Here is a 115,343-nt window from a genome sequence, read left to right as displayed (position 1 = left end):
ACATTTGTCCGTTCGCCGACATTGATAAAGCTCGCTACCTGCTGCATGTTAAGACTCCACGCTCATTGCTTCTAACCCCGATAAACGCATCTTGACTGGCAGCTTTGGCTTTTCTCTTTTCGGAAATGCTTCAACAGCGTTTTTCATCGCCTGAATATGGGCGGGAGTGGTGCCACAGCAACCCCCAACAATATTCAAAAAACCACTCTCGGCCCACTCATGAATTTCTGCAGCCATTTCTTCTGGGCCTAAATCATATTCACCAAATTCATTGGGTAAACCCGCATTTGGGTGGACGGAAACATAGCCTTCGCAGACATCACTTAGGTTTGCAACATACTGGCGAAGCTGATCCGGCCCTAAAGCACAATTGAGACCAAAGCTCAACGGGTTCACATGTCGCAGCGCGTTATAAAATGCTTCCGTTGTTTGACCTGATAATGTACGGCCAGATGCATCGGTGATCGTGCCAGAAATCATCACCGGCAACTTGTAACCTAATTCATCAAAAACACTTTCAACCGCAAAGGCAGCCGCTTTCGCATTCAGGGTATCAAAAATCGTTTCGATAAGAATAATATCTGAGCCACCTTCAATCAGTGCCTTCGTTGCTTCTTGGTAAGCAGTGACAAGCTGATCAAAATCAATATTTCGAAAGCCGGGATCATTCACATCCGGTGAAAGAGATGCCGTTCGATTCGTTGGCCCTAATACTCCTGCAACCCATTTTATTTGGCCAGTTTGTGCTTCATATGATTTTGCAACTTCCTTTGCAATTTTGGCTGCTTCCAAATTGATTTCCCGACATAAGTCTTCCATGTGATAATCAGCCATTGCAATCGACGTTGCATTAAACGTATTCGTTTCAATAATATCTGCACCAGCTACATAATACTTCTGATGGATTTCTCGAATAATTTCAGGTTGTGTCAATACGAGCAGGTCATTATTCCCTTTTAAAGGTGATTTCCAATCTGCAAAACGTTTGCCACGATAATCTTCTTCTTCAAGTTGATAGTCCTGGATCATAGTGCCCATTGCACCATCCAATATCACGATCCGTTCTGAAAGCGTCTTGTACAACGCATCAATTCTTGCTTGATCAATCCACATAATTATCCGTTCTCACATGCTGGCTAATTTCATTTAAGTCATATGGCGTTGCCTGATAGACGTAGTAGTTCAGCCAATTACTAAACAATAAAAAAGCATGACTTTGCCAGCGTTTGCTTGGCGTTTGTGTCATATCATCACCTGGATAATAATTTTCTGGCAAAACAGGTGATAAACCAGCATCAATATCTCTGATTAATTCCTGATGCAATGTCTGGGCATCATACTCTGGGTGGCCTGTCACATAGATCTGACTCCCTTGCTGATCCTTAATAAGGTAAGGTCCAACAATCTCACTACTGGCCAGAACTTCTAATTCGGGCTGTTCTCTGATCAAATGTTCTGGTACATAAGCATAACGTGAGTGGGGTGCCCAGAATTCATCATCAAACCCCCTTAAAAGTGGCTTTTTCGGCAACAAATTACGATGCCGATAAACACCACAAGCTTTTTGATCTCGAATATCTCTTTGCAAACCATAGTAATAATATAGTGCTGCATGTGCGGCCCAACACAAAAAGAGAGTTGATGTCACACGCTCTTTCGCCCAATCAAAAATTTCCGTCAACGTTGACCAATAAGTCACTTCTTCATAATCCAACTTTCCAAGTGGCGCACCTGTAATAATCAAGCCGTCGTAATTGGTTTGTTTGACTTCAGCAAATGTTTTATAGAAGGTGGTCAGGTAATTTTCTGAAGTGTGTTTGCTAGCATGGTGCTCTATCCGAACAAGATCGGCATCGATTTGTAGGGGAGTATTCGCGAGTAAACGTAACAGCTGGATTTCTGTTTCGACTTTATTTGGCATGAGGTTCAGAATAGCGAGCTTCATGGGACGAATATCTTGGTTCTTCGCAAATGTACTGGGAAGAACATGAATATTCTCTTCTCTGAGTGCTTCAATTGCTGGTAATTCATCGGTAACCCGTAAAGACATGCTGCCCTCCAAACTCAAAAACAGATGGCTGAAGGTAATTCAATCAGAAGCAAAGAATAAACCATCCTCAACTTCTATCGCCTTTTGGGTCAATCCAATACACAAAAAGACATCTAACACAGACAGCCTCGATATATATAGAGTGGCTTATCACAATGGACATGTCAACACCTAGATGTTTAGACGTCCAAATAAGAGCGCTGTATTACGAATCTTTCACTTTATTCCTATAAACACTGATTAGAAAAGACAATGTCGAAATATATCTCTCGATAGCGGGCCACGAATTTTCATCATCATGTGCATGAAAAATATGCATAAAAAAACCAACCCGAAGGCTGGTTTTTATCGTTCATTCACAATCTATGTTTTTAGAAAGCTTCTGCTGCAATTTCTGCTTCTGCATCTGGCTCTTTTTCATCTGCTTTGACTTCTGCTTTCACAAGAAGCATATCGCGAAGCTGTTTTTCAATATCGTCAGCAATGTGCGTGTTTTCTTTTAAGAACTTAATGCTGTTTGATTTACCCTGACCAATTTTATCGCCATTGTAGCTGTACCATGCACCAGACTTATCGACGAGCTTATGCTTCACACCGAGGTCAAGCAGTTCACCTTCTTTGGAGATACCTTCACCATAAGCGATAATGAATTCTGCTTGCTTAAATGGTGGTGCAACTTTGTTCTTCACGACTTTCACGCGGGTTTCGTTGCCGACGATTTCATCACCGTCTTTTACAGAACCGATCCGACGGATATCAAGACGAACAGATGCGTAGAACTTCAATGCATTACCACCCGTTGTTGTTTCCGGGTTACCAAACATCACCCCGATCTTCATACGGATTTGGTTGATGAAGATACAAAGTGTATTGGAACGTTTGATATTTGCTGTCAACTTACGAAGTGCTTGTGACATCAAACGCGCCTGCAAGCCAACGTGGCTGTCACCCATTTCGCCTTCAATTTCTGCTTTTGGCGTTAATGCCGCAACAGAGTCAACGATGATGACATCTACAGCTGCAGAACGAACGAGCATATCTGCAATTTCTAATGCCTGTTCACCTGTATCTGGCTGAGAAACAAGGAGCTCATCAACATTGACACCCAATTTCTCTGCATAGACAGGGTCGAGCGCATGCTCAGCATCAACGAAAGCACAGGTTTTTCCAAGCTTTTGCGCCTCTGCAATGGTCTGTAATGTCAATGTTGTTTTACCGGATGACTCCGGGCCGTAGATTTCAACAATCCGCCCCGTTGGCAAACCACCAATACCGAGTGCAATATCCAGTCCTAAAGATCCTGTTGAGATCCCTTCGATATCCATCGTTGTTGAATCGCCAAGACGCATGATTGAACCTTTACCGAACTGGCGTTCAATTTGACTTAGCGCGGCCCCAAGTGCTTTTTGTTTGTTCTCGTCCATCGTCATCACCGATTGTTTATTCTGAAATACTGCGGGAAATTATACTGTATAATCGTACAGCATCAAGCCCTTTTCTTAATTTTTCTGATCATTTTTACCATCACCCCAATGTTGTCAAGGACTGACAAAGAGTTATCGGACTTGGAACATATCAACTATATTTCTTTTACAGACTCATCAATAGAATTGGGGCACAGGTTGGCTATTTCATTACGCATCAGTATCTTGCTATGCCTGCTTCTATCGCTCGGTCTCCCCAACTTAAGCAATGCGGACAATACACAAGATAAAGTATCCATTTTAAAAAACGACTGGACCAGTCAACTTGTCCTTGCCGAAATCGCAAAGCACCTACTTGAACAAAAAGGGTACCACGTCAAATTCGTGAACTCGAATATCCGTCAACAATGGCCATTACTCAAAAGAGAAGTCGCGAACGTTCAGATCGAAGTTTGGGAAGGTACGATGGCAAAAGAACTAGAAAAAGCACTGAAGAAAGGACATGTTGTGTATGCAGGTGATCATCCAGTAAAAACTCGCGAAGAATGGTGGTACCCAGAATATGTAGAAAAGCTTTGCCCAGGACTTCCTCATTGGCGTGCATTACTGGTCTGTTCGAATCTATTTCTACACCCCGCCACTCGACCAAAAGCACGATACCTAGGTGGTCCCTGGGATAAATACGATGAATCAAAAATCCGCGCTTTAGGATTGAATTTTCAGCTGATTAAGTCTAAAAACTCCGATCAATTATGGAAAGAAGTCGACCGGTATATTTCTCGGCAAGAACCGATTATTTTCTTTAACTGGACACCAAACTGGGTCGAGGCGCGTATCAAAGGTAAATTTGTTGAATTTCCAGAATATGCTCCCGAATGTATCTCAGATCCAAGCTGGGGGATCAATACGAAGTACCCCTGGGATTGTGGAAACCCAAAAGCAGGCTGGCTCAAAAAAGTGGTATCCAGCTCCATTCCGAAACGCGCTCCTTGCGCTTTTGAAATCATTCAGAAGTTTGAATTCACAAATAATATGATTTCTGAACTAGTTGCGATGGTCGATGTGGACAAAAAAGATATCGTGTTCGCAAAGAGCTGGTGGCTAGAAACCAACCAAAAGTTGTGGAAAAATTGGATTTCTGGAGAAAAATGCCAGGCCCGTCAAGCAAACCTGGCTGTCGACATTGACTCTTAACGCCTTATGGTTCAAACCGCCAGTGCCCTATCGCCTTTTTCTTCCAACCAAGCTTTGCGGTCGCCAGAGCGCTTCTTGGCCAAAAGCATATCCATCAACTCAAACGTTTGTTCCGCAGCTTCGTTAGTCAGTTGAACCAGTCGTCGGGTATTTGGATCCATCGTCGTTTCGCGAAGTTGCATTGGGTTCATTTCGCCCAGTCCTTTGAAGCGTTGAACATTCACTTTCCCTTTTTTCTTTTCTGCGGATATTCGGTCAAGCACACCTTCTTTTTCAGCTTCATCCAGTGCGTAATAGACATCTTTACCGATATCAATGCGATAGAGTGGCGGCATCGCAACGTAGACATGCCCCGCCTCAACCAGTGTTCGGAAATGGCGTACAAATAGCGCGCATAGCAAGGTGGCAATATGCAGCCCATCTGAGTCTGCATCAGCAAGAATACAGATTTTGCCATAGCGAAGATTTTTTAAATCATTACTATCCGGCTCAATGCCCAAAGCAACGGAAATATCATGAACTTCCTGTGAGGCCAAGATCTGTTCTGAGTCGACTTCCCAGGTATTCAAAATTTTTCCGCGTAGTGGCATCACAGCCTGAAACTCTCGATCTCGCGCTTGCTTTGCAGAGCCACCAGCGGAGTCACCTTCGACAAGAAACAGTTCTGTTCGACTAACATCTTGAAGTGAACAATCTGTCAATTTGCCTGGTAATGCAGGGCCTGAAGTGACTTTTTTACGGACCACTTTTTTACTCGCACGAAGACGCTTTTGTGCATTGTTGATACATAATTGTGCAATCAGCTCTGCTTGCTCTGTATGCTCATTCAACCAAAGACTAAAAGCATCTTTTACGACACCAGACACAAATGCTGCACATTGACGAGAGGATAAGCGCTCTTTCGTTTGCCCAGCGAATTGTGGATCCTGCATCTTCACAGAAAGAATATACGTGCATTTTTCCCAGATATCCTCAGGGGATAGCTTTACACCTCTTGGCAATAAGTTACGGAACTCACAGAACTCACGTACCGCTTCTAATAACCCCTGGCGCATCCCGTTCACATGTGTGCCACCTTGTGCTGTAGGGATCAAATTGACATAGCTTTCAGCCGTGACCTGCCCTCCATCAGGAAGCCACATGACAGCCCAGTCAACGGCTTCATGTTCTGAAGCAAATGCACCCGTGAATGGATCTTGTGGTAGTGTTTCGTAACCTTGCGTACTTTCAATCAAATAGTCTTTCAAACCATCTTGGTAACACCATTGATGGCTCTCTTTTGAAAGCTTATCTTCAAACTTGAGCGTCAGCCCCGGACATAAAACAGCTTTTGCTTTCAATAAATGGAGCATGCGCGACACAGAAAACTTTGCAGAATCAAAATAAGATGCCTCAGGCCAGAATCGAACACGAGTGCCTGTATTTCGTTTACCGACGGTACCCGTTACTTCTAGCTCTGAAACCTTTGCTCCATTCTCAAAAGCAATTTCGAAGACTTGACCATCTCGTTTAATTTCGATTTCAACTCGGGTCGATAATGCGTTGACAACTGAGATCCCAACCCCGTGTAATCCACCGGAGAACTGATAGTTTTTATTTGAAAACTTTCCGCCTGCGTGGAGTTTACACAAAATCAGTTCCACGCCAGACACCCCCTCTTCTGGGTGAATATCTACGGGCATACCACGTCCATTATCAATCACTTCCAGAGAATGATCGTCATGGAGAATGATTTGCACCTTATCTGCAAATCCAGCCAATGCTTCATCCACACTGTTATCGATCACTTCCTGACCGAGGTGGTTGGGGCGTGTTGTATCCGTATACATGCCTGGGCGACGTTGTACCGGTTCCAAGCCATTTAATACTTCAATTGATTCGGAGTTGTAATCTTGTTGTGTCATGTTTATCTTTCACGATCCCAAAAAAATGTCATGATCTCAGGCAGGTAACGTTCAAAACCAACAAACCGATGGTTGCCGCCTGGCTCAACCGTTTGTTTGCAAGCATGGTATTTTGCCACAGCTTCACGAAAATCGAGAACTTCATCACCTTCTTGTTGCAATAACCAAATATTGTCCGGTGTCGGCAGTGTTTCAAGGTGAAGCTGATGCAATCCCGCTAAGTCGCGTTCATCAAGCGTAAATGCATGGGAAGTATATGGGTTCACATGCTGTGTATCATATTGCTCAACCAAGCGAAAAGGTGCAACCGCAGGATTAACCAATACCGCGGGGCGTGCAATCATTTGCGACACATACGTCGCATAGTATCCACCGAGAGAACTCCCCATGATACCAAGGATCCGACCTTCGTAGCGATTCACCAATCGTTCTAAAAAGGCAGGAAGCTCACGCATTTCATCCGGCAGTTGCGGCGCGACCACTTCAACGCCAGCTATTTCGTGACAATAATGAATCATTTGCTGTGCTTTTTCAGATTGCGGGGAGCTTAAGAATCCGTGAAAGTAGAGAATAATCTGTGTTTGTTGAGCCATATAAAATCCGATTGATAACGCCCATCAGCATGCAGAATAAAACGTCGCAAGCCTGGGCCTTGATTTTCTTGTATCCATTGCGATGGGTGAGGTAAGAATTGTACACTGGTTGCAGGAGCTGAGTGGATAGACAAGCTGTCTATTCGATAATCTTCAGCTTGATGAATATGCCCATGCGCCAAAAATTGAATCTGAGGGTAGCGCGTCGATAACTCAATTAACCGTTCACCATTCGCTAAACGGTGCTTATCTAGCGCAATATTGAGTGCGACAGGGTGGTGATGGCAAAAGAGTGCTGAATAACCTGTGTGCTCCTTTAACGCCTGCTCAAGTTCTTCCAAATGCAGTTCATCAAGCCAACCCGCTGGTGTCTCTCCTTTACTATCCAGTAATAAGATTTGCCAGTGCTTCCAATGGATCTGTTTCTGTGAATACCAAGGCAGAGAAGATAATGTTGCTGACAATTGTGATATATCATCGTGATTTCCGGGTAACCAAAAACAAGGTTGTGAGAGTCTTTGAACAGACTCAGCGAGAAACTGATAACTTGGCAAAAGATGATCCTGAGTCACATCACCTGTCACGAGTAAAATATCAAACGGAATCGATTGCAAATATTCAACCACTTGCATCCAGTGCACACGTGTATCGACATCAAAATAGCGCATTCCTGGTTCCGAAAAAAGATGTAAATCTGAAACCTGAATGATTGTGAAAGAAGCCGGATCACTTGCGCATTGAAACGCTGGTGAAAACCAAGAGTTCATAAACAAAAAGTTACTGTGAGATTTAAACCACCATTGTACTGCAACCACGCATCATTGCCATAGTCAGCCAGTCACGCAGCAGCATATTGGTTTGATATTTTTCGTCCGGTTGATGCATATTGGGATTTGGGTAGGTATAACTTGGTTTGATTTGCCCAATCCGCTGAGATTTCAATACTTCAGCCATTCGTGCGTCATGGTATAAACGGACATATAGATGAGGCCGTAAATATTCCGGCCACTGTAGTTCTCTTTGGGTAATATCAACGGTTGTTGTGTACTTCCCGATTTCGGTGACTTCAACTTGATAGGACATCCCTTTTGAAACTTGAAATGTGAAAGAGTTTCCAACTTCAAGATCATTCGGGAGCAAACGAATTAATCGCATATAGTTATGCTCACAGACGCTATGAAAGTCCGGTAGATTCGGCACATATTTTTTTCTGACTTTCGTTGCTGTCACCATATAAAATCGCCCACTACTTATTCAAAGGAAAGATGACCTGACAAGATATCCTGACGGTTGAGCATCAGCCACTGAATCGCGATCAACGACGTTGCATTATCGAGCTGTCCCGCCGCCATCATTTCCACTACTTTATCATAGGGTAGTACATGAATTCGAATATCTTCATCTTCTTCATCCAATCCCGCATATTGACTTGCTTGGGTAGCATCAACTGTTGCAAAAAACAAGGTGAGACGCTCATCACATCCACCAGGAGACGTAAAATAATGCATCACACGATGTATAGACAACGCTTCCAGACCAGTCTCTTCCTTTAATTCGCGGTTCGCAACTTCTAGCTCATCTTCTTCTGAACCTCGCATACCGGCAACAATTTCAATCAACCAGGGTTCATCTCCCCGCCGAAATACCCCAGGGCGAAATTGTTCAACCATCACAACAACATCTTTTTCTGGATCATACGCAATCACAGCAACAGCATCGCCACGAAGGCAAACCTCCCGTTCAATGAGCGGTGTTGTTTGGCCATCAAATCGATCATGGGTCAGCGAAAGTTTTTCTACCGCTAAAAAACCATCATGCAGAACAGTTGTTTGCTTTAAATCCACATTTGAGGGTTGAAACTCTTTGGATTTATTCATATCTATATACCCGTTGGACTGTGTCATGCCATCATACAAAGCTTGAAATGATTTTCAATCACTTGTATGACACACTCTGTTACATAAATTGCTGCCAGACTTACTTATAACCAATTCATTTTTGCGAGAACAGCGCTTAGACTAATACGCTCTCGCAAAAGTAGTGAAAGGACAAATAATGCAGAAAAAAACACTTCCATTGCTCATGGGACTCGCGCTCGCTTCCGGCTCCGTCTTTGCCGGCAATCTCATGGATATTTACAAACTTGCACAAAAAAATGATCCTCAGTTACTGAAAGCGGCAGCAGACAAAGATCGTGCACAATATAGCGCAGATGGCGCTTTTGCGAATTACTTGCCAAATATTGAAGGAAATGCAAATTACACAAAAGGATATGCAAGTGGAGCAGGCATCAGCCAAAGAAAAGACTATGATATTACGCTCAGCCAGAAAGTTATTGATTTTGCAGCATGGCAGTCAGTCAAAGAAGCTGAATTACAAGCCACGCAAGGCGAGCTAGGTTACCAGCTTGCTTCTCAAAGTTTGATTGTTCGTGTTGCACAAGCGTACTTCGATGTTCTCAAAGCGCAAGACAACCTCCAGCTTGTCGTCGCGGAAAAAAAAGCAATTGACCGTCAACTCCAACAAACGAAAGAGCGTTTTGCGGTTGGTTTAAGTGCAATTACCGATGTCCACGAAGCACAAGCAAAGTTTGACCAATCCGTTGCAAATGAGATTTCGAAAGAAAATGATCTAGAAACAGCAAGAGAAAGCTTAAGAGAAATCACAAACGCATACCATAAAGAAATTGATGGGTTGAATATTACGAAATTTAGCTCTGATCTTCCGACACCAGCAACGTCTGAAGCATGGGTAGAAAAAGCAAAACAAACCAGCATACAAATCGCAAATGCAAAAGTTAGCGTTGAGATTGCCAAAAATAATATTGATAAATCAAGCTCGGGTCATTTACCGACTTTATCGCTAAGTGCCAGACATGCCCAAGCCGATAATGATCCAAGAATTGAATCCGCTTTCAACCCAGATAAAGGATATGAAGAAAATAATTCGATTACACTTTCACTGAAAGTCCCCATCTATTCTGGCGGTGCAACAAGTGCAGGTGTTGATGCAGCGCGCGCTGGATTTGTTTCTGCCAGTGAATCAATGGAGCAAACTTACCGTGAGGTGATGAAGAGTACGCGAACTTCCTTCAATAATGTTCGAGCTTCTGTTTCAACCATCAAAGCGCTTGAGCAATCAGTTATCTCAGCACAAAGTGCATTAACAGCCACAGAAGCCGGATTTGAAGTCGGTACGCGGACCATTGTTGATGTCCTACAGCAAACAACTGGCCTGTATCAAGCGAAGCAGCAGCTGTCTGAAGCTCGTTATAATTATATCCTAGCGATTTTGAGCCTCAAAGCCGCAGCCGGTAACTTAACGGAAGCCGATCTCGCTGCCGTCAATAAAAGTCTTGGTTAGTCAATGAAGAGTAGAGAGGCTTTTGCCTCTCTACTTTTTTCGATGAACTCACTGGGCCTCCGACCTCCTGATTTTCACTAGTTCATCGCCAACCAATCCGTTACAATACGTCACCTTTTTCCTGCGATGTGAGTAATTGTGCAAAAAGCTCCCCATTTTGAGTCTCGGTTCCTAGGGCCAAAGTTCTGGCCGATGTGGTTGTTAATCTGCCTGCTGTACCTTATTTCCTGGCTTCCATACAGAGTATTGATTGGTCTAGGTCAACTACTCGGAAAGTTACTTTATCGAGTTTTAGGATCTCGCAGAAAAATCGCTGAACGAAATATTGAGCTTTGTTTTCCAGAAAAAACACCAAAGGAAGTCACGACACTCACTCAGCAAAATTTCGAAGAAATGGGCATTGCCATGTTTGAAGTTGCCATTGGCTGGTGGTGGCCTGCTTGGCGAGTCAAGCGACTGGCCCACTATGAAGGCTTTGAACACATCGAGAGAGCTTTTGAGCAAGGAAAAGGGGTTCTCTTGCTTGCATCTCACCAACTGCATTTAGAAGCCGCTTGCCGCGTATTTGGCTTGAAAGTTCCATCTGTAGGTTTTTATCGACAGCACGATAATCCCCTCATGGAGTACTTTCAATATCATGGCCGTGCCAAAAGCAATAAATACATGCTCGATAAGTTTAACGTCAAAGGACTCATCGAGGCACTGAACCAAAAAGAAGTTTGCTTCTATCTACCTGATCAGGATTACGGTCCTAGACGTTGTCAGTTTGTGCCTTTCTTTGCCGTACAGGAAACAGCCTCAACGACAGGAACGTTAATGTTCGCAGAAGAAGGAAACTGTGAAACAATTGCAGTGTTCACCTCTCGTTTGCCAAATGCAAAAGGCTATAAAATTGAAGTACTCCCAGCATTCGATAATTTTCCATCGGGTGATGATGCTAACGATGTCCGTCGCGTCAATGCTTGGGTTGAGCAAGCAGTTATGCGTCATCCAGAACAATATATGTGGGTACATAGAAGATTTAAAACCCGGCCAAAGGGACAGTCATCCTTGTATTAATCCACAGCACCTCCCTATTCAAGAACCTGCTTTATTTGATATAGTGTCTCAGTGTTGTGAAGCCTAGCTCGCTGAGCGCCATATTATCTTCTATTTACCTGCTGAAAACCTGTCCAAAGCAGGAGATGGCCCCAAATAGATAGAGTCCAGAATATAAATAATGAGCGTAACACTGCACAACCGTAAAATTATTCAGAAACATATTTTTGTAGAGTGCTACCGCTTATTGCGGTGAAAAATCAGTTTATCTGTTAGCGGTTTCCAAATACTGAGTGGATCCATCATACATGGCATTACCAAACGCATTATTAATAAATTTAGATCGAAGCCCTGAACGATTAACATTTGCAACTGAGGTTCTATCTCAGTCCGGGATCTCGTTTAAACGAGTTTCTGCTGTTGATGGAAGCCAGATGTCTGATGAAGAATACCAGACGCTGATTGAGCAAGCCCGCTCTTCTAAAAAGTGGTTTCGTCACCTGACGAAAAACGAAATATGTTGTCTAAAAAGCCATCGCCTGTGTTGGCAAACGATTGTTGATGAAAACTTACCTTACGCACTCGTTTTCGAAGATGATCTCGCTCTTGAAGCAACGCCTGATCTCGTCATTCCCGCAATCGAAACAGTGATACAAAGTGATGTTGAATGGGATGTCATCAAGCTATCCAGATGCCATCAAAAGAGGATTTATTCCATTTCGCTTGATCAAGGTTACTCTCTCCATCACTGTGTGCCACAACCCATTGATGCAACGGCTTCCCTCATTTCCTTATCAGGTGCCAAAAAATTACTCGCGATGTCTGAACAATTGGATACACCAACTGACTTTATCATGAAACGGATCTGGGAAAATGACCTGAAAATCTACTCATTGCACCCGAATCTGTTCCGTCAGAGAACCCATGAAGAGGTGCCTTCAATCATTGGTGACAGGGATAACTACAAGCGACTACCTCGAAAAGATAAAATCAAAGTTTATGCCGCCAAATATCGTTACCATATCTGGTTTTCATTCAATCAAACGATGGAGTTATGCCTGCGTTACGGCATATCCAATTACCTCAAGTCGATGCGTAAAAGCCGTTAATTGACGAAATCTACATGCGAGCCATATCACTTTTCTGAAGACGAAAAGCGTCGGCTCTCATGTTTGATCATGGATTATCACTTCATCAAACTGCGTATTATATCCACATCAACGCTTGATGATGCTTTAACGAGCGACTAACCGCTAAAAGCGATTTCTTCTTGGCCGCTCTTCACGAGGCTTCGCTGGATTTACCTTAATATTGCGGCCCTTAACTTCACTTTCATTGAGCGCCGCAATAGCAGACTCAGCCTGTGCACCATCGGACATTTCTACGAAGCCGAATCCTTTCGATTGTCCTGAAAATTTATCAATAATAATCGTTGCTCGGATCACTTCTCCATGTTGTGTAAACATAGATCTCAGTTCATCTTCCGTCACAGAATAAGGCAGGTTGCCCACATAGATATTCATACCACATACTCGTCATTGTGTGTTGCCCAGACTTTCACTATCGAAAAATCAAACACACAAATTGATCGGTAGCGATTCAGCACTTAATCCATACTATGGATATCTAAACTGACCTCAATCAACAACACCGTTCTCACATCAAATTTTTAAAGCGATGTTTTAAAACGGTGCAATGTCGAAAACATGAGTTCCAGTTTCTTAAGTAGTAGAGGAAGTTTCGCTTGTTGTACAGATTCATCTTCAGATTTTAGTGCTAGAATATCGGCAGCTAGCTCTTCAACATAAGGCATAAATCTGTTTTTCTCTTGCTGAAAGCCCGAATCTGTTGCAAAAATCGTCGAAAACTTTCCCATGCCACTCCGTTGTAATTGCTCTAATTTTGTATCTGCATCCACTGCTTTTCTGTAGGCATCTTTCAAAGTTGCCTCAAGATTTGAAATAATAGCGTTCATAAATATACGAATAAGTTCTTAAAGAAAAGGAATTCAATTCCGATAACGATATTGCGTATTTTACGCATTTATCACACACAACACGACAAGAAATTAACCAGGTATGGTCAGCTATTCTTTCTCTGTCGCGTGTAACATGGCAATCATCCGAGTCAGGGGAGGAAGTATGAGCATATCACCCGCGTCACCAGGATCGGTTTCTGCTAGTACTGGGACGGATATGGAAGCCATCTCAGCAAAACTGGCAAAAAGCCAACAAGAAGCTGAAGGGCAAGCCGCTTTGCAGCTATTGCAAAGTGTACCGGCACCTTCAACTTCTGGCGATTTAGCCATCGGCAGCAATATCAATATTGTTGTTTAAGGATGTATTAATAGTGAATCGGGGTTTTACTTGGCTCTCCCCCAATCTCTCTTACAAGCTTGGGAACCAGGAAGCCAGGTAAGCCTTTTATCACTTCCCGCATCAGTTTTTTCGCATGCTCTTCTGTCACATCAAAATGTGCAGCCCCTTTCACTTTGTCTAAGACATGTAAGTAATAAGGTAATATTCCTGCTGAAAAGAGCTTTTCACTCAGTGTTATCTGCACCACAGGGCTATCATTAATTCCTTTAAGCAGTACAGCTTGATTGAGTACATAGACGCCAGCCTGTTTTAAACGTTGCACACCTTGAGCTAACAAATCATCAATTTCATTCCCGTGATTCACATGGAGGACCATCACAACATCCAGGTGAGATTGTTGCAGTAAATTGGCAAGCGATGTTGTTAACCTAGCTGGGATCACAACAGGTAGCCGAGTGTGAATTCGAAGCCGTCTCACGTGCTCAATCTTTTCAAGTTCAGCCAAAAACCAGGCGATTTGGTTATCTTTCGCCATCAGCGGATCACCACCGCTTAAGATCACTTCATTAATTTCTGAGTGTGCTTGGATATACGTCAGAATTGGCATTAATGAGGCGCGATTAATATGGTTTTCATCGTATGGGAAATGACGACGAAAGCAGTAACGACAATTGACTGCACAACCCCCTTTAAAAATCACCAAAATCCTCGTTTTGTACTTATGCAACATCCCAGGTAATGCTGCATCCTGTTCTTCAAGCGGATCATGGCTATATCCAGCAGGGTCAAGAAACTCCGACTGTACTGGTAAAACCTGCAATAACAGCGGGTCAAGCCTGTCCCCTGGACGCATTTTTTGGATGAATGGTCTCGGAACACGCATAGGAAACAATTTTCTTGCTTCAAAATCCTGCTGTGCATTTTCTGTTGATAAATCAAGCAACTCAAACAAATCTTCAGGTCGAGTGACGGCTTGAGCCAGATCTTTTTGCCATTCTTGCTGCACACTCAGCGCGTTGTCGTGTATCATTACCACCATTTTCAATACTTCAGTTTTAGATTTTAAAGAGGTTGTGATGCCTAATTACAGTACAAATGAGTTTAAGGCGGGCCTTAAAATAATGGTTGATGGCGAGCCTTGCAACATTATTGAGAACGAATTTGTAAAACCAGGAAAGGGACAAGCGTTCAACCGCGTGAAGATCCGTAAATTGATCTCTGGCAAAGTCCTTGAAAAAACTTATAAATCTGGTGATTCAGTCGAAGGTGCTGACGTGATGGATACAGATTTGGATTATTTGTACACAGACGGCGAATTCTGGCATTTCATGAACAATGAAACCTTCGAACAAATCGCAGCAGATGCAAAAGCGGTTGGTGAGAACCAGAAATGGCTGGTCGAGAATAATAGTTGTACGTTGACCTTATGGAATGGTTCTCCAATTGCTGTCACACCACCAAACTTTGTTGAACTGGAAGTGACAGAGACTGATCCTGGTCTAAAAGGCGATACTGCCGGCACAGGCGGTAAGCCTGCGACGTTGTCTACAGGTGCCGTTGTTCGTGTTCCATTGTTCATCCAGATTGGCGAAGTGATTAAGGTCGATACTCGCTCTGGTGAGTACGTCTCTCGCGCACAGAAGTAATCTGGCTTTGGAAGCATGTTTGCATGCTTCCTTATCTTCTAAATTATCTTCATTCTCTTCTCCCTTTTTCTACTCCTTTTTTCTCTATTTCATTTATACTCCTTGCATAGAGCGAGGTATCTTGATGTACGAATTTCAACCCTACGGTCAAAAGAACAAATGTAAGAATATTCTTGGATATTGTGATACAGACACAGAGATTATCCTCTTATTTAACCGTGGCAGAATGTATCGATACGCAAAAGCAGCAATTGGAGACGCGAAGGTTCAGGAAATGCTGAGCTACGCAGATAAAGGATGGGGACTCCATGAGTTCGTCACACGGGATCCAGTCTTAAGAGCAAATGAAGAGCACGTCAAAATTGACTAGTTTATGACAACACAGAGGATAGAAGCCCCGTAGGGCCTCGTCTCTCGCATCATTTCCTTGTCATTTTCCTGCCACTGCCACATCAGGAGGTTGACTCACCTTTTTCATAGGGGCAATGAACGAACTGCTTTATCGCTGTTCTTTCATTGAAATTGTATTCCCAATGACAATCTCACTGCCATAATAGTGTTTCTTTTGCAGCTCTTCTTTCAGATTAATCGAAAACTCTTGTACCCAAGGCACCATTCTACAGTCAATCCCAGTTTTTTTAATGAAAACCTTCGCTGGCTTTGAGTTTGCTTCGATACTTACAATACTTGGCTGTACACATGCATATAATGCTTTAGCATGTAATACACCTTCAGCATCAATGGTCACACCACCGTATAATGTTGCAGGTTCATAGTAGCGATTTTCATCTGCTGAGACTGTTGTTGAAAGCGCAGCAATGACCGTAGTAAGTAGGGCAATAGACTTTTTCATTATTCACAACCTTTCATAGGAATATCTACACAGACAGAACGATTGAGAGTTCGTTCTGTAACACAAGCTCAGATGAACTTCGTGCCACACAACATCTAAGCTTCGTGATCTAATTTAAAGTTTTTGTCGGACTCTCGAATCACACTAAAATACGAAATTTACGAACAGTGGGATCCAGCGATTAAAAATTCAACTGTAAAGAGTAAGGAAAAGTAGACAGTTCTACGACTAAACAGTGATAAGAACGAACGCTTCAGAGTCCTTCCATTCAAATCATCACGCCGTTACCATTGAATCCAATGGAATTTGGAACATTTCGTGCTGGATTGAGTCGCTTGGTCATTCCACCAATGAAAGACGATATCGAAGAGGTGTTTCAAAGTATGGGTTTTCTTTTTTCATCGCACTGATGATGAGTATAGGGTGCAAGTTTGAGCACTTCTCATCCGAAGAAAAAGCTGGGGTCTTGCTTATGCACAACCGTAAATAGATGAAAGCAGCGAATGCTGCTTTCAAATAGCTTCATGAAGTTTCAGTTATTGAACCGTTCCCTGGATCACGATTTGTACTTGATCGCCCGGAGATGCTTCCAATCCAGCCCCCTGACAATCCAAGTCTGCTGGTAATGGGAGCTTTAATGGCACTGCTAAACCTTTATCTGAGTTCATACACCATGCTTTCGTTGGTGAAATCGATTTAACTTTCAACTCAGCAGGCTTTTCAGGCTCTTGTTCAAAGCTCGGCTCAGGGATCGGCTCAGCTGGTAAATCAGCTGGTAAATCAGCAGCAACCTCTACAGGCTCTTCCTCAATCACTGGCTCTGGCTTCGGTTCAGGTGGTTTAGGCTTCGGCTTTGGTTTTGGCTTCGGTTTTGGTGGCCACTGAGTTGCTAATAGCGGCACTTCGGAATTAAAGCGAAGGTATCCAATGAGTTTTGGCTTTGCACGCTCACAATACTGTTCAAAATTAATCGCCAAGCTAGACACTTTATTTGAACCATCATACTTCAACTGAAGGATTTTATAAGCGCCATCAATTCGCTTACAGGTTTGCCCATTCCCAGAAAAGTGCAAACCTGGTTTCCCAGCATGATGAAAAGGAAAACGTTCAGCGCCTTGAAACTCTCCCTCTGATAATTGCTCACCTTTGGGCGGCGCAACATTTAACGTCCAGTAATCTGGCCTGGAAGTCGCATCTTGCGTCCCTGAGATTGTGATTTCAATACTGTTATGGTGTTTTCTTTTGATCGTGATCGACATCGAGTTTTTTTCATACTCTACCGTTCGACCAGCACCAATCTGATCTCCATACTCACTGGAAAAGAAAAACTGTGAATCTGCAGCAGCATGGAATGATAAACTTGTTACAAACAATGTTGCCAATGAAATTAGTCGCACTTCAATACCCCATATACTTACGGCTCCACCGGGCATTATACCGATGTTGCAAAAAGGTTTCATCATTTGCAAAAATAATTAACATAGATATTTATTCTATATTTATTCCAACAGAGAATAAAAAGCTTGCGTGATTCTCAATCAAGCACACTTTCTGTATGTCTCTCACAATGACCATAATCGTGTCAATTCAACAATTCAATACATTGAATGAAATTTTTCCTTTACAAAGTATGGCACTGATGAAAAAGGAATCAAAAAAAGAGTTCCTATATTATATTCAAAATAATGTTCAGGATTTTTTTGGTCACCTCTAAGGTAGATCAATGAAATTGAGATGAATTTCCTATTAAGGGACTTGATAGTGATATAATTAACTCTTTGATTCTATTTTTTATTCAGGGACTCCCAACTGATGCGCAGAAATCAACACGTCATTGACGAAGAAGTCCGCTTCCCAGCAGAAATTCAGCTTGTTTCAACGACAGACTTACGTGGCGTCATCACCTATGCAAATGAAAGCTTTTGTGAAGTTGCCGGCTTTACCGAAGAAGAACTTGTCGGTAAGAATCATAATATTGTTCGTCATCCAGATATGCCGAGAGCTGCATTTCAAGAACTTTGGGACAAACTCAAGTTAAAGCAGTCTTGGCGTGGTATTGTGAAGAATCGATGTAAAGACGGAAGATTTTATTGGGTTGATGCATATGTCACACCACTCTACCAAGGAAACACCGTGACTGGTTATCAATCTGTTCGCATCAGACCTCAGCCCGAACATTTAGAACGCGCAAAAAAACTGTATGCACAATTAAATCAGGGAAAGAAAATTGACCGTTTCGCACTGTCTCTAAAGGCTAAATATAGCCTTAGCCTTCTTCCTTTATTGTTACTTTTTTTAAGCCCTGTATTTTTTCCCGGATGGAATGCAGGTGTATTGTCATTGATCGCTATTGCAGCGTTGGTTGCTCTATTTTCCCAAGAGTTATTCATCCTTCCGTTCAAAATTCAGCGCATGGCAGCGAGATATGATAGTGTTTCTCGGCATATTTATACGAATACACCCGCAACAAGCTTTATCGACTTTCATCAAGGGTTATTACAAGCAAGGCTTAATACTGTGCTTGGGCGAACAAAAGATTCAACAGCGCAACTATCAAGTATCTCAGATGCTCTAGAATCTTCTGCAATTCAAACACAAACTGGCGTTGAACAAGAACATCATGAATTGATCCAGATTTCATCGTCCATTGAACAGATGAGCCATGCAGTTTCCAATATTGCCCATAGTAGTATTTCAACCAATGAAAAAGTTGCAGATGCAAGTAATAAATGTCAACAGGCAATGTCAGCAATGGAAACAACGACAACCACGGTGATGTCTCTCACTGAAGAAGTGGAGCGGGCTGCCGCTTCTGCGGATAAACTTGCTGAGGAAGCAGAAAAAATCGGTGACATTATGACGGAGATCCAAGGTATCGCCGATCAAACGAACCTATTAGCACTGAATGCTGCGATAGAAGCTGCTCGAGCGGGTGAGCATGGTCGTGGGTTTGCTGTTGTCGCTGATGAAGTCCGCGCATTATCCTCAAGAACACATAAAGCCACCGAACAAATACAAGCATCCATTCAGGATATCCAAAGTACACTGCTTTCTTGGTCAGAGCTGATGCAAAATAACAAAACTCAGACCGAATCCTGTGCAGAGGAAGCAGAATATAGCCGTTCTCAAATTGAAGAGTTGGTCCAAATGGTTAACGAGATTTCCAATCTCTCTTTAATGATTTCATCCTCTGCGGAAGAACAAGGTTATGCAACGAATGAAATTAGTAACAACATCATGCAAATCAAAGAAATTGCTGAGGGAAATCTAGAGCAGGCCAATTCTGTTGCAGAGCGAGCAAATGCTCTCAAAGAACAATCGACAAAGATTTCTTCACTCAGCCAAACGTTTGCCCTAAGAGAATAGGCCAGTGGTTCACACTACGCATGACAACATCATAAAAAAGGCTCCGAAAGGAGCCTTTAGTACAATTGGTTTCACAATTATCTGAATGATGCTCGAATCGAAACATCCTTGAATGCTTCTTTTGCTTTGATCATCACATGATAATAGCGATTCCCTACATCACCATAGATTTGAATAGAATCTGAGTTACCATAGTAAGTCGATGACTTCTCATAGCTGTGCTCTGATGGCCAGTTATCTGGACTTACATAGATATCCGCATCTCCTTCTCCACCCCAAAGGTCAAAGTACACAGCACTGCTACCTTGCGGGACAAAGATGTAAAAGTACATTTTACCATCACTGGTTAAACCGCTACGCCATTGGTCATTAACCAACACTGGATCCATTGGTGTTGTTGGATCTGTCGGACCTGGTTCAGTTGGATCTGTCGGGTCAGTCGGATCTGTTGGATCTGTTGGATCTGTTGGGTCAGTTGGATCCGTCGGGTCTGTTGGCTCAGACGGATTACCAGTACCATCCTGTGGACCGTGCTCATCCAAACCGTTATCAATGCTCTGGACACTCTCCAACCACGCTGACCACTCGACGTCATATCGTGTACCAATTGAACGCATGTAATCTGCATACTCTTCGTACTTGTCCTGACGGAACATCGTTACAATTTGATTGATGTCATTACGGTGACGCTCAAACATGAATCGCACAGCAAGGTAACCCCAGCGATAAATACGTTCAGTACCACTGTTGTAGTCATTGTTGAAAATTGTGCTGAGCGGTATTTTCTTCACTTTCGCAAGTGCAACCGCGTCTTCATTGTCATCACGATTTGCGATGTATTCAGCAAGACCTTCTGTCCACCACACTGTTTTTTGAGTCATGGCACGACCAAAGTCACCCGCCATATTGAAACGGCCATCTAAGTAGTGAACATACTCATGGCGTAAGTTCCAAATTGCGAAATCAGGACGCATCCAATCCGCTTCATAAGCAATAAAACGAGCTTGATTATTTGGATCTGCTGGATTGCCTTCTAAGTACATACCACCGTTGTTTGTATCGTTACCAAACAACATACCCGAGAAAGTTTGGTAGTCTTTGCTACTATCGAAGATTACAAGCTCTAGATCTTTGTTCTCATCATTTGCAACAGGTTGCTTCCCAGTGCCAAGCACTTGGTGAAAGTATGCTTCTTGATCTGCAAGCTGTTCACATGCCCAATCGTTTTGATCTGAGAAAAGGTGTTGTGAGCGCATTTTTAATGTCGGAGAACAAGTATGCTTCTGTGGAAGTGCTTTTTGTTCTACCGTTTTGGTAAAGTTACACACACCGTATTCTTTACAGTTTGCTTGGTCATACTCATCAACCATGCTTCCTGCGATCAACCATAATGCAGCGTTATCACCTTCTAAAGAAGTCTCACGAAGGATTTCTTTTAAAGATTTACCAACACCTTCTTTCAATGAGCTATGTTGCAGGAAACGGCCAAGCTCACGGACACTGTTTTCTAAAACATACTGATTGTCCGTACCAAGCAAATTCTGATGGTTTTGGTAGAAACTAAAAAGTTCACCCAAAATCGTTTTGTCGTTTTTGACACGCTGTACAAAGTCAGGGTTGTTATGACCACGGAATAAAACGGTAAAACCGTTATTTACCGCAACATTCATATAATATGAATCTTTGTATGTTCTATCGTAGCCAGAAAGAAGGCGCTTCACGACCCAAATAAACTCAGCATTCAACTCAGAGCTATCAATCAAAGTCACGATTTCACGGAGGACTTTACCGTTCTCATCGCTCACCGTGTAGGCATTGCCATTTTGGAAAAAACGATTTAGACCTGTACGAACAGATTGCTCAAGGGCACTAGAATAATCACCAATCGCATCTGGATATGAATATTGAGTATAATAACCCGCTCTTAAGAATAGAACCAATTGCTCCATTCCTTGCGTATCTCTATCTGAATAACGGCTTGCAAGAGCTGCGACTTCGTCAGCAACCACTTTCATATTTGCTTCAGTAAACATCTGACGACCTTGGGTCGCATCTAAACCAAATAAATCATATGTACACGTTGGTTCAACAGACTTAAGTAATGAAACAAGCTGGCGACCAGATTTGTTCAAGAAGTCATTGACTGAGCATTCAGCAAGTTTTGGTGTACCACGACTTGCACGATTCAGCTGCATAGTACTGTGTTTTTCAAGTGCATGCGCCATAGTTTTTTCCATCGGTTTGACAGGCGCATGATCATGCTTTGCCTTTCCGATTTCTGCATAAGCATTAGCGGAGAGAAGTGTGATTGTTAACACACTTAATTTTAACGTTCTCATTGAGTAGCTCCCATGTTCAAATTTACCTACTACCTAAGTACCATTATTTTTTAGCACTATTTTTGATCAATGACAACAAAATTGTATACATTTAATGAAAACAATATAAACAATTACCTGTTAAAAAATTAACATATTTGCTCTATAATTTTCATAAACACTTATATTTCAACAATGTAAAAGTGTGTAAATGCAGGTAAGTTAAATTTTGAAAAATTCACCCCGTTAACAAGACAGAAACATTGCATGCAATTAAGGTCGTACCTAGATTAGAAAAAGAAAACTATATTCTTTCATTTATTAATACTATTTCAGTAATTAAATAGGTACATATGTCAATAGGGTTAGTTTGCAAATACACAGACTGAAAATCTTCATTTCAGATCAAGCTGTTATCAATTTACTTTTTTAATATCAGGTGACACAGTTGAGTATTAAAGAGTGATTGATTCTCTTGAGGAGCAAGAGTCACAAATAAGGCTGATAAAGGATTAGATAAGCGATAAACGAACCAACGTGAGAATAAACAGACAAAAATAATGACTAAAAATTCACGCTCGTTTTTTTTGTCGCAGACGTTGTATTGAATGATGGAAAGACCAAAAAACTAGGTTTTTATAAATCAATGTGGTTACCGATGAAATATCAACAGATCTCTCATACTCACTCTTTGGGTATTCTTGATATCTCGGATGTGAATAATGCATCGCTAAGCTAATAAAGCTATGACTTCACTTTTTGCCTTTAAAATATGTTGTTTCAGCAAGAGCACAGCAAGATCAACCTGATGCTTCGCGGTATAATGGATCAGCATTGCATGCTCAGGCCCTGATTTTTCAATACCGCCCGCCAATACCAAATGCATTCGTACATATCGGTCACAATGCAGGTTGAGTGAATGAACAATTTCGAAAGTGTGTGACCAATTTGCAGCTTGATACAAGCTCATATGAAACTCTCGATTCAGGTCACTGATTTGAGTGATCTCTTTCTTTAATGCAATCGCACTATCCAGCTCTTGTAGGATAGAAGAAGCACGTCGCAGGTCGTCATCTGTTAAATGTGGAATAGAACGAGCAAATAACTCAGGCTCTAGAATTGCTCTTAAATCAAATAGTTCAGTTATCGTATCAATGGATAATGGGGTTGCCACCGCCCCTTTATGGGGTTCGAACTTAACCAGACCTTCTGTTTCAAGCTGTAACAGTGCCTCCCGAATAGGGATTCTACTAACTTGAAGTTGCTCAGCGAGCGTCGCTTGCCGAAGCGGCTCACCCGCATCCACCTCACCTGTAAGTATCATTTCCCTGATTTTCTCAAGGGCAAATTGGGTTCTTGTCGCAGCTTTTTTTTCCGGCATTATTTCCCCATCATGGTTTTAAAAGCCCATACCATCTATTTTGCTGATAATCAGGAATCAAACCAGTATTTTGTTTTGAATGTATCTATCTTTATTCTGATTTTTATGAGACGCTTTGTCACCTTATCATAACAAACACAGAGTTATCAAAATGTTAAATTTCACGGTGAGAGTTGGTACTTTATTCCTTGCCTTGTTCAGTCTAAATACACTCGCAAACACATCTGAACGTTCATCCGTCTTTATTCAAGCTTCTGAAGGCAGCTTTAATCATCAGGCTATCCAAAAACTCTATCGTGAAAAGCAAGCGACTTTACCGAAACTACAATTTAGCGGCACACCGTTAAGGACATTTGAAGCAGCAGCAGAATCAGACCTACCTGCGTTTGTCGCTATACACAATACGCTGATCCCTGGACACCTTGTGCAAGCATCAATCAAAGCCCTTCAATCTTATCGGGTTACAAAAGTGCATGCAGGTGTAATTTTACCGATTCAGATGTGTGTCCTTCGCCATCATCAGGCAATTTCAACAAAAGTACCATTAGAAAAAATCGCATCTCACCCTGCAGCTCTGAAGCAAATCACACAATGGAAAACAGCAAACCAAGTCAATGAAATCTCTGTTCCAAAAGGGACTGCGGAAGCTGCCAGGCAAGTTGCGAATCAAGAACTCCCACTACATTCAGCAGCAATTGGTTCTTGCTTGCTTGCAAAAATATACCCAGAACTTGTTGTTGTGGAAAAAGGGATCCAAGATAGCCAAAATAACCAGACAACGTTTGCGATGATGTCTGTCATGAAAAGAGACAATTCACTTTCCCAATCCGATGCAGCAAAAGAACTTGCGAATATTGTCAGCGCTGCTCAGCATGCACAAAAACAACGCGATCAAGCCAAAGCTCACACCAAAGGCGAATGATTAATCAAACTGCTTATTTTCATGGCAAATTAAACCAATTTATTACAAAGAGAATTTGAAACTAAGGCATTTTCCTTATTGCTATAGTTTTCAACATTTTATCTAATACGGCGTACAAAACAGTAACGTTGTAATGATCACGGATCCTCTAATTGCTTTGTTCATGCAACACATCATTATCCACGAACGACATTAGTAACCGTAGGAGATTTCATGTCTGATAAAATGACTGGAAAAGTCAAATTCTTCGATACCGTCAAAGGCTATGGCTTCATTGAGCTGGATGATCGCAACGAGGATATCTTCGTTCATCAAATGGATATTAAAATGGATGGTTATCGCAAGCTATATCAAGGACAGATTGTTGACTTCGACTTACTCGAAAGCCACAAAGGACTCCGTGCACAAAATGTATTACCTGTCACAACCGGGTTTGAGCATTTCATCAAGTAAATGAAGTCGAATGACGTTTCGACCTCGTCATCAACTTTCCCTAAAGCGCCATCACGCTAAACACACGTCGATTCGATCTAAGATTGAAACCATCAAACTGGCGCTTTTAGGGAGCATTCACCAGTAAGCTATATCACTGACTTTTCTTCCCTGACTTCTCCTGTGCCTTTATCTCATCCCACAACAGATCCATTTCCACTAAACTTGATTTTTCTGGCGAGGACCCCTTTGTAAAGAGTGCTGTCTCAACGCCACGAAAACGCCGCTCAAATTTTTGATTCGCTTTTCGTAGCGTCATTTCAGGGTCAAACTCTAATTTACGCGCAACATTCACCAACGCAAAAAACAGATCGCCTAATTCTTCTTCCAATTTTTGATGTCTGGTCGCGTCTGATTTATCCTCAAAATGGTTCAGCTCTTCCTGTACCTCTAAAATTTCTTCTTTAACCTTCTCTAGTGCTTCCTGTGGCTTCTCCCAGTCAAACCCGACTTGTGCACACCGTTTCTGTAATTTATACGACCGAGTCAGTGAAGGAAGGGCCTGTGGAATGTTATCTAAAACACTCTCCTGTATATTATTGGAAGCTTTAGCAGATCTTTCCCTCGCTTTTTCCTGCTCCCAATTCACCATCACCTCAGCTGCTGTCTCAAAGTTCTCCGACGAAAATACATGCGGATGTCGCCTGATCAATTTCTCAGAAATTGCTTCAACGACTGCATCAAATTCAAAGTGCCCTTCTTCCTTGGCAAGTTGGCTATAAAATACAACCTGAAATAGGAGATCACCTAACTCTTCTTTTAAATCTTGCATATCATGTCGCTCGATGGCATCTGCGACTTCATAAGCTTCTTCCAACGTAAAGGGGACAACTGTTTGAAAAGTCTGCTTGAGGTCCCAAGGACATCCGGTTTTTGGATCACGTAACTGACCCATGATCCACTTTAATTTATCGACTGGATTTTCGGAGGAGTTCACAACAAAAAGCTACCTATTTTCTTATTTTCGTTTGACTTCAGTGACATCTTCAATTTGAGAAAATTTACTTAATATACGATGCCAAGTTTCAACATTATGGATTTCCAAAACTAAATCTACATGAGCCAGTTCTTTCTTTTTGTCAGATAGACTGTTCATTTCAATGACACTGATTTTTTCGTTCGCCAAAATTGACGTGATATCACGTAATAACCCGCTTCTATCGTGCGCAGTTACTCGAACAGATAATGAATAACTCCCTTTTGCTTGCTCTGCCCATTGTACTTCAATGACACGTTCCGGGTATTCACTCTCTGATTGAAAGAGTTGTTCACAATCAACTCGATGGATGGCAATACCACGCCCTTGGGTAATATATCCACGGATCTCATCCCCTGGCACAGGCTGACAACACTTCGCCATGTGATGCATTAAATTACCAACACCATCAACAATCACGCCATCCTTTGGACGTTTTGCTTGTTTAGGACGCTGACGAAGTCGAGGGTCAATTTCAGGCTCTTCATCTTTACTTTGAAGGTTTTGTAAGAAGTTGAGCACCTGATTAATTCGGATATCACCGCTGCCGACTTGTGAGAGAAAGTCATCCATTGAGTTTGCATGAAAGCGCTCTATGGCTGCTTCAGAATCTTTTAGGGTCAAGTGTATCTTGGACAGTTCGCTTTCGAGGAGTTCTTTCCCAGCAGCAATATTCTTGTCTTTATCTTGTTGCTTAAACCAAGCCTGTATCTTAGATCGCGCACGAGAAGACTTAATAAAACCAGTATTGGGATTTAACCAATCTCGGCTAGGATTCGGCTCTTTTGTCGTCAGGATATCAATCTGATCGCCATTTTTTAACTCATAAGTAAAGGGGACGATCCGGCCTGAGATTTTTGCGCCAATACAGCGATGGCCCACATTTGAATGAATATAATAAGCAAAATCTAGTGGTGTCGACCCAGCTGGTAAATCAACAATATCACCCTTAGGAGTAAACACATACACACGATCTTCAAAAACCTGATGACGCAGCTCTTCTGCTAAATCTGCATCTTCTGAGACTTCTTCTTGCCATTGAAGTAGCTTTCTCAGCCAATTGATTTTTTCTTCGTAACTGCTTTTGCGTCCTGGAAGTGCGCCCTCTTTATACTTCCAATGTGCCGCCACGCCCAATTCCGCATCTTCATGCATCTGTTGAGTGCGAATTTGAACCTCAACCGTTTTACCTTCTGGCCCCATCACAACCGTATGAATAGACTGATAACCATTCTGTTTCGGGGTTGCAATATAATCATCGAACTCGCTTGCTAAATGATTCCAGTTGGTATGGATCACCCCAAGTGCCCCATAACAGTCCTGAATTTCAGACGCAATCACCCTGACAGCTCGGATATCAAAAAGCTGATCAAAGTCATAGTCTTTCTTCTTCATCTTGCGCCAGATGCTGTAGATATGCTTCGGGCGTCCATCCACTTCTGCGTGAACTTCTTCTGCCTTCAGTAAAGTTTGGATCCGTTGAACAAAGTCGAGCATATACTGCTCACGGTCGAGTCGTTTATCTTCAAGCTGTTTTGCGATTGCTTTATAAGTCTCTGGGTGTAAGTAACGAAAGGAAAGATCTTCAAGTTCCCACTTTAATTGACCAATGCCAAGTCGGTTTGCCAAAGGTGCAAATACATTTGCAGACTCTTTCGCTGCGAGGACTTTGATTTCTTCACATTCATTTTTCACCAAACGGAGATAACAGATGCGTTCTGCCAGCTTAATTACAACAGCACGAACATCTTCGACCATGGCAAGTAGCATGTGTCGAAGTTTGTCAATTTGAGAAGCCGAGCGGCGGGCATCATGGCACTGTTGAATGGTGCGGATCGCATCCATCTGCTCAACATTTAGGGTCAAAAGAGAGATATGCTCGCCAAAGATTTCATGGATGTCTGGGCAGGTAATCAGCTCTGCATCATATACTGGAAAAATAAGTGCAGTAATTAACGCATCCAAGTCCATATTCAACTCAGAGAGAATATCAACCATTTCTCGGCCTTTGCATAAGGCAAGCTGATCCTCACATCGCTCTGACAAAGCTTTATCCACATCCATCAATGCAGCTTTCTTATCGGCTGGTAATGGGAGAGAATCAAGCCAAGCATGGATGTCTTGATACTGCAAAGCTACTTGATGTGTTGGACGAACCGATACCATGATAACTCTTCTTACACCTTAAGGACTTTTATCCTAAATTCTCTTTTTCAAACAACACCATTGTTTCTATATGTGATGTGTGCGGGAACATATCAATGATCCCAAGCTTTTTTATTCGATATTTTTTATTGATGAAGCTCGTGACATCACGTGCAAGTGTTTGTGGATTACAGGATACATACAGTATATGAGGAATTTTCCCCTCACTTAAAATTTCACAAGCTAACTGTGCACCTGCTCTCGCAGGATCAAGCAGCACTTTCGTGATATCTGTCATTTCGTTATACCACTTGGCTTTGCGAAAATCTTCAAATAAGTTGTCATGATAAAAAGAAACATTTGATAATTGATTCAAACCCGCATTTTTTGATGCTTTTTCAACCATTTCTGGCATTCCTTCAACAGCAATCACTCGTTTTGCACTTTTTGCTAATGGAAGTGAGAAGTTTCCAACCCCACTAAATAAATCCAAGATTTGATCGTCTGCATTGGGTTGAAGCCAATCTAATGCCTGGGTAACCATCTTTTGATTTACCAGTTCATTGACTTGAATAAAGTCCGAAGATTCAAAGAACAATATGATCCCTTGATCAGGTAGTATATAACTCAGTTGCAGTACACTATTGGGGTCATTCCAACAAGTCAGTCGATTCTCATTATCCAATCCCCATAGCTCGATATCATGTTGTTTTGCTGATTCATTGATGGTGGCTTTATCTTCAAAAGAAACCGTATCCGTATGCCGCAAAATAAGCACCGCACGATCAGCATGGATCATCTCTACGTGGGTTAGTGCAGACCGCACCTTCGTGTGACCCAATGTTTCTGCAAGCCATAGTGGCAGATCCTGAAATGGTTTTACAAGAACACCACAACGCTTGATTGGCGAAATCTTTTTCTCCCCAATAGCCCGAAAGCCAACATGATAGGAGCGACTCGCTTTATCATACCAAACACCAAGCCGAGCTCGCCGACGATAGGACAACTCATTCGAGCGGAGAGGATCTTGCCATGGAAGCTCATCGTTAATTTTCAAAACATGTTTCAAAAGGCTGTCGATTGCAGTCTGCTTCTCATTTACCTGCATATCTGCTGATAAATACTGAGTCTGGCATCCCCCACAAGATTCATTATGTGGACACCAAGGCTCTATGCGAGATTCACTTCGTTGAACCCATTTTTTGACTTTGCCTTGCACTGCCCCCTTTTTTAGAGGAACTTCAACTTGAACGACTTCACTGGGAAGTACCCCGGTGAGGAAAACAGTCTGCTTTTGAAAGCGGGCAATTCCCTGTAACTCATGGTCCAACTTTTCGACGGTTAGAGTCAGGTGCTTTTTCTTCTTTTGCTTTGATTTTTCAGGATTAAAAAACGTTGCCATAAGTAACTAATAAAGGAACCTTAGTAGGATTTTCCGCGAACATGTGCCATGATTGGGAAGTTTCACGAGTAATATGGATATCAGAACAAATAATGACCAAAATTGGCCTGCGTGACTGGGTTTTACTTCTCACCGTACTGCCTACGATCATCATCGGTTGCGTCTTAGGTGTTTATTTCACCGCAACACGCTTTCAAGAATTATCAGCGGTCCTAGAGGAACGCGGTACCAGCATTATAGAACCTATTGCCATTGCAAGTGAATATGCAATGCAAAATAGAGATAGAGAAATGCTGACCGCATTGCTCAATAGCGCACACTTAAAACACGCTACACTCGTGAAAACTATTGCAATTTTTACGCCTGATCACCAGTTATACCTGACTTCAAATATTCATCGCGAGATGAATCAATTACGCTTAAAGCCTGGTATTCCAATTAGTGAAAGCACTGTGATTGATACAACGAGTAAGTACCTCTTTGTACGAACACCAATCACAACGAAGTCCGATCCCAAGTACAATGCAAAATATGGCAATAATCAAAATACACTAGTTTTAGGTTATCTTGTCCTCCAGCTCAGTCGAGATCAAGCGATTGTACAACAGCAAACAGCCCTAATCATGAGCGTCCTCATCGTACTCACTGGGATTGCAGCGAGCACGCTGTTCACTTTCCGACTCATTAATAAAGTGACACACCCAGTCTCATCAATGGTCAGCGCCGTTGATCGGATCCGCGAAGGAAAACTCGACACACGTATTGGCGGGATTCTCATCGGGGAATTGGATTTACTGAAAAACGGCATTAACGCCATGGCCAAAGCTCTGAATAATTACCATGAAGAGATGCAAAGCAACATTGATCAGGCCACCAGCGACCTACGAGAGACACTTGAACAAATCGAGATCCAAAACGTTGAACTAGACATGGCAAAACGCCGCGCACAAGAAGCAAACCGAGTGAAGTCCGAGTTTCTTGCAAATATGTCCCACGAACTTCGCACACCACTCAATGGGGTCATTGGTTTTACCCGTCAATTACTCAAAACTGCGCTGGATACCAACCAAAGAGACTATTTGGAAACCATTGAAAAATCAGCGAATAGTCTTTTAGCAATCATCAACGACATTCTAGATTTCTCAAAACTCGAAGCTGGGCGTATGGTCCTTGAAAACATTCCATTCCCACTCCGCGACACAATTGATGAAGTCGCGATGCTCCTCGCACCATCGGCTTATGATAAACGTCTTGAGTTTTCTCTACGGATCTCTCCTGATACACCTGATGACCTCATTGGTGACCCCACCCGAATCAAACAGATCCTCATCAACTTGATTGGCAACGCAATTAAGTTCACAAATAAAGGTAGTGTCACCGTTGATATTTCATTACTGAATACGAATAATGATTCCATTCAGCTAAAAGTCGTCGTCATGGATACCGGTATTGGCATTCCAAAAGACCAACAAGATTCTATTTTTGCTGTCTTTGGGCAAGGTGACTCCAGTATTACGCGTCGTTATGGAGGTACAGGCCTAGGGCTTGTGATCTCACAAAAGCTATCAGAAGCGATGAGTGGCAACATCGGATTCCAAAGTGAAGAAGCAAAAGGATCAACTTTCTGGTTCACCATTATGTGCCGGAAAAACCCGATTGCGATTTCTCCTTGTATGCCAATTCAAAGCTTAAAAGACAAAAGAGTGTTTTATTTGGAGCCGGATCGCCATAGCCGTATGGCAACATTGGAGCTTCTTCAAAGCTGGGGCATGCAAGTTACTGTGTGCGAAAGCACGATGAAGATGAACAAACTCAATCACGACTCTTTCGACATCGCCATTATGGGTTATCGCGTCTCTCCAAATGTGATATCTGGCATTAAGCATGATATCCAGTTGATGCAGACCTACGCAGAAAGTATCTACCTACTTGTGAATACTGTTTCACCCAACTTACGAGAAGCCATTATCGGCTCTGGTGCCAAAGGATGCCTAAATAAACCATTAAGCCAACGTAAGTTCGCCATGATGTTGTCACAGCAATACCATGCTCGTCGCATTGATGAACGTGAAATTGAAACCACGCAACTCTTGCCAGATAGCAGCCTCCGTGTTCTCGCAGTCGATGATAATGATGCAAACTTAAAACTCATTACCACATTACTGAAAGAGCAGGTCGCCAGTATTGAAACGGCTTCCAATGGTGAAGAAGCTTTGCTGGTGTGCCAAAACCAGGTCTTTGATCTGATTTTCATGGATATTCAAATGCCTGTCATGGACGGGATCACCGCCTGTGAGAAAATTCTTGAATCTTCCTTGAATGAAACAACACCGATGATTGCAGTCACCGCCCATGCGCTCGCTGGTGAAAAGGAACGTTTATTAGAGTGCGGCTTTGCCGACTATCTGACCAAGCCAATAGATGAAGAGATGCTGCACCAATCGATTATTGAATATGGTGGTCCAAAATCTAGGCAAGCAGCGCTTCCTGGCCCTACAGAAAAACAAAAAGCGTCACATGAACTCATTGAGCTTCCAAAGCATCCTCTCGTAGATTGGGAGCTGGCACTCCAGCGCGCTGGTGATAAAAATGAACTCGCGACCGAAATGCTTTGTATGCTCATTGACAGCCTACCTGAAAGCTTAAGTTTGATTGAAACTGCGATAGAAAACAACGACAACGCAGCCATTTTAAGTCATATCCATAAGTTACATGGGGCCTGTTGTTACACCGGTGTACCAACACTGAAGCAAATATCAGAACATATTGAAACTTCCATGAAGAAAGGCGCTCAAATTAACGATATTGAACCTGAATTATTTGAGCTGCAAGATTTGGCGACCCAACTGATCCAAGACGCAAAAGACTGGTCATTCAAAAAACATGAAGCTGACCATGACAACGGTATAGAACAGGACAGTATTTCCCAAGCCTCTGTAGAATAAAGGAAGTTTTATGATCCATACGTTGGCGATCAGCCACTATCGCTCTCTATTGAATCTGGTGATCCCGCTTGGACAACTCAACTTGATCACTGGTCCAAATGGTTGTGGTAAGTCAAATCTTTATCGTGCACTACGCCTGTTAGCAGAAACTGCACAAGGCGGTGTCGTCAATGCGCTTGCCCATGAAGGTGGTTTAAATTCAACTTTTTGGGCTGGCCCTGAAAATATCACTCATCAAATGAAGACTGGAGCGCACACAGTTGAAGGACTTGTACGCCAAAAAGCACAACGTCTCAGACTTGGATTTGCCAGTGATGAATTCAGCTATGCAATATCACTTGGGTTACCTAAGCCTTCAAGTTCCGCATTTTCCAATGATCCTGAAATTAAAAGAGAAAGTATTTTTTTCGGCGATAACTATCGCCCAGCCAGCTCATTGATTGAACGCGAAAACGCCATTGTAAAGAACCGAGAAGATCGACAATGGGGTATGCTCTCGACCCAAATGCCACTGTATGAAAGTATATTTAGCCAAATCTCAGATCCAGTGAAAACACCAGAAGTCGTTACGCTGCGGGAGTTTATTCGTGGTTGGCGATTTTACGATCACTTCAGGACAGATACAGATGCCCCAGCGAGACAATCACATGTTGGTACCCGAACCCCTATTCTCAGCCATGATGGCCATGATCTTGCGGCAGCATTAAGAACGATTGTTGAAATTGGTGATGATCACGCATTAAAAGCAGCAATTGAGGATGCATTTCCCGGGGCAAAACTTGAAGTTTTCTTTGATAACACAGGACGATTTTCTCTTGGCTTTTTTCAGTATGGACTACTACGCCCGCTATCAGCGAAAGAACTCTCCGATGGAACACTTCGTTACTTACTTTGGATCGCCGCCCTCCTCACGCCCCGGCCTCCACCGCTGATGGTCTTAAATGAACCAGAAACCAGCCTTCATCCAGATTTATTACCTGCTTTGGGACGCCTTATCGTCCATGCATCAAAACAAACACAAGTGTGGGTTGTCTCACATGCGCCCAGGCTGATCGAAGCTTTGCGCCAATCGCCTGCTTGCCACGAAATTGTCCTAGAAAAGGAGCTGGGACAAACACAAATGGTTGGGCAAACACTTTTAGATACACCACTTTGGCGTTGGCCAGATCAAGCCAAATAGATTTGTATATTCAACTTAGTCAAGCCTACGTTGTGAAATCTAGGGACATTGGATTCAACACCATAGAAAGTTGAATACGAATATTGTATTTGCTGTATGCCTGTTTCAGTTAAACTTTGGTTTTCCCTTTGGGTTTGCAATCAACAATGTTTGGACATCTTCAACCGACATAGGGCGGCTATAGAAATATCCTTGGTGCAAGACATCTTCGCCAAATTGATGTAACCATTGTTTCTGCGACTCGGTTTCGACACCTTCAGCAATAATTGTAAGCTTCATTGAATGCGCTAAATTGATAATTGTTTCAACCGTCGTACATGTTTGTTCATGATGTGGGATCCCATCTAAAAAGCTCTTATCAATTTTCAAAGCACTGACAGGTAAAAGGCTTAAATGTTTAAATGACGCATATCCTGAACCGAAGTCATCAATATAAATTGGGATCCTTAACTTCTTCAATTGTTCCAAAGATTGCTGACAACGGTCAGTATCTTCCACGAGTGTACTCTCAGTTAATTCAATACGGATCTTCTGTATAGGCAGGCTCAATTGCTCCATGGCATGGAGTAAATTATCGGTAAATTCACTGTATCGGAGCTGTTTGACGGACACATTAATCGAAATATAGCCATCAAATCCATAATCTTTTCGCCATTTATAGAGATCAAATATCGCTTGATCTCGAACCCAGTTCCCAATGTCCGAAATCAACCCACATTGCTCAGCGATATCAATACATTCTTGTGTATTGACCTGCCACTCATTCTCCCAACGGAGTAGTGCTTCGAACCCTTCTAAAAAGCCATCTTGATTAACAATCGGTTGATACATCAAAATGAAGCTATTTTCACTGAGTGCAACATTGAGCGCATTTCTGATCAACTCTTTGCGTGTTAACACTTCATGAAACGTATCTGCATAAATGCAATAACGCTTCCTCCCCTCTTTTTTCGCCGTATTCAATGCAACGTCCGCGCATCGCAATAGTTCGTCACCCGTTTTTGCACAGTGGGGGTACGTTGCAATACCGATACTCACGGTTAAGTAAAGGGGTGTATCCAATACCAAATAGGGTACAGACATATCTTGAATTATCTTGTTGGCAAGATCTGTCGCATCAAATGTTTTTTGATTAGCACTCATCAAAATCACAAACTCATCACTTCCTAATCTTGCGACCGTTGCACTTGAGTTACTGATTGCTTTTAAGCGCTCAGCAACAATTCCAAGTAATTGATCGCCAATTTCGTATCCGTAGGTATCATTAATCGATTTAAAATGATCGATGCCAATCATCAACAATGAAACAGGTGCATCATTTTCTTCCGCACAGATGACCGCCTGATTCAGCAATGAAATAAATGCTTTTCGATTATACAGCCCTGTGAGAGGATCATATTCTGAGAGTCTTCTTAAATGCTCTCTGGTGGAACTTTCATGGTGAATATCTCTTAGGATCCAGGAGAACAGACGCTGGCCATACCAGTCCTCAAGAGCATGAATAGAAACATAAACGGGGACACTATCATTTTCATACAGCTTAAGCAGAATACTGCCTGACCAACTCGCACCATGTTTCAATCTTGGCAAAACTTCCTGTGTCATAAATAATGATTGGTTTTTGGGGATAAAAGATTCAAGTGAAATCGTGGTATCGCGATGCTGTGCAACCCCAACTAATACCTCTTCAGCAAAAGGGTTTGTATATGTAATTGACAGTTCATCATCTGTAAAGATGACAATTTCAGGTATTGTATTAATCACAGCAGCCTGAAGGTCTTTTTGATATTCAAGTGCCTTGCTAATCGAGATATCACGTAAGAAAAGCATGTATTGTTCTTCTTCTCCGACGGCATATGAACTCATTCTCACTTCAACCATTAACTCCCTTCCTTGCTTCGTCCGTCCCGTTCCATCAATGGTTAAGTGGTTCAGCTCTTTTCCATATAGCGGCGTCATTCTCTCAATAAATGTTCTCACTTTTGTCTTCTTCATCATTGGAAGAATACAGCTGATATGGGTCCCAAGTAGTTCTTCAAGCTCAAAGCCAAAAACATCCACTACTTCTCGATTCGCTTTTAATATTTGGCTATCCCGATTGAGTAGCAATACACATGTATCCATTGTGTCTAATACAACATCAATATTGGGTTCCGTTATTTGACTCTGGTTCGCCTGAAAAAATGTTAATGAAAAAAAGTATCGATTTAGTTTTTGTTGCAATAACGTGGAACCAGTGACCATGCATGGCTCTTCAGTTGAGTCCATGATCAACATGGAAGCGTTTGGATAACACATCAGGAATTCGGTAGTATCACAGAGCCCGGGAAAATGTTTTTCCATAATCACAAATCTATCCGTGTTTGTTTGCAAGTATACTTCCAACTCATCTAGGTCTCTGCAATGTTGGATATTCACTTGCCAACCATGAATTGATGGGAAGGATTGAGTAACTTGATCGATGAGTGCCAGATCTTCACTGAACACCGTAAAGTTTAGATCCTGCTCCATAGCAACAACTTAACTCATGAAATAGTTTGATTATAGCTAAATGATAAAAATGTACCTTTTTTCTGACAAAAAAGCTTAAAACCCACTCTTTATGTATAAAAAAAGACAAACAACAGAATAAAATGTTAATGTTTAATATAAAATAAACATTTGAGTATAAATAACAACCAGTTATGAAAACTAAAACGCCTGAACTCGCTAATAAAAAGGCGTATAATTGAAAACAAAATAAGCCACAATTGAAAATAAATGTAAATTTTTTCTCAAATTGTTATTGAAATATTAACCGAGTTGGTTAAAATGACACCTCACTGAAGTCTAGGCCCTATTAAAAATGGCTAGTACCAAATTAAGTGGTATGGAGAGGTTATGATGAAGCCAACTATTTTAACATTATCTTTACTCGCAGCATTGAGCACGACAGCACAAGCGGGTAACTTATGGGAAGTCAGCCAAGTTGCAGAAAGAGCTGCAGCATCCCACAACCCTCGTGTTTCGGGCGGTACAACTTTCTACGTTGATCCTGCGCAATTAAAAGCAAGCATTGCATCTCAAGATGAGCTTTTTGAAATTCCACTCCCAAATGGTGATACTCTCGAGCTACGTTTAGTCGAAGATTCCGTCATGGAGCCAAAGCTCGCAGCGCGCTATCCAGAATTGAAAACTTTTATCGGTGTTGATAAAACCGGTAAACGCCTTGGTCGATTTGACTATACTCCACGTGGTTTTCACGGTATGTTCCGCTATCAAGGCCAAACGATTTATGTTGATCCAGTAAAAGATAACAACTCTGCTTATCTTGTATATACTCGTTCAAACGTTGTTGTTCCTGAGGGAGTAACTGAAGGCGAGATCATCGGTGAAGCACATCATGAAGAAGTTGCACGTCGCATGGAAAGAACGGGTGCGCGTAAACAAACCGCACGTCGTACTTTGAAAATTGCTTTCTCAGCAGACAGCAAATACTCCAGCTATTTTGGTGGAACAAAAGCTGGTGTTATGGCCGCATTCGTCACGATGACAAACCGTTTGAATGAAGTCTATGAAACAGATTTGAACGTGACCCTTCAGCTCATTGATGAATCAAGAAATACAATCTTCTTGAATCAGTCATCTGACCCATTCTATGGCGTTGAAGATGTTCTCAGCAAGAATATCGATGTTCAATCACGTTATATCGGTAATAGTAAGTTTGATGTTGGTCACTACGTGACACGAGGTAGCGGTGGTGTTGCTTACCTTGGTTCTGTCTGTACCAACAGTAAAGCTGGTGGTATGACAGGTTCACGTATTCCTGACACCGATGCATTCTGGATCGACTATGTTGCTCACGAAGTCGGTCACCAGTTTGGTGGACCACATACATTTAACGGTCAGTTAAGCAGCTGTGGTGGCCGCAACCGTTCTAGCCGAAGCAGCTATGAGCCAGGGAGTGGAACAACCATTATGGGTTATGCTGGTATCTGTAGTTCTCAAAACGTACAGAGAAATTCTGATGCATACTTCCACAGCCGCTCTATCGACTTCATGCAAGCGCACCTAAGTCGTTACCCTAACTGTGGTACAACGCAAACACAGAACAATACGGCACCGACAGTAAATGCTGGTAAAGACTATACTGTTCCAGCGAATACACCATTATTGCTGACAGGCTCTGGTTCTGATGCTGAGCAAAGCCGCATTTCTTATACTTGGGAACAAGTTGACCTTGGTTCTGCTGAGAATACAAAATCAGATACACACAATGGTCGCCGTTATGACGGGCCTCTATTCCGTTCATTCAAGCCAAAATCATCACCAACGCGTTACTTACCGCAGTTGTCTGATATCTTGAATGACAGTGAAACATTCGGTGAAGTACTTCCAAAAGTATCTCGTAACATGAACTTCCGTTTGACAGCACGTGATAACATCGGTGGTGTTTCATACGATGAAATGCGTATCAAAGTCGAAAATACTGGCCGTGCATTTGCTGTCACATCAAACCTACGTGGTACATTGGCTGGTGGTTCATCACAAACAGTCACATGGGATGTTGCAGGAACAAATAGTTCACCAATCTACTGTTCAAATGTTGATATTCATCTATTTGATAAAAACGGTGCGGGTCAATCCTATGTTGTCGCACAAGGTACTGCGAACGATGGACGTGAAACCGTGAAGCTCCCGAATGAAGCGATTAACAGTGCACGTTTCCGTATCAAGTGTAGCGATAACATCTTCCTTGCATTCTCTGACAACAACATCAATGTCACGAAAAGTGCAAACGAAGATGACGACGGCAATGATATCAGAGATGGTTCTGATGATATCGGCCTAGGAACTGGTGGTGGTCACGAAAATGAAGCACCAAGAATCGTCGGATTTAACGCTCCAAGAGCCTATGAAGATCAAAGCTTCACGCTTCGTCTTGGTCAACATGTTGAAGTAGAAGATCCAGATAGCACCAACATTACTTTGCAAGTACTAAGTGGGACAAACTACACGGTTTCTCGTAATGTGGTTCGCCCGAAGTCTAACTTTAGTGGCGATCTCAGAGTAAACTTCAAGGTTCATGATGGTGAAAAATCTAGCCAGACACGTTCTGGGCGAGTTTATGTTCACCCGCAAAATGATGCGCCAGTCATCACGAAGACAACTTCTGTCAGTGTTTATGCAGAACAAGCATTCACATTGAAACTCGGTCAACATGTCACAGCAACAGACGTGGATCATGATGCCCAGAAAGAACTGAAGCTTCGTATCCAGCCTGGCTCTCGTTACTCTGCTGCTGGCTCAACGTTCACAGTGAATAAAGGTGTCATCGGCCGAATCAATCTTCCAGTGTATGTTGAAGATACGAATGGCGCGAAGAGTCAGACAAGAAACATTACTGTCAATGTAAAAACACGTGCGGTTCAAACGAATACAGCACCATATGTAACATCGACCTCTTCATTCTCTATGCCTTATGGCTATGGTGTGAAACTTAGATTAAACCGTCATATCTTCGCATATGACAAAGAGTCTGGTACAGAAAACCTAGAGCTGAAGATCGTAGAGTGGGGTAATAACTACGAAATCATCGATGGCTATGTATTCCCGAAAAGAGCTGGTTCAATCCTAGTTGCCTTCCGCGTCAGCGATGGCCAGAAAGACAGCCACCTATATGGAATGCGTCTCTATGTTTACCATAACAACCCTGTATGGACGAACAGATATGAGAAAGCACAGCTGTTAACAGGAACTACCTCAGACGAGCAGCTAAGCATCGAAAATACAAGTGCATTGCCAGGAGTGGACTTCCCAGCAGACATCAGCAACGACTTCCGTCAGCTTGATAACACTGGCGACTCAGATGTCAGCACTGGAGGCTCAGATGCGACAGATGGAAGTAACTCAGATGCAACGGCAACACCAGATACAGCATCAGGAAACACAGGTGCAGAGAACACGAAAAAGGATGATGATAGCGGTTCAATGTTCTGGTTACTTGGCTTAGTGCCTGGACTGATGGTCCGTCGCAAAAAGGCTTAATCGCCCAATCTCAAAAAAGCTCCGAATCTTCGGAGCTTTTTTTTGTCTTTTCCAAAGCTGAAAAGTCACATAGAATTCCCGCCAAATCCAAGACAATCGTATACTATTAAGAAAAAAAGAACCCGGAGTTCACAGTGGAAGCTGAACTATTTGAAATTCAAAAGTTTCTCTCCAAACATCCACCATTTGATGATTTACCAAAGGATGCATTGGATCTGATCACCCAGCATATTGAAATCAGCTATTACCGTGCTGGCAGCCCTGTGATAAAGATTGGAGACCATTTACAAGATTTATTTGTGATCCGTAGCGGTGTTGTGGAAGTTTATCGTCGTAAAGGAGAACTATACAATCGACTCGACACTGGAGATATTTTTGGTCAGATGGGTTTACTCACAAATAACAAAGTCATATTTCCAGCGACTGCCACAGAAGATACGCTCCTTTATTGTATTCCTGATCACGTCTTTCAAATTATGTATGAACGTCATGACGCCTTTGCTGATTTTGTTGAGCTGGAAGATAATGCTCGACTACGCCAAACAGTTTCCCTAAGCAATGAGCAAAATGATCTCACGACGTCGAAGATCAAAACGCTGTTACAAAATGAAGCCCCCGTCATCCACAAGTCAGAAACGATACGCAACGCAGCCATCAAAATGGATGAAGAAAATGTCTCAGCGCTACTGGTGTTGGATCTGGATCAACCCGCACACGAAGATGAAGAAATCTCACCACTGATTGGAATCGTCACCGATAGGGACCTGTGTACCCGTGTTGTTGCCAAAGGACTTGACCCTAATCATGATATTGCCAGTGTTATGAGTACAGAAGTGATCTCACTTGATCACAATGCTTATGTCTATGAAGCGATGATCACAATGCTGCGATACAACACACACCACCTGCCCATCCTCAAAGATAAAGCACCGATAGGGATCATAGAAGCAACAGATATTGTTCGTTATGAGTCACAAAACTCCCTTCTACTGGTCAGTAGCATTTATCAACAACAATCAATAGAAGATCTTGTGCTCCTTGCGAAACAAGTGAAAGATAGCTTTGTTCGACTCGTGAACGAGGACGCAAATGCACATATGGTGGGCAGCGCCATGTCCGTCATAGGACGAAGTTTCAAGCAAAGATTACTTGAATTGGCAGAAGAAAAACTTGGCCCCCCACCTGTACCCTATTGCTTCTTAGCATTGGGGTCCATGGGGCGTGATGAACAACTCATTGTCACTGATCAGGATAACGCCCTCATTTTAGATAATCATTTCGACAAAAAGAAACATGATGCCTACTTCGCACAACTCGCTGCTTTCGTGTGCAATGGCCTGGATCAGTGTGGTTATACCTATTGTACCGGGGACATTATGGCTACTAATCCAATTTGGCGAATGACTCAAAAAGAATGGGAGGACTGTTTTGCGGATTGGATTGATGATCCGAATCCAAAAGCATTACTCAATGCATCGATTTTCTTTGATCTCGATGGTATTTTCGGCCGATTAAAATGGGCAGAGCAACTCAATAGCTTTATTGTTCGTCGAGCACGCAGAAATAATCGGTTTTTGGCCTGCTTAGCAAGAAATGCGTTAAATAGAACACCACCATTAGGCTTTTTTAAAAATTTCGTGATGGAGAAAGACGGCCAGCATAACAACTCCATCAATTTAAAACGCCGAGGGACCGCGCCTTTAGTAGATCTGATCCGTGTCCATGCACTCGCGATTGGTTCTCATTCGAGAAACTCTTTCGAACGTTTAGATGATATTATTGATGCTGGCATTTTGCCGAAGGGGAAAGCACAAGATCTCAAGGATGCATTGGAGTTTATTTCAATGGTTCGGATCCGACATCAAGCGATTGATGTGCAAAATGAAATTGATCCGGATAATAATATCGAGCCCGAGAATCTCTCTGACTTTGAACGCAGAAACTTAAAAGATGCCTTTCAAATCCTCAGCAACGGGCAAAATTTTCTGAAATACCGCTATCAGGCGAGTAACCAGTTTAAGTAATTGTCTTATTTTTGAAAGTAATTGTTATGTTGAATCGTTTAGAAAAAGCAATGGATTGGGAGCGCATTTTTCGTGCAAAGAAGGAAGACTCACACCACAGCCTGTTAGCATCATTTTACGCTAAAGGATTACCCAATAAGGATACACTAATTGAAGATATTGAGTTTCTTGCCATGGACTTTGAAACCACAGGGCTTGATCCGGCCAAGGACGATATCATTTCCATTGGTATTGTCCCTTTTCAACTCAATCGGGTTTATTTAAACCAATCCTTCCAATGGACCATATCACCACGGAAACAGTTGAATGAGTCTTCAGTTGTCATTCATGGGATCACCCATAGTGATTTAGAAAAAGCACCTGATATGTCGGAAATTATTGATGCATTGTTGAGTCGTATGGCTGGAAAAGTGATCGTCGTTCATTACAATCCAATTGAACGGGAATTTCTTGATAAGGCAATCAAAGAACGCATTGGTGAGGGGATCGTTTTTCCTGTGATTGATACCATGTATCTAGAAAACTTGATCCGAAAGCGCTTTAGAAACCGCTTGCTAGACTGGCTCTTCGGTGGCTCAACCGAGTCCGTCCGTTTGGGACAGAGCCGCGAGAGGTATGGGTTACCAACATATACACCGCATCATGCGCTTACGGATGCGATAGCAACGGCAGAGCTGCTTCAAGCACAAATGGCCTACCACTTTGATCCCAAAAGCCCTATTAAGGACTTTTGGATCTAGAACCTGTTTATCTTTCGTAAATCCATATTCGTCAATGATAAGCAGGTCCGAAAATTATAATTTTTCTGTCCGCATTCCAAGCAGCAAACTCACACACATCAGCAACAGAACAATCGTAAATGGTAACGCTGTAGAAATTGCGCCAGCCTGAAGTGCCTGAATAGCTTCCGTTCCACCAATCCAAAGAAGTGCTGCGGCAATAGCACCCTCTATCACAGCCCAAAATACGCGTTGTAGCGTTGGCGCATCCGACTTCCCACCTGCGGTAATGCTATCAATGACTAAAGAGCCTGAGTCAGAAGACGTGATAAAGAACACTAAGACAAGTACAACGGCAATCACAGACAACAATGCCCCCATAGGCAAGACATCAAACATTTGGAACATGGTGAGTGAGACCTCCGTGATCCCTTTCGCACCAATTTCTCCGACTTTATCTACCGCCTGTTCAATTGCCAGCCCACCAAATACAGACATCCAAATCAGTGTAACCAATGTTGGGATAAGTAATACAGCAACGATGAATTCACGTACCGTGCGCCCTTTTGAAATACGCGCAATAAACATCCCCACAAACGGAGACCATGAGATCCACCATGCCCAGTAAAAGACGGTCCAACCTTGGAACCAGGCCTCGTCCCCACGACCATGTGGATTACTGAGAGGAATAATATTCTCAAGATACGCCATCAAAGTTGTCGGAATTGCACTCAGGGTTGTTGAAAAACTAAGAACAGCGACGATGAGTAGTAGCGAAAATGCAACGATCATATTGATGTTACTCAATACTTTGACACCACCTTCAATCCCTCTAGCAACAGAAACGATGGCAATCATAGTCACTGCAACGATGATGATGATTTGCATCCCAAGTCCCGATTCGATCCCAAAAATATGCTGGATCCCACTGGCAGCTTGCTGCGCCCCCAAGCCAAGTGATGTTGCAAGACCAAACAATGTTGCCAGAACAGCTAGAATATCAACGATATGACCTGCCCAGCCCCATGCCCGATCACCAAGGATCGGATAGAAAATAGAGCGAATGGAAAGCGGTAGTCCTTTGTTATAACTGAAAAAAGCAAGCGACAGTGCAACAATCGCATAAATCGCCCAAGGGTGTAGGCCCCAATGGAACATCGTTGCGCCCATCGCCATCTTCGCGGCTTCCGGGCTATGCGCTTCAACACCCAGTGGTGTCTTATACCAACCAGTGAAGTAGGCAACTGGCTCTGCAACACTCCAAAACATCAGCCCAATCCCCATACCTGCTGCAAAGAGCATTGCCAACCAGGAAATAAAGGAATGATCAGCAGTTGCGCTTTCTCCACCAAGTCGAATTTTACCAAATGGAGAAACGATCAGAGCCAGACAAAAAATCACAAAGATATTTCCTGACCAGATAAATAGCCAATCAAACATTCCTATGATTTTCCACTTGAGACCATCGAGAAGTGACTTTGCAGCAGCGGCATCTGTGACCAATGCAGCAATTAAAAATAGTGCGATTAATCCAGCACTGACCCCAAAGACTGGATTATGAACATCAAATCCCCACTTTTGAACATTATCTTGACCGACCACGTAATCGGTACTTTCGATGCTATATTTATCAATACCTTTTGTCATTTATCCTCTCTTGATTCTGTTTTTAGTACGAACACAAATGACCTTTCTCGTTTAAAAGCTCAATTAGTTTGAACACATCGTAATAAAGCGCGATTGATTTTCCAATCAATTCTATAGAATCCAATACCATTTGCCAACAAATGAATAAAAATAAGGCAATTCTTTTTCAATTGATGAATTTTATCCACTCATGGATTCGTATGAAAGCAACCACTAACTTCAAAATTAATTCGTAGACGAATATTTTGTACTAAAAAGCTAAGTCATTCTCTATTCTTAGTGCTCATGAAACCGTTGATGAAGGTATTCATACATGTCCCTCTTTCATTAATTGATGAAATACGCTATCTTCGCGCAATTCACGCTGTTACTTTTTTCTGTTAAATAGGTCATCACTTTGGAAAAGCACGAAGAAGTTCTCATGTCGATCCGCCAGATCATCAGAGCGATTGATTTACATTCAAAAAAACTCAGTAAGGAGTCTGGACTCACCGGGCCTCAGCTTATTTTGATGCGTTCTATCAGGGAGCTAGGTGATGTTACGATCAAAGAGTTATCGAATAAAACCAATATGAGCCAAGCGACTGCTACAGCAATCTTGGATAGACTCGAACGGAACGGTTATGTTATCCGTGTTCGCAGCACAACCGATAAGCGAAAAGTGCATGCACAACTGACTGAGGAAGGTCGCCATTTGCTTGCAAAGGCCCCATTACCGCTCCAGCAAAGTTTTATTAATAAATTTCAAAAACTGGAAGAGTGGGAACAAAGTCTACTGCTTTCTTCTGTTCAGCGCATTTCAGCGATGATGAATGCGGAAGATATTGATGTAGCGCCTATGCTGGAAATAGGTAGCATTACAAATGCGGAATAGGTAAAAATGAAATCATTACTCCTTGCGATTTTAATCTTAGGTGGGGTTTATTTTTATATGAATCAAGTGCCTTCAACGCCTCTGGCTTCAGTGCCACAGTCTGAGGAAGATGCTATTTCTAAGAAAGAACTTTACCCTCAGGTGATCCAGTTCACAGAAGAGCAGTGTCGCTCTGCGCAGGATGAATCCGCATGTATGATGACTTTTTCCAGAATGAGAAGTATGTGCGAAGGGACAATATTTTTGAAGCAAGTTCGTTTTTCAAGAAGTCAGATTGAGCAAATCAAACATCGATTTGCTCAATGTGCAATTAAAGCGCATTTGAACTAGTGGTCAGATCAAATTAATCGATAAATATCGTGAATTTTGAAATCATTTAGCGCCAGTTTTTAGCATATTCCAGTACTTTTGGTAGATTTGAATTACATCACCAACATCGTCTTGAAACTCGCCCCGCTCAATATCTTCTTTTGAAGGATTAATGATTGGACTGTTTTTGACTTTATTACTGAGCAATGCACGCCCTGCAAGATTTGGTGTCGCATAGCCTGTATGTTCCATACATTTCTTCGCAGAAGTCGCTTTGAGCATAAAGTTGATGAAGGCATGGGCCGCTTTCACATTGCTTGCATTTTTTGGAATAACAAAGCTATCGACCCAAAAGATCGCGCCTTCTTTCGGATAAATATAATGAAGGTGCTTTGTTTCTTCTTTTGCCATCCACGCTTCTCCATTCCAGATCATCCCGATATTTGTATCACCAGCCAAGTACGGCATCCGTGGCGCATCGGAATTGAATGCTTGGACATTTGGCATCAACGTTTTTAATAGTTCATACGCTTCTTTGATTTCCTTTTCATTACGGGTATTACCGCTGTAACCTTTGATGGCCAGCGCAATTTGGAATACTTCCCGAACATCATCCGTCAGTAAAACATCACCTGCAAATTTTTGATTCCAAAGATCAGACCATGATGTGATACTTTTCGGATCAATTTCTTCCCCATTGACTGCAATACCCGTACTTCCCCACAGGTATGGAATACTATATTGGTTATTCGGATCGTAAGGTTTATTGAGAAGGTTCGTATCCAAATTTTTCAGGTTTGGAATCAGTGTTTTATCAACAGGATGAAGCATGCCCTCTTTACGCATCTTCGAAACAAAATATGCTGATGGGACAACAACATCATAGCCTGATGATTTCATCAGCTTGAGTTTTGCATACATGCTTTCATTACTTTCATATGTGGAATACTCCACATCAATGCCTGTTTCTTTCTCAAACTGTGCAACAAGTCCATCTGGAATGTATTGGGACCAGTTATAAACAACAACTTTTTGATTAGCGAAGACGGATGTGGAAAAGGCAAGTGCTGCCAATCCAAGCAGAACGATGGGTCTCATCATCTTTTTCCTTTTTTTAAAATCATCTGCGAGAGAATAACGAAAGTCAGCGAGCCAAGCAGGATCAACACAGAAAGTGCGTTTACCTCTGGTGAAACACCAACTTTAACCAATGAAAAAACTTTTAACGGTAAGATCTCAAACGACGGTCCCGTTACAAATGTACTTACAATGACATCATCTAACGACAGGGTAAAGGCGAGTAACCAGCCTGAAATAATCGCAGGTGAGAGTAATGGAAGGAGTACCTTTCGGATCATTAATCCATCTGAAGCCCCAAGATCTTTTGCAGCTGCAAGTAAGTTGGGATCCATATCTCGTAATCGAGCAAAGACAGTGACCACAACAAATGGTAGACAGAAAGTAATATGTGCGATCAACAATGACCAGAATCCAAGGGAGATACCAAGCAATAGAAACAAACTTAAAAATGCAATTGCAATGACAATATCTGGTGCCACCAGCATGACAAACAGACTGCCAGTCATTAAGGATTTTCCACGAAATTTGTAGCGGTACAATGCAATTGCAGCCAAAGTTCCAATAACACAAGCGAATGTTGCTGCACAAGCAGCGACAATAATCGAATGCCAAGCAGCAGTTAACAGTGCATCATTATCAAAGAGGCGCTCATACCATTTCCAGCTAAATCCGCGCCATTTGATCCCATATTTGGATGTATTGAATGAATTTGCGGTCAATACGATAATCGGCAAGTAGAGATATAAAAAAACAGCACCAAAAAAGAGGCTTTTTCCGAGTTTAAACATCAAACTCTCCTCGCTTCTGAACATGTTGTGCCGCTTTGTAATAGATAAATAACATGCCAGCCATCAACACAATCAAACTGATGCTCATTGCAGCCCCATATGGCCAGTTTTGTGTGGATAAAAACTCGGTTTTAATCAAGTTGCCAAGAAGAAGGTTTTTTGCCCCGCCTAATAGGTCCGAAATATAAAACATGCCCATCGCGGGTAAAAATACAGCCAAGCATCCCGCAAGAATGCCAGGCATCGAGAGTGGGATCACAATATACCACATACGTTGCAGACCATTTGCACCCAGATCACGTGCAGCTGACAGTAAGTTTTTATCCAGTTTTTCTAGTGAGGCATAAAGCGGCAGGATCATAAATGGCAATAACACGTAAACAAGTCCAAATATGACTGCAAATTCAGAATAAAGTAGTTTGAGCGGTTTATCGATCACCCCGATGAATAAGAGCGTACTATTCACCAGCCCTTTTTTTCCAAGAATAAACTTAATCGCATAGGCTCGAACGAGAGAATTCGTCCAGAATGGGACGATTGTTAAAAACAGTAACCAACCTCGAACTTTGCTGGAAAACTGACAGAGCCAATAAGAAAATGGAAATGCGATGGTTAAACAAATTATCATTGCTTTGAAAGACATCTCAAAACTATGCAGAAATACTCGCCAAAATAACGGATCGAACACTTGATGATAAGCTGCTGTTGAAAACTGCAAATGAAAGAAACCTTGCGGATCGTTTTCCAAAAAGCTCGTAATCAAAACCAATACATTTGGAACAGCAATAAACAGCCCTAACCAACTACCAACGATTGCAATAGCAATAACAGCGAAAAATCCTTTAACCTTCATATGGCAAAACAACCTCCCAGCCATGCACCCAATCGATAGATACTTTTTGATCGATGGCGTAGTCGAAATCTGGGTCATCTTCATTGAAGAATTCACTTGCCAATAGTTGATTACCATTTTCCAATGTGATCACTGAATCTAACGTTTTCCCTTTATAATTTCGCTCGGTGATATGGCCGACAAAACCTGTTTCTTTGGTCGTATCCGGCACTTCCTGTAGCCGCAAGTCTTCTGGACGTAGTAACACATGAATCTGGTCACCAACAGCAAAATCGTGTGTCGACTCAATCTGGCATTGCTGCCCCATGAGTTCCGCAATATAAATACGGGCTTGTTTTCGTTCCAGGATCACCCCATCGAACTGGTTCATTTCACCAATAAATCCCGCAGAAAAAAGACTGTTCGGTGTCTCGTATATTTCTCTCGGTGAACCAATTTGCTGAATCTGCCCTTCGCGCATCAACAAGATCCGATCAGACATTGACAGTGCTTCTTCTTGATCATGGGTGACATAAACAAAAGTGATCCCAAGCTTTCGCTGCAATTGCTTGAGTTCAATTTGCATCTCTTGTCGAAGCTTGTAATCCAGCGCACTCAGTGATTCATCTAAAAGTAGGAGCTTTGGTCGGTTGACCACTGCACGTGCTATCGCAACTCGCTGCTGTTGACCACCAGAAAGTTCTGCCGGTTTTCGAGAAGCTAAGTGAGATAGTCGAACAATGTCCAGTGCTTCCAAAACACGTGATTTGATTTCTTGTTTTGGAACACCCTTCACCTTCAATCCGAAGGCGACATTGTCAGCTACAGTCATATGGGGGAATAACGCATAACTTTGAAAAACAGTATTGATAGGACGTTTTTCCGCGGCAAGATGGGTAATGTCTTCCTGATCCAAGATTAATCGCCCCTCTTCTGGATGTTCCAGGCCAGAGATCAATTTTAGAATGGTACTCTTACCGCAGCCAGAAGGCCCTAGAATCGTGAAGAACTCACCCGCATGGATCGTAAAAGACAGATCCTGAACCACTACTTTATCCTGATAAACTTTAGAAATCCCCTCCAAGGAAATTAAGACACCTTGCCCCACGAATATGACCTCAAAGAATTACACCGAACGGACTATTTTCTCACGCATCAATCCAATTGAAAAGTTGAGATTCAACCCGACTACAAATTTGAGCAGGTTTTCGTTAGACTGCTCACATCACAGTTGACCTATAATGGCTAACTGATAACAGCGATTACATAACGACTATTGACTCAGGGACTCTCTATGTCATTTCTAAAAAAAATGCTTTCTTCTGTCGGTATTGGCGCAGCAACCGTTGATACCGAGATCGATCATGTCGAGGCAATACCAGGCGAAGCAATTACCGGAACCATCTATATAAAAGGTGGGCATAGCACGCAAAAAATCAACAAAATCGACTTGGAGCTTTTCTGTAATTACTTCGTCGAAGTCACCCATACAGATGATAATGACGAGCCTTACACTGAAGTTGTAGAACGACAACACAGACTTGCCAGCTATCATCTTGAAGACAGTTTTGAAATCCATGAAGACGAAGAAAAAGAGCTATCATTCAGTATTCCACTACCAGAAAATGCTCCGATTTCCATCAGTAAGACAATTTGCTGGTTAGAGACAAACCTAGATATTCCAATCGCGCTCGATCCAACAGATAGAGACACCATTGAAGTGATCCCAAATACCTTACAACAGGGATTACTAGAAGCCATGAATACACTTGGATTCCAACTGAATGAAGCCGAGTGCGAAGGCTCTGATAAGCGCCAGTTCGGCGATCTACCATTTGTCCAAGAGTTTGAATTTAAACCGATCAGCGGTGAGTTTATTGGCCGTGTCAAAGAAGTCGAACTTGTGATGAAGCCCGAAGCAGACCGCTTAGTGCTGTACATGGAAATCGACCGGAAGGCTCGCGGATTGCAAGGTTTCTTCGCAGAAGCACTCGATATGGATGAAACAAATCTTAAACTCATCATTGAAGAAGATCACTGTGAACAACTGCCAGATCTCATCGCGAATGTGATCCAGCAACATTGTTAAAATCCGTTTTTGTTTCAAGATTTTCTTTGAAGCCATAGGCAATCACAGTCTTTGGCTTCTCGATAAAAGTCGATTTGTAAAACGCGAAGAACGACGCCTAAGCTAATGTGGTCAGCGCTTGTACTGCTTAGGTATAATAATCCCTGACATGGACGCGCTTCGTATTGTGCCAACAACTCGGCCACTTCAGCTTCCGCTTCAATGGCCTTTGTGAGGAGTGCTTATACCCCTTGTTTTAAAACGTCATTCAGTGGATATATTTCTGGTGGCACCAGAAATCATAGTCCATCAAGCAATTCGAAAGGGAAAGTCAATACTTCAAATGTTATTTTCAACGCGGATTCCATAAAGGCGTAAGTAGCGGCTCCGACATCCTTTAAGAAACTTATCATTTTGCTCTTAAGTGGTGTAACTTCTTCTTGCTGTGAAGCTTCAACTTTAGCATTAGCAATACTATTTATAGCATTCTTGTTATAGCATTCTTGTGCGAGGCATGGTTATTTGGTAAAAGTGTAACTTTTCCATCCAATCGACCATCACCCTGACTTACAGTCGTGTTAGGGGTAAAATTAGGAGTAATGTTATGAGTTACGTTATTGTTTACAGGTGATAAATTCATAATTCTTTCCTCAACTTATGTCATCTTTCTTTACGTAGAAGATAGCTATTGAAATGGGAGACTAGATGTATCTTCAATTAAAAATTCATTTACTGCTTATTCAGTAACAGTATCTTTACAAATATTTCAGAAAAAATTATTAGGAGCGGTTGATCTTTCCCGTATATATTTTACTCAACAATAAATTGGTAACCACATCTGCATGTGCTGCCAGTGACAGCATGCTGGCATAATTCCTTGCAAATTTATCGTACCTTGTTGAAGAGTGCTTCACCCTCGCAAATGCGTTTTCCATCAAATGATGGTAGCGGTAAAAGCACCAATCCACACTGTCTTTTCCGATATCCTGACCATCGTTTCTTTTTGGGATAACTGTTTAGCCTCCTTTTGAAGTCACATATTGCCTGAACGCTTCACTGTCATAGCCTTTATCTGTAATGAGCACATTGATCTGTTTCATATGGTCAGACAACTGTTCCGAATAGGAAATATCATGTCTTTGTCCTTCGGATAACTTGAAGTGAATGGGTAAACTACCGCTGTATACAACTAAATGAATTTTCGTTGAATTCCCACCTCGACTCTTGCCAATACACTCTCTGTTTTTCGTGGCAATTACTTAAAATTAAATTCAAAATTTAACAAAGAGAAATAAGGCAAGAAATGGATAGCCCCTTGAGTACTTCAAAGGGCTATTTATTAAAATCGAATCATCAATACTTAAACTTCGATATCGCCACCTGTAAACTTTGTGCCAATCCAGCGACTTCATCACAGCTGGAGGCGTTTTCAGAAGCTCGTTGATGGGAATCTTCTGAGACATCGCGGATTTTCACCACATTTCTACCCACTTCAGCTGCAACTTGGCTTTGCTCTTCAATGGCTGAAGCGATTTGAGTATTCATATCCAGAATATTGTTAACATCTTCATTGATCTGTTGAAGACGTTGTCCTGCCGTTTGCGCCTGACCGACACTATCTTGGCCTTCTTTTTGACAGGCTTGGATCAGCTCGACGATTTCTCGGGTTTGGCTCTGCAAACTTGTGATAATGTTTTCGATTTCCTGAGTCGACTCTTGCGTTCTCAGTGCTAGACTCCGAACCTCATCTGCGACAACCGCAAACCCTCGCCCTTGTTCACCTGCACGAGCTGCCTCGATAGCCGCATTTAACGCAAGAAGGTTGGTTTGCTCAGCGATACCGCGGATCACCGTCATGACTGCACCGATATTTTCGCTGTCTTTTGCCAGCTGTGTCACTGATTTTGAAGAAACTTCCAAGCGATCCGATAAACGATCAATTTTTGATACTGTCTGATCGACCTGTTTTTGCCCAATCGTTGCATTTTCATTACTCTGTTTTGCCCTATCTGCCGCAAATTCTGTGTTTTGTGCAATTTCTCGGATTGTTGCACCCATTTCTTCAACAGCTGTTGCAACGGAGTCTGTTTCCTGGCTTTGGAGCCTAATCGCCTCTAGATTATTCACGGAGTTATCCGCCAGACTCATTGTTTCCCGGTTTAGCGTATCCATCGCTTCGCCAACTCTCAATATCAGTTCTCGGAAATCATCCAGTAATGAATTCACATCATCTGACATCACACCTAACTCATCCTTGCTCTCCACTTCAATGCGCTTGGTCAAATCATCATGCTCCCGAATAACTTTCACTGTCCGGGATACATGGCCAAGAGGAATCAACACACTTCGACTAATTAGGAAATTAAATATCATGACTGAAACCAACACAATCAGGAAAATCGTAAATGCTGTCGCACGAAGAGACGTTCGTTTTTCATCCAAACGTTTTTTCACAATATCACTTAATGTGCTGAGTTGAGATTCAGTTTCAGAGACAGTTGTCCGTAATTCACCAAGGATCCCAGACTTCTCGTCTAAACCAATTGCTTTTTGCGCTTCAACGAGAGAACGAAAATCTCTCAAGTAATCATCTAAATACCCGGACAACGTCTTTCGAACATCTTCATCGAGAAAGCTTGCTTCTAAATTTGTTTTGAATTTATTAATATTTTTATCAAATTTGCCTAAATACTTTTCTTTATGTCGCAACATAAAGTCTTTTTCATTTCTGCGAAGTTGAAGCATATCGGCAAGTAGTTGGTAATTCACATTATCTTTGAGTACTTGTTCGACATTGTGAACAGCCTTTCTGAGCGTGCCATATTTTGCATCTTTGGGATGCATTCCAATCGCTTGTTGATTTTGAACGAGTTTATGAAATAAATCAGAGTATTCCTTAATAATTCGATTAAAATCATTGAGCTCATTGGTTCCTAGGCCAAAGCTGACCAGTTCTTCTTTTAAAGCGTCTGAAGTGTCTTTGATCCTTTCAACTTCTTCATCAAACTTCGTTTTATACTTCAAATCTTTTCGCGCCATAAAATCTTTTTCATGGCGCCTCAACATCAATACACTTTGGTTAAGTGCTGACACTTGACTCGAGGTATCGTTCAGCAGGGTATAAGTAAAATTTGCGTAAAAAAGCAGGCCCAACATGGCCAACATCCCGACTCCTGCCAAGATCACATTAGCAATGAGTTTATGCTTAATCAGCAGTGTGAAATTCTTTGATGACACGACAAACCTCGACGATCCCCACCAGCCATGAAATTTAATCAGGCTGATAATGAATTAGATAAACGCGAACATGCTAATTAGTATAGCGAATTCGACAGAATTCACGCTTAAATCATCATCATCCTTTTTTTAATCCCAACTGGAAAATTGACTTGCGCCCAGAGTGCTTCGCATAATTCATCAACTTGCGCATGCCAATTCCCTTGAATAATCCAATCTACAAGCAATCCAGGGTCGTGTGGAAATCGAATGGGTTCGAAGCTTCCCATCTCCAACCATTCTTCCAATATATGTACATCGAACTGGTGCATCACACGTGCGACATTCATCTGTTCAAGCGTTAATGCATTCGAAAGCTGCTCAAATTGACCATGGAGTGGCTTCAAAAGAAGTTTTTTGCCAAGAGTGAGTGCTTCACTGGAAAGCTCAAAGCCTGCATTTGCAATGACACCTGCCGTCTCACTCAGTGCTTCGAGAAATGCATCACGTGATGGTGCTCTGAGCTGGATATGATCAACTTCTTGGTCAACCGCGTCCGGATGGTAACAAATAAATCGGCATTCTTCGAAGCAACGGAGCAACGGAGCAACTCCACAATATCATCCAGACTTTCAAAAGGTAAATAAACAAGAATCGAGTTTTGATCCGGTAATGTCGCATCATAAGGTTCAATAAATGGTGGAATAATTGCACCACCAAAGTGGTACCAATGAACACCTAAATAGAGGTCTGCGGGAGCAAACCACTTGATCATTTGGCGAGTCATAAAATGACCACCTGACTTTGGTACTGCCTGATGCATAAATGAAGCTTGATGGCACATTGCAATGACTGGCTTTTTCTGGGAACGTCCGGCCCATGCTGTAATCGGCTCAAAATCATTGAGGATTAAGTCATAAGAAGAAAGATCGAGCGATCGAATATCACGAAATAATCGAGTGAGATCAGCTTGCATGTATGTTTTGAATGGTGATACTTTTCCACGATCATATGAGAGCGTGACACCCTCTTCTATCCGATATCCCCTAAAGACATCCATGTCAAAATATTTATCATGTGGCCGCCCGCTAAAAAAGTAATCAACTTCAACATCTACCTGTTGAAATGCCTTTGCCATCATACGAGCACGGGTCGTATGACCATTCCCAGTTCCTTGTACTCCATATAGAATCTTTTTCATCTTCAACTTGCTACCGTTAATAAAACGAACAAAGCACTACCACAGCCCAGTAATGCCCCTACAAAAACATCGCTTGGATAGTGAACCCCTAGGACAACGCGCGCGATCCCAATCAAAATGGCGAACACCCAGGCAATCACAGCAAATGTGACAAAGTAAGCACTGATCATCGTAGCCATGAGACAAGCTGCTGCGGTATGCCCTGATGGCAGACTAAATTGGTCTGAAGGAACAATATGCGCCCGCACCTCAACAGACTGACTTAAGGGCCGATCACGCTTAAAGGTCTGTTTCAGAATAAAATAAAGCGGCAGCTCCACCGCAAAAGCGAATAAGGTCAGCAAAAAAAACATTTGTCCCTCTTCCCCAGCAATTCCAAATGCGAATACGCCAATCAACAGATAGCAGTAGCCATCCCCGATCTTTGATACCCAATAAAAGAAGCGACAAACCGCAGGTGTCCAACTTTTCGAAAACATGTAAAAGAACAACGATGTATCTATATGTTTTGCACGTTCAAAAGCCACTTCTATCTCCTTTCATTGACATTGACGAATTCATACTTTTTGAGCTTATGCGATGAACGTGACACTCCGTTGAATTTTTCATCAATAGAAGATGTCAGTGATTCATTCTTAAAGGTGAGCATGTTGAGTGTTTCTGTATGAAATCAAACCAAAAGGAATATTTTCTTGTGATGTGGTGCCTGCTCGTTATAATCTGAGCATTGCGCAACCCCTGAATTAGAGGCCCTCGCTATGGAATTTAATACCTCAGAACTTTGTGATTTCTTCGCAGATTCGGTCGATGTTGTTGATCCAATCTTTCTGCAATATGGTGGAAAAAGTGCATTTTACGGTCAGATCAGTACTGTAAAGTGTTTTGAAGATAAAGCACTCGTGATCAAAGCTCTTCAAGAGAATGGACTTGGAAAAGTACTTCTGGTTGATGGTGGCGGTTCCACAAGACGCGCTTTGATAGATGCGACGATTGCTGAAATAGCCATTGAAAATAACTGGGAAGGGATCATTTGTTACGGTAGCGTTCGTGATGTCGATGTACTTGAAGACATGGATATTGGGATCCAAGCTGTTGCATCCATTCCTGTCGGTGCAGAAGAAAAAGGCACTGGTGAGCAGGATATTCCCGTCAACTTCGCTGGCGTGACATTCTTACCAGAAGATCATCTTTATGCAGACAGTACTGGGATCATCCTATCCCCTGATCAACTTGAAATGGAAGAATAAAGCACAATGGAACATGTGCATATCTATCAAAGAGACACAATCCTGCCCTGGCAAATCATCCGAGAAGGTGAAACCCGCATCGGGCAGGTTTTCCACTTTTTACCGAACAATGACACCCTTGCAGCACAACTCCAACAAGCAAAACAGCAAGGCGTCCAGTTTGTCCTCTTTGGTATACCAGAAGATATAGGACCAAGAGCAAACTGCGGCACACGGGGTGCCGATAGAGGATGGGAAGCCTTTCTAAAACGCTTTATCAATCAACAATCCACGCAGTTTTTTTCTGGCAAAGATATTTTGTTACTCGGTCACTTAGATGTTGCTGATCTTCAAGAAAAAGCAAATCTTCTTCCCCCTACATCAAAAGATTACCTGGCAACATTACGAGAGCTTTGTAGTCAATTAGATGAACGAGCGCTGCCTATACTGACAGAAGTTTTCAAAGCTGGTTTAGAGCCAATAGTCATCGGTGGAGGTCATAATAATTGCTATCCCATCATAAAAGCCCTCTATCAAGCTTATGGTAACCATATTGGCTGTATAAACCTCGACCCCCATGCTGACTATCGCGCATTGGAAGGACGCCATAGTGGGAATGGCTTTCACTACGCAAATAAAGATGGTTATTTATCTGCTTATTATGTGATTGGACTCCATGAGCAAAAAAATAATCAAGCGATCTTTGATGCCCTTTCAGAAAAACACTTTCGCTTCGACAGCTATCAAAATTTATATATTCGCCGAGAAAAAAGCCTATCAGACTCGGTCTTCGACGCGAAAACCTATTTGCTTGAACATGCCAAACAATTTGGCGTTGAAGTGGATATGGACAGCATTAGTTTTATGCCTGTGAGCGCTTACAATATTGGTGGTATCACCCTAGGTGATGCGGAGCATATGGTGTATGAATCCGCTCAGCTCCGTCAAAGTCGCTATCTTCATCTCTGTGAAGGCGCCCCCTCACAGCATCCAATGGGGTTATCCGCTGGCGAGAACGATGTCGGACAAGGACTTTCTTCGTTAGTTTGCGCTTATATACAAGGGCGGCATTTAGTTGAAGATATGTAGGAGAATGAACCTCATTCGAGGCTTATCTTCAAACCACCTGCTGCCCACGCTTCCATAGCGTTTTGAGGCGATTTTCACCATATTGATAAGCCAAAGTCGCAGGATGATCGATATTCCAGACGGCAAAATCTGCTAATTTACCAGCTTCTAGAACACCTCTGTCATTCATGCCCAGTGCTTTTGCTGAATTGACCGTCACACCTCGTAACACTTCTTCTGGAGTTAGTTTAAAAAGCGTACATCCCATATTGAGCATTAAGAGTAAGGAGCAAAGCGGTGATGATCCTGGGTTCATGTCCGTAGCAATCGCCATAGGGACTTTGTATTTTCTGAGCAGATCGATCGGTGGCAATTGAGTTTCTCTGAGATAATAGAATGCACCTGGCAATAAAACAGCAACTGTGCCACTTTCTGCAATGGCTTTAACCCCTGCTTCATCTAGATATTCGATATGATCGACCGATAGCGCACTGTAAGATGCTGCAAGCTCTGTTCCACCCAAATTTGTGAGCTGTTCTGCGTGCAACTTCACCGGAATTTTTAATGCTTTCGCACGTTTGAATAGTCGTTCTGTCTGCGCACAAGAAAACCCAATACTTTCACAAAATGCATCGACCGTATCCACCAGCCCAGCTTGATGTAACTTCGGCAGCATCTCCTGACAGACTTCATCAATGTAACCATCAGGATCACCCTCAAACTCTGGTGGGACTGCATGTGCGCCTAGGAATGTTTTTTGAATATCAACGGGGTGATGCTCATCCAGCATCTGCGCAACTTCAAGTTGCTTTTGTTCATATTCGAAACGCAATCCATACCCACTTTTGATCTCAACAGTCGACACACCTTCCGCCATCAGCGTATTTAATCTGTCTTTTGCTTGTACAAATAAATGTTCTTTGGAAGCTTCCCGGGTTGCTTTGACTGTACTGCGAATACCGCCACCTTCTTCGGCAATTTGAGCATAAGACACACCCTGTAATCGGCGTTCAAATTCATCTGCACGACTACCAGCAAACACCAGATGTGTATGACAATCAATGAATCCAGGCGTGACGTAAGCACCTTCTCCACGGAAGACGGGAGTTGAGATTGGATCAAACTCTGGTAGTGCATTGACTGCGCCTATCCAAGCAATATGTTCACCCTTGACTGCAATCGCTGCATCCTCGATTAATCCGTAGGGTTCAGCGATATTTTCCGAGAAGGTCATCACATTGATATCAATCCAAACGGCATCCCATTGATTCATTTTTTCTTGCCTCTTTTGAAAAGTGGTTCTAGGATAGTAACACAGTCAATTGTATATACAAGCTGATTTGGAAACGAACAATGCAAGAAAAATCACAACATGCAGCTGTCAAAAAGTTTAGTCAGATCAAAGCCCATATACTGGATAGAATCGAGTCTGGCGAATGGGATGTCAATCAAAAAATTCCGTCAGAAAACGAGCTGGCCGCGCAGTTTCAAGTCAGCAGGATGACCGCTCGACGGGCAGTACAAGAACTCACAGAGCAAGATGTTCTCATCCGAACCCAAGGCCTCGGCACCTTCGTCGCCGATACCAAAACCCAGTCATCCCTCCTCGAAATTAAAAATATCGCCGACGAGATCAACGATCGGGGTCATATGCACTCGAGCACGCAAGTCGCATTATCAACCATTGATGCAATCCCCCCCGTCGCAATTGCTCTCGGCGTTGAAGAGTATAGTCCCGTATTTCATTCCATCCTGATTCACCATCAAAATAATGTGCCAATCCAATTAGAAGAACGCTTCGTCAACCCTGGTATTGCACCCCAATATATCGATCAGGACTTTAACGACATCACGCCACACGAGTATCTCTCCCGTGTTGCACCACTCACAGAAGCAAAACATTCAGTAGAAGCCATTCAGTCCAACAAACAGCAAAGTGATTGGTTGAATATCGACATGAAGCAGCCCTGCCTGCAATTGCTCCGACGAACCTGGAGTAATCAAGGTGTTGTGAGCTTTGCTCGGCTCATCTACCCAGGCTCTCGATACAAATTGGGTGGACACCTGACCTTCCATACTTCCCAAAAAATAAAAATGAAAGGATAGAACAATGCAAGACCCACGCATCGACGACACTCGTCAAATCAAGGCCCCAAGAGGTCTCAAAATTACGGCAAAAAGCTGGTTAACAGAAGCCGCAAAACGCATGCTGATGAACAATCTGGATCCAGAAGTTGCAGAACATCCACACGCGCTGGTTGTCTACGGTGGCATTGGTCGCGCCGCAAGAAACTGGTCTTGCTTCGATACCATCATCGATGTACTGGACCGACTGGAAGACAACGAAACCCTGCTTGTTCAATCCGGAAAACCCGTGGGCGTTTTCAAAACCCACCCCGATTCACCACGCGTTTTAATCGCAAACTCCAACCTTGTCCCGAGCTGGGCCAACTGGGAACACTTTAACGAACTCGATAAAAAAGGCCTGATGATGTACGGTCAGATGACAGCGGGTTCATGGATTTACATCGGCTCACAAGGGATCGTTCAAGGTACTTACGAAACTTTTGTTGCCATTGCCAAAACACATTTTAACGGGGATGCGAATGGCCGCTGGATCCTCACTGGTGGTCTCGGGGGAATGGGCGGTGCGCAACCACTTGCTGGCACAATGGCAGGATTCTCCATGATTGCTTGTGAAGTGGATGAAAGCCGGATCGACTTCCGCCTTCGCACAGGTTATGTCGATCGCAAAGCAACGTCTCTTGATGAAGCAATCGTGATGCTTGAAGAAGCGAAAAGTAACAACCATGCGATTTCAGTTGGTCTGCTTGGTAATGCTGCTGATATTTACCAGGAGATTGTTACAAAGGGCATTCAACCTGATGTCGTCACTGATCAAACTTCAGCTCACGATCCGCTCAACGGTTACCTACCGCAGGGCTATTCCATGGCAAAGGCTGCGGATCTTCGTATATCATCACCTGAGAAAGTCGTCGTCGATGCGAAAAACTCCATGGCAGTGCAAGTTCATGCCATCCTAGCCATGCAGAGAAGCGGCTCCATTGCGGTCGATTACGGCAACAATATCCGCCAAATGGCACTGGAAGCGGGCGAAAAGAACGCCTTTGACTTCCCGGGTTTTGTTCCTGCTTATATTCGCCCTCTATTCTGTGAAGGCGTTGGACCATTCCGTTGGGTAGCACTCTCTGGTGATCCAGAAGATATCTATAAAACAGATCAAAAAGTCAAAGAGCTGATCCCAGATAATCCGCACCTACACAACTGGCTGGATATGGCGCGAGAGAAAATTCAATTCCAGGGATTACCTGCTCGTATTTGCTGGATTGGCCTCAAAGATCGTGCGCGTATTGCAATGGCATTCAACGACATGGTGGCTTCTGGTGAGATCAGCGCCCCAATCGTGATTGGTCGTGATCATTTAGATTCTGGCTCAGTTGCTTCGCCAAATCGCGAGACCGAATCCATGATGGATGGCTCTGATGCTGTGTCTGATTGGCCATTACTCAATGCCTTGCTCAATACCGCTGGTGGTGCAACTTGGGTATCTCTGCATCATGGTGGTGGTGTTGGCATGGGCTTTTCTCAGCACGCGGGTGTTGTGATCGTGGCTGATGGAACTGATGCTGCAAAGCAACGCTTATCACGCGTTTTATGGAACGACCCTGCAACGGGCGTCATGCGTCATGCTGATGCAGGTTACGCCATCGCAAAGCAATGCGCGACTGAGTGCGAACTGGATTTACCAATGTTAGGGAAGTAGGAGTGACACATGAAGCAGTTTACATTACAACCGGGACAATTAGACTGGACACAACTTCGCGATATCTGGCAGTCCCCTGTCAAGCTCACTTTGGGTGAAGAGACTGTTCAAACGATCCAACGCTCTGCTGATACAGTGCAGCATGTGATTGAATCAGGAAAAACTGTATACGGCATCAATACTGGTTTTGGGTTGCTAGCGAATACAAAAATCGCCCGTGATGAGTTGGAGTTACTCCAGTCGTCAATCGTGCGCTCTCACGCAGCTGGCACAGGCAAGCTCATGAATGATGCAATTGTTCGCCTTATGCTTGTGCTCAAAATCAATAGTTTGTCCCGCGGATTTTCTGGTATTCGTGTCGAAGTGATCCAATTCTTGTGTGCTCTCCTGGCGAACGAAGTTTATCCATGTATTCCGGAAAAAGGCTCTGTCGGCGCATCTGGCGATTTGGCACCACTCGCCCATCTATGCTTACCGATGTTGGGTGAAGGACAAGTCCGTTACCAAGGGAAAATCTACGAAGCAGAAGAAGGCCTGAAATTTGCTGGACTATCGCCGATTCCCCTTGCTGCGAAAGAAGGGCTTGCGCTGCTCAATGGTACACAAGCATCGACCGCGTTTGCTATTCAAGGATTATTCCATACGGAAGCTTTGTATCAGCAAGGGACTCTTATCGGCGCAATGACACTTGAAGCAGCACTGGGCAGCCGCGTGCCATTCGATTCGAGAATTCATGAAGTTCGAGGTCAACGAGGACAGATTGACGCAGCTGCAATGTATCGCAATATCTTGGGCGATTCGTCAGAGATCAGTCTGTCACACCAACACTGTGACAAAGTGCAAGATCCCTATTCCTTGCGTTGCCAACCACAGGTGATGGGTGCATGCCTCACTCAAATACGTCATGCGGCAAGCGTTATCCTGACCGAAGCCAATGGTGTCACAGACAACCCGCTGGTTTTTGCCAATGAAGATGAAATCCTATCTGGTGGAAACTTCCATGCAGAGCCAATCGCTATGGCAGCGGATAATTTGGCACTGGCAATCGCTGAAATCGGCGCATTAGCAGAACGACGTATTGCACTCATGATGGATTCACAGCTCAGCCAATTACCGCCTTTCCTCGTGGAAAATGGTGGTGTAAACAGTGGGTTTATGATCGCACAGGTCACAGCAGCGGCACTGGCATCAGAAAACAAGACCTTTGCTCACCCAGGATCTGTGGATAGTCTACCCACTTCGGCGAACCAGGAAGATCACGTCTCAATGGCTACATTTTGTGCTAGACGCCTGACAGAAATGGCAGAAAATACGCGAGGCGTCCTTACTATAGAGTACTTGTCGGCAGCACAAGGATTGGACTTCCGCGCACCGCTCAAATCCAGCCCATCTATCGAACAAGCGAAACATATACTTCGCGAAACCGTGTCTTATTATGATAAGGATCGTTATTTCGGAAAAGATATTGAAGAAGCAACATCATTATTAGCAAACAACGCGCTGACAGTCGTTTTTCAACCAACACTGTTTTAATGTCAGTGTTTTAATGTCAGTGTTTTAAACATTTTGCGGCACGGCAGTGATCATCACTGCCGTGTATACGAAGAAAACTCAACCTTTGTTTGATTGCACAATTTAAAAGCCGCAATTAAGCTTTTCTTCCAGCGACAGCGGGTTCTCTCCCGCGTAGTCATCAAGCTTGTTATCTGATAGGCACCCCACTCTCGCATTTCAACATTCCATTTCAATATAAAAAAGACGGAGATCCCTCATGGGCATCACTTCGAAGAAAAAATTTGTCTCGCGTGACATCCTGCATCATTTACAGTCTCAACTCAAACGAGAAATCGAATCCACACCGCTTCGTGATGACACTTCAATTGCGGGTTGGTTTATGGGCACCAAAGGTGAGAATAAAGCGCTGGTCAAGAAACTACTCAATGCTGTTGTGGATCTGACTTTAGATGGTCGCCAATCGTTGTTTCCAGACGACCCGGGGTATATCACTGACTCAGTGCGTGAGTCCCATGCGTATCAACAAGCTGTCCAAGATGTCGAAAGTAAAAGTGAAGACTTACTTATACTTCTAACCAATTACTCTGTGCCCTTCTCTACTTTACGTTATCAGGGGCATATGACATGGGATATCACACTCCCCTCAATTATTGGCTACTTATCCGGGATGTTGCAAAATCAAAATAATGTCACACCACAGGCTGCACCAGCGACAACGCTCATAGAGATACTGGCTTGTAATGACATCTCTCAAATGGCTGGTTTCCAAGTTCGTCCATTAGAGGATGACGGCCAATCAGATGAAACATTCGCTTGGTCCCATATTGCCTGTGATGGCACAGTCGCAAATATCGAAAGTGTTTGGGCTGCGAGAGAGCTGAAATATATGCCGCTCGGCATCAAGTATTCATTGGAACAAGGCCAACAATTTGTGGCGATCCATGATACTCTCAAACTCCCCAATGGAGAAAAACTTGCTCAAGCAACAGCATGGCAGCTACTGAATCTAAAACAAGATGATGCGTTGGCACTCCCCGCACAAATGGCTGACTTACTTAGCCAAGATAAAAATAGTCAATGGGATGAAGCCGATGTATGGAAAACACTTGGAAACTCGTATTCTTTGAATGGGAAAGGGATGAACTTCTTCTACCAGAAATATCTGATTCAAGAAGATATTAAAGCACCTGCGATTATTGTTCCTTCAACCAAACATTACTCATGGATCAAATCGACTTCGTTGCTTGGTATGGGTGGTGGCCAGAAGGGCCTGAGTGAAAAGCAGATGCTCGACATTGAAGTTATCAAAGATGATGGCTTGCTGAATGTGTATGTTGATGAAGAAGGAAAAGTAAAAACTCAACTACTCCAAGGTGTACTCAACACCTGTAAACAGCACAAAAAACCTGTTGTGATGAATGTCGCAGTGGTTGGTTCAACAGAAGAAGGCGCAGTCGACCCGGTCGAAAAACTCTTAACAATTCGAGAAAACTTCCGCACCCAACAGGAATCGTTCGAATACGCAGTCCATACAGATGCAGCTTGGGGCGGCTACTTCATGGCATGTATTCGTAAGCCATTTGAAATGGGTGAATTTCCCCCTCAAAGCAAAATCGCGCAAGAGCACTTGTTTGATAACCGAGATTCCTGGTTCCGTGACAGTGTCTATGAAAGCATGTCTCAGATCCACCTTTGCGATAGTGTGACCATCGATCCGCATAAAATGGGATATATTCCTTATCCAGCAGGTAGCTTAACTTATCGTAACGACAAAATCATAAACCTGCTCAGTTTTAGTGCACCATATATCAGCTCTGAAGGCGATTCGGATAGTATCAACACTCGAAATATTGGCGAATCAGGCATTGAAGGCTCCAAGCCAGGTGCTGCGGCAACATCTGTTTTTCTCAGTCATCAAGCCATTCGCCCAGACAAACGGGGCTATGGACACATCATTAACCAAAGCATGCTGAATTCGAAGTTGTTCTACTTATATCTGGCAACCATGGATGTAGCATATCCAGAAGATCATTTTGATCTTGTCTTACTCAACCCATTATCCAAAGAGCAAAATCAACATCGTCAAGCCATCACGGATGTACTTTGGGATCATCAGATGTCTAAACATGATCTGCACAATCACAGGGAGATAAACTCATTTCTACGAAATATCGCCGGTGATCAAAACATTGTGGATTATGTATTTGTAGACAAAAAGGACCGCTCACCAGAAAGGACGCTAGAACTCAACAATGCACTTTTCGAGCGCCTCAGTGTTCCGCCAGGAGAGCCAGTAGAGGATGATCAAATATTCGTATCAATGACCACCTTCAACCGAGAAGATTATGGTGATGACTTTATGAATGCGCTTGGTGAACGTTTATTCAGCCAAGCTGAACAAGTCAATGCAATCCCTTGTATCCGCTCCGTTATCCTCGATCCATGGGCGATCTATACCCACGAAGACAATCAAAAAGGACTCTTCAACTTCTTCACAGAAATCTTTATTCCGAAACTCAGAAAAGAAGTGAATCAGCTTTGCATTAAGAAATAAGCAAATAGGGCCAGCATCTGCTGGCCTTTAAAAAGTATCCGTTTTCTGAAGATCTCACGCCTCGTCTTCATCATCCTCTTCTTCAAGGGTGACACCCCAGCCGTCATAGTCAATCTGGGTTTCTTTGGCGAGTTCCAGCATGGTGTCGACATCTTTAATCAGGCGAGCTTCTTCTAGCGTTTGCTCGAAATAAACGTCAAAGCCGTAAATGAAAGAACCGTCTTCTAGCTCAATTTCTTCTGCCTCTGACACTTCATAGCCTTTTTTAAATGCCGCGATAGCCGCCTTTTCAAGCGCTTCAAACGTTTGCGCAGAAAAGTGGTGTTCAATTTCATACAACTCATCCGTTGGCAGTCCATCATCGCGCATTTCCGCAATGACTTCCTGAGTAAACTCGTGCCAGTTCATCTTCAGTATTCCAATTTTGTTGATTTAAAATTTAAGCCGCACAAACTACCATGAGATGCGCAATGTTTCATCTGAATTATGGAAAGATTTGCGCTTAATTCATCTTCACAAAAACAATGGGTGAAAAACAAAGAAAGCCGCTGGATGCGACTTTCTACTATTGAGACTTAAATCACAGCATATCATGACCAAAGTCACGTCAGATTCAAATGATGCATGCTCTGATTATGCTGAATGTGCTGGGCGAATCTGATGATCAAGGGTAGAGATTTTATCTCGCATCATTTGATGAACCTTGATTGCCATCTCACGAATTTCGTTTTTATCAATTCTGGACATATCAACCGGGGGTAACATCTCGATGATCACTTTACCATTGCGCCAACGGTTCAAACTAAACTTCTTATGCGTCGAACTCATGCAAACAGGAATAATTGGTACGCCTGCTTGTAATGCCGTATGAAAAGCACCTGTCTTAAACGGTAACAGCCCTTTCCCATAGCTTCTCGTTCCTTCAGGAAACAACCAGACAGAGATTTTTCTTTCACGGATTTTTTTTGCAGCCTGGCTAATCGTATCAAAAGCTTTGTGGCGGTTTTTTCTATCAATCAAAATATTGCCACTCAACCAATACAGCTGTCCAAAAAATGGGATCCACTTGAGACTTTTCTTCCCAACGCTCACTGTTTTTGGCATGACACTTTTAGTCAACGTGAATAGATCATAGCTATTTTGATGATTCGCAATATAAACACACGGACCAAGTTTTTTCAGCTCATCAGGGATCCGTACTTCAACTTCAATCCCCATAATATAACGCATGGATGAATACCACTTTGCAATTAAGTGTGTGTTATTCGGGTTTTTTGGCCGGAATAAGAAGAAGACACATCCAGCAATCGTTGAAGCAACGATAAAGAGCCCGAGGATTATGAGTCTTAAAACAGCTAACACGTGTGCTCCAAATATCTAATTCAGTCAGCGCACAAGTATAGCCTGAACTGTCCGCTGACTCACCATCTAATCTATGATTTTTTTGAAATTTTTCAAAAAAACAGTTAAAATCATTCATTTATTTCAATTGAATCAATACGTTGCAACCCTCTAGGTAGCTTATTCCCACGACGTCCCCTTTCACCGCGGTAATGTTCCAAATCTTGTGCAGTTAAAGTCAACTTTCGCTTTCCAGCGTACAAGGTTACCGGATTTCCTTCTGGCACGACTGCGTAAGCCTTCATAAACTCTTCTCTTGATGCAACACGTGCAGATGGAATCGACAACATCTTGTTTCCTTTACCTTTTGCAAGCTCAGGTAAATCTCGAACAGGAAACACGAGCATACGTCCTTCATTCGAAATCACGATCACAAGGTCAGATCCTGATTCTCCGACCATAACAGGCTGCATTAACTGACTTCCTTTGGAAAGTGTGACAAGTGCCTTCCCGTTTTTGTTCTTAGAGACCATATCTTTAAATGTAGTGACAAAGCCATACCCAGCATCAGATGCCATCAGTAGTTTTTGTGTATCATTTGCGATAACAACATGATCAAATGTCTCACCCGCAGCAATATTAAAGCGGCCCGTTAGTGGTTCGCCCTGACTTCGTGCAGAAGGCAATGTATGCGCATCTGTTGCAAAACCTCGCCCAGATGAATCTAAGAAAACAGCTGGCTGGTTGCTTCTTCCCTTTGCAGAAGCCTTATGCCCGTCACCAGATTTATACGCCAATGATGTCGGATCAATATCATGGCCTTTTGCACAGCGAACCCACCCTTTATCTGAAAGAACAACGGTTACCGCTTCACTCGGGATCAGTTCTTTTTCTGTCAGTGCTTTTGCTTCTGCACGCTCGACAATTAAGCTACGTCTATCATCACCGAATTTTTCTGCATCTGCTGTGATTTCTTTCTTCAGCAAGGTGGTCATCCGACGTTCAGAAGAAAGTAGTTTTTCAAGCTGATCTCGTTCTTTACTCAGTTCATCCTGCTCGGATTTGATTTTGAACTCTTCCAATTTTGCCAAATGGCGGAGTTTGAGATCTAAGATCGCATCTGCTTGCTTTTCACTTAGACTAAACCTTGCTATCAACTCGGCTTTTGGATCATCGTAATTTCGAATAATCTCAATCACTTCATCGATATTCAAAAATGCGATCATTAAGCCTTCAAGAATATGTAAACGCGCAAGTACTTTATCAAGACGGTACTGCAAACGTCTACGGACGGTTTCACGCCGATAAACAAGCCACTCACTCAGTATTGTCTGAAGGTTCTTCACCTGAGGGCGACCATCCAGTCCAATCATATTCAGATTGACGCGATAGCTCTTCTCAAGATCTGTTGTGGCAAATAAGTGCTGCATCACCTGTTCACTATCCACACGATTCGAACGCGGAACAATCACGAGGCGCGTTGGGTTTTCGTGATCGGACTCATCACGGAGGTCAGCAACCATCGGGAGTTTTTTAGCCTGCATCTGCTGTGCAATTTGCTCCAGAACTTTGCTACCAGACGCATGATGCGGCAATGCCGTGATCACAATATCACCCTGCTCTTCCTGGTAAACTGCGCGCATCTTGATACTGCCTTTACCTGTTTCGTAAATTTTCCGAATCTCGATTTTCGGTGTGATAATCTCTGCATCTGTTGGGTAATCAGGGCCTTGGACATCCTGCATCAAGTCATCGAGTGTCGACTTTGGATTTTCGAGCAATTGAATACAAGCATTCGCGACTTCTCGAACATTATGTGGTGGAATATCCGTCGCCATCCCAACCGCGATTCCTGTGACACCATTCAGTAAAATATGGGGTAATCGCGCAGGAAGACGCATCGGTTCTTTTAACGTCCCATCAAAGTTTGGCCCCCAGTCCACTGTACCGGAGCCAAGTTCAGATAACAGGACTTCTGCGAATTTGGACAGACGCGCTTCTGTATAGCGCATCGCAGCAAATGATTTGGGATCATCAGCCGCACCCCAGTTGCCTTGTCCATCAACCAGCGGATAACGATAGGAAAATGGCTGTGCCATCAGTACCATCGCTTCATAACAGGCACTATCACCATGCGGATGAAACTTACCCAGCACATCACCAACTGTTCTTGCGGATTTTTTATATTTTGCCTGAGCAGATAAGCCTAACTCCGACATCGCATAAATGATCCGTCGTTGAACGGGCTTTAAACCATCACCAATATGTGGCAAGGCGCGATCCATGATGACATACATGGAATAATTCAAATATGCTTCTTCGGTAAAAGTATGCAGCGGGAGGCGCTCAATTCCCAAATCAACGGACTCAGTCATTCTGAACCTTTTTTATACTTACTCTATTTTGGAACGATAGAACCGCCGATCATCTCATAACTTTGGCATGATGCGAATTTATTTTTATCTTGCATGCGTCATATTTGATTCTTCTGAAGCTGAAGTATCCACCTCTGCAGCCTTTACATTATTGCGTCCACTCTCTTTGGCACGATATAACGCGCCATCTGCATTCGCAACCAACTGATCGAAACTTGGTACTGCCTCACTCCAAGTCGCCACCCCAAAGCTGGCTGTGACTTTGAACATATGCCCATTAAACTCCCTTGGCTTATGTGCCAAGTAAAGTCGGAGCCGCTCTGCAATATGCAAGGCAACATCGTGCTCCACATTGGGTAATACGGCGAGGAACTCTTCCCCACCAATTCTGGCAAGAATATCTTTTTCGCGCATTTGCTGTTTGCTGGAAGAAGCAACCCAACGAAGAACATCATCGCCAGTCGCATGGCCATACTGGTCATTAATCGACTTAAACAAGTCAATATCAAAAATGATCACTGACATCGTGATCCCTTTTGAACGAAGCTCTTTGAAAAGTTTTTCTGCTTTTGTGTAAATAAAGCGCCGATTATGAAGTTCAGTCAAAGAGTCTGTTTCAGCAAGGACCGCCAACAACCTTCTCGATCGACGCTGACGAAGGATCACGTACATAAAAAAGCAGGTTGTCATTGCAAAAAAGGTGACGACCATCCATTGAAGACGACGCTGCCACTGCGCTTCTTTTAACCTTAAACGCTGGATGGCGTTGTCTTGTTCCAATATCTTGTTTTCGGTTTCCCGTCTTTCCGTATCAAATTTGATCTTTAATTTTTCAACATGACGTTTTGTATCTTTATTGTGTGCTTTCACATAAAGCTCAAAATATTTCTGCTGCGCCTTATATGCCTCTTCCCACTCCCCTAGCTGTGCTTGTAGTTTCGCTGTTAGACTCTGAATATTGAGAATAAGATTTTGCACATTTTGAAAGTCTTCCTTTTCTGTCATCACTTTTGCTTTATTCAGCTCCATGACAGCATGTTCGATTTGTCCAAGATTTTTTAGAATTTGTGCTTTTTGAATGAAATGAAATGTTCTGAAGTAATATTCCTGCACATGCTTTAAGTAAACTTCTGCTTCATCAATGTAACTGAGCGCAACTTCTTCTTTCCCTTTCACCAAAAATATCTCAGCGAGACCTGCATAGGAGAAATAAAGGTTTGCTTTATTTTCTGATAACTTAGAACGCTGTAACATTTGGTCATAGTAGAAAGCTGCTTGCTGAAAGTCTTTCATTTCGGTGTAAGTTGCAGCCAGGTTATACAGAGAAGTGATTTCTTCCTCAAGATTGTCCACTTCCTTTGCTAACTCCAATGATTTCTTATGCAACATCAATGATTGCTCATCGTCTCCCAAATAACTATATAGGTTACCGAGTGAGCTTAAAATGGTGCCTGTTAATTCAGGATCATCCAAATCCAAAGACATTTTGTATGCTTTCTTTAAATGCTCCAGTGCATCGGCATATTTATTTTTATCCGCATAATAACTTCCGATAAATGAGTGGCCTTCAGCAATGAGTTGTTTCAAGTCAAGCGCTTTTGCTAACTGGATGGCCTCTGTATAATGCTTCAATGCCTCAGCATGATTGCCAATCAATTCATTAGAAAAACCAAGTTGGTATAGTAACTTTGCTCGAATGGGGAGTTGCTTCGCTTCAACATATTGAATCCCTCTCTTGGCACACTCAAATTGCTTTTTAAAGTCTCGTGCATCGCCATAGAAACCACATAGCATGTTGTAAAATGAAGCTTTCTCTAGAGCATTACCATCCCTTAACACCTTTTCTTCTCTGGAACGTAAATATCGGATCGCTTCTTGGGCATCAGAAGAAGCATAGGACTCAGATTTTTTGATCAGGTCTAACATGAAAGAACTCAAAGTAAGTTCTTCTGCCAAGATAGAAAATGTTGTAAAGCTTAAGTAAAGCACTAAAACGGAGCAAATCCGTTGTAACATCAGGCTTTATGCTCCATATGATTTTGGTATTGCATTGTTTGCCGCCAATTATGTCTTTTTCTTGCGTCGAAGAAAAGCGAAAGATGAGGGCATACTTATCTTTCATCCATAACGCTGTTACTGAAATATAAATACGTCTCAGGCTGCGAAAGCCGATAATTCATCCTAAAATTGTAGACCGTACCTTGAAAAAGAGCATTTTGTGATTTCATGCAATCAAATGCGGTAAATTTTAAAATTCAAAGTCATAATGAATACGAGGCCAGTACGTGCCAACAATTGATAAACAATCATAAAACCCTAACAGGAAATATCGGAATATCGAATGAAGCGTATTCTAAAGACGCTATCAACATGCTTATTACTCATCACATTGATGCATACTCCGGTATTTGCAGCACCCAAAGTCCAATTTACAACCGATGATCTAACCTCTGCTTTTATATATAAGATATCCAAGTTTGTGATATGGCCAAAAAATGCCTTTCAATCTGATACTGAAAGACTCCAGGTCTGTTTTTTGAGCCATCAACCGAAAAAGCTTGCCCGACATTTCGAAAAGTTTATTGGAGATAAAAAAGTTCAGAACCATTTATTCTCTGTCTATGATGTTTCTGGACGTGATCCTGTCAAACAACTCATTGAGTCAGCACAAAGGTGCCATATTATCTACAGCTTAGATGCACTCCAAAAGGATAAATTGCTCCTGATCAAGAAAAATTATTCATCATCACTCATTATGGGTACAGGAGAGACGTTCCTACGAAATGGCGGAATGCTAAGCCTCATTAAAGTCAGTAAAAAGTTTAAAATTTATATTAATCCAATTTCCTTAAAACAGAGTCGTATCAAACTAGAAACTCGCTTATTATCCGTTGCAAAAGCAATTTAAGAAAACTGGATCTCGCGAGCTTTTAGACATTTCATTCATGACACGCTAGAATTCCGCACCCAAACGAGTTATTTCTGGTGTTCTCATGTTGTTGGAGTTTACATGTTATTGAATTACGATCCGCCAAAAGATCCTTACCTCGATATTCTTCACATTGATAATGATCTGATCGTATTGAATAAACCAAGTGGGTTGCTTACAGTTCCTGGAAAAGATCCTGCCCATCGAGACTCTCTCGAAAAGCGTGTGCAAACAGTTTACCCAACTGCAACGATTGTCCATCGATTAGATATGGCAACATCAGGGATTCTCATCATGGCACTCAATAAAGCGACACACAGGGATTTAAGTCGTCAATTCCAAGAACGATTGACTCAAAAGCGCTATATCGCTCGTATTTTTGGACGACTTCCCACGTCAAGTGGACAAGTCGATCTGCCACTCATTTGTGATTGGCCAAACCGCCCTAAACAAAAAGTCGATCATGAAGTCGGAAAACCATCACAAACTTTTTGGCAGGTTTTAGAGACTGAGTCAGAAGTCACACGCGTTGCTTTAACACCAATAACAGGTCGTTCTCATCAATTGCGAGTTCACATGCTCAGCCTTGATACACCGATATTAGGCGACCGTCTTTATGCACACGAGAAAGCCAAATCAATGGCTACTCGCCTCCAACTCCATGCAGAAATGTTGCAAGTCACGCATCCTATCACTGAGAAAGAGATGCGCTTTTTCTCACCTTGCCCTTTCTAAAGGGCCTTTATCTTTTTACTGAGAACATGCACATTTTGCATAAAGAGCTGTCTTTCCTGACTCAGATAAGAAGGCAGCTTGAACACCATTTTCCTGTATTTGCATCAATTCTGAATCACTGAGACCAACCACATCTTGCGCAATTTGATATTCATCTAATAGTTCAATCCCTTCAACTGCAGGGTCATCCGTGTTTAGTGTGACCGTTAAACCTTGCTTTAAAAATTCTCGAATCGGATGAGACGCGATGGATGGCACAGTATTCGTTTGCAAATTTGATGTTAAGCACACTTCTAAAACGATGTCATTCCTTACCATTTCTTCCATTAGTGCAGGGTCATGAATCGCATTAATCCCATGCCCAATACGTGTTGCTCCAAGAACATCAATGGCATGCTTTACACTATGAGGTCCATCGGCTTCTCCTGCATGAATGGTAATGTTGAGGCCTTCATCTCTCGCTTTTTGAAAATGAGAAACAAATAACTCTCCTGGAAAATCTTTTTCGTTACCAGCCAGGTCTAATGCAACAATATTGTCTTTATGGGTTAGCAAAGCATCTAGCTCTTGGGAACAATGTTCAACACCATGTGTTCTACAGAGTATTCCGATTAAGTTCGTTTGGACATCAAAGTCACGCTCCCCGGCTTTTACACCATCAATCACCGCCTCAACAACACCTTCCATTGGCAAGTGATGCGTCATCGCCATGACATAAGGGGAAAACCTTAGCTCTGCATAGTCGATATGCGCTCGCTTTAAGTCTTCTACATTTTCATACGCTACTCGACGACATGCCTCTAGATCTCCAAGAACTTTCAACCCCAAATCCAGCTTCTCAATAAACGCCATTAAGTCGGGCTGAGGCTCCATGACTTGAACAAAAGGACGCAGCGACTCGAGAGTATTTGCAGGTAGGTCTACTGAAAAAGATTGACCTAAAGCAAGTATGGTTTCAGCTCGAATATTTCCGTCTAAGTGTCGATGTAAATCAACAAGAGGTTTCTGATTACGCAATGTCATACTCCTGTTTATGAAAGTCGGATGTACTCCTATACACAAATTCAAGATGTGACGACACGTATTGGTGACTCAAGAAAACAAACACCAATGATAAGTATACAATCCAATTTGAAAATAGAAGTATTGTGGTGTTTCCGGTTCAATCACAACCAATTGTTGGCTTCACCAGAAAAATTTGCGGGATTCTATCACTGTGAGGACCGAAGAATCAACAGCCCGATTGGGCTGTTGATTGGAGCGTTCGCATTTACGATTGAAAGAGTGATTCGATCGATAAGCCTTCGTGAGTCACGATTTCTTTCAGGCGCCTAAGCGCCTCAACTTGGATCTGGCGGACACGTTCTCGTGTCAAACCAATCTCTTTTCCAACGTCTTCCAGCGTGGATGGCTCATATCCAAGTAAGCCAAAACGCCTTGCCAGAACTTCACGCTGTTTGGGATTTAATTCTTCAAGCCAATGAACAATATTGAGCTTGATATCCTGGTCCTGTAAACGGTTTTCAGGTCCAGTACCACGTTCATCAGCAATGACGTCAAGTAATGCTTTGTCATTTTCTCCGCCGATCGGTGTATCGACTGAACTGATTTTTTCATTAAGCCGCAGCATCTTACTCACTTCATCGACCGGTTTATCTAGTCGCTCAGCGATTTCTTCCGCGGTCGGCTCATGATCAAGCTTTTGTGCAAGCTCTCTAGCCGTTCTGAGGTAAACATTGAGTTCCTTCACCACATGAATCGGTAAACGAATTGTCCGGGTTTGATTCATAATCGCCCGTTCAATGGTTTGTCGGATCCACCAGGTTGCATATGTTGAAAAGCGAAATCCACGTTCCGGATCGAACTTTTCAACTGCACGGATTAACCCAAGATTACCTTCTTCGATCAAATCGAGCAGCGCAAGCCCCCGATTGTTATACCGCCTCGCGATTTTCACCACGAGTCTGAGGTTACTTTCGATCATCCTTTTTCTTGCCGACTCATCCCCTTTGAGCGCATTACGTGCATAGAAAACTTCTTCTTCTGCGGTGAGTAGTGGTGAGAACCCTATCTCACTGAGATAGAGTTGTGTCGCATCGAGTGTCCGTTGTACATCATCCTTGTTGAATAAATCCTCCTCCGCTTGCGACTCCTCTTCTTCAGCTGAATTCTCTTCGATAACGAGTGTTTCCTCAGAATCACTCTCGACTTCGATTTCAGCCACTTGGCTTTCTGCGTTTTTGTGACCCATACGCTGTCTCCCAATCAGACCCAATAAAAGCTGCTACTGCGCACCTTCCTTCCCCCTAAGCCGATTGTTTGTCTTACGTCGTTACCGCTTCGGTAAGTATTTTTCGGGGTTTACAGATTTACCGCGATACCGCACTTCAAAACGCAGTTTCACGCTGTCCGTACCCGTCTTCCCCATTTCGGCGATAAGCTGCCCTGCCTTTACGTATTCCCTTTCTTTCACCAGAATCCGATCATTATGTGCATAAGCACTCAGATAATCCTCATTGTGCTTAATAATCACCAGATTCCCATATCCTCTCAAAGCACTTCCGGCATAAACCACTTTACCCCCAGCCGCTGCTACGACGTTCATCCCTTTTCTTCCTACAATATCAATTCCTTTATAACCCTGCGCTGCGGACGAAAACTTCCGCGTTATCTTTCCACCGACGGGCCATTTCCAGCCTCTAATTTTATTTGAAAACTTTTTCTTTTCTGTGACCTTTAATTGGTTATTTTTTGTGTCACGCTTTCGACCATACTCCTCTTGGGTACGCCTGACAACTGTTTTATTCACTTTATTGGTTGGACCAGTTGATTTTTTCACCTGGTTTGATGAACTTTTATTCTGCTTTTGAGGTCTATTTTGACTTGCCTTTACTGTACCTGTAAGCTTCAACAGCTGCCCTGAGTAAATCACATAATCCTTTGATATATTGTTAATTTTTGCAAGGTAACGATAGTCTTGCCCAGCCCGCCAAGCAATTGCATACAGAGTTTCTCCCTTCTTGACCTTGTACCACTTCCTATCCTTAAATGAATTTTTTTTGTTCGTCAGGTACTTTTTCTTTGTCGTTTGTATTTTCGTCTTTTCAATCGAAGTCACAGGAGCGGGAGATTTTCGCTGTGCACAACCACCCAGCCCCATGAGCAAGATGAGCAAGATGAGCACAGCGACGAATTTTATATTGAGATACAATGGACGATACATCAGCCTGAAAGTATTTATTTATAGTTTGGTGTAAAGGTATGCGCCGATTGCGAGAATCACAACGCCCCAGCCAATCACATCAACCCAATCACGTAATTTCTCCTGAAACTTCTCTCCTCCGAGGCGCATCAAGCCAGCAACCAAAAAGAATCTAAGCCCCCGGCTAACAAGTGAAGCAATAACAAATGGAAAGAAAGCCAGTTGCATCATCCCTGCTGTCACTGTAAACAACTTATAGGGAATTGGAGAGAATCCCGCGAGAAACACAATCCACACCCCATACTCACGAAACCAGCTTTCCATTTCTGCCAACTTAGACTGATAACCAAACATCTCAATAACTGGTAATACAGCAACATCATAGAGAAAGTAACCCAGCGCATAACCAACAATACCACCAATTAACGAACCAATTGTTGTTGAAAGTGCGTAAAACCACGCCTTCTTCGGTTGAGATAAGCACATCGGTGCTAACATCACATCAGGCGGAATTGGAAAAATAACCGATTCCGCAAAACTTAATAGAGGTAAGAGATACGCTGCATACTTATGTTTTGCCCATTCCAGCGTTTTATCGTATAACGCAGAAAATAATTTCATTCGATTTCCCCTGGAACCAAAGGCACAAAGCGAACAGCTTCATGTCGGCTCTCAATATATTTATCCCCCTGTCGTTCAATCACGATCAGGTACTGCTCTGTCTGACCTACTGGACAAATTAGGACGCCACCATCTTTTAATTGATGTAACAATGCTTCAGGAAGACGCTCAGCTGCTGCTGTGACAATAATTCCATCATAAGGCGCTTTGGAAGGCCATCCCTCCCAACCATCTCCATGACGCATTTTTACATTATGAAGATCCAGTTTTTGTAATCGACGCTTTGCCTGCCATTGCAGGCTTTTGATTCGTTCTACCGAATATAGTTCATCAACAACCTGCGCAAGAATCGCGGCTTGGTAACCAGAGCCAGTACCTATTTCAAGAACTTTACTTACATTTTTTTGTAAAAGAAGCTCCGTCATTTTTGCCACAATATAGGGCTGGGATATTGTCTGACCTAAACCAATCGGTAACGCGGTATTCTCATAAGCTCGATGTGCAAGAATTGGATCCATGAATATATGTCGTGGTGTACGCATCATGGCAGTCAACACTTTCTCATTGCGGATCCCATCTGTTGCCAGACGTTGGATCAACTGTTCAGCACTACGACGATAAGAACTTAACATCACAGGAACTGTCCCTCACTTAACCAATCCTTCAGTTGTTCAATACTGTGATACGCTGTCATATCGACAGTAATTGGTGTTACAGAAGCTTTATTATTTGCAATGGCATGAAAATCTGTGCCTTCACCAGCATCCATTTCCTGACCAAGAGAGCCATACCAAAAAACATCTCTTCCCCAAGGATCTGTCTGCCGTTGCATCGTATCCGCTTTATGGCGCCGTCCAAGACGGGTTACTTCAATACCTTTGAGTGCTTCAAATGGAATATCTGGCACATTAATGTTGAGTATTTGATCTGCTGGGAGTGGATGTGCTTTTAGCCTTTTCAGCACATTCATCACAACGAGTGCTGCGGTATCATAGTGCTTTTGTTGCTTTCCATTTAAAGAAACAGCAATCGCAGGAAGACCTAGGTGTCTTCCTTCTGTCGCAGCAGCTACAGTACCAGAGTAGATAACATCATCACCAAGATTTGGCCCATTATTAATACCGGAAACAACAAGATCTGGTGGCGCTTCCATCAATTGATTAATCGCAAGATGAACACAGTCGGTCGGCGTCCCATTCACAGCATGAAAGCCATTTTCCAATTGTTCCGCTCTGAGTGGATTTAATAAGGTCAAACTATTACTCGCACCACTACAGTTACGATCTGGTGCAACAGTAAATACCGAAGCAATCTCACTCAAATGTTTTTGAAGGACGATGATTCCTTCTGCGTTTACACCATCATCATTACTGAGCAGAATATTCATATTGTTATCTACCTTTGAGGTCAAAAATAAACCAACTCCCGGATCACCGCTGTTGCATATGCGCCACTTGGTAAAAAGAAACGTAAAGTCATCGAACGATTTCCCTCGTCGATGTCCCACTGCATTCCCTCTGGTTTGAGCAACATTCCTCGTCTTTCCGACTTTACATCAAGATCGACAAGCGCATCAGCCCAAGGCTGCCATTCTGCAATACTTGCTTGCTCAAATGCGAATGCATCCTCTTCACTGGACGGGTTTCCTTTTCCTACAAGCGGTGCAGAAAGCTGAATATCTCCAGATGCTAAACGTGACTGAATCTCCTCATCGACAGATGACGAGAAAAAAGAGCGACTCCCAGAAAGTAAAAATGCATCACCATTCATCGGCATCATTCCTTGTTGACTCAGCCGAGTCGAGACGATTCGATTAAAAATCAAAGAACGAGCACTCGATATGATCAAACCTTTGAGTTTTTTATCTCGGATCCGCTCGCCTTCAACCATTCTCTGAAATAAACCAAGGTTATTCCCATCATGACCGAATCTCTGCAACCCAAAGTAATTGGGAACACCTTGCTTTTGAACTTGCTCACAACGTGACTGAACATTCTCAATATCAGACACCTCTTTTAATGTCACAATAAAGCGATTACCCAGCAGGCAGCCTGTTCTCAATTTTTTATTGTGTCGCTGCACTTTCAATATACGGATCGTTTCAGTTGAAAAATCAGTCCAATCCAGTTCTTTTTTAATCGGGACTGGAACACTAAACCACTGACGGGTGATCCCATGACGGTCTTTCAATCCTGCATAGCTAACTTCCCTTGGCTTTACATCAGCATAAGACGCTATTTTTTTTGCAACGAATTGTGTATTTTCACCTTGCTTTTCAATAAGAAGACAAACGTGTTCCCCTTCACCCGTCAACTCAAAGCCCAAGACCTCTTCAACAATAAAATCTTCATCTTGCTGCTTAAATAATGCTTTCGTGGTCGGCTCACCATGTAGATAGGCGAGTTGATGCCAGGCGACATCTAACATGACTTTTTCTCCAATAAAACGACGGCATGGCAGGCAATGCCTTCTTTTCTTCCGGTAAACCCGAGTTTTTCTGTCGTTGTTGCTTTAATATTGAGTTGACTCACATCAACTTGAAAATCTTCCGCCAAGATTTGCTTCATTTGTGGAATATGAGGTGCCATCTTTGGTGACTGAGCCACGATTGTGCAATCTAAATTACCAAGAGTGTAACCAGCGTTAGACACTTGCTTTATCACATCTCTGAACAAGACTCGCGAATCAATGTTTTCATAGATCGCATCTGTATCCGGAAAGTGTGTGCCAATATCACCTTTCCCAATCGCACCGAGTAACGCATCACAAATCGCATGCAGTAATACATCTCCATCAGAATGCGCAATAAAACCCTGAGTATATTCAATTTTTACACCACCCAGGACTATCGGACCTTCTCCACCAAATTTGTGGACATCAAAACCATGACCGATTCGCATCATGTCTATTTTACCTCTTGTAACGACTGTGCCAGCTTGAATTCAGTGAAGAGTATATCTTCAGGCTGAGTTACTTTGATATTATCTGCACGTCCTTCAATCAATTGAACAGGCTGCTCTAGACGTTCAATCACGCTGGCTTCATCTGTCATGATGGCATCCTTTGTAATGGCCTGTTCATAAGCGGCTATGAGTCTACTGCGCTGAAACATCTGAGGCGTTAGTGCATGCCATAGTGACTCACGTGGGACTGTTTCAGCAATCAAAGATTGATGTTGGTGTGAGCGTTTCATCGTATCTCTCACACGGGTCGCGAGGATCCCCCCCATATTGTGTTGCAAACAACTTTGAATTAAAGACTGAATGTCATTCGGATCAACCAAAGGTCTTGCAGCATCATGAACCAGCGCCCACTCTGATTCATCGGGCAGATGTTTGAGTCCTGCTAAGACTGAGTCTGCTCGCTCGTCACCACCAACACATGTCAAGATTTTCGGATGTGAAGCGAAGGGAAGTTGCTTAAAATGAATATCATCGGGATGCAGAACAACAACGATATGCGTTATTAAAGGGACTCGAAGTAGTTTATCCAGTGTCCACTCAATAATTGTTTTTTGGTGAATCGTTAAATATTGTTTTGGAATTTCAGCGCCCATGCGCTTTCCGATGCCTGCGGCTGGTACAACCGCACCGATCGCTTTGGGACTTTTATTGTTCATGCTTTTTATTCGTTGTAATAATCCGGTAAAAAGTTTCTCCTTCCTGGATCAATCCTAATTCGTTGCGCGCCCTTTCTTCGATGGATTCCATCCCTTTTTTCAAATCGGACACATCAGCCATTAGCATTTTATTCCGTTCAATCAATGATTGGTTGATTGATTCCTGCTGTTCGATATGTCTTCTTTTTTCCCACAATTGGAAAACGCCATTGTGTCCCCACCAAAGCTTATATTGTACAAGGCACAAGACGATTGTAAGCACGAAGGCTAAGCATTTCATAGTTGATTGACTTGTTCCATCACGAACACAATCTGGCTATTATGAGTGTTAATCCAGATGGATGGAAGCCCAAAGAAGCGGAATTTTGGATGAGAAAGCGATCTTCCTGATAATACAGGAAGATCGTTTGAAGAAGACCTAAAATTTGAAGCGATAGCCTAACTGGAATGTCCGTGGTTTACCTGGTTGAATACCACCAGCGTGCAATCTGCTTGCCATGTATTTTTCGTCAAGTAAGTTATCAATCGTCAAATAAACAGAGTGCGCGGTGGCAAATGCATACTGACCACCCATATCAACGACGACATGATCCTCAATACGTTCGTCATCCGCAATCGCACCATGTCCAGCTCTTGTGCGCATTTCGCTGCGATAACGCATTGCAAGCTCACTGCTAAAGTTATCGATATTTAAGCCAACTGACATCGACACCTGATGCTCTGGGACGTAAGGTAGTGCATCACCGGCTTCTACATTCCCCCATGTATCAAGTTTGGACTTAAAGTTGTTTTGGAACTCAGCTTCTGTATACGTGTAAGCCAATCCAAGTGGTATTTGAAACGCGCCAACTTCAACCTGATATTGGGAATTCAGTTCAACACCTTGAATGTCGACTTCACCTGCGTTGTATTGCTTCCCTATTTCGTCGGTACATCCCTGAGCAGCTGTACATGCACCTAGCATATTGTTGTATTCACTGACAAATCCGATCAAATCAAGCTGAAAATTCCCTTCGTTGTAACGAAAACCTGTTTCAAAGTTCCAGCTTTTTTCAGCCTTTGCACCTGCATCTGCTTTAGGTGGCGCAAATCCACGTTGTAGACCAGCCAAGATGACCCAAGAATCATTCAATTGATAGGTTGCACCAATGGATGGGATGATGACTTCCACTTCATTTCTTTTTACTTTAGAAGGTGCAGAAGAACGAGAAATATCCTTACCCCAGTCATCTTTTCTCAGTGTCATTGATTCATAACGAAGACCACCAGAAACGGTTAAATCACCAATCGACCATTCATCATGCGCAAATAATGCAACAGCTGTTGCGCTTTCAACACGGTTGGCATTACTCCCTGGTTGACCTGCTTTTGTCTTGGTCATATTGAATGAACGATCCATCGTGTACTCATCAACCCATTGGAAACGATCTACTTCATCCTCATGATATCGCGCACCAAATGTCATCGCATGGGAGCCAGCATTCACTGTCAATTGTGTCTGCAACCCACGCGATAAATAATCACGATTATTTGCTTTTACATCAATGTATAAGGTATCTGAGAAACCAAGGCCCCTATCAAATGCAGAAGCAGCAAGCAATGTTTCCGTGTTCAATGCTTTCTTCACACCTGCCTGTTCAGACAAACCAGATAGTTTGTACCAGTTTCTATGAAAATCAATATGGTATGCTGATGCACTCAGCTGCATATCCGTGTTGATTTGATAGGAGTAGTCAACTTGGATCAGTGTGTGGTCCGTTTTCATGTTATCCAGTTGAGAAGCGGCATAACGACGATATGGCGATGATTGGAAATCTGCATCCGTGATCCCCATATAGGTTTCATTCGAATCTTCTTCTGAATACTGTACTTTCAAGCCAAGTGTATGTGCATCTTTTTGGCCGAATGAATAACGGGTTTTCCCTAACAAATCTGTTTTCTCAAAACCAGTATCCTGGCCTGATGGTAGCTGTTTAAACCCATCAGCAGCATAGTGGAACACTTCAAGCAGATTCCCAAATCCACCTTGCTCACCACCAACAAATCCATGTACTTTACGATAATCATCGGAGCCAACACCAAGATCCAATTCGCCAGCAATTTTTTCTTCTGGTATCTGACGAGAAATTAAGTTCAGTACACCGCCCGTTGACATTGGACCATATTTCACACTGGAAGAACCTTTTAGTACTTCAACGGACTGCATTCGACCAAACGTTGGGAAATAGTAAGCTGCTGGAGCAGAATATGGAGCAGGTGCTGCAAGTACGCCATCTTCCATCACAGTGATCTTCGAGCTGCGGTTTGACCCTGTGCCACGCATACCAATATTTGGACGAAGACCATACCCATCTTCTTCAATAACATAAATACCAGGTACAGCCTGAAGCGCACGCATCACATCGCTATACTCAAATTTCTCAAGATCTGTTTCGCTCAGATAGGCACCTGAACCTGGCGTCGTATCAATTGCTTGCGCACTGCCAAAAATTTCAATATGTTCAAAAGAGTCTTTTTGCTCAGTAGCAGCTGCATAACCTGTCGACGTCAATAACGCTAACGCGGAGAGTTTAAAGAGAGGCTTCATACGGATTTGTCCTAAGGGAATCTAAAGAAAAGTAGTAAACATCAAACGAATGTGCGAAAGATACAACGAATGAGAATGATTCTCAATCATTTTGCATAATAAATATGGTTCTTTTTTCTTATTTGTTGATCTGAATAAATAAATTGAAATGAGATAAATCAGTCGAGATCACATGATTAAGTTCAGATCAGGTAAATCAAAATACATGGGGTGATTTCAATGCCGGAAACAGCTTTCATTGATTCCGGCATTTGAGCGTTCTACTAGACCTTTACTTGGCGTAACAGTTCGTGAAGATATGAATGGAACGTCTCTTTCAGCTCTGGATGGCGCATAGCAAATTCAACATTGGCTTTCATGTGTCCCAGTTTGCTTCCACAATCATAACGAATACCATCAAACTGATGTGCAAAAACAGATTCATGTGCAAGCAAAGCAGCAATGGCATCTGTCAGCTGGATCTCCCCACCACGCCCTTTTTGTGTTTGCGCTAATAATTCAAAAATCTTCGGTGTTAGAATATACCGACCGACGACGGACAAATTTGACGGAGCATCTTCAGCCTTTGGTTTTTCAACGATCCCTTTCAATTGATAAGTCTGCTCTTCATCAGGGCCATTCACCGGATCAATCACACCATATTGACTGACTTGAGACTCAGGTACTGTTTCGACAGCGACGACTGAGCTACTTCTTTGCGATGCCAGTTGTGCCATCGTCGTGAGCGCACTTTCTTGGTGGCTATAGATCAAGTCATCCGCTAATAAAACCGCAAAAGGCTCATCTCCAACGATATCTCTCGCACAAAGGACTGCATGCCCTAAACCCAGCGCTTCTTTTTGGCGAACGTAAAAACAATTTACGTGATCAGGAATAATGGCGCGGACGCACTCCAAAAGCTCTTTTTTCCCAGCTTGTTCCAGCTTATACTCCAGCTCAAAATTACTGTCAAAGTGATCTTCGATAGGTCGTTTTGTCCAAGAGGTCACAAAGATCATATCCGTGATCCCAGCTTCAATCGCTTCTTCCACTGCGTACTGAATCAGTGGCTTATCCACGACGGGTAACATTTCTTTCGGGCAGGCTTTCGTCGCTGGCAAAAATCGAGTTCCCATGCCTGCAACAGGAAACACTGCTTTTCTGATATTCATCATCGAATCGACCGTTTCATAAAAAATTGAGCACATGATACTTGGCAAGTGAAGTCTTGCCTAGTGTTGCATTTTAGGATTTCAGGCTCGCTGATGAGGTGCAACGACCTTTAATCAATCGCTTTAAACTGCTTAAACATCCGATTCGCTTTTCGAGCATTGAATCGTTGACACTTTTTATCAAGTAATGGGGTATTTTTGACTTGAGATGACTTTGATATTTGACATCCTTTGGATTTTTTGATGACTTTTGGTTTCAGCTTCACCACTTTTTTCGCCGACGCTGTTGATTGAGTCTGTGTCGCTTCCGCATGGATTTGGAAAGAAAAAAGTAGAAACAACGAAAAAACAAATGCTTTCATAACAAAACAACTACAACATTAATCAAAAGAACACACACGATAGCTCATTTTTTAACCTCGATCAACCTTCAACAAGCCTGCAATTTAAAAGAATCGTTCTAAACTAAGCATAACTGCCTTATTTAGGAACATATTATGAACAGGTATCAGTTCTCAATCATTAACCTAGCCTTTTTACTGATTGCTTGTGGTGGTGGGGGTGAAAATAACTCAGCACAATCTTCAGGAAGCACAACACCCTCAGCCAACGCAACACCAAATAATTCAAATAACAACACTGATGATAGTGTCGGTGCTGGTGATAGCGGGAATGGAAGTAATAATACAACCCCACCTTCTCAAGGAAACACAACACCAACTGACAACACAACAAGCACAGCAACAGATCTCACTAACACCTTTTTATCCAAACGTAATGCAAACTGCTCAGAATATACTGGTGCATACAAAGCAACAGCTCTCGATCATCATCGAGGGCTAGATTTCGACGCAACATTGACGATTAGTAGTAACGGGACTACATGCACATTCTCTACAAATGAAATCCCCAATCATACATTTAATGATGGAGATAACACGTTTCCGAACAATGTTTCAACACAATCTGGAAGTTACGCCATCACGGCCTCTCCGGCTATTGCACCATTTATCACAGAGCTCAGCTTAGAAACAACAAACGCAATTTTTCTCAATGGTGTCAGTATGGATATGTTGCCAGCAGGATGCTTTGGCGTCGGAAATGGTAAAGTCGGCTGTGGTCAAGACATGATCAACCACCCTTGGCGTTCAAATCCAATCGTAGATAATTTTGGAACAGATACACACAATGCTCATGCCCAGCCAGATGGGACCTATCATTATCATGCAAACCCACAAGCTTTGTTTGACATGAATGATAGCTCGCAAGCTTCTCCTGTTATTGGCTTCTCCGCGGACGGATTTCCAGTTTACGGGATCTATTTCAATGACAACGGAGTCATTCGAAAAGCGCTTTCAAGCTACCGCTTAAAAACAGGTGTCCGACAGGCCGTATCAGGATTCACAACACCGAGCGGCAACTATGATGGTACTTACAGAGGCGACTATGAATTTGTATCTGGATTAGGTGATTTAGATGAGTGTAATGGCATGACAATCAATGGCCAATATGGGTATTACATTACAGAAGCCTACCCCTACGTCATGAATTGTTTTAAAGGGACACCAAATACGTCTTTCGTTAAGCGGGGCGCAGCTTTGAAAAACCGAATGCATGGGCATGATTAGAAAAGATCCGCTAGCTTAAATCAAGCAATGACTCTTTTGGAAAATTGACCGAGTTTCTTTCTGGTACCTCATTCCAGTTGTAGAGTACCTGAAGCGGGAGTTTTAAACATGCCGCATAGCGCCCTTTTTTGCCCCGAGTTTCTGTAAAAGTACCCTGGAACAACTCAACAATATTCTTGACTAAATAACTTCCTTTTCCATCAAGTGATGTACCTTCATCACTTAAGTTTTCACCAACAACATTTAAGATCAAATTACTCCCATAGGACTTGATCGTGATCTCAACATGATCCGCAGAATAGGACAGGGCATAATCACCAAGTTGCTGCATAGCAATAAAAACCGCAATATTGACAAAATTAGTGAATGGGTCAGAAACTTCATAGTCCAATTCAATTGTTGTATCGTAATCACTGCCATATTCCAGCTGACGCTGTTCTTTCCATTTTTGTGCTGCCATAGCCAAATCAATATTAAAATCAAAAGTAGTTCGCAATGGATCGGATTTGAGGAGCGAATAAAGGCGCTCAATTGAATTATGGAATACTTTCGGCAATAGGTTCTCTCGTGATTTTGATAGTGCATACAGCATCGTACACTCTTCAAAGATCTTACGTTGATGCGGGTATAACTCATAAAAGTAATCGATTAATAAGTGTTGGAACCCATTAACTTTATTACTCATTCTTGTCTGATGAAGTGCTTCTTTGAGCTGATTACGTTTGCGTCCGGAATACCAGAGATAACTACATACCAAAATCAAGAAAATGATGTAACACAGAAAAGCAAATGGCCGAAGGTACATAGGATATTGCACATAAAACTGCACATCTTTAGAGACTGATTCACCCAGACTATTGATCCCTTCAACAGAAAATGTGTTCGTTCCCCAGTCGGCATTAAATCCGTAAGTTCTTTCTGTCGAGTGTAGTTTTCTCAGTTTGCCATTCACATAAAAGTTATAACGTGCGCTACCATGAAAGTCATTGAGCGCAACTTGAAATTCGATATGCTCTCCCTGGAGTGGTTCATTAAGATCGGCCAGCTTTCCATTGACAAATACATTGCTAAGCATCAATCGTAACGGTCCACGTTCTTCATAGAACGCATGATCCCAGGAAAGAAGTTGGCTATTTGCAGTCATCGCATAAAATCGGTCATGGATCCGAGTAATATTGCCAACACTGGCCCCAGCATCAAATGCTTTAAACGTCATATCATCCAATTGAATTTGCAAGACACCTTTTGAGCACCCAACCCAAACAGCCCCACGCCATTCAGTAAAGTAAGAGCATTTACCACCAATACCAGGCAGTAAAATTTTCCGTTGCAAAATACCATTGCGGATAATAGCAACTCCTGTATTTGCCGTCCCTAAGAATGTATATTGTGGAAAAGACTGTGGTCGATACAATGCAAGCGTCGAGTCATAGCTGATAAACTCTCGCTTCTGATCGACAATCCTTGTAACACCATTTGCTGTTGCAATCCAAGGTGTTTTTCCGGGTAGAATATCAACGATTTCTTCGCCATTAAAGTACCGCTCATACTCTTGAGAGGTCACTTGAAAATCATTGGATAAATCAATCTCACTCACTTGACCACCATGACAAACGATAAGCGTATTTTCATCAATCAGCCTTAAGCAAAACACGGGTTGTTGTATAGACAAATGACTAAACCGCCCATCCTGCAATAGAAATAGTCCATAGAACGAGCCAATAAACAACCCCTGCCGATGACTTAACATTCGGTAAATAAAGGAAGGCGCACCTGAAATCGGTGTTGCTTGCGCAGTCACCGGATCAACGACTTCTAATCCATTAATATCCCCAAAATATAAAGAACCATCATGATAAACTAACCCACCTCCAGCACCGCTTGCTTCAGTAATAGATGACTGCTGAACAGAGAAAATTGAAGGAGAGATACGTTCAACTTCATTGGTTGCAAGCCAGATCGAACCATCTGAGGTTTGAAAAATATCAAAAATCCGTAGCGATGAAATTCGTTTATAGTTATGGTTCACCAACCGCTGATTATTCAAATCAAAAAGAGCGATTTCCTTGTTATGGACCATCCATACTTGGCCTGAGTTTTCTTCGACAGAAGATGTCAAACTATCGACTTGACCAATTAAAAAAGACTGTGGGATCCAGGTGACTGGGTCAATGATGGTTAGACCATGCCGACCTGCAACAACAAGCTTATCCTGTATAACTTTGAGTTCACTAAAGCGCCCCGTATGACACCGATCTGTTTTGTAAGAACAAACTTTTTCGGATGTAAGGTAGTAAATATCGTTCTTATATTGCGTAATCCCTCTTGGAATACCTTGAATACTGATATCAACACCATGATTGATCGGAAACCCTCCGATATTTCGAATAATCAGCTTGTTATCTGTGAGCGCAAATACTTTGTCATCAACAACTGCAACATCATAAATAATGCCGCTTGTCTCCAATAGGGTGATCACTTCACCAGTTTCAGCGACAGTAAAGACTCCACCTTCGCCAGAAAAAATAACTGTGGTGAGATAAGGTTTGATAGAAAAAATATTACGAAGCTTTGCATTGGGTGAGAACTTTCTTTGGTGAACAAAGCTATAGCCATCGTAGCGCGCAATTCCGTCTTCCAAAGCTATCCAGACAAAACCGCGCGCATCTTGAGTAATTGCTTTCGGGAGCGAGGGTACATCAATCACACTTGCATAGGCTTGCCCACAGAAAAGCAAGCTTAACAATAGACATGTACGTAATTGATTCCAGCACATAGACAATATCCCTCAGTCCCCCGAAAAAGTCATTAAAACAATTCAATGAACAGTGATGGGACTATAGCCCCGAAGGCGGATGGCGGTGGCCGCCACAAGCACCCATAATAACCATGTTATTCGATGTTTTAATGAGTTTAGTACTATCAAAGGTTGCAACAATGCGTTGATTACCTGGCGTTCCCGAAACAATGCCTCCATTCAGTTTCTCTTGTAATACTTCCGATATTTTATTTCTGTCGAACAAAATCAACATCGTAGGTAATCGAGGATCTGAGTCCTCCGCTTTGTTCATCCAGATACTATATAACAGGTTACAGTCTTCAGGGCCAGCTTCACAAACCGCTTTGCTTAATACTTCAAAACCTTCATTACCCCAAAATACAGCTTGTACACCTTCATAATTGCCCGAGCAGGTATCCATGGTTACGATCTCGTCCGTATTTGTTGCTTCATCAACGATACGAAAACTCGCCTCTGTCACCTTCGCTCGTGTTACTTCAGCTAAGGCGTTGATACTGCTAAATATCAAGCTCAGCCATAGTCCACTGATGAATAATCGACGAATGTACATATATGCCTCTCTCAATCAACAAGTCCTGCCCCACCTTCTCCACTCACATGCTCCCCCATGAAGAATGCCGCTAGTCTAGGTAAAGAAAGAACGAATGTTAATCGGGTAAAAGTTGCAGATATGCTTCAAGAATTGAATATCATGAAAAGGTCATAAATTGTGTAATCATCAGGCTTCCAGATGAAGTTGCACATCACAAAAATATTGAAAAGTCGTAACTTTGGTCAAGTTTGAAACAATTTTATTTATAATTCATAAGAGATGCATGAATTATCAACAAGAAAATATAATTCTCATCTATGAAATATCATACTTTTCTTTAAATAAAATCCAGAAAAAAGGCGAATTGATGCTATTTAAAACACAATCAAGCATGAATTTTTGTCAAAAATAACATCTTTTTTGATGCATCAGAGGCATAAAATGCCATTGAAAAATTCAATGAAAGTGACGACCGATTTATTTCAATCAGAAAATTGGAGGAGGTATGAGCACCTCCTCCGGATATTTTATGGCTCGAGGTCAGCCCCTTCTTTTTCAACAACTTCAGGAATGAGATCTTCTTTACTGATCCCAAGCATGAGCGCCATTGAACTTGCGATGTAGATGGATGAATATGTACCAATAAACACACCAAATAGAAGTGCTGTTGCAAAACCATGGATCAATTCACCACCGACAAAAAACAACGCCATCAATACTAGAATCGTTGTCAGTGATGTGATCATGGTTCTGTTGAGCGTTTGCGTCAAAGAAATATCAATGATTTCCTGTGACTCACCTTTGCGGATTTTTCTAAAGTTTTCTCGGATACGATCTGATACAACAATCGTATCGTTGAGTGAATAACCAATGACGGCCAAAACAGCCGCAAGGACAGTCAGATCAACTTCTAATCCGAGGAATGAGAACATACCAACAGTAATGATCACATCGTGGGCCAGTGCACCAACAGAACCCAATGCAAATCGCCATTCGAAACGCATCGAAACATACATCAGGATACACATCAAAGCGACAAGCATGGCGAGAATACCGTTATCACGTAGCTCTTCACCTACACTTGGTCCAACAAACTCGATCCGACGCATCTCAACATTTTGTTGCATGCCTTCTTTGATCACCTGAATCAGTTGGTTGCCAAGCTCTTCCGATTTGATATTATCGCGTGGAGCAAGGCGGATCACAACTTCCTTACTTGAACCAAAAAGTTGTGGAACTGCGTCACTAAACTGCGTCGCTTCGAACACCTTGCGAAGCTTGTCCAGATCAACTGGCTCATCAAAGCCGACTTCTACTTTTGTTCCACCCGTAAAATCCAGGCCCCAATTCATCCCTTTTGTAAAAATGGATGTTAAAGAAGCAAGGACAACCAGTGTCGAAATACCCATGGCAATATAACGCCATGACATAAATGGAACTGTTTCTTTAAGTTTTAAAAACCGCATGCTTCTATCCTATATCGAGAGTTTCTGGACCGGCTTACCGCCCCACATGAAGTTCACAATCGAACGGGTACCCACAATCGCCGTAAACATAGATGTTGCGATACCAATCGATAGCGTGACTGCGAAACCTTTAACAGGGCCAGAACCAATCGCAAACAAGATCACTGCGGCAATAAAGGTCGTGATATTCGCATCTGCAATCGTCGAAAATGCACTGTCATATCCATGGTGGATAGCTGATTGTGGAGAGCGCCCTTCACGGAGCTCCTCTCTGATACGCTCGAAAATCAGAACATTTGCATCCACGGCCATACCAACGGTTAATACGATCCCCGCGATACCTGGCAATGTGAGCGTTGCGCCTGGGATCATTGACATGATACCAATGATCATGACGAGGTTTGCTCCCAGCGCAGCATTTGCGACTAGGCCAAAACCACGGTAGTACACAACCATAAATGCAAGAACAAGCGCAAAACCAAGCACAACGGCATTAATACCACGTTCGATATTTTCTTGACCAAGGCTTGGACCAATCGTCGACTCTTGAACGATGCGAATTGGGGCAACAAGTGCACCTGCACGAAGAAGCATTGCCAAATTATCGGCTTCAACCTGAGAGTCGATCCCTGTAATACGGAAACTTCTGTTTAAACGTTGATTGATACGTGCCTGATTAATGACTTCCTGCTCTTTTCGATAAATCGTTAAACCTTTTTCATCTACTTCTTTCGTTGGCTTGTATTCAATGAAAAGTGTCGCCATCAGGTTACCAACATTATCTTTGGTCGCCTGGCTCATTTTCGTACCACCTTTTGAGTCAAGCTTGATTGAAACCTGTGGCATGCCGTTTTCATCAAAGCCAGACTGTGCATCCGTAATATGACTTCCATCCAAAATAATGCGTTTCTTCAATAATGAATACGTGCCATCATTCGTCGGGAAAAGCTCACTTCCCGGTGGAACTGCACCATTTAAAGCATCACGAACATCATGCTTCGTATCAACAATTCGGAACTCAAGTGTTGCCGTTGCTGATAGGATCTTTTTCGCTTGTGCTGAGTCTTGTACACCTGGTAGTTCGACAACGATTCGATTTGCACCTTGACGCTGGATTTGTGGCTCAGCAACACCCAGTTGGTTGACCCGGTTACGCATGATCGTAATATTCTGCATGACTGCGTATTCTTGAATATCGTTATAGCGCTGTTCTGTGAGCGTTGCTCTTAAGTCGAATGCTTCAGTTTTATCATTTTCAATAAACTGAATATCTGGAAATCTCTTTTCTAATAGACGTTTTCCTTTCTCGAAATATTTCTCTTCACGGAAAACGACATCAATCATATCTGTACCTTGACGACGCTTAATCGTGCGGTAACGAATTTTGCTCTCGCGCAGGTCAGACTTGAAATCATCAATCAGTTGCTTCGTTGCCTTGTCCATGGCTTCTTTCATGTCGACTTCCATCAGAAAGTGAACACCACCACGAAGATCAAGGCCAAGCTTCATCGGGTTCGCACCAAGGCTTCTGAGCCACTCTGGGTGCGTTGGCGCCAAGTTAAGTGCAGTAATGTATGATTCATCTCCAAGCGCAACTTCAATGGCATCTTTCGCTTTAATTTGTGTGTCGACACTGTCGAAGCGGGCAAGGATTTTATCGTCTTCCAGAGAAATAGACTTGATTGGAATATTCTGGTCGGTAAGATGCTTTTTGATGGTATCAAGCGTGTTTAAATCAACAACAGCTTTTTTCTCTCCGGAGATTTGTACGGCCGGATCGGCACGGTACAGGTTGGGGGACGCATAGAGTAACCCAATCATGATCACGAAGAGTACCAGCAGGTATTTCCAGAGCGGGTACTTGTTTAACACAGTGTCACTTCCTTCACTAAATTTATCGCCACGGTGTTGCTTCTAAAAAGAAACAACACCCTCAATTTCATCATCACGTCGCGAATTATAACGACTTAATTGTACCTTTTGGAAGGACAGCAGAAATCGAAGCTTTCTGAACCATCACTTCTGAGTTGTCATTGAGTGAGACACGAATAAAGTCATTCTCTTCGGTCACTTTGACAATCTTTCCTACGAGGCCACCTGCTGTGAGGACTTCATCACCTTTCGATAATGCGGACATTAACTCTTTGTGTTCTTTCACACGCTTTGCTTGTGGGCGGTAGACCACGAAGTAGAAGAAAACACCAAAGATAGCGAGCATAATCAACATTTCAAAACCACCGCCAGCTTGTGCTGGTGCACCACCATCTGCATAAGCATTTGAGATAAACAAACTCATTTTTAACCCCTAATACGTTGTTTAGTCTTTTAATTCAGGAACTTCTTTACCACGGCGAGCATAAAAATCTGCTACAAAAGCATCCAGCTCACCTTTATCAATCGCGTCTCTTAATCCCTGCATCAGGATTTGATAGTGTCGCAGATTATGGATCGTATTTAGACGTGCTCCAAGGATTTCATTGCACTTGTCTAAATGATGTAGATATGACCGAGAATAATTTTTACAAGTGTAACAGTCACATTCTTTGTCCAAAGGAGATGGATCATCGCGATGACGGGCATTTCTGATCTTGATCACACCATCAGAAACAAACAAATGTCCGTTACGTGCATTTCTTGTTGGCATCACGCAGTCAAACATATCTATACCGCGACGAACCCCTTCAACCAAATCTTCTGGCTTCCCAACACCCATCAGGTAACGCGGTTTATGATCTGGGATCTGATCCGTTGTATGATCAAGGACTCGGATCATATCTTCTTTTGGTTCACCCACGGATAAACCGCCAATCGCATACCCATCAAAACCGATTTCTTCCAAACCTTCTAGGCTGATATCACGCAAATGCGGGTACATACCACCTTGGATAATCCCAAACAAGGCATTTGGATTACCTTCATGAGCTTTCTTGGACCGTTTTGCCCAACGGAGTGAAAGCTCCATTGATTTTTTCGCTTCATCTTCCGTTGCCGGATATGGTGTACATTCGTCAAAGATCATCACGATGTCAGATCCAAGCGCACGTTGAACTTCCATCGAACGCTCTGGTGTCAGAAATATTTTTTCGCCATTCACTGGAGAACGAAACGTGACACCTTCTTCAGTGATTTTACGCAGTGCACCAAGGCTGAAAACTTGGAAACCACCAGAATCCGTTAAAATTGGCTTCTGCCAGTTCATAAAATCATGCAAATCACCGTGCTTGTTGATGATCTCAGTGCCAGGACGTAACATGAGATGGAACGTGTTTCCCAAACAGATGTGAGCACCCGTTGCTTCAAGCTCTTCCGGCGTCATCCCTTTCACCGTTCCATAAGTGCCAACTGGCATAAATGCTGGTGTTTCAACATCTCCACGATCAAAGGAAATACGTCCACGACGAGCTTTACCGTCTTTGCCTAAAAGTTCAAATTTCATAAAAACCTCAACGTCAGAGAAACAGTCTGACTTTGTTTACAGTATTCACTGCAATGTAAACATTAAGCGCGATGTAAGAACATCGCATCACCATAACTAAAAAATCTATATTCTTCTGCAATCGCAGCCTGATAAGCGTGTTTAATATTTTCTTGTCCAGCAAAAGCAGAAACAAGCATCATCAAGGTAGACTCAGGCAGATGAAAGTTTGTGATCATGCAATCGATCACTTTAAACTCGTATCCTGGGTAGATAAAGATATCTGTATCACCATAAAACTCTTCAATGAAGTTTTCTGAGCGCGTTGCTGCGGTTTCGACCGAACGAACAGAAGTGGTACCAACCGCAATAACGCGATGACCAGCAACTTTGGTTGCTTTAATTTTTTCAACCACATCAGCTGGCACTTCTGCATATTCCGAGTGCATCTGGTGTTCTTGCACGGTTTTGACGCGGACAGGCTGAAAAGTTCCAGCACCAACATGCAAAGTGACAAAAGCCGTTTGCACACCTTTTTCACGAATTTGTTCTAATAAAGCATCATCAAAATGCAGGCCAGCCGTCGGTGCTGCAACAGCGCCAGGCTTATCATGATAAACTGTTTGATAACGTTCTTTATCAGACTCAGAATCAGGGCGGTCAATATAAGGTGGCAATGGCATATGGCCGATTTCATCCAGAATTGTCAGAACCGTCTTCTCTGATTCAAATCTCAGCTCAAAAAGCTCTCCCTGACGGCCAAGCATCGTGGCTTTTTCTTTGCCCTCAAGGAGCAAAGTACTCCCCTCTTTTGGGGATTTGCTACAACGAACATGCGCAAGGACACGATGTTCATCCAGGACACGCTCAACCAAAACTTCAAGCTTCCCACCTGTTTCTTTTTGACCATACATCCGCGCTGGGATCACTTTGGTGTTATTGAATATCAGTAGGTCGCCTTCATTCAGCATGGATAAAATATCCGAAAAGTGACGATGGTCGATATCACCATTTTGGCGATCAACACACATTAACCGACTTGCCGTTCGATCGGATTTCGGGTACTTCGCGATCAGCTTTTCCGGAAGTTCAAAAGAAAAGTCTGCAACCTGCATCATAACAACACCTAAGCAATAGCATTCAACATCTTTGCCGACTCACTTAACTATCAACAAACGCCATCAATACGAATGATACTCAGGAATCGGCAAAATAACCGCGTAAGTCTAAGGAGTGCCCTATGGAAGATCAAGATTTTATTCTTATATGGGTGGTCAATTTTGACGACCCTAGTCCCAATTTGCCTAGCCTAGAAGAAAACGCTATGCAATAGCAGCTCAAAAAACATCAATTCGTCATTCACAAAAGGTAACATTCTCACCTGATTACATTTGCGAAAACACCAATCATTTTGAAGTGCTAAATATCCAACTCATGTAAATAATGAACATAAAAATTCATTCAAACTCCATCATTCACATTCAAAACTTCAATAAGCAATGAATATAAATACTTAAATATCAGTCGATTGAATGCTAGCATTTTAAGCTAAACTGGATTTTTCTTATCCATTTTATTTTGAAAGAAAATTACATAATTTGATTTAAAACCAATTTTTGTTGTAATTTTACAACATTTTCCTTGACTTTATTTTAAGCATCATTAGAATATGCCCCGTATCTCTCATTGTTTATTTGCAGTTTAAGTGCATTTTAAATTTTTAACCGCTTGTTTTAGCAGGCGGTTTTCTTTTTTTAGCCTTTGCATTCTCTCTGATTACCCCTCGTTTCTATCGATTTTTGAGTATTCAATTTTTAAATAAATTGGCTATCCTTTACCTTTAATACTGAATGTTTTTTAATAAGGCATCGAGATGGCTGAACCTGTCGATATGATGAAGATTGACAAAATCCTGGACGGTTTTTCAATTCCTCCAAGACCCGATCTCCTCAAAGATATTGATGAAGAACTCAAACAGGAAGAGCCGAATATTCGAAAAATCAGTAACCTGATTGGCCAAGACATCGGTATTTCTGGCTTTACACTCAAAGTGGTGAATTCACCATTATTTTCGTTACCTCGAAAAATCAACTCAATTGAGCACGCATGTAGTTACTTAGGGATTGATCGCGTCGTTAAGCTTGTGAATAGTGTCATTCTTCGCTTTAAGCTAAGTGAAGGAAAAGAAGATCCGTTTACCACCAGATTGTGGAATTCTTCATCAGCTGTGGGCAATGCAGCTTTAGTTCTTGCTGAGCACTTTGATCTGGGTGAAGAAACCGCTTCTGACTGCTATACCTTAGGTCTGTTTCATAATGCTGGAAAAGCACTGATTATTGAACAATCTCCAGATTATCCAGAGGTACTCGACAAAGCATATCGACAATCGAACCAAACAATCGCAGATATAGAAGAAACAGAAATCGAATCTTCCCACGAAGTCTTAGGCTTTCTGCTTGCACAATCTTGGGGTTTAAGTCATGAGTTATGTAATGTGATCGCCTACCATCACAATCATCACATCATGATGGCAACAGGCGAAGCACAAGAAAAGCAAATCTTCTGCATTCTGAAGCTTGCAGAACATATGACAGGATTGAGCGAGTATTTTTCACCAGGCAGTAATGATCAGGAGTGGGGCCGACACCATCAAACCATTCTCGACTACCTTGAAATTGAAGACTTCCAGCTTGCTGACATCGGCGAAGAACTCAAAAGTCAAGGCGTCGATAATATTTACTCAACCTAAGCCTAACATCGACAAAGTTTTAGAAGCAGCTCTTCCGCACAATGTGCAAGCGCTTTATATGTTTGAACACGGTTTGAAGTTTTGCGCCAGACAAAACCAATCTCTCGATACGCGCCATCTTGCTCAGGCTCATATGCCATGAGATCCGTCTTATCGAGGATACCCGCATTAATCGCCATTTGAGGTAAAAAAGTCACCCCAAGCTTACTATTTACCATTTGCACCAATGTATGCAAACTCGTTGCTGAAAACGGGTTTACTTTTTCCTTATCTGTCAGATGACATGCACTCACAGCATGATCCGTTAAACAATGCTCTTTTTCCAATAAGAAAATACTTTCGTTTGGTAAGCGATTTGGAGAAATATTCCCTTCGTCGTGGATATAATCTTTGTGTGCAACAAGTTTGAAAGGATCTTTTGCAACCGTCACTGTATGGAAGTACGTCGTGTCATAAGGTAAAGCAAGTAAGACTAAATCAATACTTCCTTCTTCCAAATCACGTAAAAGGTTATCAGAAGTATCCTCTTTGAGCAGAAGCTTCAAGTTAGGGTAGTGCTCCTGGCAATATTGCGAAATCTGACTTAATGCAAATGAAGCTATCGTTGGGATGCACCCTAAACGAACAACCCCTGAAAATGGATTGCCAAATGTTTGCGTATACTCGGTCAGATCATTTGTCTGCTGAATGATCTGACGCGCATGATGAACCACATCTTCACCAATTGGGGTAAAAATAAATGATTTATGATCGCGCTCCAGCAACTGACACTTGAGGATTTCTTCCAGATTTTGGATTGCCACACTTAAAGTAGACTGCCCAACAAAACATGCTTCCGCAGCTTTGCGAAAATGTTGGTGTTCATGTAATGCGAGAAGGTATTGTAATTGACGAATACTTGGGAGATTGTTCATCGTATTTTTCGATTGAAATAATTCATTTTATTTAATTTATCAGTAAAACAGTTAAAACTACACTTCCCTCATTCAAATTTTGCCACAAATGAATATGAGGAAAAATATGTTAACTATTGGCGATCAACTTCCAGAATTTAGCGTTGTCGGTGTCAAACCAAAGTTCAACCACCACGAAGAAGATGGTAACAGCGCATTCGAAACAATTACAGAAAAAAGTTTCGAAGGAAAATGGAAAGTGATCTTCTTTTATCCAAAGGACTTCACCTTTGTCTGCCCAACAGAAATCGTAGAATTCGCAAAACTCAATGACGAATTTGAAGATCGTGACACTGTTGTGCTTGGTGGCTCAACAGATAATGAATTCTGTAAACTTGCATGGCGTCGTGCCCACCCAGATCTAGACAAGTTGAATCAGTGGTCCTTCGCAGACTCACAAGGTGGCTTTACTGACGCACTTGGTATCCGTGATAAAGATGAAGGCGTAGCCCTTCGTGCAACGTTCATCGTTGATCCACACAACACAATCCAACATGTCAGTGTCAATGCTTTGAACGTTGGTCGTAACCCAGCAGAAGTTTTAAGAATTGTTGACGGCCTGCAAACTGACGAACTCTGTCCATGTAACCGTCCTGTCGGTGGTGACACACTTTAATTTCCCTCTCTTTTTTTGGCTGATCAACTGATCAGCCGCTTTTCAGGAGTACTTCCATGAGCATTTCAAGCATTAAAGATCAGCTCGGTGATTATGCAAAAGATATTCGCCTTAACTTAAGTAACTTATTCAACAACATCGAACAGGCAGGCATGACACCCGTTCAGTTTTATGGCACTGCACTCAGCGTCGCCTACACTCTGAAGAATAATGCTTTAATTGATATGATCATCACTGAAGCTGGTGAACACCTAGGCGAGAAAGAAATCAATGCAGCCAAAGTCGCAAGCACATTGATGGCAATGAATAACATCTATTACCGATTTGTTCACTTGGTCAGTGATAAAGAGTACGGTTCAATGCCTGCAAATCTACGCATGAGTCAGATGATGAACTCAGGTGTGAGCCAAGTCGATTTTGAGATTTTCTCACTGGCAATTTCTGCAATTAATGGTTGTGGCCTATGCATCGACTCACACGTGAAGCAGCTCGAAAAGCACAGTGTTTCTAAACAAACGATTCAAACATCAATTCGTCTGGCAGCAACATTGAATGCAGCCGACCAGGCACTTGCTATTTAATCGGAATCAGTTTCAAGTAGCACAGGGACGAAGAAGTTTAGTGGCAGGAGGGCAAAATGCCACAGAGTTCGCTCTGTGGCATTTTTTATGTCTTATCCAGAGAATGCAAACTGGATAACATAGAAGAATAGAATCGCAAGGAACGCGCCCACTGGCAACGTCACAACCCAAGATATAACGATATTCTGTATAACGCCCATATTCAGTGCCGCAATACCACGTGCCATACCAACACCAAGGACTGCACCAACTAACGTTTGCGTTGTTGAAATCGGTAGACCAGTGCCTGATGCAATCACGACTGTTGAAGCAGCAGCAAGCTCCGCAGCAAAGCCGCGACTTGGTGTCAGGTGTGTGATTCCTTTACCAATAGTTTTAATGACGCGATGACCAAAAATTGCAAGACCAAGGACAATCCCGAAACCACCCAATGGTAAGATCCACCAGACAAGTTGTGCTTTTGCAGCGATTTCACCACCACTTTGTACAATGCTCACAACCGCTGCGAGTGGACCAATCGCATTCGCAACATCATTTGAGCCGTGTGCAAAAGCCATACAACATGCCGTCACAATCATCAAAATCGCGAAAACTTTCTCAACGTTCGTGAACTGGCTTTCTTTATCTGCATTTGGATCAATCTTTAATCGGCTAATTGCAACCGCACCAGCAATGCCAACTGCAATGGCGATACCCACAGCTAACATATAACCTTCTACTGCTGGGATATCCAAACCGATGTGCTTCAGACCTTTCTTAATCGTCACAAGCGCCAATACAAATCCAGCAAATGCCATATAAAAAGGCACATAGCGTTTCGCATTTTGTAGCGGATTATCTGTATCGAATATCAGCTTTTGTGCGGTTTGGAAAATAAAGTAGGCAATGATACCTGAGATAAGTGGTGTAATGATCCAACTACCAACAATACCACCCACTTTACCCCAACTGACGGCCTCAGGGCCAATCGCAACAACAGCCGTACCAATAATCGCACCTATAATCGAATGCGTTGTAGAAACTGGCCAACCAAGATAAGAGGCAACCAACAACCAAAGACCAGCTGCAAGCAAGGCTGCAATCATCGCGTACACCAGTAATTCTGGTGTCTGAGTGAACATTCCGGCATCAATGATGCCTTTTCGAATGGTTTTTGTGACTTCACCACCTGCTAAATATGCACCGGCGAATTCAAAAATCATGGCAATAATGATTGCCTGTTTAATCGTAAGGGCACGAGAACCAACTGATGTTCCCATTGCATTGGCAACGTCGTTTGCACCAATACCCCAAGCCATTAAGAAGCCAACAATTGCAGCAATGAGCACAAGTGTGCCACCATAAGTTGCTATAATGTCCATGAAAATACCTACTACTGGATCGTGTCGCTATTTCGCGAGCATAATTTCTAATCGTGAACCAACTTTCTCGGCGTAGTCCGCCATCAAGCCGACTGACTCAATGATGTTGTATAAAAACATCACATCCACCGGATTGAGCTCGTTTTCTTTTCGGTGTAACTGACTTCGTAGTTTGATTTGCATGACATCCGTATCACCTTCGAGGCGATCAAGCTCTTCAATCATGGTTTCCACCAGATCGACTTCTCTGCCGCGGAAGCCCGTTTCTAACAAGTCATCTAACTCGTTAATTGCTTTGCAGGCCTGCGCTGTCGCATCGACATTACGACTCACATAGGCAAGGAAATCCGTCTGCATATCCTGAGGGATCGTCAAATGACGTCCAACGACACGCCCAGCAATATCTTTCGCAGTATTACCAATCTTGTCCTGCGTACTGAGCAACTCAAGTAAATCAGATCGGTCTACCGACATGAACAAGCCACGCGGGAGATGGATCCGAATTTCACGCTTCATGTTATCCGCTTCATTCTCTAACTTCGAGATTTGACGCTGAACGTCGTGAGCACTTTCCCAATCTTCGGCATAGACTGCTTCAAAGAAATTTAATAGTAACTTACTTCCGCTGTGAACAACGCGCATATGTTCTTCCAGAGGCTTAATCGGTGATTTCGCAAAAACCCCTAAAAACGAATTACCAGGCATATCTTTACCTTTTTAAATGCCAACTTCGAAGGCGGATTGTACAGTAAACATGGCGCAATAAAAATGACATTTAAGTGACATTTTACCGTCACATTAGATCCAGCCTTTATCCTGTTGACATCCCTAGAGAAAAAAAATCCCGCAATGTGCGGGATGCGTTCAAAACATCTGATTTTTAACAAATATTTTACGGTTTATGATCGATTTCTTGTTCTAAATTTTCATAGGAAGTGTGTCTTATATCCTTTCCTTTGACAAAGTAGATAATGTATTCGGAAATATTCTGACAACGATCGCCAATTCGCTCTAGTGAACGCGCAGACCAAAGGACATCCATAATACTCGGGATTGAACGTGGATCTTCCATCATATAGGTCATCAATTGACGCGTAACAGCCTCATATTCTCTGTCCACACGGCGATCTTCTTTATGAACTGCAATGGCCGCATCAATGTCCATTCTTGCGAAAGCATTGAGCACATCTCGAAGCATTTGCAGGACATGTCTACCCAGGTTATCCAAATTGACCAGTAGTTCCTGCTGAGCATTGGTGAAAGAGTCGAGTGCAACTTTAGCAATCCGTTCGGCTTCATCACCAATTCGCTCTAAATCCGCAATTGTTTTGATAATTGCCATGACCAAACGCAAGTCACTTGCCGCTGGCTGGCGTTTCGCAATGATCCGGGTACATTCTTCATCAATTTGGACTTCCATTGCATTGATCCGATAGTCACTTTGTAATACTTTTTGCGCCATGTCCGAGTCAAAGCGCTCCACCGCATCCAGTGCATCGGATAACTGTTTTTCAACAATCCCACCCATCGTGAGTACGTTATTCCGGATCGCTTCCAGTTCTTCATTAAACTGGCCTGAAATATGTTTCCCCAGATTTAAATTATCCATTCAACCACCAAGAATCTTTTATATTTAAATAGTTTAGCGTGTTTTAGCCATATCGCCCGGTTATGTAGTCTTCTGTCTTACGCTCGGCTGGGGTCGTGAAGATCGTATTGGTATTCGCATATTCGATCAGCTCACCCATATACATGAATGCGGTTTGGTCGGAAACCCGCGCAGCTTGCTGCATGTTATGGGTGACAATGACGACAGTGTATTTTTCTTTCAAATCATTGATGAGCTCTTCGATCGTCAATGTTGAAATGGGATCAAGGGCCGATGTTGGCTCATCGAGAAGTAAGACTTCCGGCTCGATTGCAATCGCTCTTGCGATCACCAAACGTTGTTGCTGACCACCAGATAAACCAAATGCACTTTCATGGAGTCTGTCTTTGACTTCATCCCATAGTGCTGCGCCTTTTAAGGAGCCTTCCACAACTTCATCCAGCCGTCTTTTATCTTTGACACCTTGTAAGCGCAAACCGTAAATCACATTCTCATAAATAGATTTTGGAAAAGGATTTGGTCGTTGGAATACCATCCCAACATTTTGTCGAAGCGCAGCAACATCGATATCTTTGTCGTAGATATTTTTACCATGCAGGTTAATTTTGCCTTCTGTTCGACATGTATCCACCAAATCATTCATCCGATTCATACACCGAAGTAGCGTCGATTTACCACAGCCACTTGGTCCGATAAACGCAGTTACTTGCCGTTTCGGAATTTTCATATTGATATCAAACAGAGCCTGTTTATCACCGTAAAATAGGTTGAGCCCTTGAATTTCCAAAGCCGTTTGCTCTTCAGACAATTGGCCCAGATCAAGTTGTTTTTCAAGATTCATCACTTCTGGAGCTACCGAAATCATCACATTATTCCTTCAGTTTAATCTATCTCACACAGACACTTATTGCTCTAGGGCTCTAAAACGTTCGCGAAGATGGTTACGAATACCTATTGCGGTCATATTCAGTGCAACAATCACACTGACTAATAAGAACGCGGTTGCATAGACAAGCGGGCGTGCCGCTTCAATATTTGGACTTTGGAAGCCAACATCGTAAATATGGAACCCAAGATGCATGAACTTCCGATCCACATGGACGAAAGGAAAGTTTCCATCAACCGGGAGTGTCGGTGCAAGTTTGACAACCCCCACAAGCATCAAGGGTGCGACTTCTCCGGCAGCACGAGCCACTGCCAAAATTAACCCTGTCATGATGGCCGGACTCGCCATGGGGATCACAATCCGCCAAAGGGTTTCAGCTTTCGTCGCACCTAAGGCAAGACTGCCTTGTCGAACAGAAGAAGGGATCCGTGATAAACCTTCTTCTGTTGAAACGATGACAACCGGCAGCGTGAGAATGGCTAAAGTAAGCGCAGACCAAATTACTCCGGGTGTACCGAATGTCGGCGTCGGCAATGCTTCTGGGTAGAAAAGTTTATCCAAACTACCGCCTAACATATAGACAAAAAAACCAAGACCAAAAACACCGTAAACAACAGAAGGAACACCCGCGAGGTTGATCACCGCGATTCGTATGATTTTTGTGACTGAATGATTGCCTGCATATTCATGAAGATAAATTGCAGCAACCACACCAAAAGGCGTCACGATCACAGCCATCAGCATCACCATAAAAACAGTACCGAATATCGCCGGAAATACTCCACCTTCTGTATTCGCTTCTCTAGGTTCATCCGTAATGAACTTGCCAAGCTGAGCAAAAAAGTGTCCAATCTTGCCAAAAAATGACATGTCATTTGGATAGTAGACATCTAACACTTGACTAAGATTGAGCTGAACTTCTTTTCCTCGCATGTCTTTCACAACAACATAGTCACGTGCAGACTCATCTCGCAGTGCAAATAATTGCTTTTCTAGAACAGCATATTCTTGTTTTAGCGCTTGTACATCTGCTTCGATCTTCTGACGCTTATCCTCTGTCAGGTCATTGTTTATCTCAAGTGCGCGTTGTTTCAAGCGTAATTTTTCAATTTGGTAATTGATACGGCCGATTTCATCATGCTGCAAATCGTAAAGCTGCTCATTAATAGATGAAGTCCGTTCTAATACATCCGATAACATGTTTTGCAGGTCATTTTTAATCAAGTTGCCATCACGAGATACAGCCACAAGATAACCATAGAAGTTGCCATTTTGCGTTCTTTCAAACACGGCCATTCCTTCTGGCGTTTGCATTTGTTCAATGTCATGGGCAAGGATCCAGCGGAAGTCCAATTCAACAAACTCACGGTTCCCTGTTTTGACGAGATAGCGTGTTGCTGTTTCTTCACGATAACCATCTAAATGAACACCAGCGCTACGTAATTGGGATGTCGGAATCGTTTCTCGGTCATAAATCTCACCGATGATTGTTTGTTGAGTGATCGCGTGTTGGTTGACCTTCATCTGAAACTCATGGACCGGAGAAGGCCAAAAAAATGACAAGCCACGCCAAGCAATCAAGCTCAAAAGCCCAATCACAGAAATCAAACTGATACTCACTGCGCCTGCAGTCATCCAAATCCAGGGAGAACCCGACTTAAACCATTGTTGCATGTTGACTCTCCCTATAAAGAACTGTACTTGTCACGCAGTCGCTGACGTACAAATTCAGCCACCGTGTTAAACAGGAAGGTAAATATAAATAAAACAAAGGCAGCCAAGAACAAGATCCGGTAGTGGGAGCTGCCAACTTCTGATTCCGGCATTTCCACCGCAATATTCGCCGATAGTGTTCGCATACCTTGAAAAATATTCCAATCCATAATGGGTGTATTTCCGGTTGCCATGAGAACGATCATGGTTTCGCCAACCGCACGACCCAGCCCCATCATCACCGCAGAAAATATCCCTGGACTTGCTGTCAGCAGGACAACCCGCGTTAAAGTTTGCCAGCGTGTTGCACCTAAAGCCAAAGAACCGTTTGAAAGATGTTTCGGTACGCTAAAAATCGCGTCTTCCGTAATGGAGAAAATTGTTGGGATTACCGCAAAGCCCATCGCAATACCAACAACCAGCGCATTTCGTTGTGAGTAATCAATGCCTAAATCGTTCGTGATAAACTCCCGAACATTGCCATCGAACAGAAGTTCTTCAAAGATTGGACCAAGCCCCAATGCAATCGCACCAGCGATCAGCACAACTGGGATCAATACAATGGCGTCCCATCCTTCTGGTACTTTGTTTTTCACAGCAGGAGATGCATAGTGCCAAAGTAATGCAGCACTCAAAGTTGATATCGGCAAAGCCAACAAAAGCAGGACGACTCCCGGGAGATGATTTTCCATAATCGGTGCTAACCATAGGCCGGCCAAGAAGCCAAGGATCACCGTCGGTAGCGCTTCCATAATTTCAATTGTTGGTTTGACGACTTTCCGCATACCTGATGACATGAAATATGCTGTATAAATAGCGGCAGCAATCGCGATTGGTACTGAAAACAACATGGCATAAAACGCAGCTTTCATGGTACCGAAAGAAATTGGCACTAAACTGAACTTTGGTTCGAAATCATCAGATGCTGATGTTGATTGCCAAGTATAAGCTGGTGTTTGATAGCCTTCGTACCAAATTTCTGACCACAATGCTTCCCATGATACTTCTGGGTGCTCATTGGCTACATCAAAGACTTTCAGTTGATTCCCGTCTTGCAAAATTAATGTATCTGATCGCGGTGAAATACCGAGATGTCGTATCGGCGTATCCCCGAGGTCACCTTGCCAAAGTTCAGCATGGTTGGTGGTATGAAAAGCTGATAACTGACCATTTTCACTCGTCACAAAGAAAGTCTTACGGAAAAACTCGGGATAGATTCCATTAATCCCAGTCATGTTTGTTTCAAATCGGCGAATTTCTTTGAGCTGACGGCCTGATTCTTCATTCACTTCAAACCACTGAGAGATCATGCCATTATCATTAGCAATTAAAATTGAATTTGCACCAGATAATAGGCTTGCCGTCAGAACATTCGCGCTCATTTCGTTCACTGGTAATTGATACAAAGTAGAAATGTCGTCAACATCGCGCGTATCAAATACCTGTAACTGATTTTTTGCAATCAGGAACACTCGCCCAACATTGGGAGCCATGAGCAGCGCTTGGGTGCCTGATACTTTTTCAGCAATTTTTTGGGAGTCAGAGGACCAGGTTATTTCACCTGTCATAAAGTTTTCTTCTCCCTCGAATGTCGAGAAGTAAGCATTACCTGCTTCCGTTATACTTGCCACACCAATCTGATCTTCATCCCATGCAAAAGCAACGTGTTGTATTTGTTCACCCTCAGGCACAACAGGGATCAGAGTACGTCCCATCGGATAACTTACTTCGGGTGTGATTTGACGGACATTGTCTGGATAGGAAATCTTAAATTCAGGTCTGACAAAGAGAATTGATCTGCCAGAAGCATATAAATATGTATTTTGATGTGGTGCTGAGTATGCAAATGCCTGGACAGGCTCAGACAGCACTGTAACCTGACGCAATGGTGCTAAGGCTTTTGATTCTTCTATCTGGTAAAATTTCAGTATCCCAGTTTGCTCAAACTGGTAAGCAATCTCTGATTGCTCCTCCATCCCAAGTGCAAGTGTATTTTGTTGAACCGTATAGGTCCCTGTCCCAGCGCGCGGTGCCACTTCAGCGCCATGAAAAACAGGTTCAACCACATAGAGCAGATAGAAAAAAATCAAAAGGAGCGCAACCAGGACTAAACAACCTCCTGTTGTCACACTATATTGAGCGAGCTTATCTTTGAACGTTCGCCACGGGCTCGTAGAAACCGTTATCGCTTTATTCTTTGACATCAAAAACATCTCCCAAAAAGATGTCGGAAATTATATGAAGGCAACATGACAGTATTGTTACATTGAAGCATATTCGATACAGGCTTCGAGCATGATGAATTTAACTTCATTATTTTGTTTGATTTTATCTTAAAAATTAGCGTGATTTTTATGAGATTTAAGGATTACTATCGCTTCCTCTGGACAAGACGAAGGTTTTAAGTCAATACTTGGTGCTTGCAAAAGCGCGTATTCCCTTAGTATTGAGGAAGGAAGTATGAAACAACTGATTCTCACCATTGTTGGTCCAGATAAACCTGGACTTGTCGATGGACTCTCTCAAATGGTCCTAGAGCATAAAGGCAACTGGCTCAAAAGTGATCTAAGTCACCTCGCAGGTCAATTCGCAGGCATCGTGCAAATCGAAATCGACGATAATAACCATGAAGCACTTTGCCATGCTGTAGAAGGGATGGTGGATTTAGATATCCGTGTTCATGAGGGGCGGCAAGAAGAAGAAAAAACACGCTCGGAAATCAATTTTGCAATTACAGGGAATGATCGTCCTGGGATCGTCCAAGAATTATCCAGTGTATTGGCCCAAAATGGTGCGAATATCGTTCATTTTACCAGTGCACAACAGAGCGCACCCAATTGGGGATCCCCAATGTTTAATGCTGTCGCAACAGTATCCATCCCTGAAGATGTTGATAAAGAGACTTTGATCGAGTCAGTCGAAGCACTCGCAAATGATCTCGTGATCGATATTGAAGAATAAGTGCTGGGGCGTCAGCCCCAGAATACCTTTTCTCAATACCTTTCCGCGAACCACCTTTTCTTAAACGCCCTTCTTAAATCCCGTCTTCCTAACGAATTCCCGACATATCTTTGATCTACCTGATTGATCCATCAGTTAATTCTCGTCATAATAGCTCTACGTACCCATCTTTATCCAGGGTGTGTTTCTCAATCAAACGTGACCTATGTCGTCAAAGAAGAATAAAAATCCATGACCAATCCATTATTTTTTCCAAAAGAGCTCAGTTGGCTTTCATTTAACGAACGCGTACTTCAAGAGGCTGCCGACGAAACAGTTCCGATTATCGAGCGCCTACGCTTTTTAGGCATTTTTTCCAGTAATATGGATGAATTTTTTAGGGTAAGAGTCGCAGAAGTGCGGCGGCGAATACTGCTAAAAAAGTATCAGTCAGAACACGATGATCCAGAACGCCTTCTCCACCAAATTCACGAAAAAGTCCTAAAACTCAACAAAAAGTTCAATACCATCTATAACGACTGCTGCAAAACCCTCGCTCGACATAACATCCATATCGTTTCTCATGACAAAGTCAGCCATTTTCATGACTCCTGGCTCAAACAATATTTCCGTGACAAAGTCCTTCGTCATATTTCGCCTATTATTGTCACGGATGATGTCGACCTTGTTGAATGTATGGACGATCAACATGCCTACCTTGTGGTTGAGATGATCAAAGATGAACAAAAGCCAGAGTATGCCGTTATCGAAGTACCCACGGATGACTTACCACGATTTGTTCAGCTTCCACCGGAGGGAAGTAAAAAGAAAAAGAACATCATTTTACTTGATGACATTATTTGTCACTTTCTTAGCGAGGTATTCTCAGGCTTTATGGTCTTCGATACGATCAGTGCATACTCCCTCAAAATGACGCGTGATGCAGAGTACGATCTCCACCATGAAATCGACCAAAGCCTTTTAGACAATATGTCTCGCGGTCTCAAACAACGGGTCAACTCTGAGCCTGTACGGGCAGTATTCGATGAAGATATGCCAGAGCATATGATCAAGCTTTTAAAGAAAAAGCTGCACTTTTCTTCTTTGGATTCTCTCCAGCCTGCTGGGCGTTACCGGAATTTCAAAGACTTTCTTTCTTTTCCGAATGTTGGCCGTGCGTACTTGGAAAATCCGAAGCTGCCGTCTATCGAATCACAGGCTTTTAGTCAGTTTCCAACAGCATTTGAAGCAATCCAACAGCAAGATATTCTCTTGTATTATCCCTATCATAAGTTTCGTCATTTCACAGAATTGGTTCGCCAGGCATCCTTTGATCCGAAGGTGACGTCGATCTACTTAAACATGTATCGAGTTGCAAAAAAATCTCGGATAATCGGATCTTTGGAAGACGCAGTCAAAAATGGGAAGAAAGTGACCGTCGTCGTCGAGTTACGCGCCCGATTTGATGAAGAAGCAAATATTGAATGGGCAAAAACAATGACGGATGCGGGGATCCATGTCATTTTCGGGATCCCTTCTCTCAAGGTGCATAGCAAACTATGTCTCATCAAACGCAAGGAAAAAGGCAAAGTGGTTCGATATGCTCATATCGGAACCGGCAATTTTCATGAGAAAACAGCCAAACTCTATACCGACTTTAGTTTATTCACTTGTTACCCAGAAGTCACACAGGAAGTCGATCACGTCTTTAACTTTATCATGAATAGTTATAAGCGTTTCGACTTCAAACATTTGGTTGTTTCTCCGCTGAATTCCAGGCAACGACTTCTCAAGATGATTGGCCGAGAAATGAAACATGCCAAATCGGGACTCCCTTCTGAAATCATCATTAAAGTAAACAACTTAGTCGACCGAGAAATAATCGCTAAGCTTTATCAGGCAAGCCATGCAGGCGTCAGAGTAAGAGCAATCATTCGTGGTATGTGCTCATTGGTTCCCGGCGTGAAGGGGCTGAGTGAAAACATTGAAGTGATTAGTATTGTTGACCGATTCCTTGAACATCCCCGCGTTTGTGTCTTCCACAATAATGGCCAACATGATGTCTTTATTTCTTCAGCCGATTGGATGACACGAAATATTGATCATCGAGTTGAAGTGGGCGTACCAATATACGATACAAATCTCAAACAGCAGATCATCAATATTCTTGAGATCCAGTTCAAAGATACGACAAAAGCACGTATTATTGATGCGGAACAAAAAAATCGATACAAACCACGCGGTAATAAACGCAAGATCCGTTCTCAAGTTGAGATCCATCGCTTTATCGCCCAGCAGGAAAATATAAAATAATCGATTGTGTGATTTATTCAGGAGTAGCATCGACTATGCTATTCCTTTTACAGAAATTTACTCTTATCTGTATGTATTATAAGCACTTTAAGCAACATTAATTTATTGAGCAAATGTTTTGGTACACAGTTTGGTACACACTCAATTTTTGCATTCTACAGCCTATTCCCTCACCGTACATGATGTTCTATATTACTCTCCAAAATAAAGGATAACCATCATGAACAAATCAGAACTCATCGCCAAGATTGCCCACGAAGCAGACATCCCAAAAGCAACAGCAAGCAAAGCACTTAACGGCATTCTTGAATCCATCAGCTCAGCGCTTGAAGAAGGTGATCAGGTTTCGCTCGTTGGTTTTGGTACATTCAAAGTGAATGAAAGAAAGGAGCGCTTGGGACGTAACCCGCAGACAGGTGAAACAATGAAAATCGCAGCGACTAAAGTGCCAAGTTTTTCGGCTGGGAAGTCGTTGAAAGAATTTGTGAATGGGTGAGGTTTGAGCCGCAGGGGTGCTCTATCAATCTGTAGTGGCCAAAATTAGTTGACCACTACAATGCTACGAAAATTCTTACCTTGATAATTGTAAAAATTACATTTTAATCAGTTCAGCTGTCAAACATAAAATCATAGAGATGAGTACAACAGCAACCATTAGCTTTGCGTTATTTGTACCTTTCTGATAGAAAGCTTTTGCTAAGTCATCCCCTCTAAAGTTAAAAGAGCTTTCCCCTTTATAGTTAAGAGCTTCACTATTTATTTGGTAGCATATAGTCATTGCTGATTGAGATAATTTTAGCCTCCCTTTCAACTGATCTGCTATTGAGATTGCTCTTATTCCCAAAAATAATACAAGAAAAAAGCTACTAAAAAATATGATATCTACCATAATTTGGCTCCTACTCCACCAGAAACTCCCAGTCCTCCAGGGAATCTAAGCTTTAATTCAAAGTTAGTTGATAATGGTCCATTGACACCACCAACTCGAGTTGTCGAAAACCCTATAGGGCCTAACTGTACTGATAACGATTGAGTCCATGTTACATCATAATTCGCAATTAATGGGTTATTTGAGTTATATAATGTAAAGTCAGCACCAGCACCCAATACAACACCAGCTCCCCACTCTGTAGCTAAAGCCCCTGACCCCGAAAATCCGTACTGATCTGTGTACTCCAGCTCCAAAGATGCGCAAGGCCCCGCACATCCAGTTGCTTCAACTGATAAATCTCCATTTTTCATCCAAAATTTATGAAAGCCCGCTTTTTTCTCCATAAACTTTTTTTGAGTCTCAGAAAGTTTAGGTCTTCCATGGCCTCTTTTGAGCCTTCCACCCAACTGATTAAAAATCATCTGATAAGCAGCCGTCTTTGCACCATTGGCAAACTTACCGCCGCTGATCACAGAGGCTGTGCCGCCGACAACCATGGATGCTGCGACTTGATAGTACTGATTGCTGATGTTACCGACTATTGTCGGGGTCGTGAACTTTGTGAAGCCTGCGCTGAAGAAACCGTGGGAGAATTTACCACCCGAGGCTTTGGCTGACAAGCCACCAACCACGGCGTGCATCGCAACAACTTTGGAAAAGTTGCCTGCGGAGGCATACACGATCTCACCTGCTGCATTTTTACCTAAACTAATGCCCGTTGCCTCAGTGGCACCACCATAGTTTGCACGGGCATACTCACCAATCTTATGCATCGCATACGCAGTTCCAAAGGCAATCGCGCCTGCGCGTATCCCTGCACCAAGGCTTCCCGTCATATAATACGACTGGGCGCCTGCATACATGCCAACATAGGCGGCTGTCCATAGAGGGCCACCCGGAAGAAATGCCAAACCAATCTGCACTCCCATATTCAGATATTTATTCCTGGCAAGTTGCTTGAGCACCCACTTTGCACCTGTCAGTTCACCTGCAACATTCAAGAGTTTTTTGAATAAGAACCCGCTCGGATCCGTAAACTTCAGCGGATTATTTTGCACATAGGCATAGCGGTTATAGCCCTGCGTATCACTTGGATATTGAATGAATGGATCGGCCTGCATAAAGCGTCCAACATCCATATCGTAAATCCGACCATTCATATGAATGATACCCGTGCGATTGATTTCCTCATGACCGGTAAAGCCACGGTTCTCTTCCATCGGTTGGTATTGGTCGATTTTACTCGATGACGCAATCACATCCTGGCGTTTGCCAAATGGGTCAAACAGGCTTTGTGATACCACAACCCCGTTTTCATCCGTGACTGCTGTCGTAGAGCCAAGCGCATCACTGTGCATCACTCGGATAGTATCATCACGACCATCTGCGAATTTCTTGATGGCAATCGAGCCGACATAGTAGGTTTCCCAACCTAAATCTGGCAGGGTCTTTCCTGTTTTGTCCTTAAGCCCGGTTGCCCAAACTTTCTCATAAGACTTACCCACATAGTAAGTCGTTTGGCTGCCATACACGCCACCATGGTCACTGAAGATATCTCTTCGGTAGTAACGACTGTTGCCCAGGCCATAGCGGAACATCGAATTCACACCATTCGCAATCAAGTGTCTGAGCTTATGGCGCGTGCTGTAATAGAAGTGCTTCTCGCCTTCACCTGACTGCCAGCTAATATTACCTGACGCGTCATAGTAAAACCTTCTCAGCTTCGTCGGGTCTTGCTCATTGCGAATAAACGCTAAACGGTGGGGTTTGTCGGCATCGTATACGTACTCGCCCGCCCCCGTCATATAGGTCATATTCCCAAAGCCGTCGTAACGGAATTCCTGTGCTTGCGCGACTGCATCGCCCAAGTTCAAGATATCCGTCTTGAAGTTCACCGTTCTTTTCGTCAGACGGTCGAATGGTTTATCAAAGGTGAAGTTTTCTTCGACGGATAAGAATGGTGTGGTGTTATCACTCGCACCCGTATTATCGAAGTACTCGCTGGAGCGGGTTTTTGTACTGCCGTTTTCGTAATGCGCATAGCTGACATGGTATAAATCACCATGGGCATTCGAGCTGATCCGAATATCCTTCACCCAACCCCGCTGCGCATCAAAGCCTTTACTGCGCGTCACACCACCCAGGACGGTTTCTTTGGTGACACGCCCTAAGGCATCGACAGCATCAACACGTTGGTACAAGTCACCACTTTGGGCATTGTAAATCGCTTTAAGCTGACCATTGTCCGCGTATTCATTGCGAACCGTAAATCCATTGGGATAAATCTGCGTCGCCACACGGCCAAACTCATCATAAGTCACGCCCGTAATAAACGCTTTCGTCTTATCCAAAGTCGTGGTCGTTTGCGTTGCACGCCCCAAGTTGTCGAATTGATACGCTCTATGCTCGTAAGCATCTGACTTTTTGATATCCGCACACGTCTTGCCTGCATCCACTTCACTGATGGACTCTTCAACAACAGAGCCAACCCAAGGGACTTGCTTATCTTCATAACGTTGACACGTGAGGATGGTTTTCCCTTGCCAATTTAGAATGGTGCTTTGAACCAAACGACCGTATGGGTCGTAAGTCAGGGTTTTGACATTCCCATTGGCATCGGTCTGGGTTTTCAGCATCCCTGATGCATCATAGGTATACGTCCAAGTGCCCTTCTCTGGGTCGGTTGTGGTGAGTTTACGGCCATAGTTGTCATACGTCACCGAGACCACAGAGGATTGCATATCGCCATTGGCATCTTGTGCAAAAGTTGACGAGTGTTGCAGTTGACCATATGCATCATAGGTCTTTTGGACCCTCGCCCGCTGACTGACTTGTCCCGTTTCGCCCATTTGGGCTTGTGTCGTTGGGGCAAACGTGACGATCTCACTCCCAAGTGGGCTGACCACATTTTGGACGTAGATGTATTCCCCGGGTAAGTGACCTAGGTTTGATACTTCCGTCACACGCCCATAATAACCAATGGTCTTTTGGCTGCCATTACTATGCACTTTTGCGACTGGACGCTTGTATTGGTCATATCGGGTTTCAACATAAATCGAGCTTTGGGCACTACCTTTCGCTGGTTGATATGCACGAACAACTTGGTTATCCGCATTATAAGTTGTGCGCGTTTGTGACACCGAACCATCAAGCAACGTATTTTCTGTCATGACTGTCCGTCCATAACGGTCCAGATACGAGACGCTATCAGACATGCCTGTCTTCGATTCAACGACTTGAATGAGTGATTTGCCCCAACAGCTTCCCTGACAATAAGATTTCGTCGTTCGCTTCTCGGTCCCATCTGGATAGACCGTGCGGATAACCAATCCATAGTTGCTAAAATACTGTGTGGTGATGAGTTTTGCTGGTGAGACGGTTGCCTGACTATAAAACGGACCTTCGACTTCTTCAGCAGAACGCCCATTATAGAAGTGGTAAGTTTTGCGGCCTAACGCATCCGTTGTATGATCAACGTAACGACCACGACTGTCATATTGCACAGAAGCAACACGCGCACCCAATTTGGTCTGACTTTTGGTTATCACCGTATTACCGAAGGCATCATAATCACGCGTCACGGTTTTTTCTGTGTCCAAACCCGGCTCGGTAATTTCCGACTTCAACATCCCCTTTTTCACGCCATCCTGATAATAGGTGAACAGGCTTCGTTTACGCATCGTACTTTCTGGCTGGGTCACTCCCGCGATGGTGTGAGCAAATTGCTTTTTCGTGACTTTAACTTCGCTTAATCGGCCGTAGCGCTTTTCCTCATGCTGTGAACCAAATTCATTCTCCGTTGTTGTTCGATGCAACACAGTACCAGAGTCATCAAACATATTGACGATTGATGAGGTCATATTGCCATAACGGTCCTGCTCAAAGATTGTTTCTGTCTTGCCTAGGTAGCGATGCTGTCCATCGGAAGTCATGGTATAGGTTTGATCAGTCACACGATTAGCATAGGTAACATAAGATTTGTGATCACCCACAAGTCTCATCGTTTTATAGCGGTTTTCACTGACTTTGGAGAGCTTCCCATTTGCAAAGTACGCTTTCGTCTTCAGTGGCATCATCCGGTTATAACGCGATTGACCATAGGTAGTAACCGTTTTTGTCCCATCTCGCGACGATGTAGATGTGATCTGACGGAATCCAAGGTTGCCTAAACCACGACGGTCTAATTTCAACCCTGCATATTTGTAAGTCACTGTGTCCGCAACATCACGCCCAAGTGCCATATCGTACGTGCTGGAGGTCACCTTTGAGACTAGTGGCTGTCCATTCTTTGGAACATATGTTGTGGTATTTGATCGTGTTTCAGGGTCGTAAACACGACGGTTTCTCATCGGGGTGTAGGTGATCTCTGTTGAGATATTGGCACCCGTTGCTGTTGAGGGTGAATAACCAACCGTAAGCTTTTTGAGTTTGTCTCCTAAAAAGTTGTGATTGGCTTGGTTTCTTTTTATGTAGAGTCGCTTTTTATCCCCATCAAATATCATCAGATCCGGGTGACCATTTCCCTTTTGATCAACAAAACGGAACTCAACATCTTTGGCATTCACGCTTGCGACAAGATTATTTGTACTGACACCTTTTAAAGTTTGACCAGAACCATAGACCTCGATATTGGCTCTACGCAACTCATGGAAGTAATCGTAGACATCTTTGTTTCGACGTATCCAATAGCTATGAGACTGGACTTTGACAACTTTATGCTTCTCTCCTTTGACATCATAATATGCCTCAAGTTTTCCATCATTATCTAAATCAAGAATATGAACATTTGAGAAAGTCTCTTTGACCGTCCAGTCTCCATCGCGATAAGACGAACGTGTCAAGAAAAGAGATTGTTCTTCATTAAAACCAAAGCCATTACTCAGCTGATAACTAATCAGATTGTTCGTTTTATACAAAATATCTGACAGACCATCCCGATTTAAGTCAACAAACTGAAAGTCTGTATCATCATCGATTGGACCTAAACTAACATGTTCATATTCTAGACTTTCGAGCTTACTCAGCTCCGTAATTGGTTTGGTATGTTTTGAAATCAAAGCAATCAAACGGTTCTTTTTACTTGATGGACGACGCTTTGTTGAAGAGGCCGACATACCCATCGAAGTACTCCGTTTCATACGGTAGTTCACGTGATCACCTGGAGTATCAACTAACATTAGTATTTGATCATCAATGGGTCTCGGATCCATCCCCGGTGTGGGCGGCTCGGGAATGATCCCTCTCACACACCCATATTTTTTAGGATCAGGCGCATTCTGGCATAAACAATGACGGTAAATTCCGGGTTCATTTCTTTCGTATTTAGAACAAATTCCCACTGGTGAAGTGACTGGCTTCGTACTAGAGTTGCCTCCTGAGGTACTGTGTACATTTGCCTTGAGAATAATATCCGTGACACCATCCCCATTCACATCCGCATTACCAGCTACAATCAAAGGAACGGACTTCACATTCCCTAAATCATGCATGACTCGGAATTGTTTTTTAGACAACTCGCCATTTTGATTGATGTTCGCGTAGATGGCACTACCTGTTTTATCAAGTAGATAGGTGTAATCCAGTTCAACCTTATCCATTTGCCCATCGCCATTTACATCTGCGGTAGTAATTTGTCCAGGTTGAAGTGATGATGAATTTTTAATATCAAGACGTTTTTGGTTGAGCGTACTCGTTGGCGATTGATGAAATGCAACATGCCAATTTCCATCTTTAATAAACAAAATAGAGCTATAGTCAAATCTGGTGTATGACATGATCATGCAGCATCCTGTTGATCATCCGACGTTACTTTTTCTCCATCCTTGAATTCGATCCCTGCAATGACATC

The 115,343-nt window shown here is 42.8% G+C and carries 96 protein-coding genes and 1 pseudogene (1 of these 97 running past the window's edge); 33 read left to right on the top strand and 64 right to left on the bottom strand.

Translation table 11 applies throughout. The features are described from left to right. The 4 genes from metH to recA form a co-directional block, all read right to left on the bottom strand. Positions 1–47, bottom strand: partial view of a methionine synthase gene (gene metH / locus C505_RS0109670; protein ID WP_018692409.1) — the start only. 2,614 nt of this gene lie to the left of the window's left edge; 47 of the gene's 2,661 nt are visible here — the first part of the coding sequence; the start codon lies at positions 45–47; its stop codon lies beyond the left edge, outside the window. A 1-nt stretch (position 48) separates the two neighbouring features. Beyond that, positions 49–1,113 (bottom strand): homocysteine S-methyltransferase family protein, encoded by a 1,065-nt coding sequence (locus tag C505_RS24540; RefSeq protein ID WP_018692408.1) that lies wholly within the window; start codon positions 1,111–1,113, stop codon positions 49–51. After that, the gene (locus tag C505_RS0109660) at positions 1,103–2,050 is read right to left on the bottom strand and encodes a homoserine O-succinyltransferase (protein WP_018692407.1); all 948 of its coding nucleotides are present in this window, start codon (positions 2,048–2,050) and stop codon (positions 1,103–1,105) included. Before C505_RS0109660 ends, C505_RS24540 begins: the two co-directional genes overlap by 11 nt. Positions 2,051–2,421: 371 nt before the next feature. After that, positions 2,422–3,474, bottom strand: coding sequence for a recombinase RecA (gene recA, locus C505_RS0109655; protein ID WP_026317866.1), 1,053 nt, complete (start codon positions 3,472–3,474; stop codon positions 2,422–2,424). A gap of 198 nt (positions 3,475–3,672) precedes the next feature. Here recA and C505_RS0109650 point away from each other — a divergent pair, with 198 nt between their 5' ends. After that, a complete protein-coding gene (locus tag C505_RS0109650) occupies positions 3,673–4,668 on the top strand; it encodes an ABC transporter substrate-binding protein (protein ID WP_018692405.1) in 996 nt (331 codons plus the stop codon). Between the two features lie 11 nt (positions 4,669–4,679). On the opposite strand, the gene parE is transcribed toward C505_RS0109650, so the two are convergent. From parE to C505_RS0109625, 5 genes are read right to left on the bottom strand one after another with little or no spacing between them, the layout of a single operon-like run. After that, on the bottom strand, positions 4,680–6,572 hold the full coding sequence (parE, locus tag C505_RS0109645; RefSeq protein WP_018692404.1) for a DNA topoisomerase IV subunit B: 1,893 nt from the start codon (positions 6,570–6,572) through the stop codon (positions 4,680–4,682). Between the two features lie 2 nt (positions 6,573–6,574). Then, a complete protein-coding gene (locus tag C505_RS0109640; RefSeq protein ID WP_018692403.1) occupies positions 6,575–7,165 on the bottom strand; it encodes a YqiA/YcfP family alpha/beta fold hydrolase in 591 nt (196 codons plus the stop codon). Next, entirely contained in the window at positions 7,120–7,932 is an 813-nt protein-coding gene (locus tag C505_RS21960; RefSeq protein ID WP_018692402.1) for a metallophosphoesterase, read from the bottom strand. The genes C505_RS0109640 and C505_RS21960 overlap by 46 nt, the downstream gene beginning before the upstream one ends. A 22-nt stretch (positions 7,933–7,954) precedes the next feature. Beyond that, the gene (locus tag C505_RS0109630; RefSeq protein ID WP_018692401.1) at positions 7,955–8,398 is read right to left on the bottom strand and encodes a DUF1249 domain-containing protein; all 444 of its coding nucleotides are present in this window, start codon (positions 8,396–8,398) and stop codon (positions 7,955–7,957) included. Between the two features lie 17 nt (positions 8,399–8,415). Continuing rightward, complete coding sequence (locus C505_RS0109625) at positions 8,416–9,042, bottom strand: NUDIX domain-containing protein (RefSeq protein WP_026317864.1); 627 nt, start codon at positions 9,040–9,042, stop codon at positions 8,416–8,418. Between the two features lie 178 nt (positions 9,043–9,220). Here C505_RS0109625 and tolC point away from each other — a divergent pair, with 178 nt between their 5' ends. The 3 genes from tolC (at position 9,221) to C505_RS0109610 (ending at position 12,675) form a co-directional block, all read left to right on the top strand. Further along, complete coding sequence (gene tolC / locus C505_RS0109620; protein WP_018692399.1) at positions 9,221–10,528, top strand: outer membrane channel protein TolC; 1,308 nt, start codon at positions 9,221–9,223, stop codon at positions 10,526–10,528. A 138-nt stretch (positions 10,529–10,666) separates the two neighbouring features. Next, positions 10,667–11,587, top strand: coding sequence for an LpxL/LpxP family Kdo(2)-lipid IV(A) lauroyl/palmitoleoyl acyltransferase (lpxL, locus tag C505_RS0109615; RefSeq protein ID WP_026317863.1), 921 nt, complete (start codon positions 10,667–10,669; stop codon positions 11,585–11,587). Positions 11,588–11,874: 287 nt separating this feature from the next. Beyond that, complete coding sequence (locus C505_RS0109610) at positions 11,875–12,675, top strand: glycosyltransferase family 25 protein (RefSeq protein WP_018692397.1); 801 nt, start codon at positions 11,875–11,877, stop codon at positions 12,673–12,675. Positions 12,676–12,819: 144 nt separating this feature from the next. Here the strand turns inward: C505_RS0109610 and C505_RS0109605 are convergent, their stop codons facing one another. After that, a complete protein-coding gene (locus tag C505_RS0109605) occupies positions 12,820–13,089 on the bottom strand; it encodes an RNA recognition motif domain-containing protein (protein WP_018692396.1) in 270 nt (89 codons plus the stop codon). Positions 13,090–13,235: 146 nt separating this feature from the next. After that, complete coding sequence (locus C505_RS0109600) at positions 13,236–13,541, bottom strand: hypothetical protein (protein ID WP_018692395.1); 306 nt, start codon at positions 13,539–13,541, stop codon at positions 13,236–13,238. A 166-nt stretch (positions 13,542–13,707) separates the two neighbouring features. On the opposite strand from C505_RS0109600, the gene C505_RS0109595 reads away from it, so the two are divergent. Then, positions 13,708–13,902, top strand: coding sequence for a hypothetical protein (locus C505_RS0109595; RefSeq protein ID WP_026317862.1), 195 nt, complete (start codon positions 13,708–13,710; stop codon positions 13,900–13,902). Positions 13,903–13,909: 7 nt separating this feature from the next. On the opposite strand, the gene epmB is transcribed toward C505_RS0109595, so the two are convergent. Further along, positions 13,910–14,914, bottom strand: a complete 1,005-nt coding sequence (gene epmB / locus C505_RS0109590; protein WP_018692393.1) for an EF-P beta-lysylation protein EpmB — start codon at positions 14,912–14,914, stop codon at positions 13,910–13,912. A gap of 46 nt (positions 14,915–14,960) precedes the next feature. On the opposite strand from epmB, the gene efp reads away from it, so the two are divergent. Then, the gene (efp, locus tag C505_RS0109585; protein ID WP_026317861.1) at positions 14,961–15,530 is read left to right on the top strand and encodes an elongation factor P; all 570 of its coding nucleotides are present in this window, start codon (positions 14,961–14,963) and stop codon (positions 15,528–15,530) included. 124 nt (positions 15,531–15,654) lie between these two features. Beyond that, positions 15,655–15,900, top strand: coding sequence for a hypothetical protein (locus C505_RS0109580; protein WP_018692391.1), 246 nt, complete (start codon positions 15,655–15,657; stop codon positions 15,898–15,900). A gap of 129 nt (positions 15,901–16,029) precedes the next feature. Here C505_RS0109580 and C505_RS0109575 read toward each other — a convergent pair whose 3' ends face one another. Together C505_RS0109575 and C505_RS24655 are read right to left on the bottom strand one after the other, a co-directional pair. Beyond that, the gene (locus C505_RS0109575; RefSeq protein WP_018692390.1) at positions 16,030–16,383 is read right to left on the bottom strand and encodes a hypothetical protein; all 354 of its coding nucleotides are present in this window, start codon (positions 16,381–16,383) and stop codon (positions 16,030–16,032) included. A 536-nt stretch (positions 16,384–16,919) separates the two neighbouring features. Next, a complete protein-coding gene (locus C505_RS24655; RefSeq protein ID WP_211215069.1) occupies positions 16,920–17,780 on the bottom strand; it encodes a hypothetical protein in 861 nt (286 codons plus the stop codon). Between the two features lie 415 nt (positions 17,781–18,195). Between C505_RS24655 and C505_RS0109555 the strand changes: the two genes are divergently transcribed. After that, a complete protein-coding gene (locus C505_RS0109555) occupies positions 18,196–19,749 on the top strand; it encodes a methyl-accepting chemotaxis protein (RefSeq protein ID WP_018692386.1) in 1,554 nt (517 codons plus the stop codon). 77 nt (positions 19,750–19,826) lie between these two features. Here C505_RS0109555 and C505_RS21955 read toward each other — a convergent pair whose 3' ends face one another. Next, positions 19,827–22,088 (bottom strand): collagenase, encoded by a 2,262-nt coding sequence (locus tag C505_RS21955; protein WP_018692385.1) that lies wholly within the window; start codon positions 22,086–22,088, stop codon positions 19,827–19,829. 709 nt (positions 22,089–22,797) lie between these two features. Then, positions 22,798–23,448, bottom strand: a complete 651-nt coding sequence (locus C505_RS0109545; RefSeq protein WP_018692384.1) for a GntR family transcriptional regulator — start codon at positions 23,446–23,448, stop codon at positions 22,798–22,800. Between the two features lie 151 nt (positions 23,449–23,599). On the opposite strand from C505_RS0109545, the gene C505_RS21950 reads away from it, so the two are divergent. Together C505_RS21950 and C505_RS0109535 are read left to right on the top strand one after the other, a co-directional pair. Further along, positions 23,600–24,370, top strand: a complete 771-nt coding sequence (locus tag C505_RS21950) for a prephenate dehydratase domain-containing protein (RefSeq protein ID WP_018692383.1) — start codon at positions 23,600–23,602, stop codon at positions 24,368–24,370. A gap of 213 nt (positions 24,371–24,583) precedes the next feature. Beyond that, positions 24,584–24,823 (top strand): cold shock domain-containing protein, encoded by a 240-nt coding sequence (locus C505_RS0109535; RefSeq protein WP_018692382.1) that lies wholly within the window; start codon positions 24,584–24,586, stop codon positions 24,821–24,823. Positions 24,824–24,956: 133 nt separating this feature from the next. Here the strand turns inward: C505_RS0109535 and mazG are convergent, their stop codons facing one another. Genes mazG through rlmD form a run of 3 tightly spaced genes read right to left on the bottom strand, consistent with a single transcriptional unit; the run spans position 24,957 to position 29,385 of the window. Continuing rightward, positions 24,957–25,799, bottom strand: coding sequence for a nucleoside triphosphate pyrophosphohydrolase (gene mazG / locus C505_RS0109530; protein ID WP_026317860.1), 843 nt, complete (start codon positions 25,797–25,799; stop codon positions 24,957–24,959). Between the two features lie 21 nt (positions 25,800–25,820). After that, positions 25,821–28,004 carry a GTP diphosphokinase gene (relA, locus tag C505_RS0109525; RefSeq protein WP_018692380.1) on the bottom strand — a complete coding sequence of 728 codons (2,184 nt, stop codon included), beginning with the start codon at positions 28,002–28,004 and terminating at the stop codon, positions 25,821–25,823. A 28-nt stretch (positions 28,005–28,032) separates the two neighbouring features. After that, complete coding sequence (rlmD, locus tag C505_RS0109520; RefSeq protein ID WP_018692379.1) at positions 28,033–29,385, bottom strand: 23S rRNA (uracil(1939)-C(5))-methyltransferase RlmD; 1,353 nt, start codon at positions 29,383–29,385, stop codon at positions 28,033–28,035. A gap of 92 nt (positions 29,386–29,477) precedes the next feature. On the opposite strand from rlmD, the gene barA reads away from it, so the two are divergent. Beyond that, the gene (barA, locus tag C505_RS21945) at positions 29,478–32,330 is read left to right on the top strand and encodes a two-component sensor histidine kinase BarA (RefSeq protein WP_018692378.1); all 2,853 of its coding nucleotides are present in this window, start codon (positions 29,478–29,480) and stop codon (positions 32,328–32,330) included. Positions 32,331–32,340: 10 nt separating this feature from the next. Next, a complete protein-coding gene (locus C505_RS0109510) occupies positions 32,341–33,510 on the top strand; it encodes an AAA family ATPase (protein ID WP_018692377.1) in 1,170 nt (389 codons plus the stop codon). A gap of 105 nt (positions 33,511–33,615) precedes the next feature. Here C505_RS0109510 and C505_RS0109505 read toward each other — a convergent pair whose 3' ends face one another. Then, positions 33,616–36,021, bottom strand: coding sequence for a putative bifunctional diguanylate cyclase/phosphodiesterase (locus tag C505_RS0109505; RefSeq protein ID WP_018692376.1), 2,406 nt, complete (start codon positions 36,019–36,021; stop codon positions 33,616–33,618). A gap of 372 nt (positions 36,022–36,393) precedes the next feature. Between C505_RS0109505 and C505_RS23615 the strand changes: the two genes are divergently transcribed. From C505_RS23615 to C505_RS0109490, 3 genes are all read left to right on the top strand, one after another. Continuing rightward, positions 36,394–39,537 carry a reprolysin-like metallopeptidase gene (locus C505_RS23615; protein WP_211215068.1) on the top strand — a complete coding sequence of 1,048 codons (3,144 nt, stop codon included), beginning with the start codon at positions 36,394–36,396 and terminating at the stop codon, positions 39,535–39,537. A 134-nt stretch (positions 39,538–39,671) separates the two neighbouring features. Next, a complete protein-coding gene (locus C505_RS0109495; protein WP_018692374.1) occupies positions 39,672–41,561 on the top strand; it encodes a DUF294 nucleotidyltransferase-like domain-containing protein in 1,890 nt (629 codons plus the stop codon). Positions 41,562–41,587: 26 nt separating this feature from the next. Beyond that, positions 41,588–42,301 (top strand): 3'-5' exonuclease, encoded by a 714-nt coding sequence (locus tag C505_RS0109490; RefSeq protein ID WP_018692373.1) that lies wholly within the window; start codon positions 41,588–41,590, stop codon positions 42,299–42,301. Between the two features lie 54 nt (positions 42,302–42,355). Here the strand turns inward: C505_RS0109490 and C505_RS0109485 are convergent, their stop codons facing one another. After that, positions 42,356–43,927 (bottom strand): BCCT family transporter, encoded by a 1,572-nt coding sequence (locus C505_RS0109485; protein ID WP_018692372.1) that lies wholly within the window; start codon positions 43,925–43,927, stop codon positions 42,356–42,358. A gap of 397 nt (positions 43,928–44,324) precedes the next feature. On the opposite strand from C505_RS0109485, the gene C505_RS0109480 reads away from it, so the two are divergent. Both C505_RS0109480 and C505_RS0109475 read left to right on the top strand, forming a co-directional pair. Next, positions 44,325–44,801: a MarR family winged helix-turn-helix transcriptional regulator gene (locus C505_RS0109480; protein WP_026317858.1), complete on the top strand. Its 477-nt coding sequence runs from the start codon at positions 44,325–44,327 to the stop codon at positions 44,799–44,801. Positions 44,802–44,807: 6 nt separating this feature from the next. After that, positions 44,808–45,131: a hypothetical protein gene (locus tag C505_RS0109475; protein ID WP_018692370.1), complete on the top strand. Its 324-nt coding sequence runs from the start codon at positions 44,808–44,810 to the stop codon at positions 45,129–45,131. A 42-nt stretch (positions 45,132–45,173) separates the two neighbouring features. Here C505_RS0109475 and C505_RS0109470 read toward each other — a convergent pair whose 3' ends face one another. Genes C505_RS0109470 through potA form a run of 4 tightly spaced genes read right to left on the bottom strand, consistent with a single transcriptional unit; the run spans position 45,174 to position 48,918 of the window. Further along, a complete protein-coding gene (locus C505_RS0109470; RefSeq protein ID WP_018692369.1) occupies positions 45,174–46,208 on the bottom strand; it encodes an extracellular solute-binding protein in 1,035 nt (344 codons plus the stop codon). Beyond that, the gene (gene potC, locus C505_RS0109465) at positions 46,208–46,978 is read right to left on the bottom strand and encodes a spermidine/putrescine ABC transporter permease PotC (protein WP_018692368.1); all 771 of its coding nucleotides are present in this window, start codon (positions 46,976–46,978) and stop codon (positions 46,208–46,210) included. Before potC ends, C505_RS0109470 begins: the two co-directional genes overlap by 1 nt. Next, positions 46,971–47,831: a spermidine/putrescine ABC transporter permease PotB gene (gene potB, locus C505_RS0109460; RefSeq protein ID WP_018692367.1), complete on the bottom strand. Its 861-nt coding sequence runs from the start codon at positions 47,829–47,831 to the stop codon at positions 46,971–46,973. Before potB ends, potC begins: the two co-directional genes overlap by 8 nt. Beyond that, a complete protein-coding gene (potA, locus tag C505_RS0109455) occupies positions 47,821–48,918 on the bottom strand; it encodes a spermidine/putrescine ABC transporter ATP-binding protein PotA (protein ID WP_018692366.1) in 1,098 nt (365 codons plus the stop codon). Before potA ends, potB begins: the two co-directional genes overlap by 11 nt. A 186-nt stretch (positions 48,919–49,104) precedes the next feature. Here potA and C505_RS0109450 point away from each other — a divergent pair, with 186 nt between their 5' ends. Continuing rightward, positions 49,105–49,899 carry a sporulation protein gene (locus C505_RS0109450; RefSeq protein ID WP_018692365.1) on the top strand — a complete coding sequence of 265 codons (795 nt, stop codon included), beginning with the start codon at positions 49,105–49,107 and terminating at the stop codon, positions 49,897–49,899. Between the two features lie 793 nt (positions 49,900–50,692). Here the strand turns inward: C505_RS0109450 and C505_RS24730 are convergent. The 5 genes and pseudogenes from C505_RS24730 to C505_RS0109430 all read right to left on the bottom strand — a co-directional run. Beyond that, positions 50,693–51,131 (bottom strand): annotated as a pseudogene (locus C505_RS24730) (transposase); the annotation flags it as partial. Between the two features lie 100 nt (positions 51,132–51,231). Next, positions 51,232–53,115 (bottom strand): methyl-accepting chemotaxis protein, encoded by a 1,884-nt coding sequence (locus C505_RS0109440; RefSeq protein WP_018692363.1) that lies wholly within the window; start codon positions 53,113–53,115, stop codon positions 51,232–51,234. A gap of 107 nt (positions 53,116–53,222) precedes the next feature. Next, positions 53,223–53,696 (bottom strand): glycosyltransferase family protein, encoded by a 474-nt coding sequence (locus C505_RS24885; RefSeq protein WP_322786043.1) that lies wholly within the window; start codon positions 53,694–53,696, stop codon positions 53,223–53,225. Continuing rightward, the gene (locus tag C505_RS21935) at positions 53,579–54,295 is read right to left on the bottom strand and encodes a glycosyltransferase family protein (protein ID WP_322786042.1); all 717 of its coding nucleotides are present in this window, start codon (positions 54,293–54,295) and stop codon (positions 53,579–53,581) included. The genes C505_RS24885 and C505_RS21935 overlap by 118 nt, the downstream gene beginning before the upstream one ends. A 2-nt stretch (positions 54,296–54,297) precedes the next feature. Then, positions 54,298–54,822 (bottom strand): phosphatase PAP2 family protein, encoded by a 525-nt coding sequence (locus C505_RS0109430; protein WP_018692361.1) that lies wholly within the window; start codon positions 54,820–54,822, stop codon positions 54,298–54,300. Positions 54,823–55,053: 231 nt separating this feature from the next. Here C505_RS0109430 and rraA point away from each other — a divergent pair, with 231 nt between their 5' ends. Both rraA and C505_RS0109420 read left to right on the top strand, forming a co-directional pair. Next, complete coding sequence (rraA, locus tag C505_RS0109425) at positions 55,054–55,542, top strand: ribonuclease E activity regulator RraA (protein ID WP_018692360.1); 489 nt, start codon at positions 55,054–55,056, stop codon at positions 55,540–55,542. A 6-nt stretch (positions 55,543–55,548) separates the two neighbouring features. Continuing rightward, entirely contained in the window at positions 55,549–56,610 is a 1,062-nt protein-coding gene (locus tag C505_RS0109420; RefSeq protein WP_018692359.1) for a formimidoylglutamase, read from the top strand. A 28-nt stretch (positions 56,611–56,638) separates the two neighbouring features. Here C505_RS0109420 and hutI read toward each other — a convergent pair whose 3' ends face one another. Beyond that, the gene (gene hutI, locus C505_RS0109415; protein WP_018692358.1) at positions 56,639–57,862 is read right to left on the bottom strand and encodes an imidazolonepropionase; all 1,224 of its coding nucleotides are present in this window, start codon (positions 57,860–57,862) and stop codon (positions 56,639–56,641) included. 80 nt (positions 57,863–57,942) lie between these two features. Between hutI and hutC the strand changes: the two genes are divergently transcribed. The 4 genes from hutC to C505_RS0109395 all read left to right on the top strand — a co-directional run bounded on the left by hutC (position 57,943) and on the right by C505_RS0109395 (position 64,442). Further along, the gene (gene hutC / locus C505_RS0109410) at positions 57,943–58,695 is read left to right on the top strand and encodes a histidine utilization repressor (protein WP_018692357.1); all 753 of its coding nucleotides are present in this window, start codon (positions 57,943–57,945) and stop codon (positions 58,693–58,695) included. 4 nt (positions 58,696–58,699) lie between these two features. Then, positions 58,700–60,373, top strand: a complete 1,674-nt coding sequence (hutU, locus tag C505_RS0109405; protein ID WP_018692356.1) for a urocanate hydratase — start codon at positions 58,700–58,702, stop codon at positions 60,371–60,373. Positions 60,374–60,382: 9 nt separating this feature from the next. Then, on the top strand, positions 60,383–61,906 hold the full coding sequence (gene hutH / locus C505_RS0109400) for a histidine ammonia-lyase (protein WP_018692355.1): 1,524 nt from the start codon (positions 60,383–60,385) through the stop codon (positions 61,904–61,906). A gap of 238 nt (positions 61,907–62,144) precedes the next feature. Continuing rightward, entirely contained in the window at positions 62,145–64,442 is a 2,298-nt protein-coding gene (locus C505_RS0109395; RefSeq protein WP_018692354.1) for a pyridoxal-dependent decarboxylase, read from the top strand. A gap of 54 nt (positions 64,443–64,496) precedes the next feature. Here the strand turns inward: C505_RS0109395 and rraB are convergent, their stop codons facing one another. The 4 genes from rraB to C505_RS0109375 all read right to left on the bottom strand — a co-directional run bounded on the left by rraB (position 64,497) and on the right by C505_RS0109375 (position 70,084). Continuing rightward, positions 64,497–64,850: a ribonuclease E inhibitor RraB gene (gene rraB / locus C505_RS0109390; RefSeq protein WP_018692353.1), complete on the bottom strand. Its 354-nt coding sequence runs from the start codon at positions 64,848–64,850 to the stop codon at positions 64,497–64,499. A gap of 225 nt (positions 64,851–65,075) precedes the next feature. Beyond that, positions 65,076–65,804, bottom strand: coding sequence for a 1-acylglycerol-3-phosphate O-acyltransferase (locus tag C505_RS0109385; protein ID WP_018692352.1), 729 nt, complete (start codon positions 65,802–65,804; stop codon positions 65,076–65,078). A 110-nt stretch (positions 65,805–65,914) separates the two neighbouring features. Continuing rightward, on the bottom strand, positions 65,915–68,158 hold the full coding sequence (gene parC / locus C505_RS0109380) for a DNA topoisomerase IV subunit A (protein ID WP_018692351.1): 2,244 nt from the start codon (positions 68,156–68,158) through the stop codon (positions 65,915–65,917). Positions 68,159–68,242: 84 nt separating this feature from the next. Then, positions 68,243–70,084 carry a GGDEF domain-containing protein gene (locus C505_RS0109375; protein WP_018692350.1) on the bottom strand — a complete coding sequence of 614 codons (1,842 nt, stop codon included), beginning with the start codon at positions 70,082–70,084 and terminating at the stop codon, positions 68,243–68,245. Between the two features lie 415 nt (positions 70,085–70,499). Here C505_RS0109375 and C505_RS0109365 point away from each other — a divergent pair, with 415 nt between their 5' ends. Further along, entirely contained in the window at positions 70,500–71,066 is a 567-nt protein-coding gene (locus tag C505_RS0109365) for a YfiR family protein (protein WP_018692348.1), read from the top strand. A gap of 102 nt (positions 71,067–71,168) precedes the next feature. After that, positions 71,169–71,822 (top strand): bifunctional tRNA pseudouridine(32) synthase/23S rRNA pseudouridine(746) synthase RluA, encoded by a 654-nt coding sequence (gene rluA / locus C505_RS0109360; protein ID WP_018692347.1) that lies wholly within the window; start codon positions 71,169–71,171, stop codon positions 71,820–71,822. Positions 71,823–71,837: 15 nt separating this feature from the next. Here the strand turns inward: rluA and add are convergent, their stop codons facing one another. The 13 genes from add to C505_RS0109290 all read right to left on the bottom strand — a co-directional run bounded on the left by add (position 71,838) and on the right by C505_RS0109290 (position 83,364). Beyond that, a complete protein-coding gene (gene add / locus C505_RS0109355) occupies positions 71,838–72,845 on the bottom strand; it encodes an adenosine deaminase (protein ID WP_018692346.1) in 1,008 nt (335 codons plus the stop codon). A gap of 247 nt (positions 72,846–73,092) precedes the next feature. After that, positions 73,093–74,073, bottom strand: a complete 981-nt coding sequence (gene rpoS / locus C505_RS0109350; protein WP_018692345.1) for an RNA polymerase sigma factor RpoS — start codon at positions 74,071–74,073, stop codon at positions 73,093–73,095. Positions 74,074–74,154: 81 nt separating this feature from the next. Beyond that, positions 74,155–74,982 (bottom strand): peptidoglycan DD-metalloendopeptidase family protein, encoded by an 828-nt coding sequence (locus C505_RS0109345; protein WP_407636616.1) that lies wholly within the window; start codon positions 74,980–74,982, stop codon positions 74,155–74,157. An 81-nt stretch (positions 74,983–75,063) separates the two neighbouring features. Next, entirely contained in the window at positions 75,064–75,645 is a 582-nt protein-coding gene (locus C505_RS0109340; protein ID WP_018692343.1) for a YqaA family protein, read from the bottom strand. Further along, a complete protein-coding gene (locus C505_RS0109335) occupies positions 75,642–76,277 on the bottom strand; it encodes a protein-L-isoaspartate(D-aspartate) O-methyltransferase (RefSeq protein WP_018692342.1) in 636 nt (211 codons plus the stop codon). The genes C505_RS0109340 and C505_RS0109335 overlap by 4 nt, the downstream gene beginning before the upstream one ends. Continuing rightward, positions 76,277–77,032: a 5'/3'-nucleotidase SurE gene (gene surE, locus C505_RS0109330; RefSeq protein ID WP_018692341.1), complete on the bottom strand. Its 756-nt coding sequence runs from the start codon at positions 77,030–77,032 to the stop codon at positions 76,277–76,279. Before surE ends, C505_RS0109335 begins: the two co-directional genes overlap by 1 nt. A 20-nt stretch (positions 77,033–77,052) precedes the next feature. After that, entirely contained in the window at positions 77,053–78,072 is a 1,020-nt protein-coding gene (gene truD, locus C505_RS0109325; RefSeq protein ID WP_018692340.1) for a tRNA pseudouridine(13) synthase TruD, read from the bottom strand. Next, on the bottom strand, positions 78,066–78,545 hold the full coding sequence (ispF, locus tag C505_RS0109320; protein ID WP_281167123.1) for a 2-C-methyl-D-erythritol 2,4-cyclodiphosphate synthase: 480 nt from the start codon (positions 78,543–78,545) through the stop codon (positions 78,066–78,068). The genes truD and ispF overlap by 7 nt, the downstream gene beginning before the upstream one ends. A 5-nt stretch (positions 78,546–78,550) precedes the next feature. Continuing rightward, positions 78,551–79,264, bottom strand: a complete 714-nt coding sequence (gene ispD / locus C505_RS0109315; RefSeq protein WP_018692338.1) for a 2-C-methyl-D-erythritol 4-phosphate cytidylyltransferase — start codon at positions 79,262–79,264, stop codon at positions 78,551–78,553. After that, on the bottom strand, positions 79,254–79,526 hold the full coding sequence (gene ftsB / locus C505_RS0109310) for a cell division protein FtsB (RefSeq protein WP_245556346.1): 273 nt from the start codon (positions 79,524–79,526) through the stop codon (positions 79,254–79,256). Before ftsB ends, ispD begins: the two co-directional genes overlap by 11 nt. A gap of 156 nt (positions 79,527–79,682) precedes the next feature. Further along, the gene (locus tag C505_RS0109300) at positions 79,683–81,851 is read right to left on the bottom strand and encodes a TonB-dependent receptor family protein (protein WP_018692336.1); all 2,169 of its coding nucleotides are present in this window, start codon (positions 81,849–81,851) and stop codon (positions 79,683–79,685) included. Positions 81,852–82,114: 263 nt separating this feature from the next. Beyond that, positions 82,115–83,005, bottom strand: coding sequence for a UTP--glucose-1-phosphate uridylyltransferase GalU (gene galU, locus C505_RS0109295; protein ID WP_018692335.1), 891 nt, complete (start codon positions 83,003–83,005; stop codon positions 82,115–82,117). 107 nt (positions 83,006–83,112) lie between these two features. Beyond that, positions 83,113–83,364 carry a hypothetical protein gene (locus C505_RS0109290; RefSeq protein ID WP_018692334.1) on the bottom strand — a complete coding sequence of 84 codons (252 nt, stop codon included), beginning with the start codon at positions 83,362–83,364 and terminating at the stop codon, positions 83,113–83,115. 135 nt (positions 83,365–83,499) lie between these two features. Between C505_RS0109290 and C505_RS21930 the strand changes: the two genes are divergently transcribed. Further along, entirely contained in the window at positions 83,500–84,630 is a 1,131-nt protein-coding gene (locus C505_RS21930; RefSeq protein ID WP_018692333.1) for a YHYH protein, read from the top strand. 10 nt (positions 84,631–84,640) lie between these two features. Here the strand turns inward: C505_RS21930 and C505_RS0109280 are convergent, their stop codons facing one another. The 7 genes from C505_RS0109280 to queA form a co-directional block, all read right to left on the bottom strand. After that, entirely contained in the window at positions 84,641–87,406 is a 2,766-nt protein-coding gene (locus tag C505_RS0109280) for a two-component regulator propeller domain-containing protein (RefSeq protein WP_018692332.1), read from the bottom strand. 61 nt (positions 87,407–87,467) lie between these two features. Further along, positions 87,468–87,980: a hypothetical protein gene (locus C505_RS0109275; RefSeq protein WP_018692331.1), complete on the bottom strand. Its 513-nt coding sequence runs from the start codon at positions 87,978–87,980 to the stop codon at positions 87,468–87,470. A gap of 509 nt (positions 87,981–88,489) precedes the next feature. Then, positions 88,490–89,428, bottom strand: a complete 939-nt coding sequence (gene secF, locus C505_RS0109265; protein WP_018692329.1) for a protein translocase subunit SecF — start codon at positions 89,426–89,428, stop codon at positions 88,490–88,492. A 9-nt stretch (positions 89,429–89,437) separates the two neighbouring features. Continuing rightward, on the bottom strand, positions 89,438–91,300 hold the full coding sequence (gene secD, locus C505_RS0109260) for a protein translocase subunit SecD (protein ID WP_018692328.1): 1,863 nt from the start codon (positions 91,298–91,300) through the stop codon (positions 89,438–89,440). A gap of 85 nt (positions 91,301–91,385) precedes the next feature. Then, entirely contained in the window at positions 91,386–91,724 is a 339-nt protein-coding gene (yajC, locus tag C505_RS0109255; RefSeq protein WP_018692327.1) for a preprotein translocase subunit YajC, read from the bottom strand. Between the two features lie 21 nt (positions 91,725–91,745). Further along, positions 91,746–92,864 (bottom strand): tRNA guanosine(34) transglycosylase Tgt, encoded by a 1,119-nt coding sequence (tgt, locus tag C505_RS0109250; RefSeq protein WP_018692326.1) that lies wholly within the window; start codon positions 92,862–92,864, stop codon positions 91,746–91,748. A 62-nt stretch (positions 92,865–92,926) separates the two neighbouring features. Beyond that, the gene (gene queA, locus C505_RS0109245) at positions 92,927–93,958 is read right to left on the bottom strand and encodes a tRNA preQ1(34) S-adenosylmethionine ribosyltransferase-isomerase QueA (protein ID WP_018692325.1); all 1,032 of its coding nucleotides are present in this window, start codon (positions 93,956–93,958) and stop codon (positions 92,927–92,929) included. A gap of 758 nt (positions 93,959–94,716) precedes the next feature. Here queA and C505_RS0109240 point away from each other — a divergent pair. Then, entirely contained in the window at positions 94,717–95,592 is an 876-nt protein-coding gene (locus C505_RS0109240; protein ID WP_018692324.1) for an HDOD domain-containing protein, read from the top strand. Positions 95,593–95,594: 2 nt separating this feature from the next. Here the strand turns inward: C505_RS0109240 and C505_RS0109235 are convergent, their stop codons facing one another. Then, a complete protein-coding gene (locus tag C505_RS0109235; RefSeq protein WP_018692323.1) occupies positions 95,595–96,506 on the bottom strand; it encodes a hydrogen peroxide-inducible genes activator in 912 nt (303 codons plus the stop codon). A gap of 106 nt (positions 96,507–96,612) precedes the next feature. On the opposite strand from C505_RS0109235, the gene C505_RS0109230 reads away from it, so the two are divergent. Together C505_RS0109230 and C505_RS0109225 are read left to right on the top strand one after the other, a co-directional pair. Beyond that, on the top strand, positions 96,613–97,161 hold the full coding sequence (locus C505_RS0109230; RefSeq protein ID WP_018692322.1) for a peroxiredoxin: 549 nt from the start codon (positions 96,613–96,615) through the stop codon (positions 97,159–97,161). 56 nt (positions 97,162–97,217) lie between these two features. Next, positions 97,218–97,742: a carboxymuconolactone decarboxylase family protein gene (locus C505_RS0109225; RefSeq protein WP_018692321.1), complete on the top strand. Its 525-nt coding sequence runs from the start codon at positions 97,218–97,220 to the stop codon at positions 97,740–97,742. Between the two features lie 92 nt (positions 97,743–97,834). Here the strand turns inward: C505_RS0109225 and C505_RS0109220 are convergent, their stop codons facing one another. The 6 genes from C505_RS0109220 to C505_RS0109195 form a co-directional block, all read right to left on the bottom strand. Next, positions 97,835–99,103 (bottom strand): inorganic phosphate transporter, encoded by a 1,269-nt coding sequence (locus tag C505_RS0109220; protein ID WP_018692320.1) that lies wholly within the window; start codon positions 99,101–99,103, stop codon positions 97,835–97,837. Positions 99,104–99,130: 27 nt separating this feature from the next. Further along, positions 99,131–99,808, bottom strand: coding sequence for a TIGR00153 family protein (locus C505_RS0109215; protein ID WP_018692319.1), 678 nt, complete (start codon positions 99,806–99,808; stop codon positions 99,131–99,133). A 187-nt stretch (positions 99,809–99,995) separates the two neighbouring features. Then, a complete protein-coding gene (gene phoU / locus C505_RS0109210) occupies positions 99,996–100,712 on the bottom strand; it encodes a phosphate signaling complex protein PhoU (RefSeq protein WP_018692318.1) in 717 nt (238 codons plus the stop codon). A gap of 43 nt (positions 100,713–100,755) precedes the next feature. Then, on the bottom strand, positions 100,756–101,577 hold the full coding sequence (gene pstB, locus C505_RS0109205) for a phosphate ABC transporter ATP-binding protein PstB (RefSeq protein WP_018692317.1): 822 nt from the start codon (positions 101,575–101,577) through the stop codon (positions 100,756–100,758). 39 nt (positions 101,578–101,616) lie between these two features. Next, positions 101,617–103,272 carry a phosphate ABC transporter permease PstA gene (pstA, locus tag C505_RS0109200; protein ID WP_018692316.1) on the bottom strand — a complete coding sequence of 552 codons (1,656 nt, stop codon included), beginning with the start codon at positions 103,270–103,272 and terminating at the stop codon, positions 101,617–101,619. A gap of 11 nt (positions 103,273–103,283) precedes the next feature. Further along, positions 103,284–105,518, bottom strand: coding sequence for an ABC transporter permease subunit (locus C505_RS0109195; RefSeq protein ID WP_407636615.1), 2,235 nt, complete (start codon positions 105,516–105,518; stop codon positions 103,284–103,286). Positions 105,519–105,771: 253 nt separating this feature from the next. Between C505_RS0109195 and C505_RS0109190 the strand changes: the two genes are divergently transcribed. The 3 genes from C505_RS0109190 to C505_RS0109180 all read left to right on the top strand — a co-directional run bounded on the left by C505_RS0109190 (position 105,772) and on the right by C505_RS0109180 (position 109,060). Then, entirely contained in the window at positions 105,772–106,272 is a 501-nt protein-coding gene (locus C505_RS0109190) for a glycine cleavage system protein R (RefSeq protein ID WP_018692314.1), read from the top strand. A 231-nt stretch (positions 106,273–106,503) separates the two neighbouring features. Next, entirely contained in the window at positions 106,504–108,564 is a 2,061-nt protein-coding gene (ppk1, locus tag C505_RS0109185) for a polyphosphate kinase 1 (protein ID WP_018692313.1), read from the top strand. Between the two features lie 220 nt (positions 108,565–108,784). After that, positions 108,785–109,060 carry an HU family DNA-binding protein gene (locus C505_RS0109180; RefSeq protein WP_018692312.1) on the top strand — a complete coding sequence of 92 codons (276 nt, stop codon included), beginning with the start codon at positions 108,785–108,787 and terminating at the stop codon, positions 109,058–109,060. A 96-nt stretch (positions 109,061–109,156) separates the two neighbouring features. On the opposite strand, the gene C505_RS0109175 is transcribed toward C505_RS0109180, so the two are convergent. Both C505_RS0109175 and C505_RS0109170 read right to left on the bottom strand, forming a co-directional pair. Beyond that, positions 109,157–109,453 carry a hypothetical protein gene (locus C505_RS0109175; protein ID WP_018692311.1) on the bottom strand — a complete coding sequence of 99 codons (297 nt, stop codon included), beginning with the start codon at positions 109,451–109,453 and terminating at the stop codon, positions 109,157–109,159. Beyond that, positions 109,447–115,269, bottom strand: coding sequence for an RHS repeat domain-containing protein (locus C505_RS0109170; protein ID WP_169337027.1), 5,823 nt, complete (start codon positions 115,267–115,269; stop codon positions 109,447–109,449). The genes C505_RS0109175 and C505_RS0109170 overlap by 7 nt, the downstream gene beginning before the upstream one ends. Positions 115,270–115,343 lie beyond the last annotated feature (74 nt).

The sequence above is a fragment of the Algicola sagamiensis DSM 14643 genome (genome assembly GCF_000374485.1).
GTDB lineage: Bacteria > Pseudomonadota > Gammaproteobacteria > Enterobacterales > Alteromonadaceae > Algicola > Algicola sagamiensis.
The sequence above is the reverse complement of the archived record's forward strand: the minus strand, read 5'-3'. Positions and strand labels throughout refer to the sequence as shown.

Coding starts and splice junctions, on each gene's coding strand:
- C505_RS0109535 (WP_018692382.1), top strand. CDS start 24,584: ATGTCTGATAAAATGACTGGAAAAGTCAAATTCTTCGATACCGTCAAA.
- rpoS (WP_018692345.1), bottom strand. CDS start 74,073: ATGGGTCACAAAAACGCAGAAAGCCAAGTGGCTGAAATCGAAGTCGAG.
- C505_RS0109555 (WP_018692386.1), top strand. CDS start 18,196: ATGCGCAGAAATCAACACGTCATTGACGAAGAAGTCCGCTTCCCAGCA.
- C505_RS21930 (WP_018692333.1), top strand. CDS start 83,500: ATGAACAGGTATCAGTTCTCAATCATTAACCTAGCCTTTTTACTGATT.
- C505_RS0109170 (WP_169337027.1), bottom strand. CDS start 115,269: ATGTCATACACCAGATTTGACTATAGCTCTATTTTGTTTATTAAAGAT.
- C505_RS0109375 (WP_018692350.1), bottom strand. CDS start 70,084: ATGTTAGACCTGATCAAAAAATCTGAGTCCTATGCTTCTTCTGATGCC.
- C505_RS21955 (WP_018692385.1), bottom strand. CDS start 22,088: ATGAGAACGTTAAAATTAAGTGTGTTAACAATCACACTTCTCTCCGCT.
- ispD (WP_018692338.1), bottom strand. CDS start 79,264: ATGAACAATAAAAGTCCCAAAGCGATCGGTGCGGTTGTACCAGCCGCA.
- C505_RS21950 (WP_018692383.1), top strand. CDS start 23,600: ATGTTAAATTTCACGGTGAGAGTTGGTACTTTATTCCTTGCCTTGTTC.
- C505_RS0109485 (WP_018692372.1), bottom strand. CDS start 43,927: ATGACAAAAGGTATTGATAAATATAGCATCGAAAGTACCGATTACGTG.
- C505_RS0109610 (WP_018692397.1), top strand. CDS start 11,875: ATGGCATTACCAAACGCATTATTAATAAATTTAGATCGAAGCCCTGAA.
- C505_RS0109180 (WP_018692312.1), top strand. CDS start 108,785: ATGAACAAATCAGAACTCATCGCCAAGATTGCCCACGAAGCAGACATC.
- efp (WP_026317861.1), top strand. CDS start 14,961: ATGCCTAATTACAGTACAAATGAGTTTAAGGCGGGCCTTAAAATAATG.
- pstB (WP_018692317.1), bottom strand. CDS start 101,577: ATGATTTCGGTAGCTCCAGAAGTGATGAATCTTGAAAAACAACTTGAT.
- C505_RS0109605 (WP_018692396.1), bottom strand. CDS start 13,089: ATGAATATCTATGTGGGCAACCTGCCTTATTCTGTGACGGAAGATGAA.
- C505_RS0109290 (WP_018692334.1), bottom strand. CDS start 83,364: ATGAAAGCATTTGTTTTTTCGTTGTTTCTACTTTTTTCTTTCCAAATC.
- C505_RS0109600 (WP_018692395.1), bottom strand. CDS start 13,541: ATGAACGCTATTATTTCAAATCTTGAGGCAACTTTGAAAGATGCCTAC.
- C505_RS0109450 (WP_018692365.1), top strand. CDS start 49,105: ATGTCATTTCTAAAAAAAATGCTTTCTTCTGTCGGTATTGGCGCAGCA.
- parC (WP_018692351.1), bottom strand. CDS start 68,158: ATGACTGAGTCCGTTGATTTGGGAATTGAGCGCCTCCCGCTGCATACT.
- rluA (WP_018692347.1), top strand. CDS start 71,169: ATGTTATTGAATTACGATCCGCCAAAAGATCCTTACCTCGATATTCTT.
- C505_RS23615 (WP_211215068.1), top strand. CDS start 36,394: ATGAAGCCAACTATTTTAACATTATCTTTACTCGCAGCATTGAGCACG.
- C505_RS0109490 (WP_018692373.1), top strand. CDS start 41,588: ATGTTGAATCGTTTAGAAAAAGCAATGGATTGGGAGCGCATTTTTCGT.
- C505_RS0109475 (WP_018692370.1), top strand. CDS start 44,808: ATGAAATCATTACTCCTTGCGATTTTAATCTTAGGTGGGGTTTATTTT.
- tolC (WP_018692399.1), top strand. CDS start 9,221: ATGCAGAAAAAAACACTTCCATTGCTCATGGGACTCGCGCTCGCTTCC.
- truD (WP_018692340.1), bottom strand. CDS start 78,072: ATGTTAGATGTCGCCTGGCATCAACTCGCCTATCTACATGGTGAGCCG.
- potC (WP_018692368.1), bottom strand. CDS start 46,978: ATGTTTAAACTCGGAAAAAGCCTCTTTTTTGGTGCTGTTTTTTTATAT.
- C505_RS0109395 (WP_018692354.1), top strand. CDS start 62,145: ATGGGCATCACTTCGAAGAAAAAATTTGTCTCGCGTGACATCCTGCAT.
- pstA (WP_018692316.1), bottom strand. CDS start 103,272: ATGCAACAATGGTTTAAGTCGGGTTCTCCCTGGATTTGGATGACTGCA.
- C505_RS0109220 (WP_018692320.1), bottom strand. CDS start 99,103: ATGGACATTATAGCAACTTATGGTGGCACACTTGTGCTCATTGCTGCA.
- hutH (WP_018692355.1), top strand. CDS start 60,383: ATGAAGCAGTTTACATTACAACCGGGACAATTAGACTGGACACAACTT.
- C505_RS0109510 (WP_018692377.1), top strand. CDS start 32,341: ATGATCCATACGTTGGCGATCAGCCACTATCGCTCTCTATTGAATCTG.
- C505_RS0109640 (WP_018692403.1), bottom strand. CDS start 7,165: ATGGCTCAACAAACACAGATTATTCTCTACTTTCACGGATTCTTAAGC.
- add (WP_018692346.1), bottom strand. CDS start 72,845: ATGACATTGCGTAATCAGAAACCTCTTGTTGATTTACATCGACACTTA.
- C505_RS0109630 (WP_018692401.1), bottom strand. CDS start 8,398: ATGGTGACAGCAACGAAAGTCAGAAAAAAATATGTGCCGAATCTACCG.
- relA (WP_018692380.1), bottom strand. CDS start 28,004: ATGGTATCGGTTCGTCCAACACATCAAGTAGCTTTGCAGTATCAAGAC.
- phoU (WP_018692318.1), bottom strand. CDS start 100,712: ATGGATAATTTAAATCTGGGGAAACATATTTCAGGCCAGTTTAATGAA.
- C505_RS0109420 (WP_018692359.1), top strand. CDS start 55,549: ATGGAACATGTGCATATCTATCAAAGAGACACAATCCTGCCCTGGCAA.
- C505_RS0109300 (WP_018692336.1), bottom strand. CDS start 81,851: ATGAAGCCTCTCTTTAAACTCTCCGCGTTAGCGTTATTGACGTCGACA.
- C505_RS0109340 (WP_018692343.1), bottom strand. CDS start 75,645: ATGAAATTATTTTCTGCGTTATACGATAAAACGCTGGAATGGGCAAAA.
- C505_RS0109230 (WP_018692322.1), top strand. CDS start 96,613: ATGTTAACTATTGGCGATCAACTTCCAGAATTTAGCGTTGTCGGTGTC.
- potB (WP_018692367.1), bottom strand. CDS start 47,831: ATGAAGGTTAAAGGATTTTTCGCTGTTATTGCTATTGCAATCGTTGGT.
- C505_RS0109215 (WP_018692319.1), bottom strand. CDS start 99,808: ATGCCTGGTAATTCGTTTTTAGGGGTTTTTGCGAAATCACCGATTAAG.
- C505_RS0109575 (WP_018692390.1), bottom strand. CDS start 16,383: ATGAAAAAGTCTATTGCCCTACTTACTACGGTCATTGCTGCGCTTTCA.
- C505_RS0109280 (WP_018692332.1), bottom strand. CDS start 87,406: ATGTGCTGGAATCAATTACGTACATGTCTATTGTTAAGCTTGCTTTTC.
- recA (WP_026317866.1), bottom strand. CDS start 3,474: ATGGACGAGAACAAACAAAAAGCACTTGGGGCCGCGCTAAGTCAAATT.
- C505_RS0109275 (WP_018692331.1), bottom strand. CDS start 87,980: ATGTACATTCGTCGATTATTCATCAGTGGACTATGGCTGAGCTTGATA.
- C505_RS0109595 (WP_026317862.1), top strand. CDS start 13,708: ATGAGCATATCACCCGCGTCACCAGGATCGGTTTCTGCTAGTACTGGG.
- rraB (WP_018692353.1), bottom strand. CDS start 64,850: ATGAACTGGCACGAGTTTACTCAGGAAGTCATTGCGGAAATGCGCGAT.
- hutC (WP_018692357.1), top strand. CDS start 57,943: ATGCAAGAAAAATCACAACATGCAGCTGTCAAAAAGTTTAGTCAGATC.
- C505_RS0109235 (WP_018692323.1), bottom strand. CDS start 96,506: ATGAACAATCTCCCAAGTATTCGTCAATTACAATACCTTCTCGCATTA.
- C505_RS24540 (WP_018692408.1), bottom strand. CDS start 1,113: ATGTGGATTGATCAAGCAAGAATTGATGCGTTGTACAAGACGCTTTCA.
- C505_RS0109545 (WP_018692384.1), bottom strand. CDS start 23,448: ATGCCGGAAAAAAAAGCTGCGACAAGAACCCAATTTGCCCTTGAGAAA.
- C505_RS21960 (WP_018692402.1), bottom strand. CDS start 7,932: ATGAACTCTTGGTTTTCACCAGCGTTTCAATGCGCAAGTGATCCGGCT.
- C505_RS0109365 (WP_018692348.1), top strand. CDS start 70,500: ATGAAGCGTATTCTAAAGACGCTATCAACATGCTTATTACTCATCACA.
- queA (WP_018692325.1), bottom strand. CDS start 93,958: ATGCAGGTTGCAGACTTTTCTTTTGAACTTCCGGAAAAGCTGATCGCG.
- surE (WP_018692341.1), bottom strand. CDS start 77,032: ATGAATATTCTGCTCAGTAATGATGATGGTGTAAACGCAGAAGGAATC.
- C505_RS0109625 (WP_026317864.1), bottom strand. CDS start 9,042: ATGAATAAATCCAAAGAGTTTCAACCCTCAAATGTGGATTTAAAGCAA.
- C505_RS21935 (WP_322786042.1), bottom strand. CDS start 54,295: ATGAAAAAGATTCTATATGGAGTACAAGGAACTGGGAATGGTCATACG.
- C505_RS0109175 (WP_018692311.1), bottom strand. CDS start 109,453: ATGGTAGATATCATATTTTTTAGTAGCTTTTTTCTTGTATTATTTTTG.
- secF (WP_018692329.1), bottom strand. CDS start 89,428: ATGCGGTTTTTAAAACTTAAAGAAACAGTTCCATTTATGTCATGGCGT.
- hutU (WP_018692356.1), top strand. CDS start 58,700: ATGCAAGACCCACGCATCGACGACACTCGTCAAATCAAGGCCCCAAGA.
- rraA (WP_018692360.1), top strand. CDS start 55,054: ATGGAATTTAATACCTCAGAACTTTGTGATTTCTTCGCAGATTCGGTC.
- C505_RS0109345 (WP_407636616.1), bottom strand. CDS start 74,982: ATGGGGCTGGGTGGTTGTGCACAGCGAAAATCTCCCGCTCCTGTGACT.
- yajC (WP_018692327.1), bottom strand. CDS start 91,724: ATGAGTTTGTTTATCTCAAATGCTTATGCAGATGGTGGTGCACCAGCA.
- tgt (WP_018692326.1), bottom strand. CDS start 92,864: ATGAAATTTGAACTTTTAGGCAAAGACGGTAAAGCTCGTCGTGGACGT.
- C505_RS0109240 (WP_018692324.1), top strand. CDS start 94,717: ATGGCTGAACCTGTCGATATGATGAAGATTGACAAAATCCTGGACGGT.
- ispF (WP_281167123.1), bottom strand. CDS start 78,545: ATGCGAATCGGTCATGGTTTTGATGTCCACAAATTTGGTGGAGAAGGT.
- C505_RS0109470 (WP_018692369.1), bottom strand. CDS start 46,208: ATGAGACCCATCGTTCTGCTTGGATTGGCAGCACTTGCCTTTTCCACA.
- C505_RS0109335 (WP_018692342.1), bottom strand. CDS start 76,277: ATGTTAAGTTCTTATCGTCGTAGTGCTGAACAGTTGATCCAACGTCTG.
- C505_RS0109660 (WP_018692407.1), bottom strand. CDS start 2,050: ATGTCTTTACGGGTTACCGATGAATTACCAGCAATTGAAGCACTCAGA.
- C505_RS0109190 (WP_018692314.1), top strand. CDS start 105,772: ATGAAACAACTGATTCTCACCATTGTTGGTCCAGATAAACCTGGACTT.
- galU (WP_018692335.1), bottom strand. CDS start 83,005: ATGATGAATATCAGAAAAGCAGTGTTTCCTGTTGCAGGCATGGGAACT.
- parE (WP_018692404.1), bottom strand. CDS start 6,572: ATGACACAACAAGATTACAACTCCGAATCAATTGAAGTATTAAATGGC.
- barA (WP_018692378.1), top strand. CDS start 29,478: ATGACCAAAATTGGCCTGCGTGACTGGGTTTTACTTCTCACCGTACTG.
- ppk1 (WP_018692313.1), top strand. CDS start 106,504: ATGACCAATCCATTATTTTTTCCAAAAGAGCTCAGTTGGCTTTCATTT.
- epmB (WP_018692393.1), bottom strand. CDS start 14,914: ATGATACACGACAACGCGCTGAGTGTGCAGCAAGAATGGCAAAAAGAT.
- C505_RS0109580 (WP_018692391.1), top strand. CDS start 15,655: ATGTACGAATTTCAACCCTACGGTCAAAAGAACAAATGTAAGAATATT.
- C505_RS0109225 (WP_018692321.1), top strand. CDS start 97,218: ATGAGCATTTCAAGCATTAAAGATCAGCTCGGTGATTATGCAAAAGAT.
- rlmD (WP_018692379.1), bottom strand. CDS start 29,385: ATGGCAACGTTTTTTAATCCTGAAAAATCAAAGCAAAAGAAGAAAAAG.
- C505_RS0109505 (WP_018692376.1), bottom strand. CDS start 36,021: ATGGAGCAGGATCTAAACTTTACGGTGTTCAGTGAAGATCTGGCACTC.
- hutI (WP_018692358.1), bottom strand. CDS start 57,862: ATGAATCAATGGGATGCCGTTTGGATTGATATCAATGTGATGACCTTC.